At 38.6% G+C, this 115,343-nt stretch carries 111 protein-coding genes, 5 pseudogenes and 1 riboswitch (1 of these 117 running past the window's edge); of the genes and pseudogenes, 40 read left to right on the forward strand and 76 right to left on the reverse strand.

Translation table 11 applies throughout. The features are described 5' to 3' along the window. Positions 1-546: 546 nt before the first annotated feature. Complete coding sequence (locus tag DIS06_RS04505) at positions 547-1,743, forward strand: TolB family protein (RefSeq protein WP_110112419.1); 1,197 nt, start codon at positions 547-549, stop codon at positions 1,741-1,743. Between the two features lie 225 nt (positions 1,744-1,968). On the opposite strand, the pseudogene DIS06_RS04510 reads toward DIS06_RS04505, so the two are convergent. The 5 genes and pseudogenes from DIS06_RS04510 to DIS06_RS04530 form a co-directional block, all read right to left on the reverse strand. Continuing rightward, positions 1,969-2,595: pseudogene (locus tag DIS06_RS04510) on the reverse strand (superoxide dismutase); the annotation flags it as partial. Between the two features lie 508 nt (positions 2,596-3,103). Further along, positions 3,104-4,240, reverse strand: a complete 1,137-nt coding sequence (locus tag DIS06_RS04515) for a Ger(x)C family spore germination protein (RefSeq protein WP_110112051.1) — start codon at positions 4,238-4,240, stop codon at positions 3,104-3,106. After that, positions 4,230-5,327: a GerAB/ArcD/ProY family transporter gene (locus DIS06_RS04520; protein ID WP_110112052.1), complete on the reverse strand. Its 1,098-nt coding sequence runs from the start codon at positions 5,325-5,327 to the stop codon at positions 4,230-4,232. Before DIS06_RS04520 ends, DIS06_RS04515 begins: the two co-directional genes overlap by 11 nt. A gap of 25 nt (positions 5,328-5,352) precedes the next feature. Further along, positions 5,353-6,813 carry a spore germination protein gene (locus tag DIS06_RS04525; protein ID WP_162595878.1) on the reverse strand — a complete coding sequence of 487 codons (1,461 nt, stop codon included), beginning with the start codon at positions 6,811-6,813 and terminating at the stop codon, positions 5,353-5,355. Between the two features lie 91 nt (positions 6,814-6,904). Then, positions 6,905-7,039 (reverse strand): annotated as a pseudogene (locus DIS06_RS04530) (HD domain-containing protein); the annotation flags it as partial. 188 nt (positions 7,040-7,227) lie between these two features. Here DIS06_RS04530 and cyoE point away from each other — a divergent pair. The 5 genes from cyoE (at position 7,228) to DIS06_RS04555 (ending at position 13,080) form a co-directional block, all read left to right on the forward strand. Next, complete coding sequence (gene cyoE, locus DIS06_RS04535; RefSeq protein WP_110112055.1) at positions 7,228-8,145, forward strand: heme o synthase; 918 nt, start codon at positions 7,228-7,230, stop codon at positions 8,143-8,145. A 598-nt stretch (positions 8,146-8,743) separates the two neighbouring features. After that, a complete protein-coding gene (locus tag DIS06_RS04540; RefSeq protein ID WP_110112056.1) occupies positions 8,744-8,992 on the forward strand; it encodes an acyl carrier protein in 249 nt (82 codons plus the stop codon). Beyond that, complete coding sequence (locus DIS06_RS04545) at positions 8,985-10,379, forward strand: AMP-binding protein (RefSeq protein WP_110112057.1); 1,395 nt, start codon at positions 8,985-8,987, stop codon at positions 10,377-10,379. Before DIS06_RS04540 ends, DIS06_RS04545 begins: the two co-directional genes overlap by 8 nt. 236 nt (positions 10,380-10,615) lie before the next feature. Beyond that, a complete protein-coding gene (locus DIS06_RS04550; protein WP_204166750.1) occupies positions 10,616-12,067 on the forward strand; it encodes an MBOAT family O-acyltransferase in 1,452 nt (483 codons plus the stop codon). Positions 12,068-12,180: 113 nt separating this feature from the next. Next, on the forward strand, positions 12,181-13,080 hold the full coding sequence (locus DIS06_RS04555) for an SGNH/GDSL hydrolase family protein (RefSeq protein ID WP_239421877.1): 900 nt from the start codon (positions 12,181-12,183) through the stop codon (positions 13,078-13,080). A 505-nt stretch (positions 13,081-13,585) separates the two neighbouring features. On the opposite strand, the gene DIS06_RS04560 is transcribed toward DIS06_RS04555, so the two are convergent. After that, positions 13,586-14,248, reverse strand: coding sequence for a type 1 glutamine amidotransferase domain-containing protein (locus DIS06_RS04560; protein ID WP_110112059.1), 663 nt, complete (start codon positions 14,246-14,248; stop codon positions 13,586-13,588). A 200-nt stretch (positions 14,249-14,448) separates the two neighbouring features. On the opposite strand from DIS06_RS04560, the gene DIS06_RS04565 reads away from it, so the two are divergent. Then, on the forward strand, positions 14,449-15,456 hold the full coding sequence (locus DIS06_RS04565; protein WP_110112060.1) for a DUF3231 family protein: 1,008 nt from the start codon (positions 14,449-14,451) through the stop codon (positions 15,454-15,456). 142 nt (positions 15,457-15,598) lie between these two features. Further along, positions 15,599-15,982: a hypothetical protein gene (locus tag DIS06_RS04570; RefSeq protein WP_110112061.1), complete on the forward strand. Its 384-nt coding sequence runs from the start codon at positions 15,599-15,601 to the stop codon at positions 15,980-15,982. A 4-nt stretch (positions 15,983-15,986) separates the two neighbouring features. Here DIS06_RS04570 and DIS06_RS04575 read toward each other — a convergent pair whose 3' ends face one another. Together DIS06_RS04575 and DIS06_RS04580 are read right to left on the reverse strand one after the other, a co-directional pair. Beyond that, positions 15,987-16,799 (reverse strand): protein phosphatase 2C domain-containing protein, encoded by an 813-nt coding sequence (locus DIS06_RS04575; protein ID WP_110112062.1) that lies wholly within the window; start codon positions 16,797-16,799, stop codon positions 15,987-15,989. Between the two features lie 126 nt (positions 16,800-16,925). Then, entirely contained in the window at positions 16,926-18,380 is a 1,455-nt protein-coding gene (locus tag DIS06_RS04580) for a protein adenylyltransferase SelO (protein WP_110112063.1), read from the reverse strand. Positions 18,381-18,513: 133 nt separating this feature from the next. Here DIS06_RS04580 and DIS06_RS04585 point away from each other — a divergent pair, with 133 nt between their 5' ends. Beyond that, a complete protein-coding gene (locus tag DIS06_RS04585; RefSeq protein ID WP_110112064.1) occupies positions 18,514-18,699 on the forward strand; it encodes a hypothetical protein in 186 nt (61 codons plus the stop codon). Between the two features lie 43 nt (positions 18,700-18,742). Here the strand turns inward: DIS06_RS04585 and DIS06_RS04590 are convergent, their stop codons facing one another. Beyond that, positions 18,743-19,189 (reverse strand): hypothetical protein, encoded by a 447-nt coding sequence (locus tag DIS06_RS04590; RefSeq protein WP_162595880.1) that lies wholly within the window; start codon positions 19,187-19,189, stop codon positions 18,743-18,745. 348 nt (positions 19,190-19,537) lie between these two features. Here DIS06_RS04590 and DIS06_RS04595 point away from each other — a divergent pair, with 348 nt between their 5' ends. Continuing rightward, positions 19,538-20,740 (forward strand): iron-containing alcohol dehydrogenase, encoded by a 1,203-nt coding sequence (locus tag DIS06_RS04595; RefSeq protein ID WP_110112066.1) that lies wholly within the window; start codon positions 19,538-19,540, stop codon positions 20,738-20,740. Positions 20,741-20,789: 49 nt separating this feature from the next. Here the strand turns inward: DIS06_RS04595 and DIS06_RS04600 are convergent, their stop codons facing one another. The 3 genes from DIS06_RS04600 to DIS06_RS04610 form a co-directional block, all read right to left on the reverse strand. Continuing rightward, positions 20,790-21,869 carry a peptidyl-alpha-hydroxyglycine alpha-amidating lyase family protein gene (locus DIS06_RS04600; protein ID WP_239421879.1) on the reverse strand — a complete coding sequence of 360 codons (1,080 nt, stop codon included), beginning with the start codon at positions 21,867-21,869 and terminating at the stop codon, positions 20,790-20,792. A 186-nt stretch (positions 21,870-22,055) separates the two neighbouring features. Next, positions 22,056-22,838: an HAD-IIB family hydrolase gene (locus DIS06_RS04605; RefSeq protein ID WP_110112068.1), complete on the reverse strand. Its 783-nt coding sequence runs from the start codon at positions 22,836-22,838 to the stop codon at positions 22,056-22,058. Between the two features lie 308 nt (positions 22,839-23,146). Beyond that, a complete protein-coding gene (locus tag DIS06_RS04610; protein ID WP_110112069.1) occupies positions 23,147-23,632 on the reverse strand; it encodes a hypothetical protein in 486 nt (161 codons plus the stop codon). Between the two features lie 129 nt (positions 23,633-23,761). Between DIS06_RS04610 and DIS06_RS04615 the strand changes: the two genes are divergently transcribed. After that, on the forward strand, positions 23,762-23,941 hold the full coding sequence (locus DIS06_RS04615; protein ID WP_110112070.1) for a DUF4083 family protein: 180 nt from the start codon (positions 23,762-23,764) through the stop codon (positions 23,939-23,941). Positions 23,942-23,994: 53 nt separating this feature from the next. On the opposite strand, the gene DIS06_RS04620 is transcribed toward DIS06_RS04615, so the two are convergent. The 3 genes from DIS06_RS04620 to DIS06_RS04630 form a co-directional block, all read right to left on the reverse strand. After that, positions 23,995-24,132: a YvrJ family protein gene (locus DIS06_RS04620; RefSeq protein WP_110112421.1), complete on the reverse strand. Its 138-nt coding sequence runs from the start codon at positions 24,130-24,132 to the stop codon at positions 23,995-23,997. A gap of 62 nt (positions 24,133-24,194) precedes the next feature. Continuing rightward, a complete protein-coding gene (locus tag DIS06_RS04625; RefSeq protein WP_110112071.1) occupies positions 24,195-24,416 on the reverse strand; it encodes a DUF2922 domain-containing protein in 222 nt (73 codons plus the stop codon). Positions 24,417-24,436: 20 nt separating this feature from the next. Beyond that, positions 24,437-24,655, reverse strand: a complete 219-nt coding sequence (locus DIS06_RS04630; RefSeq protein WP_110112072.1) for a DUF1659 domain-containing protein — start codon at positions 24,653-24,655, stop codon at positions 24,437-24,439. Positions 24,656-24,775: 120 nt separating this feature from the next. Here DIS06_RS04630 and DIS06_RS04635 point away from each other — a divergent pair, with 120 nt between their 5' ends. Next, positions 24,776-25,240: a hypothetical protein gene (locus tag DIS06_RS04635; RefSeq protein WP_110112073.1), complete on the forward strand. Its 465-nt coding sequence runs from the start codon at positions 24,776-24,778 to the stop codon at positions 25,238-25,240. 38 nt (positions 25,241-25,278) lie between these two features. On the opposite strand, the gene DIS06_RS20055 is transcribed toward DIS06_RS04635, so the two are convergent. From DIS06_RS20055 to spoIIP, 4 genes are all read right to left on the reverse strand, one after another. Next, the gene (locus DIS06_RS20055) at positions 25,279-25,437 is read right to left on the reverse strand and encodes a hypothetical protein (protein ID WP_162595875.1); all 159 of its coding nucleotides are present in this window, start codon (positions 25,435-25,437) and stop codon (positions 25,279-25,281) included. Between the two features lie 92 nt (positions 25,438-25,529). Then, positions 25,530-26,861, reverse strand: a complete 1,332-nt coding sequence (locus DIS06_RS04640) for an AlbA family DNA-binding domain-containing protein (RefSeq protein WP_110112074.1) — start codon at positions 26,859-26,861, stop codon at positions 25,530-25,532. Between the two features lie 310 nt (positions 26,862-27,171). Beyond that, positions 27,172-27,891, reverse strand: a complete 720-nt coding sequence (locus DIS06_RS04645; protein ID WP_110112075.1) for a vanadium-dependent haloperoxidase — start codon at positions 27,889-27,891, stop codon at positions 27,172-27,174. Between the two features lie 54 nt (positions 27,892-27,945). Continuing rightward, positions 27,946-29,136 carry a stage II sporulation protein P gene (spoIIP, locus tag DIS06_RS04650; protein ID WP_110112076.1) on the reverse strand — a complete coding sequence of 397 codons (1,191 nt, stop codon included), beginning with the start codon at positions 29,134-29,136 and terminating at the stop codon, positions 27,946-27,948. Positions 29,137-29,311: 175 nt separating this feature from the next. On the opposite strand from spoIIP, the gene DIS06_RS04655 reads away from it, so the two are divergent. Then, entirely contained in the window at positions 29,312-29,911 is a 600-nt protein-coding gene (locus DIS06_RS04655) for a hypothetical protein (protein WP_110112077.1), read from the forward strand. A gap of 123 nt (positions 29,912-30,034) precedes the next feature. Here the strand turns inward: DIS06_RS04655 and DIS06_RS04660 are convergent, their stop codons facing one another. Next, entirely contained in the window at positions 30,035-31,699 is a 1,665-nt protein-coding gene (locus DIS06_RS04660) for a ribonuclease J (RefSeq protein ID WP_275425416.1), read from the reverse strand. A 340-nt stretch (positions 31,700-32,039) separates the two neighbouring features. Here DIS06_RS04660 and DIS06_RS20325 point away from each other — a divergent pair, with 340 nt between their 5' ends. After that, positions 32,040-32,180, forward strand: coding sequence for a hypothetical protein (locus DIS06_RS20325; RefSeq protein WP_204166751.1), 141 nt, complete (start codon positions 32,040-32,042; stop codon positions 32,178-32,180). 106 nt (positions 32,181-32,286) lie between these two features. Then, positions 32,287-32,529, forward strand: a complete 243-nt coding sequence (locus tag DIS06_RS04665) for a hypothetical protein (RefSeq protein WP_110112078.1) — start codon at positions 32,287-32,289, stop codon at positions 32,527-32,529. 52 nt (positions 32,530-32,581) lie between these two features. Here the strand turns inward: DIS06_RS04665 and DIS06_RS04670 are convergent, their stop codons facing one another. Beyond that, a complete protein-coding gene (locus tag DIS06_RS04670) occupies positions 32,582-32,998 on the reverse strand; it encodes a hypothetical protein (protein WP_110112079.1) in 417 nt (138 codons plus the stop codon). A gap of 176 nt (positions 32,999-33,174) precedes the next feature. On the opposite strand from DIS06_RS04670, the gene DIS06_RS04675 reads away from it, so the two are divergent. Further along, positions 33,175-33,609 (forward strand): RND transporter, encoded by a 435-nt coding sequence (locus tag DIS06_RS04675; RefSeq protein WP_110112080.1) that lies wholly within the window; start codon positions 33,175-33,177, stop codon positions 33,607-33,609. Positions 33,610-33,854: 245 nt separating this feature from the next. On the opposite strand, the gene abc-f is transcribed toward DIS06_RS04675, so the two are convergent. Next, positions 33,855-35,468, reverse strand: a complete 1,614-nt coding sequence (gene abc-f / locus DIS06_RS04680; protein WP_110112081.1) for a ribosomal protection-like ABC-F family protein — start codon at positions 35,466-35,468, stop codon at positions 33,855-33,857. A 351-nt stretch (positions 35,469-35,819) separates the two neighbouring features. On the opposite strand from abc-f, the gene DIS06_RS04685 reads away from it, so the two are divergent. Then, positions 35,820-36,227, forward strand: a complete 408-nt coding sequence (locus DIS06_RS04685) for a hypothetical protein (protein ID WP_110112082.1) — start codon at positions 35,820-35,822, stop codon at positions 36,225-36,227. A gap of 54 nt (positions 36,228-36,281) precedes the next feature. Here DIS06_RS04685 and cydC read toward each other — a convergent pair whose 3' ends face one another. Genes cydC through DIS06_RS04705 form a run of 5 tightly spaced genes read right to left on the reverse strand, consistent with a single transcriptional unit; the run spans position 36,282 to position 42,237 of the window. Further along, positions 36,282-37,985: a thiol reductant ABC exporter subunit CydC gene (cydC, locus tag DIS06_RS04690; protein WP_110112083.1), complete on the reverse strand. Its 1,704-nt coding sequence runs from the start codon at positions 37,983-37,985 to the stop codon at positions 36,282-36,284. Then, positions 37,982-39,709 (reverse strand): thiol reductant ABC exporter subunit CydD, encoded by a 1,728-nt coding sequence (gene cydD, locus DIS06_RS04695; protein ID WP_110112084.1) that lies wholly within the window; start codon positions 39,707-39,709, stop codon positions 37,982-37,984. Before cydD ends, cydC begins: the two co-directional genes overlap by 4 nt. A gap of 54 nt (positions 39,710-39,763) precedes the next feature. Continuing rightward, entirely contained in the window at positions 39,764-39,868 is a 105-nt protein-coding gene (gene cydS / locus DIS06_RS20895) for a cytochrome bd oxidase small subunit CydS family protein (RefSeq protein ID WP_378912981.1), read from the reverse strand. A gap of 11 nt (positions 39,869-39,879) precedes the next feature. Continuing rightward, positions 39,880-40,893 (reverse strand): cytochrome d ubiquinol oxidase subunit II, encoded by a 1,014-nt coding sequence (locus DIS06_RS04700; RefSeq protein WP_110112085.1) that lies wholly within the window; start codon positions 40,891-40,893, stop codon positions 39,880-39,882. Between the two features lie 12 nt (positions 40,894-40,905). Then, positions 40,906-42,237 (reverse strand): cytochrome ubiquinol oxidase subunit I, encoded by a 1,332-nt coding sequence (locus tag DIS06_RS04705; RefSeq protein ID WP_110112086.1) that lies wholly within the window; start codon positions 42,235-42,237, stop codon positions 40,906-40,908. Between the two features lie 509 nt (positions 42,238-42,746). On the opposite strand from DIS06_RS04705, the gene DIS06_RS04710 reads away from it, so the two are divergent. After that, positions 42,747-43,043 (forward strand): hypothetical protein, encoded by a 297-nt coding sequence (locus tag DIS06_RS04710; RefSeq protein ID WP_110112087.1) that lies wholly within the window; start codon positions 42,747-42,749, stop codon positions 43,041-43,043. Positions 43,044-43,145: 102 nt separating this feature from the next. On the opposite strand, the gene DIS06_RS04715 is transcribed toward DIS06_RS04710, so the two are convergent. Next, complete coding sequence (locus DIS06_RS04715; protein WP_110112088.1) at positions 43,146-43,508, reverse strand: hypothetical protein; 363 nt, start codon at positions 43,506-43,508, stop codon at positions 43,146-43,148. A 293-nt stretch (positions 43,509-43,801) separates the two neighbouring features. Here DIS06_RS04715 and DIS06_RS04720 point away from each other — a divergent pair, with 293 nt between their 5' ends. After that, positions 43,802-44,371 (forward strand): sigma-70 family RNA polymerase sigma factor, encoded by a 570-nt coding sequence (locus DIS06_RS04720; protein WP_110112089.1) that lies wholly within the window; start codon positions 43,802-43,804, stop codon positions 44,369-44,371. Further along, positions 44,368-45,474 (forward strand): DUF4179 domain-containing protein, encoded by a 1,107-nt coding sequence (locus DIS06_RS04725; RefSeq protein WP_110112090.1) that lies wholly within the window; start codon positions 44,368-44,370, stop codon positions 45,472-45,474. Before DIS06_RS04720 ends, DIS06_RS04725 begins: the two co-directional genes overlap by 4 nt. A gap of 54 nt (positions 45,475-45,528) precedes the next feature. Here the strand turns inward: DIS06_RS04725 and DIS06_RS20540 are convergent. After that, positions 45,529-45,615, reverse strand: a pseudogene (locus tag DIS06_RS20540) (KGG domain-containing protein); the annotation flags it as partial. 91 nt (positions 45,616-45,706) lie between these two features. Here DIS06_RS20540 and DIS06_RS04735 point away from each other — a divergent pair. Continuing rightward, entirely contained in the window at positions 45,707-46,885 is a 1,179-nt protein-coding gene (locus DIS06_RS04735) for an ABC transporter permease (RefSeq protein ID WP_110112091.1), read from the forward strand. Between the two features lie 143 nt (positions 46,886-47,028). Next, a complete protein-coding gene (locus tag DIS06_RS04740) occupies positions 47,029-47,526 on the forward strand; it encodes a hypothetical protein (protein ID WP_110112092.1) in 498 nt (165 codons plus the stop codon). A 74-nt stretch (positions 47,527-47,600) separates the two neighbouring features. Here DIS06_RS04740 and DIS06_RS04745 read toward each other — a convergent pair whose 3' ends face one another. Beyond that, on the reverse strand, positions 47,601-49,049 hold the full coding sequence (locus DIS06_RS04745; protein ID WP_110112093.1) for a hypothetical protein: 1,449 nt from the start codon (positions 49,047-49,049) through the stop codon (positions 47,601-47,603). A gap of 32 nt (positions 49,050-49,081) precedes the next feature. Beyond that, complete coding sequence (locus DIS06_RS04750) at positions 49,082-49,267, reverse strand: hypothetical protein (RefSeq protein WP_110112094.1); 186 nt, start codon at positions 49,265-49,267, stop codon at positions 49,082-49,084. A 163-nt stretch (positions 49,268-49,430) separates the two neighbouring features. On the opposite strand from DIS06_RS04750, the gene DIS06_RS04755 reads away from it, so the two are divergent. The 3 genes from DIS06_RS04755 to DIS06_RS04765 all read left to right on the forward strand — a co-directional run bounded on the left by DIS06_RS04755 (position 49,431) and on the right by DIS06_RS04765 (position 50,725). Beyond that, entirely contained in the window at positions 49,431-49,613 is a 183-nt protein-coding gene (locus tag DIS06_RS04755) for an aspartyl-phosphate phosphatase Spo0E family protein (protein WP_204166752.1), read from the forward strand. Between the two features lie 202 nt (positions 49,614-49,815). After that, positions 49,816-50,223: a hypothetical protein gene (locus tag DIS06_RS04760; RefSeq protein ID WP_110112095.1), complete on the forward strand. Its 408-nt coding sequence runs from the start codon at positions 49,816-49,818 to the stop codon at positions 50,221-50,223. A 268-nt stretch (positions 50,224-50,491) separates the two neighbouring features. Continuing rightward, positions 50,492-50,725 carry a hypothetical protein gene (locus DIS06_RS04765; RefSeq protein ID WP_110112096.1) on the forward strand — a complete coding sequence of 78 codons (234 nt, stop codon included), beginning with the start codon at positions 50,492-50,494 and terminating at the stop codon, positions 50,723-50,725. A gap of 70 nt (positions 50,726-50,795) precedes the next feature. On the opposite strand, the gene lhgO is transcribed toward DIS06_RS04765, so the two are convergent. The 19 genes from lhgO to DIS06_RS04860 form a co-directional block, all read right to left on the reverse strand. Continuing rightward, positions 50,796-51,998, reverse strand: a complete 1,203-nt coding sequence (lhgO, locus tag DIS06_RS04770) for an L-2-hydroxyglutarate oxidase (RefSeq protein WP_110112097.1) — start codon at positions 51,996-51,998, stop codon at positions 50,796-50,798. After that, positions 51,991-53,244 carry a (Fe-S)-binding protein gene (locus DIS06_RS04775; protein WP_110112098.1) on the reverse strand — a complete coding sequence of 418 codons (1,254 nt, stop codon included), beginning with the start codon at positions 53,242-53,244 and terminating at the stop codon, positions 51,991-51,993. Before DIS06_RS04775 ends, lhgO begins: the two co-directional genes overlap by 8 nt. Then, positions 53,225-54,649 (reverse strand): FAD-binding oxidoreductase, encoded by a 1,425-nt coding sequence (locus DIS06_RS04780; protein ID WP_110112099.1) that lies wholly within the window; start codon positions 54,647-54,649, stop codon positions 53,225-53,227. Before DIS06_RS04780 ends, DIS06_RS04775 begins: the two co-directional genes overlap by 20 nt. A gap of 13 nt (positions 54,650-54,662) precedes the next feature. After that, a complete protein-coding gene (locus DIS06_RS04785; protein WP_110112100.1) occupies positions 54,663-55,382 on the reverse strand; it encodes a FadR/GntR family transcriptional regulator in 720 nt (239 codons plus the stop codon). Between the two features lie 23 nt (positions 55,383-55,405). Further along, positions 55,406-57,349 (reverse strand): TRAP transporter permease, encoded by a 1,944-nt coding sequence (locus tag DIS06_RS04790; RefSeq protein ID WP_343287484.1) that lies wholly within the window; start codon positions 57,347-57,349, stop codon positions 55,406-55,408. A 16-nt stretch (positions 57,350-57,365) separates the two neighbouring features. After that, complete coding sequence (locus DIS06_RS04795; protein WP_110112102.1) at positions 57,366-58,382, reverse strand: TAXI family TRAP transporter solute-binding subunit; 1,017 nt, start codon at positions 58,380-58,382, stop codon at positions 57,366-57,368. Positions 58,383-58,565: 183 nt separating this feature from the next. Next, entirely contained in the window at positions 58,566-59,513 is a 948-nt protein-coding gene (locus DIS06_RS04800) for a Gfo/Idh/MocA family protein (protein ID WP_110112103.1), read from the reverse strand. A 14-nt stretch (positions 59,514-59,527) separates the two neighbouring features. Continuing rightward, a complete protein-coding gene (locus tag DIS06_RS04805) occupies positions 59,528-60,988 on the reverse strand; it encodes a capsular polysaccharide export protein, LipB/KpsS family (RefSeq protein ID WP_110112104.1) in 1,461 nt (486 codons plus the stop codon). 16 nt (positions 60,989-61,004) lie between these two features. Further along, the gene (locus tag DIS06_RS04810) at positions 61,005-61,970 is read right to left on the reverse strand and encodes a Gfo/Idh/MocA family oxidoreductase (protein WP_110112105.1); all 966 of its coding nucleotides are present in this window, start codon (positions 61,968-61,970) and stop codon (positions 61,005-61,007) included. Positions 61,971-62,043: 73 nt separating this feature from the next. Beyond that, a complete protein-coding gene (locus tag DIS06_RS04815) occupies positions 62,044-63,510 on the reverse strand; it encodes a CDP-glycerol glycerophosphotransferase family protein (protein WP_110112106.1) in 1,467 nt (488 codons plus the stop codon). Between the two features lie 14 nt (positions 63,511-63,524). Further along, positions 63,525-64,976, reverse strand: coding sequence for a capsular polysaccharide export protein, LipB/KpsS family (locus DIS06_RS04820; protein ID WP_110112107.1), 1,452 nt, complete (start codon positions 64,974-64,976; stop codon positions 63,525-63,527). A 36-nt stretch (positions 64,977-65,012) separates the two neighbouring features. Continuing rightward, the gene (locus tag DIS06_RS04825; RefSeq protein WP_110112108.1) at positions 65,013-65,723 is read right to left on the reverse strand and encodes an acylneuraminate cytidylyltransferase family protein; all 711 of its coding nucleotides are present in this window, start codon (positions 65,721-65,723) and stop codon (positions 65,013-65,015) included. A gap of 5 nt (positions 65,724-65,728) precedes the next feature. Beyond that, on the reverse strand, positions 65,729-66,883 hold the full coding sequence (gene neuC / locus DIS06_RS04830) for a UDP-N-acetylglucosamine 2-epimerase (protein WP_110112109.1): 1,155 nt from the start codon (positions 66,881-66,883) through the stop codon (positions 65,729-65,731). Continuing rightward, entirely contained in the window at positions 66,876-67,913 is a 1,038-nt protein-coding gene (gene neuB, locus DIS06_RS04835) for an N-acetylneuraminate synthase (RefSeq protein WP_110112110.1), read from the reverse strand. Before neuB ends, neuC begins: the two co-directional genes overlap by 8 nt. 5 nt (positions 67,914-67,918) lie before the next feature. Then, positions 67,919-69,028: a DegT/DnrJ/EryC1/StrS family aminotransferase gene (locus DIS06_RS04840; protein WP_110112111.1), complete on the reverse strand. Its 1,110-nt coding sequence runs from the start codon at positions 69,026-69,028 to the stop codon at positions 67,919-67,921. Between the two features lie 111 nt (positions 69,029-69,139). Further along, positions 69,140-69,772 carry an acetyltransferase gene (locus DIS06_RS04845; protein ID WP_110112112.1) on the reverse strand — a complete coding sequence of 211 codons (633 nt, stop codon included), beginning with the start codon at positions 69,770-69,772 and terminating at the stop codon, positions 69,140-69,142. Next, positions 69,769-70,785, reverse strand: coding sequence for an SDR family NAD(P)-dependent oxidoreductase (locus DIS06_RS04850; protein ID WP_110112113.1), 1,017 nt, complete (start codon positions 70,783-70,785; stop codon positions 69,769-69,771). Before DIS06_RS04850 ends, DIS06_RS04845 begins: the two co-directional genes overlap by 4 nt. Positions 70,786-71,188: 403 nt before the next feature. Further along, the gene (locus DIS06_RS04855) at positions 71,189-71,980 is read right to left on the reverse strand and encodes an SDR family NAD(P)-dependent oxidoreductase (RefSeq protein WP_110112114.1); all 792 of its coding nucleotides are present in this window, start codon (positions 71,978-71,980) and stop codon (positions 71,189-71,191) included. A 163-nt stretch (positions 71,981-72,143) separates the two neighbouring features. After that, on the reverse strand, positions 72,144-73,622 hold the full coding sequence (locus tag DIS06_RS04860) for a glycoside hydrolase family 32 protein (protein WP_110112115.1): 1,479 nt from the start codon (positions 73,620-73,622) through the stop codon (positions 72,144-72,146). A 172-nt stretch (positions 73,623-73,794) separates the two neighbouring features. On the opposite strand from DIS06_RS04860, the gene DIS06_RS04865 reads away from it, so the two are divergent. Next, the gene (locus tag DIS06_RS04865) at positions 73,795-74,253 is read left to right on the forward strand and encodes a hypothetical protein (protein ID WP_110112116.1); all 459 of its coding nucleotides are present in this window, start codon (positions 73,795-73,797) and stop codon (positions 74,251-74,253) included. A gap of 297 nt (positions 74,254-74,550) precedes the next feature. Next, positions 74,551-75,033 (forward strand): YtxH domain-containing protein, encoded by a 483-nt coding sequence (locus DIS06_RS04870; RefSeq protein ID WP_110112117.1) that lies wholly within the window; start codon positions 74,551-74,553, stop codon positions 75,031-75,033. 226 nt (positions 75,034-75,259) lie between these two features. On the opposite strand, the gene DIS06_RS04875 is transcribed toward DIS06_RS04870, so the two are convergent. Beyond that, on the reverse strand, positions 75,260-76,141 hold the full coding sequence (locus DIS06_RS04875) for a LysR family transcriptional regulator (protein WP_239421881.1): 882 nt from the start codon (positions 76,139-76,141) through the stop codon (positions 75,260-75,262). A gap of 120 nt (positions 76,142-76,261) precedes the next feature. On the opposite strand from DIS06_RS04875, the gene DIS06_RS04880 reads away from it, so the two are divergent. Both DIS06_RS04880 and DIS06_RS04885 read left to right on the forward strand, forming a co-directional pair. Then, positions 76,262-77,452, forward strand: a complete 1,191-nt coding sequence (locus DIS06_RS04880) for an MFS transporter (RefSeq protein ID WP_162595881.1) — start codon at positions 76,262-76,264, stop codon at positions 77,450-77,452. Between the two features lie 343 nt (positions 77,453-77,795). Then, complete coding sequence (locus tag DIS06_RS04885; RefSeq protein WP_110112120.1) at positions 77,796-79,151, forward strand: arsenic transporter; 1,356 nt, start codon at positions 77,796-77,798, stop codon at positions 79,149-79,151. Between the two features lie 194 nt (positions 79,152-79,345). On the opposite strand, the gene DIS06_RS04890 is transcribed toward DIS06_RS04885, so the two are convergent. After that, complete coding sequence (locus DIS06_RS04890) at positions 79,346-79,945, reverse strand: DedA family protein (protein ID WP_110112121.1); 600 nt, start codon at positions 79,943-79,945, stop codon at positions 79,346-79,348. A 212-nt stretch (positions 79,946-80,157) separates the two neighbouring features. After that, entirely contained in the window at positions 80,158-80,835 is a 678-nt protein-coding gene (locus DIS06_RS04895) for a C40 family peptidase (RefSeq protein WP_110112122.1), read from the reverse strand. Positions 80,836-81,109: 274 nt separating this feature from the next. On the opposite strand from DIS06_RS04895, the pseudogene DIS06_RS20900 reads away from it, so the two are divergent. The 3 genes and pseudogenes from DIS06_RS20900 to DIS06_RS04905 form a co-directional block, all read left to right on the forward strand. Beyond that, a pseudogene (locus DIS06_RS20900) lies at positions 81,110-81,643 on the forward strand (protoglobin domain-containing protein); the annotation flags it as partial. Between the two features lie 186 nt (positions 81,644-81,829). Then, positions 81,830-82,438 carry a methyl-accepting chemotaxis protein gene (locus DIS06_RS20905; protein ID WP_481746847.1) on the forward strand — a complete coding sequence of 203 codons (609 nt, stop codon included), beginning with the start codon at positions 81,830-81,832 and terminating at the stop codon, positions 82,436-82,438. Positions 82,439-82,530: 92 nt separating this feature from the next. Then, positions 82,531-82,617, forward strand: a complete 87-nt coding sequence (locus tag DIS06_RS04905) for a YjcZ family sporulation protein (protein WP_110112124.1) — start codon at positions 82,531-82,533, stop codon at positions 82,615-82,617. A gap of 828 nt (positions 82,618-83,445) precedes the next feature. Here the strand turns inward: DIS06_RS04905 and DIS06_RS04910 are convergent. After that, the gene (locus DIS06_RS04910) at positions 83,446-83,523 is read right to left on the reverse strand and encodes a YjcZ family sporulation protein (protein ID WP_110112424.1); all 78 of its coding nucleotides are present in this window, start codon (positions 83,521-83,523) and stop codon (positions 83,446-83,448) included. A gap of 513 nt (positions 83,524-84,036) precedes the next feature. On the opposite strand from DIS06_RS04910, the gene DIS06_RS04915 reads away from it, so the two are divergent. Beyond that, positions 84,037-84,222 (forward strand): M28 family peptidase, encoded by a 186-nt coding sequence (locus DIS06_RS04915; protein ID WP_110112125.1) that lies wholly within the window; start codon positions 84,037-84,039, stop codon positions 84,220-84,222. A 125-nt stretch (positions 84,223-84,347) separates the two neighbouring features. Here DIS06_RS04915 and DIS06_RS20060 read toward each other — a convergent pair whose 3' ends face one another. From DIS06_RS20060 to DIS06_RS04930, 4 genes are all read right to left on the reverse strand, one after another. After that, a complete protein-coding gene (locus tag DIS06_RS20060; RefSeq protein WP_162595882.1) occupies positions 84,348-84,497 on the reverse strand; it encodes a hypothetical protein in 150 nt (49 codons plus the stop codon). Between the two features lie 472 nt (positions 84,498-84,969). Continuing rightward, positions 84,970-86,295, reverse strand: a complete 1,326-nt coding sequence (locus DIS06_RS04920; RefSeq protein WP_110112126.1) for a TrkH family potassium uptake protein — start codon at positions 86,293-86,295, stop codon at positions 84,970-84,972. 4 nt (positions 86,296-86,299) lie between these two features. Beyond that, complete coding sequence (locus tag DIS06_RS04925; RefSeq protein WP_110112127.1) at positions 86,300-86,959, reverse strand: potassium channel family protein; 660 nt, start codon at positions 86,957-86,959, stop codon at positions 86,300-86,302. Positions 86,960-87,094: 135 nt separating this feature from the next. Continuing rightward, positions 87,095-87,239, reverse strand: a riboswitch (cyclic di-AMP (ydaO/yuaA leader). A 65-nt stretch (positions 87,240-87,304) separates the two neighbouring features. After that, complete coding sequence (locus DIS06_RS04930) at positions 87,305-87,745, reverse strand: carboxymuconolactone decarboxylase family protein (RefSeq protein WP_110112128.1); 441 nt, start codon at positions 87,743-87,745, stop codon at positions 87,305-87,307. A 119-nt stretch (positions 87,746-87,864) separates the two neighbouring features. Here DIS06_RS04930 and DIS06_RS04935 point away from each other — a divergent pair, with 119 nt between their 5' ends. Beyond that, complete coding sequence (locus tag DIS06_RS04935; protein WP_110112129.1) at positions 87,865-88,326, forward strand: Lrp/AsnC family transcriptional regulator; 462 nt, start codon at positions 87,865-87,867, stop codon at positions 88,324-88,326. Here the strand turns inward: DIS06_RS04935 and DIS06_RS04940 are convergent. Further along, positions 88,323-88,535, reverse strand: coding sequence for a hypothetical protein (locus DIS06_RS04940; RefSeq protein WP_110112130.1), 213 nt, complete (start codon positions 88,533-88,535; stop codon positions 88,323-88,325). The genes DIS06_RS04935 and DIS06_RS04940 overlap by 4 nt on opposite strands. 265 nt (positions 88,536-88,800) lie before the next feature. On the opposite strand from DIS06_RS04940, the gene DIS06_RS04945 reads away from it, so the two are divergent. From DIS06_RS04945 to DIS06_RS04960, 4 genes and pseudogenes are all read left to right on the forward strand, one after another. Further along, positions 88,801-89,463 (forward strand): aminoglycoside phosphotransferase family protein, encoded by a 663-nt coding sequence (locus DIS06_RS04945; protein ID WP_110112131.1) that lies wholly within the window; start codon positions 88,801-88,803, stop codon positions 89,461-89,463. A 48-nt stretch (positions 89,464-89,511) separates the two neighbouring features. Next, positions 89,512-89,727 carry a hypothetical protein gene (locus tag DIS06_RS04950; protein WP_110112132.1) on the forward strand — a complete coding sequence of 72 codons (216 nt, stop codon included), beginning with the start codon at positions 89,512-89,514 and terminating at the stop codon, positions 89,725-89,727. 96 nt (positions 89,728-89,823) lie between these two features. Further along, positions 89,824-91,305, forward strand: coding sequence for a UDP-N-acetylmuramoyl-L-alanyl-D-glutamate--2,6-diaminopimelate ligase (locus tag DIS06_RS04955; protein ID WP_162595883.1), 1,482 nt, complete (start codon positions 89,824-89,826; stop codon positions 91,303-91,305). A 21-nt stretch (positions 91,306-91,326) separates the two neighbouring features. Continuing rightward, positions 91,327-91,698 (forward strand): annotated as a pseudogene (locus DIS06_RS04960) (DinB family protein); the annotation flags it as partial. A gap of 24 nt (positions 91,699-91,722) precedes the next feature. Here the strand turns inward: DIS06_RS04960 and DIS06_RS04965 are convergent. The 14 genes from DIS06_RS04965 to lepB all read right to left on the reverse strand — a co-directional run bounded on the left by DIS06_RS04965 (position 91,723) and on the right by lepB (position 110,186). Continuing rightward, positions 91,723-93,351, reverse strand: a complete 1,629-nt coding sequence (locus DIS06_RS04965) for a C40 family peptidase (RefSeq protein WP_110112135.1) — start codon at positions 93,349-93,351, stop codon at positions 91,723-91,725. Between the two features lie 617 nt (positions 93,352-93,968). Next, the gene (essA, locus tag DIS06_RS04970; protein ID WP_162595884.1) at positions 93,969-94,406 is read right to left on the reverse strand and encodes a type VII secretion protein EssA; all 438 of its coding nucleotides are present in this window, start codon (positions 94,404-94,406) and stop codon (positions 93,969-93,971) included. 25 nt (positions 94,407-94,431) lie between these two features. After that, positions 94,432-97,242, reverse strand: a complete 2,811-nt coding sequence (gene esaA, locus DIS06_RS04975) for a type VII secretion protein EsaA (RefSeq protein ID WP_110112137.1) — start codon at positions 97,240-97,242, stop codon at positions 94,432-94,434. After that, the gene (gene essC, locus DIS06_RS04980; RefSeq protein WP_110112138.1) at positions 97,239-101,714 is read right to left on the reverse strand and encodes a type VII secretion protein EssC; all 4,476 of its coding nucleotides are present in this window, start codon (positions 101,712-101,714) and stop codon (positions 97,239-97,241) included. Before essC ends, esaA begins: the two co-directional genes overlap by 4 nt. A gap of 15 nt (positions 101,715-101,729) precedes the next feature. Further along, on the reverse strand, positions 101,730-103,067 hold the full coding sequence (gene essB, locus DIS06_RS04985) for a type VII secretion protein EssB (RefSeq protein WP_110112139.1): 1,338 nt from the start codon (positions 103,065-103,067) through the stop codon (positions 101,730-101,732). A gap of 14 nt (positions 103,068-103,081) precedes the next feature. Then, a complete protein-coding gene (gene yukD, locus DIS06_RS04990) occupies positions 103,082-103,321 on the reverse strand; it encodes an ESX secretion system protein YukD (protein ID WP_110112140.1) in 240 nt (79 codons plus the stop codon). A gap of 91 nt (positions 103,322-103,412) precedes the next feature. Further along, positions 103,413-103,706: a WXG100 family type VII secretion target gene (locus tag DIS06_RS04995; protein WP_110112141.1), complete on the reverse strand. Its 294-nt coding sequence runs from the start codon at positions 103,704-103,706 to the stop codon at positions 103,413-103,415. Positions 103,707-104,012: 306 nt separating this feature from the next. Continuing rightward, positions 104,013-105,695, reverse strand: coding sequence for a hypothetical protein (locus DIS06_RS05000; protein WP_110112142.1), 1,683 nt, complete (start codon positions 105,693-105,695; stop codon positions 104,013-104,015). Positions 105,696-106,343: 648 nt separating this feature from the next. Beyond that, positions 106,344-107,186, reverse strand: coding sequence for a C40 family peptidase (locus DIS06_RS05005; protein WP_110112143.1), 843 nt, complete (start codon positions 107,184-107,186; stop codon positions 106,344-106,346). Between the two features lie 237 nt (positions 107,187-107,423). Continuing rightward, positions 107,424-107,897, reverse strand: coding sequence for an S-layer homology domain-containing protein (locus tag DIS06_RS05010; RefSeq protein WP_239421908.1), 474 nt, complete (start codon positions 107,895-107,897; stop codon positions 107,424-107,426). Further along, positions 107,897-108,052: a hypothetical protein gene (locus DIS06_RS20545; RefSeq protein ID WP_239421885.1), complete on the reverse strand. Its 156-nt coding sequence runs from the start codon at positions 108,050-108,052 to the stop codon at positions 107,897-107,899. The genes DIS06_RS05010 and DIS06_RS20545 overlap by 1 nt, the downstream gene beginning before the upstream one ends. A 127-nt stretch (positions 108,053-108,179) precedes the next feature. Beyond that, entirely contained in the window at positions 108,180-109,109 is a 930-nt protein-coding gene (locus tag DIS06_RS05015) for a ring-cleaving dioxygenase (protein WP_110112145.1), read from the reverse strand. A 179-nt stretch (positions 109,110-109,288) separates the two neighbouring features. Then, on the reverse strand, positions 109,289-109,495 hold the full coding sequence (locus DIS06_RS05020; protein WP_110112146.1) for a hypothetical protein: 207 nt from the start codon (positions 109,493-109,495) through the stop codon (positions 109,289-109,291). A 133-nt stretch (positions 109,496-109,628) separates the two neighbouring features. Next, entirely contained in the window at positions 109,629-110,186 is a 558-nt protein-coding gene (gene lepB / locus DIS06_RS05025; protein ID WP_110112147.1) for a signal peptidase I, read from the reverse strand. Between the two features lie 183 nt (positions 110,187-110,369). Between lepB and DIS06_RS05030 the strand changes: the two genes are divergently transcribed. Together DIS06_RS05030 and DIS06_RS05035 are read left to right on the forward strand one after the other, a co-directional pair. Continuing rightward, entirely contained in the window at positions 110,370-111,026 is a 657-nt protein-coding gene (locus DIS06_RS05030) for a hypothetical protein (protein WP_110112148.1), read from the forward strand. A gap of 139 nt (positions 111,027-111,165) precedes the next feature. Continuing rightward, on the forward strand, positions 111,166-112,263 hold the full coding sequence (locus DIS06_RS05035) for an AI-2E family transporter (protein ID WP_110112149.1): 1,098 nt from the start codon (positions 111,166-111,168) through the stop codon (positions 112,261-112,263). 65 nt (positions 112,264-112,328) lie between these two features. Here DIS06_RS05035 and DIS06_RS05040 read toward each other — a convergent pair whose 3' ends face one another. The 3 genes from DIS06_RS05040 to DIS06_RS05050 all read right to left on the reverse strand — a co-directional run. Beyond that, entirely contained in the window at positions 112,329-113,003 is a 675-nt protein-coding gene (locus DIS06_RS05040; protein ID WP_110112150.1) for an ABC transporter ATP-binding protein, read from the reverse strand. After that, entirely contained in the window at positions 113,003-114,088 is a 1,086-nt protein-coding gene (locus tag DIS06_RS05045; RefSeq protein WP_110112151.1) for an ABC transporter permease, read from the reverse strand. The genes DIS06_RS05040 and DIS06_RS05045 overlap by 1 nt, the downstream gene beginning before the upstream one ends. A 75-nt stretch (positions 114,089-114,163) precedes the next feature. Beyond that, on the reverse strand, positions 114,164-115,343 hold the 3' portion of the coding sequence (locus DIS06_RS05050; RefSeq protein ID WP_110112152.1) for a sensor histidine kinase. It continues 200 nt past the right edge of the window; the window shows 1,180 of its 1,380 coding nt (coding positions 201-1,380); its start codon lies off the right edge, out of view — the gene reads right to left on this strand; it ends in the stop codon at positions 114,164-114,166.

Genomic DNA, 115,343 nt, shown 5'->3' on the forward strand with positions numbered 1-115,343 from the left:
TTAGGATAGATCCGAAACTTATAGGCTTTATTGACTAACATGACTTTCACCTCCTCGTGCGTTGAGATATACATATTATACCATATTGGATAGATATTCCATTTCATTTAGAGGTGAAGATATGGAAACACAATCCGTTGTCTTAAGATTTCCCAAGACTTTTTTAGATAGAGTCGACATATACAACGAGCGAAAGGGTTTTGGTACTCGTACACAAGCTATTTTTCATTTACTGCAACTCGCACTCGAACAGTCGGACAATCGAGATGGCAAGTAAGCCATCCCTTGTCCGAAGGCGATTCATCCCCCACCTACTCATTGGGCTTGGCCCTTCTCATTCCTTGAGGTGGGGGTCTTCTCGACTGAAATGATAAAATGTAATTACTTTTATCATATTCATCTACTTGTCTCCTATTTTTTATGTTGATAATTATTTCGACAAAAATGACTGTACTCCTTCTTTACAGCTACTCATCCTCTACTTACATTCTCTCCTTCAAATCAGGGTATCCTATTTAATAGGAGGGATGCTTTTTGAAACGTTTAATGCTTTTCTTTCTTTGCTTCTTTATGATCTTACCAATCACAGTCCGTGCTGAAACTCCACTTACCGCCGCATTTATTCGCGATCAACAACTTTGGATTAAAAAAGGAAATCAAGAAACACAGCTTACAAAAAATCGCTATATATATGCACCTCAATGGTCGCATGACGGGCGCTTCATCGCCTATATCGACGGTGATGCACAAGGAAACAAATCACAGTTATACATTTATGACACAAAAGAAAACGAACATTTTCAACCTTATGTCACCGTTGAAACAAGTGATGTCAAATGGTCCCCTGTGAACAACCAATTAGCCTACACAAGCCAAGGGATTCTGAACGTCACCAAGCTAAAAAATGGTCGTCCCCACGGTTTTGAGAACGTCTCACTTGGTGTGAGTGGCTTTCAATGGTTTCCAAATGGAAAGGAATTTATCGTCTCGTCACAAGCAAGCTTACATCCGACTGGCTGGGGACCCATATCCCTTTATCAAATTCCAGTTGACGCAAACCTAGCGAAAGAAAAGATGAAGCTCTTTTATACGATTCAAACAAATGATAACGATTTGTTTGCGATTGATGCAGATTTTTTTAAATTTAGTTTTGATGGAAAATGGATTAGCTTTTTAGCAACCCCTACCGCTTCTTGGTCGATGGACAGCAACTCACTATGCGTCATCTCAGCAACCGGAACAAAGTTTCAAGCAATCGACCACATGCTGGGCTATAAAAACTGGTTCAAGTGGGCACCATCTGCGAATCAACTTGCCTACATTTCTGGCGAAGGACGATTTTTCGTTGAAAATAAAAAATCAACGATTATCAACATGCCAATTTTCAACCAACAAAAACAATACACCCCGAACGGCTACGTGGATCTAGACATTGAGTGGTTTTCTCCCGACACCGTCATTGTCGCTCGGGCAAAAGAAAACAAAGAATGGAAAGAAGGGCCTGTGCCAACGATGTTCACCACTCTTTACGAAATTAATGTAACGACTGAAACACAAAAACCGCTAACGTTTCCGAAGCAACATGAAATTGATGAAACGCCTCAAGTTATTGACTCCTACCTCACATGGTTTCGCAAAAAAGAAAAAAGTGTTCATGGTGATGTATGGGTGAGGGAAGGATTGAGTGGGAAAAGTAAACGGTGGATCGAACGTATAGATGAAGCGCCGGTATTTTTGAAGTGAATAACGGAAACGAGGGAGAGGCAAAAAGGGCAAAGAATATCTCTGTCTGACGTGCGAGCGTTTGGTGATACCATTATGAAATGCTTGCTTAGTAAATCTAGGACTGTTCGCTTATAATACAAACAGTCCTACTCATTCCTAGAGTCTGCTCTTTCCTACTTCTCTCTTATACACCTCCAACAGCTCTTCAACAGAAACACCATAGTTCGGGTGATCACTGTGACTTCAGTACGTCTTCCACTTCACCATCGCTGCTTTTTGATACCGGTCCTCTACATCGCGCCAGTTGACAATGTTCCACCAGTTATCGATGTAGGTTTTGCGATCATTTTGATATTGGAGATAGTACGCATGCTCCCACACATCGAGTCCTAAAAGCGGAATCGTATCCCATTGGGTGAAGAGCTGTTGTTTTTCGGTTTGCAGAATTTCTAAACGATGCGCGCGCGGAGCCCATACTAATAAGGCCCAACCAACACCTTCTACTTTATCAGCAGCTTCTGAAAAATGCTTTTTAAAACGATCAAAGCTCCCGAAGTCTTGCACAATTTGTTGTGCAAGTCGTCCTCGTGGTTGCCCTCCTCCGTTTGGCGACATGTTTTCCCAAAACATCGTATGCAAGTAGTGGCCCGATCCATGAAAGGCCGCTTCTCGTTCCCAATGTTTAATCAAATCAAAATTTCCTGTATCACGCGCTTCTTGCATCTTCTTTTCTGCTTTATTTAAACCGTCTACATAGCTTTTATGATGCTTTTGATGATGCAGTTCCATAATCTTTGTCGCAATATATGGCTCAAGAGCATTATAACGATATGGCAACGGTGGTAATTTATGTTGACCGATGGGGACGCGTCCATTTTGTTTTTGGCGCTCATCTTCTAAACGAAAGCTATGTTCAAGTTGCTGCATGCATGTTTGAATCGTTAAAATGTCTTCCTCTAAAAGATCATCGTTCTCTTCGTATCCTTGTACTAATTCCAATACGTAGCGAACGTTTTCTAACCAATCCTCTGAATACCCTCTATTCTCTGTCAACACCGATAAGCACCATTCCTCCGTATCACTTACATACTTTCGAAACGCGTGTTCATATTGTATTGTCATGGTGACCCTCCTCTAACCTCGTCAGCATATCGTATGCAAGACAGGCGTCTAGAAGAAAGTTGTCCGCTTAAATTTCACCGAGACAACCGCCTGTTTTTCTTGTCACCATCCCTTCACATCAAATCCGTCCTCGACTTACTTACACTCGCTTTTTTCATTGCACCTATCGTCTACACTCTCTATCTTTTTGCCCCCCCTTCTTTCCCCTTTAAAAAGAGCGAAAAAAGTGAAAAGAATGGGATTTTCATCATTATTTTTATGACCTTCCATTCGTCAACGGCCTACGAATAAGCCCTTCTTCTTTAATATCCACTTTCACTTTCACCTTAACAGTTGCTTCTTTAAATGCTTTTCCCCAATCATCCTCTACTTTTTCCCACTTACGATATTGAAAAGCTCGTGCGTATTTACCAAGTCCAATAGGGTCCACTTCATTTTCTTGGAGTGAATCAATTAATTGGGCGAACTCGTTTGTTAGCGCTCTCTCAATATCTTTTGTAAATTTTTTGCGATCTTTATTAATGTCATCGTTCATCACTTCAGTAATGGAAATTGGCAATGTATAATTAAGATTAAACAAAAACGTATCTCCTTTAAAGCGAACCTTCATATCTCTTTCAACACTTTCAACATTGTAGCTTACTAGTCGGTTTTCAAAAGATTGCTTTTCTTCCTTGAGTATCGTTGTCATCGCAAGTTGTTTAATCGGAACATCTTGAATGAGTTGTAGAAGCTGTCCTTCATACTGATCAATCTCCATCACTAGCTCTCCATCTTGATTAAGGAGCGAATAACCTTGCAAATTTGCTTGGCCATTTCCCATCCGAACCATTGGAATGATTGCCGTTTTTCCTTTTGACAGGTAATCAAATTGGAATTGTTGAAGTGTCACTTCTTTTGTGACGTGACGAATTGCACCTGTTTCAAGCAGCTTTGTCATATATAGATAAAGACGCTTTTTCCCTTCTGGGTCACTATACATCAGACTCTGTACATCGCCTTCTACCCCTATAATCCTTGAGCTAATTGACGAAAACGAATCGCGATAAATGGTATCTAACAGCTGAATCCATTCTTTTTGCTCTAAAACTTTCTTTCCAACAAATAGTATTTGAAGCTTTCCTTTACTTGTAATCCCAGATAATAAGCTATCAAACTCTTCTCTTGCTTCTTTAATCGAGTGAGCAGGAACATCATACACTTCGTTTTTATCTTGAAGCTCTTCATCAAACGTCGGACTTGAGCTATAAAAAACAAGTTTACCCTCTTCATTCATATCGATGCCTAACATTAAGATCATCGTCGCATCTTCTAAATTGATTTTATCCGCACATCCAGACAACAAACTCATAGCAAGGAGAACGACAACCAACGTTGATACTCTATGTTTCATAGTTCCCACCACTTTTCACCTTTCGTATGATAAAAGACCAAAAAAAGAGAAAAACGGTAAATATATAAATAACGGTTCCGATTTTTGTTACCGTCCTCTTCAGCAAGTCTGCCATGTCCCAATCAATTTCAATTAAGGCCGCTGCACTAAAGAAAATGGTTAGCAATAAAATAATGTATTTTTTACTATCCGTTTGTTTAAATACGTCACCAACACTCGTAACTGTAAAAAGTACATACGGAATCCACGTAGTAGAAATGACAAACATATACATTGGTAAAATAATAATATCGAGCCTGTCAATATAACGAAATCGAATATTACTTGCAAGATTCAAAAGCGGCTCATAGTAAATTGTAATCGCATCTGGACTATAAAAAGCAAATGCAGCAATTGTTGTGCTCACATAAATGAGCATCGTTAATGTGTTTGCGGCAATGGCTGCTTTTATCGCATTTTTCTTATAAAGTAAAAACGGGTAAATGAAGTAAATAATTTCAAATCCTAAAAACGAAAAAATGGTTGTTTTTACACTTTCAAAAATGCTTCCCCAACCGTCTTTTAAAATCGGTAATAAGTGAATCCAATCACTCACTTGAACCGGTATGAATACCATCATGACGATGAAAAACGTAAAAAAGAACGTTAACTCAGCGTATCGCCCAATTACTTTTACGCCTCCTTTTGCGATAATAAATGTAGGAACTAACAAAAGAAGAAACAAAAGCGCTGGATTTGTACGCGGCAATACCCACGTCTTAATTAAAATAACGGTTTGAAGAATGAGAGTGAATGAAAAAAAACTAAGATAGCAAGCAAAAAACAAAATAATAACGGCACTTAACCACTTTCCAAAATAACGCTTCGTCACTTGGACAATCCCTTGATTAGGATATTTGTCCATTGATTTAATAATTAAGATGCTTAACACGCTCGCAAACAGCCATCCGAACAAAATCCCTATCCACCCATCTGTTCCCGCAATTATCGCCAAGTCTTTCGGAAGGGATAAAACACCGACTCCCATTTGTGAGCCATGTATTAAAAACATAAACTGCATCGTTGTAATCTGTTGTTTTTTAAACATGCGCTCACCGCCTTTTAGCTTTCATTTAATTCTTCCCTTTTTGCTTTTTTAATGGAAGCCTCACGATGCTATCCTTCCACTCTTTGTATGTCACAGGAGCAAATGGCAAACCGTATGGTGTGCGTAATGAATCAAGAGAAATAACGTGTCCAATTAACGTCATCAATCCAATCACCACCCCAACAATACCAAACATCGATGCGATAACCATCATCGGAAAGCGGAGCAAGCGAACACCAATCGACATATCGTAGTTCGGGATAATAAACGATGAAATTGCGGTTAATGATACAACAATAACCATTAAATTACTCACGATTCCTGCTTCAACTGCCGCTTGCCCAATCACAATTCCTCCAACAATACCAACTGTTTGCCCAATTGGAGACGGAAGCCGAATTCCTGCTTCTCGAAGCATTTCAAGCGTCACTTCCATAATTAACGCTTCAATGAGTGGATCAAATGGTACTTGAGCACGCGAATCTCCAATTGTGACAAGTAAGCGAATCGGAACAATTTCATAATTAAAAGAAATAATAGCGATATAAATTGCTGGCAAAAAAATTGAAATACCTAACGCTAAAAAGCGAAGCATTCGAATAAATGACGCTGACATCCACCTTGTTGTGTAGTCATCCACACTTTTCAAAAAGGACATAATCGAGCTAGGCGCAATTAACGTACTCGGCGAGCGATCTAACACGACACAAACTCGTCCTTCTAATAGTTCTAAGGAAACAAAGTCGGGTCTTTCTGTCAAAATAAATTGCGGAAATGGTGAATATTGATTGTCTTCAATGAGCTCCGCGATTTGTCCAATGTTCAACAATCCTTCCATTTTCACAGCCGATAAGCGCTCTTTCATTTCGCTTACATACTCGTCGTTAACAACGCTTTCTAAATAAAGAAGATAGACGGTATTTTTATATTGCGTTCCAATCGTCATCTCTACTATTTTTAAGTCAGTAGTAGGGAGAAAACGACGAATTAACGCAATGTTTCGCTCCGCTTCTTCCACAAATCCAAGATGTGATCCTTTAAGCGTTGTTTCAAACACAGAATCTTCAATGTTTCGATTCACACCTCCAATCGTACTCAACACCCATGCTTCTACGTGACCATCCACAAACAGAATGCTCTTTCCATTCAAAAGCTGTTCCACAATGTTCGTCCAATTCGCTTCCTTCGTTACTTGACCAACGGAAACAGACAGAGAAGAAGCAACTTGTTCTTGTTCTATAAGCGGAGAAATAATAAACTCACTAATAACCTTTTCATCCACTAATTCTGAAAAATAAACAACTACACTTTCCTTCTCTTCCACATGTAAAGACCGAAACGTCAAAGTTGGTGCTAAATTAAACAACTGATGAATATAATCAATATTTTCCTGCAGATGTTCACTAACTTGTTCGTTCACATTGGATGCAGAAGGTTTCGATTTATATTTTTGACGCTCATACTTAGATTTTCCCAAAAACTTCATCATCGTCTCCTCAAACTTGTAAGTATTTTTAAAGTAGCCTGCATCATTTCTTTCTATGCATGAGTAGGAAAACCCTAACAGAATGCTCTTAACACGTCACATTCCACTTCTTGTTCACAATGTAAGTGGCTCCTCCTTTTAAACACTGTACAGATGCGCTTAGTATACGTTCTTCAAGGACACCTTCTATTTCATAGTTACCTTTAGGGCAATCGTTTACGTTCATTTCTTCTTGCCCCTCTCTATTTTTGAACATTTTATGACTTTCTTCATTCTTCCTCAATCTTCTCCCTCGTTTCCTTGACAATCCTCTCATACAAATTTAAGATACGTTAGTAGCCTCTTTATTTAAAAGAGCATGGAACTTATAAATATGTTAAATCTAGTAATCTTTTATAGAAAGAAGAGGGGAATATGTCAAAAGCTAACAACCTCGTTGCACCAACGAAAACACTACCCCAAATTATTGCGCAAACAGTAAAAACTGGCATTATTAAATCGAATTTAATTCCAATGTTCGCAGGGTTAACATTGGCTATTTATACGTATGACCGCAGTTTAATGGAAAGCATTCCAGTCATTTTGTTTGCCTTTATTGGGTCAGCTCTTGTCATTGGAGCAGCTGGTGCATTTAATAACTTGTATGACCGCGATATTGATTCAATTATGGAGCGAACAAAAGACAGACCTACTGTAACAGGGGAAATTAGCTTTAAAACGGTACTCTGGATGGCTATTATCATGTCGATCGCAGGAATTGCGATTCTTGGCTTAGCAACACCGTTAGCGGCTCTTTTAGGTTTCTTAGGATTATTTTTCTACGTTGTACCGTACACCATGTGGAGTAAACGAACAACGATTTACAACACAGAGATTGGTAGTATTTCAGGTGCGATGCCTCCATTAATTGGGTGGGCTGCGATTTATCCTGACATTACACACCCAGCAATTCTTGGTCTTTTTCTCATTATGGTCATTTGGCAAATGCCTCACTTTTACGCGATTGCCATTCGTAAGCACGATGAATACAAAGCGGCGAATGTTCCAATGCTTCCAGTCGTAAAAGGCTTTGACCGCACGTACATTCAAACCAATATTTACTTAGCCATTCTCATTGCGAGCAGTTTCTTATTTATTACATTAAGTCTTGGTCTTGTATTAGTTGCACTTATTTTAAGCATCGCATGGCTTGTGCTAAGTATAAGCGGTTATAAAAAACGTGACTCTGAAAAATGGGCAAAATCCATGTTTATCTTTTCGCTTATTCATATGACAATTTTGTTTTCAACCGTAATTATTTATTCACTCGTTGGAACGATATTCAATTTATAAAACGAAAAGCCAAATTTCTCAATCGGGAATTTGGCTTTTATTTATATTAGCAATAATTCCATCTCTTCTCCTTTTCCCCACACGTTTTAATTATTTCAATATATAGTGTAAACATTCCACTTAACAACCTTATTAAGAGGTGTTTCCGCATTTGAATTAGTGCTTTTTATTGCATTAAAAGAAAATACCCCCTATGTCTTACCTTCCATATTCTTCCATCTCAGATACTGCTAGTAAATAGTATAGACTTCTACTTTACTGAGTACGTAATCTAAACTAGAATTACTCCTTTTTTATGAGTTTATTCTATTCAAGCTACCATATCCACAACTAGAATTGGGGTACAACTAGAAAACGAAAAATACCATCGAACATATTATTGCGGGAGTTATTGACCTTTTGAAAAGCATTATGCTAGAATCATATACGCAAATGATTATCGTTATCAACAAAAGAGCATAATCATGTGATAATAAGTGGAATTTCAATGGAAAATATTAGAATAATTGATTTGAGTAGTCCATAATGGTTACGCATTTTGTCCATTGTATTTTTAACACTAATACAACTAAATGTAATGATTGAAAGGGTGTAGATGATGAAAAATATTGAAAAATACCGACATGCATTTATCAATGCGCTAGACTTAGAGGAAGATGAAGTAGGCGAAGATTTAGTACTTGGAGGAACAAGAGAGTGGGATTCAATTGGACATATGACACTCATTTCTGAAATTGAAGATGTTTTTGATGTCTCATTGGATTCTGAATGGATTACAGAGTTTAATTCTTACCGATCAGGCATGGAGGTATTGAAACGCCTAGGAGTGGACTTTGATAATGAATAGTTTCAAACAACTTGAGAAGTTTGGAGACCGAACGGCTGTGTATGCTGAAAAAGCGTATTCTTACTTTGAAATGTTAGAAATTTCTGATGCGATTTGTGAAAAAGTAGGTGAAAGAACGCTCGTTTTTTGTTTGTGTTCCAATAATAAAGAGTCTTTATTTGGCTACGTGGGTTTTATTCGAGGTGATGTTGTACCTGTACTTTTGGATGCATCTATCCATATTGATCAGTTGCGGAGACTAATGAATCGTTATAAGCCCACATATATTTGGGCGAGTAGTGAAAATCAATACCTCGTAAAAGAAATGGATCGTTCATTTGTGTATGGAGATTACACGTTATTTAGATGTCCAACACCTCTTCACCATCATCTTCATGAACACCTTGCGCTCCTTCTAACGACCTCTGGAAGTACTGGGAGCCCCAAGTTTGTTCGCTTAAGTTATGAAAATATTTTTAAGAACGCTGAATCAATAGCAACGTACCTTGACATCAATGCAGATGATAAACCGATTACAACGCTTCCAATGAATTATTCCTATGGTCTCTCTATCATTAACAGTCACCTCATATGTGGGGCAACGATCGTTGTAACAAATGCATCGATCATGCAGAAGGAGTTTTGGGACTTATGTAAAGAGCAACAAGTCACAACTTTTGGAGGAGTTCCTTTCGTGTATGAGATGCTTAATCGACTGAAGTTTGAAGAATTTAACCTTCCAAGCTTACAAAAACTAACTCAAGCAGGTGGAAAATTAAGCTCCATTTTATCGGACAAATTTGCTAGAGTTTGTGATCAAAAAGGAATTAAATTTTTTACCATGTATGGCCAAACTGAAGCAACAGCTCGCATGGCCTATTTACCATATGAAAAAAACCTTGAGAAAGTCGGTAGTATTGGCATTGCCATTCCAGGTGGAGAACTGTCTTTACAAGATGAAAATGGCAACAAAATCACAACTCCTCATGTTAACGGCGAATTGATCTATAAAGGAGCAAATGTTTCGTTAGGGTATGCTGAATCGTTATTCGATCTTTCAAAGAATGATGAGAACAACGGCATTTTGTATACAGGTGATATGGCTTACTTTGATCAAGATGGGTATTTTTTTATATCTGGCCGAATTAAAAGAATGATCAAGGTCTATGGAAACCGTATCAGCCTTGATGAAGTGGAAGAACTTTTAAATAAGCATGGTCATGATTGTATCTGTTCTGGGACAGATGACCAACTGTATATTTACACGTTAAGAGACGATTACGTTCAAATAAAAAAAATAATCAAGGAAAAATTAAACTTAAAAGGCTTTAAGATTATGAGAATTGAGGAAATTCCACGTAATCATTTTGGAAAAATCCTCTATTCTGATTTACCTAAGTATGGTTAATTAATTTTCACCTGAATTCGTAAATGTGAGATACATAATAAAATCTTACATATTAAGATCTAATGTCACCTTCTAGGTGCAGCGTGGACATAACATGAATCCTATAGTAGTTGTTTATTAGTTCTTAAGCGTTTTATTAACACATTTCAGGATTTCACTGATTAGAACAGCTTTGGGGTTATTTTTTTGCCTTTTTTTATGAGAAATCTTAAGTTTATTTTTTATCAGGTGATGGAATGACGTTTATATCAATTGAGTTTCTCCTATTTATCGCAATCATTGTTTTTATCAATTATTTACTACCACATCAATTAAGATGGATTCTTTTATTACTAGCAAGTTACGTTTTTTACGCTAGCTTGAGCATTCAATTTATTCCCTTGCTGCTTGTAAGCACCGCTTTTACTTATTTCACTGGAATTATCATTGAAAAACAGGAAACAAAAAAACAAAAGAAAAAAGTCATGCTAGTTGGTATATCTGTACTATTGTTTTTTCTCGGTTGGTTTAAATATTTTAATTTTGTAAATGAGTCCCTTCGAGCAATTGCAACGTACATGAATTTGAATTACACCTTACCATACCAAGAGATTGTTCTGCCACTAGCCATTTCTTTTTATACATTTCAGGCAGTAAGTTATCTTGTCGATATCTACCGTGGAAAGCAAAAAGCAGAAAAACATTACGGCTATTTTTCGGTATATTTCGCGTTTTTTCCACAATTGGTTGCTGGACCGATTGAACGTGCTAAAAAATTGTTACCGCAACTTAAAGTTGAACATCATTTAGATTATGAAAATATAAGTTATGGAATGAAGCGAATCGCATGGGGATTTTTTAAGAAGACCTTAATCGCAGACCGGCTAGCTCCAATTGTATCGAGTGTTTTTGATAGTGCTGATCCTACTGGTTCACAAGTTGTACTAGGTACTATTCTATTTTCAATTCAATTGTTCGCTGATTTTTCAGCATGCAGTGATATTGCCATCGGTTGTGCAAGAATGTTAGGGATAAAATTAACAGAAAACTTTAAGCAACCGCATTTCGCAGTTTCGATCTCGGATTTTTGGAGTAGATGGCACATAACGCTCTCTACATGGTTAAGAGATTATATCTTTATTCCATTATGTAAAGGGAAAAAGAAGAGAAGTGAAATTTATTTCGCAATTGTGATAACTTTTTTAATAAGCGGCATTTGGCACGGAGCCGCTTGGACTTTTGTTTTATGGGGTCTCATTCATGGATTTTATCGCGTGTTTGGAGATCATACAAAACATGCTCGTGGAAAAATGGCTTCATTTATTCTATTAGATAGAAGTCCGATGCTGCACCGATGGGTAAAAATTGTCATTACCTTTCTACTAGTCTGCTTTTCAAGAGTCTTTTTTCGTTCAGATTCTGTCAACGATGCATTTGAAAATGCAAAACTCTTCTTAACAATTAACTCTTGGAAACCATCGGGACTTATTAAAGCGTTTGAACTATTTTCGCTACTAGATTTAGTGATTATTAGTTTTTTCTTTATCATTGTACAACTCTTTCAGTATATTGAAAGAAAAAATGGTTCCACATGGGAATGGCTATCGCGACGCTCGATATTTGCTAGGTTTGCATTTTATATTTTTATTGTTCTTTCAGTCCTTATATTCGGTGTTTCGGGTAATGGGTTTGTTTATGGCGGATTTTAATGTAAATACAAACGATATAAGAAATTAGGTTGCATCTTATTGATGAGCCCTATTTAGTCATGTTAATAAAAAGCAGCACGGTATTGAAAGGATTTATTATGGGACGTTTATTTATGAAGTTAGCCATTATCATCACTGTTGTTTTACTACTGTTTATGCCAGTAAATCACTTTGTAAAGTATTCTCATGATTACAACATAAATCATGCAATATTGGACTTTAAGAAGCACCCATATCCAGTTGATATCATGAATCTAGGTGCATCTCATTCCATGTATGGTTATCATTTTAAGCCTACTGGTTTGTCCCATTTGGACTTAGCACTTCCTGCTCAGACGATTGAGTACGACTTTAAACTGTTGAGAGAATTTGGCAAGCACCTTAAACCTGATGGTGTAGTCATTGTTTCCATTTCTCAAATTACTTTCGCAAATTCTGATGTCAATTACATAGGAAATTATTATAACATTTTGGATCGTAACGAGATTGAACCGTTTCATTTCATTGATTATTACAGTTACTTGTTCTTACCTGGGACCAATAGTGGGCGTTTTCATTCTGCGCTCGCTGGTAAACTCAAAAGCTTCAGGTGGGATTCTCATCAACCTTGGGCAAATAACGGTAAAAACTATTCGGAAAGAAAGTATAAAAAAGTCGAATCACAATATAGTGAAGCGGTTAAAAACAATGATATTGAACGAAATATGGAACAATTAAGAGAAATGATTGATTATTGTAAAGAGAAAGGCTACCAAGTAGTATTAACGATTGAACCGGTACATCAATCTTATCAAGAATTTTTTTATGAAGAAGTAATGAATAAACTTGTTTTTCAGTACTTAGAAGCTCTTGAATTAGATGTCCCTCTTTTGAATTATATGGGGGATCAAAGGTTCGTGGACAACAAAAGTTATTTTATCGATCCAGATCATTTAAACAAAGAGGGAAGAAAAGTATTTTCCTGGATCGTATACAAAGATCTCAAGAAATTAGGCTATTTGCGAGAACTTTAACTCTAAGTTAAACGTGGAAAAATTAAATGCATAAAGCCCTATGATGTATTGATGATGTTTTTCAATAAAGAATGTACACTTCTATAATTACTAACACGATAAGTCACGGATTAATTCGGAAGATAAATGACATCAAATGAGAGTGGGACATAACGAAATGATTCATTCTCAAAAACGAACAATAACATTTCTGTCATCATTAGGTTACAACAACAAGTTCGTTTCATTTCGCTCCAGCCACTCGCTTTCCGCAGGGAGGAACCTGAGTTGATTGGAGTGGAAGGCGCGAAGACTCCTGCGGGCGCAGCTGGTCAGGTGAGACCCCGCAAGAGCGAAGGGATGAGGAGGCTCAGCGCCAGCCCCGCGGAAAGCGAAGCGCCTGGAACGGAAATCAATGGACTAATTTTAGAAGCTAACCTAAAAAGAGGGTGCCCAAAAGTTTATACCTTTTGGGACACCCTCTACTTATTTACTGAAACACTTATGTCCCAGCCCCTTCTATTTATTAAGAAAGTTGTTTGACGACTTCTTTTGCGACACTTTCTGTTGATTGTGGGTTTTGACCTGTAATTAAGTTACCTGCTACTTGAATGTGGTTTGTCCAGTTAGCAGCACCGCTAAACTCAGCACCAAGTTCACGTAAACGAGTTTCTAAAAGAAACGGCATGTATTGATCTAATGTTGTTTCACGCTCTTCTTCATCTGTGAATGCTGTCACTACTTTACCTGCTACAAGTGGTGTACCGTCTGAAAGTTTTACACCGACTAATCCAGCTGGTCCGTGACAAACTGCTGCTACTACTTTATTTGCTTCATATAAGTCACGAATGATTGCTTGAAGCTTTTCATTATCTGGAAGGTCAAACATCGTTCCGTGACCACCAGGTAAGAACACCGCATCAAATTGAGACACATCTTTAATGTCATCTAATTTGATTGTGTTTTCTAAATGCTTTGCTGTCTCTAAAATTTCTTGAGGTACATCTCCTTGTAAACTACGGTCATCAACTTGTGATTTTCCGCCTAGGGGGCTTGCCACTGTTACCTCATATCCCGCTTTCATAAACTCAACGTATGCTTCTCCAAATTCTGAAAGCCAAAGTCCTGTTGAATGACCTTCTTTCATTTCTTTTGCTGTTGTGACGACCATTAATACATGTTTAGACATTTTAAAATTCCTCCCTGCAATTCAATCATCTATTAGTATTTACCTTGTTTTGCTTTGTTACAAACCTTATTTTAGTTGGAAATCATCTATAATACAAATTAGAAAATATACAATTAACCATAAATAAATTTATAGGTAAACTGATAATGAATACGAATCGAAACAGATGAAAATAGTAAAGGTAACTGGAGGTAAGAGAAATGAACGAAAAAAAACCAATTAGTTCATCTGAACTTGGTACGCTTTGGCTTACATATCAGGAAAAAACGTTAATTTTACGAATCCTTGAATATTTCATTGCAAAATCAGACAATGAAGAAGCAAGAAACATTTTAGGTGGTTTGTGGCAAGAATTGAATTACTATGTAAAACGAATTCAAACTATTTTCGAAAATGACGGAGCTGTTGTTCCTATTGGTTTTACGAAGCAAGATGTAAATGTTGAAGCACCGAAATTATATAACAATCACTTTGATATTATGTTTTTACGCATCTTAAAAGAAGTAAGCATGGGCATGTATACCATTAACATGAACATGGCTTATCGAGACGATATTATTGAGTTATATGAAGATCTAACCAGTGTCACACAAAAGATTTACCGATTGTCTACACTCTTTTTAATTGAAAAAGGCGTTTTAACCACACCACCGAACGTCACGATGCCAACGTCTAACGAATTTATCAATAGCAAACGGTATTTGAATGGGTTTCATTTATTTAGTGACAAACGCCCGTTAAATGATATTGAACTAGGTTATCTGCACCATGGAATTGAAACGAATAACATCGGCATGCAGCTGATCACAGGGTTTGCACAGTGTGCACAATCAAAAGAAGTACGTGACTACTTTGTCAAAGGAAAAGAGCTTGCAAAGAAACAAATTAAACTATTTGAAGAAATTTTGTTAGATAGCGATGTTCAATTTTCCGCTACCTCTGGAAGTACCGTCACAACTTCAAAAACCTCGCCATTTTCAGAAAAGCTCATGATGTTTTGTGTTTATTTATTAAATGGCTTTGGCATTGTCGGAACAAGTTTTGGCACGATTTTCAGCTTACGTAGTGACATTTCGGTAAAAACAGCCCTTATTTCAAAAGATATTTATTTTTACGCACAAGACGGCATTAAAATTATGATCAACAAAGGCTGGTTTGAAGAACCCCCTCAAATGGAAGACCGTCCGAACCTGATGAATGGATCATAAAACAAAAAGGAGGAATCAAAAGAGTTCCTACCTCCCGTTTGATTCCTCCTCTTTTGTGTGCAAGCTTGTGTTTCAATCGACAAGGATTGAAACTTTCTTTTCATTTTAACGTCTGAGTTAAAAAGGAAAAGGAGGAACTAGTATGCGTGCAGTTTTACGTCTACTTATCGTATGTACCATTTTACTAACGGGATGCTCTGTACAAGACCGTACATCCACAAGTAAAACAATCGACAAAATTGATGCAATCGAGGTATTAGCTCTTGACCATGAAGCGAATATTTTTCAACACGAAGGCGTCATCTACAAAACGAACATTGATTGGGTGAACAAATTACCTTTCACAAAAGGCTCCTACATCGGTAAAATTACAAAAGTTCATCAAAAAAACACAACGTTTACTAACGGGATGGCAAATGAGTTACCTGTTGGAACTTTGCTTTTTTCAGCAACAGAACGAAGCGACATCCTACTTGCAGAAGTGGACGGCATCCTCATTCCTTATCTCGGCATTGTCGAAGGCTAGATTACTACTCGTCAAATTGAATAAAAATGCCCGTTTTGTCATCTTGATAAAGGTTATGTTTTTCTTCATACGCGACTAAAGCTCGTGCATAGTGTTCGAGCCCATCTGTCGCAATGTTACGAAGCATACCTTCCCAATTTTTATCTTTCGGAAAAAGTCCATCTGAAATAAGCAATAGCTCACGGCAATTCTCTCTCTTAATAGAACCTGTTTGAAGATACATTTCAACGGCAGGATCTCCATTTAACACACCATATCCGTTTTTCGCATTCGCTAATGACCGATTATAAATGAGTGCATTTTTCTTCACATTAAAATATGATTCACCTGGTAAATCAACACCTTTTAACCGTTCGTTTTGACGATGCTCTTTCGCTCGCTCTGAGATTCCTTCCACGGTATCGTTTGAGAGCACCGCAAGATCGCCATTTCGTAACAGCGCAAAAATCATACAATCACCAATTTGACTGTAGTGAATGTCACGACCGGTAATGTGCACAACCGCTGCACACGTACTCCACCGCTCATGTTTTTGATGAAGAGGAGTGTGTGCTCGTTTCATTTCTTCTAACAATCGCTCATTCGCATGTAGAAGGCACTTTTTAACATCACCTACTGTCGGCTCTGTTTGACGAATGAACTCACTTACAATACGTGAAGCTAACACCGCTCCGTTTTTTCCTTTTTCATCTGTAAAATCAGAAACCGGTGTGGCCCCGTCTAACACCGCAAAAACGCCCTTTTGCTGGTTCGTAACAAAATCGTCTTCACAAATGGTTTTTCGGTTACTTTTGATCGAACATGTTTCAACGTTCATCTTTATCACTCCCCATGCGTTTGTGTATGACACATCTATAGTCAAATCCTCAGCGTTTATGATTTCTGTTACTCACTTTTACAAACAAAGGTAGCCCCAACCTTTCTCGATTGGGACTGCTTTTAATCATGTACCACAAAACGTTTGGTAGTTGGCACACGAAGACGGATCGGGTGGTGTTGTGTATGCTTCTTGTTCAGACGTATAAGCATACGGATTCGAAAGAACCGTTACTAACTGTTTCATCACGCTCAAATCTCCCTCTTCTGCTGCTTCTAATGCTTCTTCTACTCGATGATTTCGTGGGATAATCGCAGGATTCGAACGTTTCATCAGTTCGTGTGCATCTTCTCTTGATTGTTCTTGTTGATTGAGCCTTGCTTGCCACGCTTCATACCAAGCGTTAAATTCTTCTTTTTCATGTAGTACCGTGTCTTCTAGCTTATTTAATGTAAGTGCACGGAATGTGTTTGTATAGTCTGCTTTGTGCTTTTGCATCATGCTTAACAGTTCTTCTACAAACTCTTTATCGTTTGCTTGTGCACGGAAAAGACCCAATTTTTCACGCATACCTGCTAACCATTTTTCACGATATAAATCTGGGAATTTCAATACCGCTTCTTGTGCTATTTTCACCGCTTTTTCTTGATCGTCATCTAAAAGTGGCAATAACGCCTCAGCCAATCGTGCAAGATTCCAACCTGCCATACGCGGTTGATTTCCGTATGCATAGCGCCCTTGCACATCTATGGAACTAAAAACCGTATCAAGATCATACGTATTGATAAACGCACATGGACCATAGTCAATCGTTTCACCACTTAACGCCATATTGTCTGTGTTCATGACACCATGAATAAACCCAACAAGCTGCCATTTTGAAATGAGGTTCGCTTGTCGTTTAATGACTTCTTCAAGCAGGAAAAGATAACGATTCTCTGTTTGTTCCGCACCTGGAAAATGTCTGTCTAATGTGTAATCAGCAAGTGTTTGTAACTGCTCGACGCCTCCCCAATTCACGGCGTATTGAAACGTTCCGACGCGAAGGTGACTCGACGCAACACGTGTTAAAATCGCTCCTTGTTGAACCGTTTGCCGAAAAACCAATTGACCTGTTGTGACAACCGCAAGGCTACGCGTCGTTGGAATACCAAGACCGTACATCGCTTCACTAATGATATATTCGCGAAGCATCGGCCCAAGACCCGCACGACCGTCTCCACCACGGGAATACGGCGTACGTCCAGATCCTTTTAACTGAATGTCAACACGCTTCCCACTCGGCGTAATCTGTTCACCAAGCAACATCGCCCGGCCATCTCCTAACATATTAAAATGACCGAATTGATGCCCAGCATATGCCTGAGCCAGTAATAATCCTCCTTCAGGTACTTCATTACCTGCAAGCTCTTCGACACGTATGTTTTCCACCTCTAACCCAAGAGTGCGAGCGAGCTCTTCGTTTTTGACGACCCACTCTGGTGCTTCTACTGGATTTGGCTTCATTTCTGTAAAAAACACGTTTGGTAAACGAGCGTAACCATTGTCAAAGTTCCATCCTGCTTCTGTTGGTTTTACCATATGATCTCCTTTTCATCTTTTGACTTTGCACATCATTGTTTTCTTCATTATACCGTTTTCACAAACATATTAAAAAAGATAGACTTCACATTTATTCTAAACGATAATAAGTATAGAAAGGGGATACGCACACATGTTTTTTATTTTTATTAATGTTTATCTCATCCCAATTTTAGGAATTATTTTTTGTTTAAACTTAGTGGAGATTATAAAAAAGATTAAAAACGATCAACCTACTGCCGCGAATACGTTTTGGTTAACGTCTTCATTTATTTTGATTATTTGGAGCATTGCTTTTGCCGCTTCTATGGGAGCATAATAAAAAAGCACTGACTTCAAAAGAAGTTCAGTGCTCTCTGCTCTTATCCATGACTTTCCGCATTACGTTCCTTCAATCTCGCAAACAACATTTCTAACAGTACGTACAGTCCCGTTAAGCCAATCGCAAATTTTAAATTGTTACTTGTACCAACTGATAGGAAAAAACCTAACATATATAAATAACCGAAGCGGAACACAGCCGCGAATACATATTTTAAACGATCGTGATCGGATAAATAACGACCAATCATCATCACTAAATCATCTACAAACAACACATAAAACGCAAACGCTGCACTCATAATGAGTAAATGATGCAAGCTCATCGTTAATTGAAACATCGGAATCATAAACAAAGTAGGTAATAGTGCCAACATCGCTGCCCTGCCTACTGCTCCAGCTGTTTGCTTCTCTTTTTTCATAAAGATATAAAATAATGCAAGAGATATTACGTAAATGACCGCTACACTAATCCAAAACCCCATCATTGTTGTCCTCCCTTGTTTGTCTTGCTACGCCTCTCCCCAATGAAAGCGTAAAGATATGAACCTCTCTACTAGTAGTATAACAAACAGAAGGAGCCAGCTACGGCGAATGTATGACGGTTTTGTGAAGAGTCTGAGACAAAAGACGAAAAACCCCTTGTTCGGTTCAGACTTCAACACCCTTCCCTTAAACATCCGGTCATTCACTAATAAAAAGGAAAAGGATTTTCTCCATAGTTGTCTTCTTTCACACACCACATTTGAATATAAATAACTAAATGAATCAAAACAGGATTTTGTTGATGAATCTCGTATTCGTATTGAAAGGTTTTACAATGGAGGGGATGTTTATTGTATAAGCTTTATTGTCGCGTCTATCAGAAAACATTTAAATGGGCTTTTCAGCTTTTAGGTTGTCCAACACCGCAATTACTTGAAGGGGAAAACAGTGTATATAAACTTCCTGCCATGATTAAAGTGAAAGGCATTGACCGCATTTTAATCGTGACAGATCGAGGGATTATGAACATCGGCTTAATCGATGAGTTTCTAAAAGGATTGGAAGCTAAAGACATTGCTTATACCATTTACGATGAAACGGTTCCGAACCCTACTATCGACAACATCGAAGAAGCCGTAAAAGCGTATCATCAACATACGTGTCAAGCGATTCTTGCATTTGGAGGAGGTTCTTCCATTGATTGTGCCAAAGTAGTTGGTGCACGTATTGCCAATCCTGATAAATCCGTACCTGATATGAAAGGTCAGTTAAAAGTAAAGAAATCTATTCCACCTCTCTTTGCAGTTCCAACAACGTCAGGAACTGGCAGTGAAGCAACGATTGCTGCTGTGATTTCCAATCGAGAGACTCATGAAAAATATGCGATTAACGACATTGTACTTGTGCCACAAGCCGCGGTCCTTGATCCGTTATTAACAGTCAATCTTCCTCCTATGTTAACAGCGACAACAGGTATGGATGCTTTAACCCATGCGGTTGAAGTCTACATCGGTAAAGCCAATACAACTGAAACAAAGACTTGGAGCAAAGAAGCGATTATCCTTATTTTTAATCACCTCTATAAAGCCTACTCAAATGGCACAAACATACAAGCGCGTGCTGGCATGCAAAAAGCGTCTTATCTAGCAGGTATGGCATTTACCCGCGTTGGCGTTGGAAATATCCATGCCATTGCCCATACGTTAGGCGGTTTCTACTCCACACCGCACGGATTAGCCAATGCGGTCATTATGCCTTACGTACTCGAATACTACGGCGAATCGGTTCACAAGTCACTTGCTGAACTAGCAGACTTACTCACGCTCACGAAAAAAGACGAGAGTGATACACAAAAGGCCACTGCATTTATTGAAGCCATCAAACAATTAAACACATCAATGAACATCCCAACCACTATACAAGGCATTGTTGATCATGATATACCGACGATGATTAAACGTGCACTAAAAGAAGCCAATCCTCTTTATCCGGTACCTAAAATTTTCAATCAACGAGACATGAATGAGTTGTATAAAAGGATTCGTGAAGCCTAAATAGCGATAGACGCACATGTCTATCGCTTTTTCATGACCATATGACTCATCATTTTCGTTTAAACTTCTGCAACCTCTCGTTTTCTAATTCCGCTACATACACATTCCCTTGTTGATCAACCGCAATATCATGAGGAACTTTAACAGCACCAACATCCGTTCCCCATTGTCCAAATCGCTCAATGATTGTTCCGTTACGATTCAGTACAACGATTTGGCTTGTTTTCTTTTCTTTTGCATCTGGATAAAGCGAATCACCACCATCTACGACGTACACATTTTGCTCTTCGCCTACTTCAACCCCAAACGGACGTCCTAATTCTGGCTGTTCCCAACTCGCTTGAAATTGTCCATCTTTATTAAACACTTGAATGCGAGCATTGCTTCGATCTGCAATGTAAAGATTGTCTTCATGATCACGACTAATCCCATGAGGCAAGTGAAACTCACCCTCTTTTGACCCTAATTCATTCACTTCCCATAAAAACTGTCCATCTTTTGTAAACTTCGCAATGCGTCGGTTGCGATAACCATCGCTGACCACAAACGACCCATCTGTTAGCACGGTCACATCGGTCGGCCGAGCGAATGTCGATTCACTCATAAACGTCGGAAAGTCCGGCATGACATTTCGAATGCGAAGAAGCGCTTCTGTCGCAAATGAATAATTATCTCCGAATGTCGCAAGCAGCTGACCATCCGAATCAAACTTAAACACTTTATTTAACGAAACGTCCGTGATCCATACGTTATTTTCATCATCAATCTCTAAGCCATGTGGAGATTGAAAAACATTTTGTCCCCATTTTGCTTTCACCTTTTCAGTTTGCCCATCTATGACTACGACCGTTGGCTCTTGAATGAGCTCATCTCCCCCATACTGCCCTGTTGATCGGTGCAAATAGTATACATCGCCTTTACTATTAACAGCGACACCACTCGCTTCTCCCGCTTCTTTTTTATCCAATGGCGTTTTCGGCCACATTATGCTTGCCTCATAATTCGGTGACGTTTCAATGGGTTGCGTTTTTTCTTTATAAATGACATCTGAACCTCCACTCATTCCCCATAAAACAACACCGGTTATGACCACAATCACCACTACGATTCCTTTTTTAAAAACATTCACAACTATTTTCGTCCTCTCTTTGATGTTCCACTTATCTTCTACAAACCTTATCTTAACAATACAACTCACTCCTAACAATGGACCTAAGCGTGAATCCAAATAAGACTTGAGATGTAGAAAGAACATAAAAAAGCAGCACACCAAATGAGATGTGCTACTTATATATGTTTCACCTCGTCATTTACTTTAGTGAGATGAAACTTTTTGACGATTTTCACTTGTCGTTAATTGCTTTAATGTTAAGATAATGTTTTCTTCTACGTTTTCATCACACGCAATCGCTTCTGATGCATATGGTGCTAATTGTTCGTGGTGACCAATCATGACTGAATGAGCAGCATGTTGAAACATCGTGATATCATTCGCATCATTGCCAAATGCGACATAGCCTCCTTCGATCAGTCCCAGCTTTTGGAGAGCGGTCCACTTATCAACGTTTGATGGACTCATATCTAGTACATTCTCAGCGTGATGTCGATGCATCACAATATCGAGCTTGGACGCTTCTTTCGCGAATGCTTCCATATCTGTCGCACTTAAAAGCAGTACTTTTACAATCGACCCTAGTGCATGTACATCCACCATGTTTGCAAGTAAGGCTGGGTCAACATTTTGTAAGATAGGGTGAGAAGCATCGCCTGTATACGAATAGTTCCACTCCCCATCAATTAAATACGTAGCTTCATAAACATGAATCAAACGCAACAGCTCTTCTACTTGTTCAGGTGAAAACGAAACTGATTCTAGCAACTTTCCTTGTTTTGAAAGAAGGGAGCCATTTCCACCAATCATGGTAACGTGCTGAAGACTGTCATCGATCACAGGAAGCATATCCCGAATGGGTCTTGCAGATGCAAAAATGACTTCGTGTCCTTGTGTTTCAAGCTCTTTCAATGCTTCAACGATTTTTTTCGTTAATGGCTTTCCTTTAAAACAAATCGTTCCATCTAAATCAAATACAACCTTCACACTGTCCACCTCTCACCTTTTCCGAGGAACTGTTTTCTCTATCCCCTTAATTCTAATTCCCATTGTCTACCACTCATTATACAACAAGCTCTCTTTTCATTCACCAAAAGAAAAAACATTTCCTACAATCTTTAAACTTACTGAATCATGCAAAAAAAGTATCCAAAAAGGGCACCATTCTCCCTTCTAAGATACCTCTTCCCCTTATGCTTCTTCTTTTAACAACTGATTTACGCTCACCCAATAAGAAGAACAGCCGATGCTTGATAAATACAGACAATCGACAAATGATGACGAAGTTCGGGTGGTCACTGTGACATTCTACGCCCAAACATCAAAAATTCACGATACACAGTAAAACGAAACTCGGGATAGCGTTCATACAGGTCGACAAATCCGCTTGAAACGACAAGTGTAAACCGTCCTTTTTCAATGCCCATCATGTATTTCCCTTCAATCGCTTCATACGGCTGTACAGTCCACTGTGCACCTTCGTTATGTGCGATAACAGCTTCTCCTAGGTACACCCCTAAACAGAGTTCAAATTCTTGTTTTGTTGTATTAAAAACAGAGAATCGGTCTATTTCGACTAAGTCGTAATATAATAATTCCAATACTTGTATACTTTCAGCTGAATAGTCCATGTTGAACTCTTCAACTTGTTCACTGACTTTAGTTAATGTCGCAAGTGCCTCTTGACGAATGTCATAATAACGAACGTTTGCTTCAAATTGATTGTCACATGTTAACATCGTATCAGCTATTTGTTGATCGTACTTATTGAATGATTCCATCTTGATCACCTCTCCATGTGAATGGTCATTCTTGTCTGTCAAAAGTATAACACTCACTTATTGAGACGACCACCCATTTACAGTCATTATACAAATAAGTTAAATTTTTACAATAAATGAGGAATGGTTATGGATATCGAAGGGATTAGATATTTTGTGGCAGTGATTATATTTGTAATGAGTACTTTTGCGATACTCTTTTTACTCGTTTATTTATCTACTTCAAAGAAAAAGCAACAACCTACTTCTATTGAACAAAAGCTTGATCGAATCATTGAACTACTTGAAAAACAGGAAAAAGAACGGTAAAAAGGTCGTGTCCTTGAAGCTTTTCATTGCTTCTTCTGACACGACCTTCTTGTTTATCTACTCATTTCGTCAGGCAGCTTTTGAATCGAGGTAACAACTAAATCGAGCTTCGACTCAATGCGATGCAATAGATAAAGTGTCACCACAACCGGAAAGCCAACATCTTGAATGAACGAAAACCATTCCACCATCTCACCCTCTCCTTTCATCAAAAAACCCCTCGTACCAGCTGGCTAGAGGGGTTCTAGATTCCTTACACTAATTCAATATCTGTCACTTGACGCTCGGTAATACGAGCTCCTCGTTTTTCAACGAGTGGACCACCGGTTGTGACGAACACGTTATTTGCGATAATTGCATCCATCGCGGCTTGAACATCAGTTGCCTCAAGTGGATTTTTTACATTGTTGATGGAAACACTGGCCGCTTTTTGTTCTTGGTTCACAAACTGAAGCGTTAATGTTTTGGTTAACATTCGTTCTCCTCCTTATTTGATTACTTGTAAATACGATACGTGATAACTTCTTCAATCGCATCAAGCGGCTTCGTTTGAAGACTTGCGATTGCTTCTGCTGTTGCAGTTAACTCTTCTGCTGTTGCATCTTGACGTACGTTGTTGAATGTTTTCGTTTTGAAGATTGGACTGCCATCTACTTTCATTCCATCTTCAAACACTAGTCTAAATTGACTGTTATCTTGTACTTTCGTTGCCATGTGATCACCCTCCTTTCACTCTATATATAGAAATGAAAATAGGAAAAGAGGGTGGTAGATGAAACTTTTTTTCTGTTTTATAATAAAAAAGGATGTTACATAGAGAAAGAGGATTTTACGATGAAAAAGTGGATCATTTGTTTACTGATACTGTTTGTCCTTCCGCACGCGGTGTTTTCAGAAGATAACAGAAGCACAATTGATACACAAAAAAGCGGAGACTATTTTTACACCGTGTATAAACATCATGACGAACGGATGTATCATTATGCGTGGGATGTGGGGATCTCACCTTCTAACACCAAAAGTGAAATTAGTGAAACAAAATTAAACAACGAAGCACTTCAACTTTTTCGTCATACAGTGAATGACATTTCATCCATTAAGCAGCGACTTATGATGGTTGGGGTGTATTTCGTTCTTTTGACAATGATATGGATTTATGTAAAAAAAACGCGAAAAAACCGCTACATACGTGGCATTGTCACGATCTTCTCAACCGCTACCATTGCATACCTCGCTCATAATTCAATCATTTTGTACACAAAAACGAAACACGCGAATTCGCTGTTTCATTTACTTTAAAACAAAGCCGAGTACTCAAAAAGAGCACTCGGCTTTGTTTACTTTATTACTGACGATTCTTCTACCCCTTGAACGTCGTCATCAATCATTTGTTCATTCATTTGCCGCTTCTGTTCTAGATGATAATAAGCAGCTCCTGTTCCTCCTAGACCAATTAATGCTACGACGATTAGAAGGATGGAGGTGACTTTTTTCATGAATCTTCTCCCCTTGTTTTCCCCATGATTGCCACACTACGTTAAACATTGTCCTCATTTTATCATATCTTCCTCAAATGTCATCCACATTTTTACTTATTTTCACCTAAAAGTTGGTGAATAAAAAAACGAATCCCATCCGTTTGAGATAATCCAAACGCATGAATAACAGAGTCGAAGTAGGCTAACAATGCGCCTGGTCGCTTCGTTTCAACTTGTGTTGAGACAAACGACTTATTAAATCGGTATTTATTTTTGTCTGAAAAAACGAGTCCGTCACTTTGTAAAAACGAGACAAAAGGCTCATGATGAAAATAAAGCACGTCATTTCGCACATTTTCCAAATCAATCACCACAATCATCTCGTCACATTCTGCTTTTAGACCGGTAATACAATCAAAATACTCACCAAAACAACTTAATAGAGCAGTTAAAAACAACTGACCGTCAATGTATTGAAATTGTTCAAAAATCTTCTCATCTACATAATTAGGAACAGACTGTTTTAACACACGCTTCACTTTATCTACTTCATCTACATATGGAATCGGAATATGAAATTTTGCAGATCCGTTAAAAAACTGCTCCCACGCAATCGTCTTATCGTATGAATCAATCATTTCATTATTCCTGAAAATAATCGAATCCGCAGAATGAGAAGCTTTTAAAAACGGCAAATTGGCCCGCACTTGTACCCCGTCCTCTAACTCATATGCTTTCATTTCCAGTGACTTTGTTAAAATATGCTGCTTTAACATATCAGTGTTCATTTGCTGCAGCAAATCTAAATCATAAAGCGGAATGATGTAAATGTTGCACATGCCATAATGCACATAATTTTTTCCATGCATCGGCCATTTTCGGTTATAAATCGATAACTCTTTCGTACAAAACTCTTCTAATTTATACATGCGGTCTTCTGATTTTTGATACAAGCGATCTAGATGATAGCGATCTTCAATTTCGGTGACAGGTGACGAACCGCTGCCAACACGCCGATAAATTTTCCCATATGAAATATACGGAGGATTATTTCCTTCTGGAATCCAAATGACTAGTACACCTTGATTCGGGTCATCATCTGTCGCTAAAAAGCGAGTAACGATGCGTGGAACAGGGTTGGTCACATCTTTTAACATATTGTTGATAAATAGTTCATAGTCCTTCCGCTCAATGAGATGAACTTTCTTTTCATCTTCATCAATGCCAAAGATGAGCCACCCACCCATTTCATTCGCAAACGATGCGATGATATTAGGAATTTTACGACGTACAGTTGAGCTAATTTCTCGTTTGAATTCAAGCTGATAGCCTTCTTCTGTGTCATTTTCAATCATAGCTTCTACATCTTTAAATTTAATTTCAAAAATCGTCTTCTTTCGCCCACTTCTCGTCACAAATGGTGAATAAAACGATTCAATCATTCCATTCCTCCCCCTGTTCCCTTTCTCTACCCGTTCATATTGATCGGCTATGTAAATTGCCGGTCCAGTCCGGCTCATCGTCTCACTTCCCATTATCATCACCACAGCTTTTTTTCATCTGTAGTTATATATATGACCAAGCTTTTAAAACATGCGAAAAGAGGTTAGACAGAAGTGACCAAAGCGAAAAAAGAACGTGTACATGCAACAACCCTTGCCTCTTTATCCATTGATACGACTGGATTTTATCGGCAAGGGTGTCATGAGCTAAGTCAACTAGTTGCTTTATCTTCGAACGTAGCTCTTCTCTCTATCTCCCGTACGTTTTCACGCCATTCTCTTTCATCACATTGACAACCATTTTCCCAATTTGTCTCCCTAATCGTAAACCTTCATCGTTATCGACTTTAAAATGAACACCCGCATACAACCTCGAAATAGCAGCTTGTTCCATGTTCATTCGCATTTGTTGTTTTTGTTGCGGAAACAAATATCCTATGATTTCTTCTGAACAACCTGCAATGGTCGCGTGAGCTGAAGGATAACCAGGAAATCTCGGTGTAAACAGGACCGTTTGTAAAGGAACACCGTATTGATTCGGACGAGCTACATCCCATAAATATTTTAAATACCACGTCATGACACACGTATCATGAACAGCGGAATGATAATAAGCAAGCATTCGTGCAATGTCTGGAGAGCCAAGTCGATAAGCCCCTCCTAACCGATAAATCGTCGTTGTCACTTTTTCAGTCAGCTCTCCTGTTCCCCAATACGTGGCGATTTGCGCTTGTTGTGGATTAGACGTTAAAAGCGTTCGCTGTACCATTGTCATCTCTTCGTTCCAATTGATTTCATTCGGATCTTTAATTGCCCATTGAATTGGTCTTCCAAAAGGATCGGTAAATTCATTCATTCCTTTCCTTTTTAGAAAAAACAACTCCCAACTTCCTGCTTCTGCTAATCCGACTGGCGGCACTTGTTCCCCTTGATACGGATACGCTGACCATTTTCGATACGGTGTTCGCATCATTTCTCCCCCTTTTATCTCTGTACAATTTGTTCACCTCTAACAAACACACGCTTACTGTACATTCACTTTTTCAGCTTCCCAATACATTTCACTAAACACATCAGCCAGTGCTTTTGCAGAATTCGTTAACTCTTCCATGTTGTTATCAACCCCACCCATTTCGACTAAGATGGCGTTCGGTGATAAGTCTTGGTTATACACGCCATTTCGACCACTTGTCTTTGGTTGAGAAAAAACACCGCGGCTTAAACCAGGATATTTTGCTTCAAGTCGCTCATGTAGGTCTTTTACGAGTTGCAAGTTTTGTTCATAATTTTTATTTCCTTCTCCTAATACGAATACGGTTTTCGCATAGGACTTTCCATTGACTGTTGCGGTTGTTTTGTCTTTACGTAGTGAATCACGATGAATGTCAATAAAGTACGTTAAGTGTTGATTTTGCTGCATCGCAGAAGCGACAATTTCCCTAGACATCATATACGACTTTGGTGCTTTCCACTTTCTCTCTCCAAGCTTTTGCGTCATATTTGTCTTGTCCACTGTTGATCCAATTCCACGCGCTTCTAATTCTTTTCCAAGAATATCACCGACGAGCGTAATGTTGGTTTTATTATCCACCGCTTTATTGGCGTTCGCTTCCCCTTCCATTCCTAAAAGAGGCAAATATGATTCCCAACTATGGGTGTGATAAAGGTAGACGACTTTTCTTTCTCCTGTTGTCATCGTTGGTGGAGGCGCATTTTCTCGACTTTTTTCATTTTCTTCATAGGTTTCAACTTCTTTTTTAGCAAGTTCACGTTCTTCTAAAATGGTTTCAAGTGGCGGAGACGATTCTTGAGGAATGTTGGTGTAATCGGTCCCTTCACCCGCGATGATGATATTGGTATCAAACTTTCGAAACCCTGGTAACTCTGAACCTAACAAACTTCGAACATCACGAGCTCGTATATTTGTCGCAAGCTCTAGTGCGACAGACGAAAACGGAACAGGTTGAAAGTCGGATTCGAGCGCTTGTGCAAAATGATGGTTTTCTTGGGTAATTAAATAAAACAAACTTTGTGCTTTATAGTTGGATAGTGTTTGATAAATAATAGAAGATCGAAACTGATCTTTAAAAGCAGAATAACTGACAACAGCAATGGCTGAAGACATCATAAAGACGACCACAACCGAAATGATTAACGCGCGCGATGTAACAACGAAAAACCCACCTTTATGAGGGTGTTGCTTATTTCTTTTCATAACAGGACCTCCTGCAAGATCTCATTCTATCAACAAAACGTTCTACTAGTTTTCATGTTCATGTCTCTATTAGTCTATGTGTCAAACTCCTCATTATGATAGAAAGCGTAAAAACTTGATAGAAAGTTTTTAACAAGATTTGTATAATAAAGAAAAGACAATTTGCGGAGGTTTTATGTTTAAACAACTATTTAAAAAGACAACACCTGAAGAGAAGTTTTGGAAATGGTTTGAAAAGAATGCTCATAAGTACTATGAGTTAGATGAACGAAAATACGAGCCGTTGCTTTTTAATTTAGGTCTACACCTTTCAAAAGTACACATGGACTTAACCTTTGAATTGAGTGTCGATTTGATAGATGGAAAACGCGAATTTATTATTAGCGCAGATGGGATGCTTGATGCGTTTCCTCATGTGATTCAACTTGTAGAAGAAGCTCCACCTCTCCCTCATTTTGACATCATCGCGTTTCGTCAGCGTCATCCAGACGATTATGAAGTCAAACATGGAGACATTGCACTGACAGTGGATGACATGTATTTTCACTCCACAAATGGAGCGGAAGAGGAAACCATTGATCTTACCGTGTACATAAAAGGCTATACTGAAGAAGAGGAAGGCTACATTGGTACCGCTTTTCTTATGCTCGACTCACTCCTTGGTGAATACGATGTGGCCACACGATTAGGAGAAATTGACTTTCAACCTTACAAAAGTCAACTAAACGCTCGACCGATTAAAGAATTACGCGACCTTGTTGATTCGTTAAAATAATTATAAAAAAAAGACGATCTCACCTGTAAAATGAACCCTTTATAAAGGACATTTCACGTGAGACTGTCTCTTTTTAAATACTAACCATCTTCAAATACTGTTAAACTAGATCGATTTCTTATCTTACACTTCTATAATAATCGGTAAAATCATCGGTCTTCGCTTCGTGTGCGTGTACACGTATTGATTGACTGAACGCTTGACGTTTTGTTTGATTTCGTTCCATTCCCGTCTGTGTCCGACTAACTCCATGTCATTCACAGTGCTTGTGATGAGTTTCGTCATATTCTTAAGCAATACTTCCGACTCTTTTACGTATACAAAGCCACGCGTCACAAGGTCTGGTGTCGAGATTAACTTCTTTTCCGCTTTACTCATCGTTAAAATAATGACAAGCATGCCATCTTCTGCTAATTGCTTTCGATCTTTTAAAATAATCTCGCCTACATCTCCTACTCCAACACCATCTACATACGTATTCCCTGCTTGTATATTTCGTGTTTGACGAGCTTCTCCATCTTCAAGATCAACGACATCGCCATTTTTTAAAATAAACATGTTCTTTTCTTCAACACCTACAGATTCCGCTAACAAACAATGATGATGAAGCATGCGATATTCACCGTGAATGGGAATAAAGTAAGTCGGCTTTATGAGCGACAACATCAACTTTAAATCTTCTTGATACCCATGTCCTGATACGTGCATACTCGTTGAACTACCCGTGCCATAAATGACATTTGCTCCTAATGCAAACATGTTATCAACGATACGAGATACGCTTCGTTCGTTTCCTGGAATCGGTCCAGCTGCTAAAATGACAGTGTCACCTCGGTACACCTCCACTCCTCGGTACGTGCCATTTGATAGACGTGCAAGTGCTGCTAGTGGCTCACCTTGACTTCCTGTACATAAAATCGCAACTTTTTTAGAATCTAATTCATTGATTTGCTCTGCGCTAATGAGCATCGCTTTTGGAACATGTAAGTAGCCTCTTTCAATCGCGACGTCCACGACGTTCACCATGCTTCTTCCAAGCAATGCAAGCTTTCTTCTTGTCGCTTTACATGCATCAATGACTTGTTGCACCCGGTTTACATTTGAAGCAAATGTGGACACAATGACTTTTCCTTTTGCTTTTTTAAACGCTTCTACCATATGCTCACCGACAATTCGTTCAGATGGCGTAAAGCCAGGTCGCTCGGCATTTGTACTTTCTGATAAAAGCAACTGCACTCCTTCTTCTCCGAGGTGAGCAATTTTATGTAAATCTGCATATTCATTATTCATTGGCGTTAAATCAAATTTAAAGTCGCCCGTATGTACAATCGTTCCTTGCGATGTTTTAAATGCGATGCCTAAACAATCTGGAATACTGTGATTTACTTTAAAAAAGTCTACTTCCATATCGGTAAACGTAAGGTGAGAATCAGAGTGAATATCAAACAGTTCCGTCTCACCCAATAGCTTATGTTCCTCTAACTTTAATTCAATTAAGCCAAGCGTAAATCGAGTCGCATACACGGGAACATTGACCTTTTTTAAAAAATAGGCAATTCCTCCAATGTGATCTTCATGACCATGTGTCACAATGAGCGCTTTTACTTTTTCTTTGTGTTTCTCTAAATACGTCACATCAGGAATAATTAAATCAATTCCTAACAAACTTTCATCAGGAAACTTATTTCCACAGTCAATGACGAGAATATCATGCTCACTTTCAATGACATACATGTTTTTTCCCACTTCATTTAACCCGCCGAGCGCAAAAACGGATAATTGACTCAAACCAACTCCTCCTTCTATTACTAAATGGTTCTCTTAGTATTGTCAGTTCGCTACGTTCTTATAAAAACCCTTCTAACAGTCGCTTATGCATCCAAATCGCCGCTTGTAACCCAGCGATACCTCCTCCAATAATGATACATTCTACTGATTTCATCACGTTCCCTCACTTTCCTCTTTATGTAGCCTTTGCACGATGTTTCGTTTCTATGAAAAAATCCAGCGTTGAGTAAGGACCTCTTTTAGAAATCAGTGTGACCGATTTAGTGAAACGCAGCTATATTTTTTCGACAATAAGTCACACTAAAGAAAGAAAAAATAATAATGGAAAGGAGGACTCGCCATGTCAAAGAAGAAGAATACACCTTCAACAGAAGTGGATCAAAAGAAACTCGTGGATGATAAAGCAGCCGAAATGCGCAGCAACAATTATGAAGATGATCATGTACGTAACGTGACAATTAACGGTGCCAATGGGCAATAATAACGAAGAGGTGCTACAACAGCACCTCTTTCCTCTTGACTCCATATGGTAAAATAGGAAGATGAAACTAACATAATCTGACTTTCTTAATATGGAGTGACCCTTATTGCAAAAGTTTTTACGTATTTTACTTTATTCGATAATTATTGGGCCTTGGCTCTTTTTTACAATTGTGATGATGCCAGAAATCCCACTTTTTAAACCTTATGACACCGAAGCATTCAAATGGATTTTTACATTACCGATTCTCATTTATATCCTCGTTGTTGATGAAGAAGGATCTGTGATCTTGATGTCATTCCTTGGTGGTCTCCTTTTCTTTTTAGGATTCGTTGTGGCATTTGTATAAAAGAGCTTGGACATAAATCGCGACAGTTAGGATCCATCATTGACTGAAAGACTTATGTCCTATCCTCACTTTTTATATCGACTAACTGACTCTCTGCGTATTCATATACTTCTACTTGTACTTCTTCAATGGATTCGTCTAAAAGCTCACCTGTCACTTTGCTTCCAGGAAGATTTTTTGAGACGGTAAGACCTAGAAACGAACGTTCACACACCCAAATCGGAACCGTATGCAAATCAATGAGCTCACCGCCTTCCTCACTAATTCCGATACTAATAAAAGACGAATAACCAGGTTGAAACGGATCAAAACCCTCTCGTTCGAATGAGGTTTCAAACGTCAAATGAACTTGATTGAATCGAGCTTCGTATTCATTGTTTAGTCGTTCTAATAAAGCTTCGATTTGCTTTTCTTTCTCCTGAATGGCTTGTTGTAGGTGACTTGTAAACTCTTTTTGCCCAAATTTCACAAAGCCTCACTCCTCAGTTTGTACACTTTGAGAATACCTTCAAAAAGATGTTCTTTCTGTACATCATTTTTTCTCTAGACGAGTATCTTTGATTAGCTCTATTGTCATTCAAAACTCATTCCCTATGAACCCACAAATTTCCTTTTGTGCTATACTAACCTTTGAGGTGACTAAATATGGAAATGGAAACAAGCACAACCGCACGTTCGTTTAATTGGCTCATCTTTACTGCACTTTTATTGCTTAGTATTGTAACTGCATGTGTCACGATGGTTGATTTACTCACAATGACTGAAGCGGACTACGGATCAGATGGTCCTCAATCGCGTGCCGAGTTTCGTTGGGGATCGTTACACACTACCCTTCTCATCATCCTCGTACCTCTTACACTTTGGCTCGTTAAATGTTGGAAGAAACTACACGTATTTAGTATTCCTCTTGCCATCATCCTTCTCGGTTTTTACTATTGTCTGTTTTTCTTGACCTTTACAGTAGGCTGGGTCGGCATGCAAGGGATGCTTGGATTAGCGATTGCCTTTGTAATCGGAGGGTTATTACTTTTGATTTATTTCATTCGTTTTGTTTCAGAACGGTTTAGTGTAAAAAAGTAAGAACTCACTGAACAAGTTCGTTCCATTGCGCTCGAGCCACTCGCTTTCCGCGGAGAGGAACCTGAGCCTCCTCGTGCCTGAGGGGTCTCAGCCTTTCCTCTATTTCCCGCAGCAGTCGAGTGTCCTACGCTCCATTCTACTATTCTTTTAAAGTTATTTTCCGAACCATCAAAAGTATATAACTCACGATAATTCAGATATATTACTAACTGAAAAACTTATATCTGAGCCTCTTCGTTTAATTTTTATAGTAATTCACGTTTTCTCTTCAACAACTCCGCATACTTGGCTTCTAGTTGCTCTTTCTCTCGCCCGCTCACAACAAGTGATAGCTTACTAATCGTCTCGGTTAACTCCATCTCCACTGCGAGTAACTGTGCTTCTTGTTGCTGCTTAGATTGGGATGCTTCTTTCGATTGATCAACCGCTCGTAACGTGGCTTTTTTGTTATCCATTTCAATAATATGAGTGGCTAATTCTTTCACAAAATAACGGTCATGCGTCACAAATACAATCGTACCGGGATATGCCTTTAGCACTTCTTGCAGGGCTTCTTTTGTATGCAAATCCAAATAGTTAGTAGGCTCATCAAGAAGTAACACGTTATAATCTCCTAAAAACACTTTCGCTAACGCCGTTTTCACACGCTCTCCTCCGCTTAACATGCACACCTTTTTATGCACATCTTCTCGCTTAAACAAAAGCCGTGATAAAACCGTTCGAATAAATGTTTCGGTATAACGACTACTTTTCTGTACATTTTCTAAAATCGACTTTTCTTCATCGAGGTTTTTAAGCTGTTGATGAAAATAGCCCATTTTCGCTGGCTTCGCAACGGTGATGTTTTCATGACTTTGATGGATCATGTTCAACAATGTTGACTTTCCGACACCATTTGGACCGATAATCGCCACTTTCGAACCTGGCTTAACGGACCCATTTAACTGTTCAAATAAAACGCGCTCACCGATTGTCGCTTCAACATGTTCAAATGTCATGACTCGTTTACTGTAAATGTGGCGAAACGATTGTAAATCAAACACAATGTTTTCTTGTTCTTTCGGCTTTTCTTTTTTCTCAAGCTTTTCAATTCGCGTTTCAATCGCTTTAACACCACGATCTAGCTTCGCTTTTTTTGTACCAACACTTCGTTTATGAAGTCTTGCCTCTGAATTTCCCATTCGACTCGGTGCTTTTTTCAACGATTTTGACTTTTCGCTCCGTTCAGAAGCAGCTTGTTCTAATCGCTGCTTTTCTTTTACATATTGCTCATACTCAAACAACTGTCGCTCTTTTACATGTTCTTTCTGCTCAACATAATCTCGGTAATTGCCTTCATACACGCGAAGTTCACCATCTTCTAGTTCCCAAATGGACGTGCATAGTTGCGTTAAAAACTGTTGATCATGCGAAATGATGAGAACCGCTCCTTTAAAAGCGGTTAACTCTCGCTCTAATTGCTCGATCCCTTGTACATCAAGATGACTCGTTGGCTCATCGGCTACAATCACATTTGCACCTGACGATAGCGCGGCTGCAATTTTTTGACGCGTCATTTCTCCGCCACTCCATGCATCATGCCCTTCTTTTGGCACATCCCACTTCGATTTCATTTTCCCCGTTACATGCTCTTTCTCTCCCACTTCTAGTTGCGGGATATAAGCTAATTGTCCAGCGACTTGAATCGTTCCGGTATCAGGTTGTACGTCACCCACTAACATGCGCAACAGCGTTGATTTTCCTTCACCATTTTTCCCAACAATCCCAATTCGCTCTCCGTTATATACGTTTAGTTGATTCACTTTCACAATAAGACGATCGCCATAACTTTTTTCAATTTTATTTACTTCTATCAACATAAAAAAGCCTCCCTAGCTTTCTAGAGAGGATGACTGATGCTTTTTTAGGTGCTAAAAAGATGCCTAGGTCCATGAAAAGAGACCGAGGACATACGTATTCCGTTTAAAGAGAAAGCACTTAAAAATGAACAGACGAATCCTATCTAGAAATCATTATTTTTAAACATTCAATTTAAAATAATGGTTATAAAAATAGGATTAAAACTTCATTGGCTTAAGTACCTTTCCCTTCCTGTAAGATAATGTTAGTATATGTGAAACACATTCAGTTTGTCAACCACACATTTACACACCTTCTCTATTTTCTTACATACTTATAAGTAAACAATGACTCTGTTGAGGTGAAAACAAGTGCCAGAAATGAAGACAAACAATTCTCATAAACAAAAAGGAGAAGACATTGAGACGGTACGACGCAGTTTAGAGAAGCGTGTAGAGCTAGCCGTTTGGATTCCAGCAGTAGGGCAAGCACTTGAAGCAACTTCTTTATCTCAATTGCTTACATTAGAAGATGAACGAGGACAAAACGAACAAGATGTAGTAACAGGAGTATGGGTTCAAACCATTGGACAATTTATCGAAGCTATCGGAGTTTCGCAAGAATTATCCACTGATATACAAGCACTTATTTTTCAAGGTCAGCAACTAGCGATTACAGGTAACGCCCTCTCATCAGCAGGTGCGGCACTTGAAGCGATTGCTAGTAAACGCATTCTCATTGATGAAATTCAAAGCGGAACAACAAAATTTATCCCATAACAAAGAGGCTCATTAATCGGTAGTAACCTCCAATTTATGAGCCTCTCTTTTTATTTAAAAGAGTACATTCTTCTCCACTTCTTTTAATCCGTAAAAATACCCTTTTCGTGCCATAAGCTCGTCAAATGAACCGACTTCGATGACTTTTCCTTCGTTCATCACAACGATTTGATCCATTTGTTCAAGACCCGTTAAGCGATGACTCACTAAAATGAGTGTATCGTCTTTTGCTCGAGTGAACATTTCCTCATACACGTTACGTTCTGCTAACACATCGACTGAAGACGTTGGTTCATCGAGTAACCATAATGAACGTTGACGCAACAACGTACGCGCAATGGCAAGCTTTTGCTTTTCTCCACCTGATAAATTTTCTCCTTTTTCATACACAGCGTCATGTAATGCTTTGTTTAACCCAACGACTTTCAATGCGTTGTTCATCTCGTCATCTGTCGCATTTTCTTTCGCTAGTAACAGATTATCGCGAATCGTGCCATAAAAGAAATGGTTTTCTTGCAGGACAACGTTGCTTCTTGCCCACAAACTTTCAGCGTTCACTTTCTTCATCGACAAACCGTTTATCGTGATGTCTCCATCATTAACTGGATACATGTTCATCACAAGTTGTAATAGCGTTGACTTTCCTGAACCAGATGGACCGACAATGGCCGTTTTCGACCCAGCCGGAAATGAAACCGATACATCTTGAAGTGTAGGTCGTACCCCATCAAATGAAAATGACACACCTTTCACATCAATCGTCACAGACTCTCCTTCGATGTCAAGTAGCTTCTCCTCTTTTACAGGTGGATCGTTCACAACTGAAAACAAGCGTGCCGACGCCCTGCGACTGTCTTCAACGTATACAGGAAAAGCCGCCATTGGAATGGAAAATTCAAATACGTTTAACGAAATCATAACAAGCATCGCTAGATACAAACCATCTAAACGCCCAACGACTACCTCATACGCACCAACCGCAAGTACAGCGCAACTAACAAGCATTGCAACTGCCATATTGAACGACTGTGTTTGATTCGCACGATTTTCTTTTTGGACTTGTTCCTCCACATACACATCGGATAATTGACGCAGCTTTTCTGCTTTTTCATCCAGTCGTCCATAAATCTTCAAATCGCGAAATCCATATAACAACTCCGTCACATCGGATGACAGTATATTTCGGTTACTCTGCACGGAATCTTCCACTCGCTTTTGCTTCAAAGCGAAAAACAACGGCAAGATAAATCCCGTCACAAGCATCCCAATCAACAACGTAAGGGCAATCGATACAGAGTAGAACGTTGTAACGAAAATGGTGCTTAAAAACACGAGCAAAAACACAACAGGTGGATAAAATACACGTAAAAAGAAGTTCTGCAAGCTTTCAACGTCACCCACAATTCTTGATAGCAAGTCACCACTTCGGTACTTGTGTAAAATACGTGGTGTTAACGGCTCTAGCTTTTCAAAAAAGGAAACGCGAATGTTTCCTAAAATCGTAAACGTTCCACGATGCGAAACTAGTCGTTCTCCGTAACGGCTAAGCGCTCGCGAAATTCCAATCAGCTTTAAAAGAGCCAGCATGACAGTCAACGTATAAAGTGGCGGTAAAAGAGCCGCTTTGGAAATCAGGTAGCCACTTGAAGCAAACAGCGCAACGCCAAGCACTCCTGCTAAAAAGCCAAATAAAGTGGTTAGCCAAATATCCTTTTTCTCACTCCACATTAAACGAACAATTTGTGCTAAATCCCTCATTTTACCGCCTCCCCTCGATGTACTGTGACCATGTCTTTGTATGATTGGACTTGTTTCATTAATTCATCATGCGTGCCATTGGCAACCACTTCTCCGTCTTGAAGAAAATAAATCGTATCGGCATTACGAATCGTATGCAAGCGATGAGCAACTGTAACAACCGTTGCGCGCTTTCCTAGTTCGTTAATCGACGTTTGAAGCACTTGTTCCGTATATAAATCAAGCCCTGTTGTTGGTTCGTCAAATAAAATAAACGTCGGCTTTTTCAAGAATGCGCGTGCTAATGCAAGACGTTGCTTCTCACCACCTGATAACCCGCGGCCTCCTTCACCAATGACCGTTTCATAGCCAAACTGTAACGATTCAATCATTGACGAGAGCCCCGCTTGTTCCGCTGCTGCTTGAATCTCTTTAAGCGTTGCGTTCTCACGACTACCAATGGCAATGTTTTCTGCGATCGTCCCTGCAAAAATGTACGGATGTTGAGAGATATAACTAATTTGATCAAACCAGCTTTTCTCTTCGTAATGAGCACGTGATTTCCCATTTATGATTACGTCGCCTAATGATGGTTGCAATAAGCCAGCAAGCACATGAAGTAACGTCGTTTTCCCAGCTCCGTTCGGTCCGACAATCGCTACTTTTTCATACGGCTCAATCGTTGCATTCACCTTGTGTAATGAAAATGAAGCTTCGCCATACGTAAATGTCACATCACGTAATTTCACTGTTAGCGGTACTGACTGTACATTGTTTTCGCCCCATTGAACGTTTGCTTCTTCTTTTTCAAGCTCTTCTATGACACTTTTCGCCGCACCCATACTACCACGTCCAGCATGAAACGCACTTCCAAACTCTTTTAACGATAAATAAAAATCAGGTACTAAAATTAAAATGAAGAATGCTGAAAAAAACGTGACGTTTTCAAAAATGACAATTTGCAATCCTAACTCAAATGCCACAAGACCGATACTAAGCATTGAAATAAATTCAAGCGACAATGCCGATAAAAAAGCGACCTTTAACACTTGCATCGTCGCATCTCGAAACCCAAAACTGCTTCGTGCAATTTCATTCTTTTGCTGACGCACACGGCCGAATAACTTTAACGTCACAAGCCCTTGTAACACATCTAAAAAGTGACCAGAAAATGTCGCCATTTTCTCAAGCTGTTCTTCTGACTTTTGTTTCGTTTTCATTCCGACAAGTGCCATAAACAATGGAATGAATGGAGCTGTAATTAATAAAATCAACCCTGAATACACGTGCTGTGTAAACACAGCGATTACAATAAAGAGAGGAATAAACGTCGTCTGAATCATTTGTGGAATGTAGACACTAAAGTACGGATCCATCTCATCGACTGCATCCATCACCGTATTCACTTTTCGGCCTGTTTGTCCACTTAATGACGCTTGAATCGGATTGTGAGTCATCTTTTTAACAAGTGCCATGCGCATGTTCCGCTTAACTGTTGCCGCTAATGAAATACCTGCTTTTCGTCCTCCATACATCGCCAACACGCGTATAAAGGATACGACAAGCAAATAAACAATCGACGGCGTCACTTCTTCAAACGATGCATTTTTTAAAAAGACACCATCTACCACTTTGACAAAGAAATACGCTTGGGCCACCATTGTTGAACCCGTTAACGCCGCGTATAACATGAGAAGTCGTATGCTCTTTTTCTGTTCAAACGCCATTTGCTTCAGTTGTTTCATCTTAATCCCCTCTTTTTAGTGAAAAAGCGCTCGCGTTACCGAGCACTTTTACGTTCATTTTTCATACGGGTTCTTTCCTTTAGCTCCCCACACAAACAGTCCAACTACTGTTAATACCAGAATAAGAACAGGAGCGACCATAATTAAAAATGTATCCACTTCGTTCCCTCCTATCTCTTTCCTTCGACGTATTCATTATCAAATAAAAACAAGCGTAGTAACAAATAAAGAGATGGTACTAATAACAGTAACCCTGCTATAAACGCAATGACGAGTGCTATTGCCATCGTTTCATTGGTAAAGCTATTGTAAATTGTTACATACGGATAAAGAACATACGGCAAATGAGCTGCTCCGTATCCAAAGAATGCTGTGGCGAACTGAAGCATCACGAGAATAAACGACATCCCTAAATGTTTCTTTTTCCAAATGAGATACACCGCTCCAAGGAAAAAGAGGAATGATAAAACAAACAGCCACGATAAATCAATCATTTTACTAAAATGATCATCGTTGTGACGACTCATCGCCACAAATACAAGAAAACTTGCGAGTATCGTTGGTCCACTCCAAAACAACGCATACGTTCGCAACAAATCGAATGCTCCTTTGTCTTTCGCTTTATGTGCATAAAACGTTAAGAAACATGCTGAAATGTAAAGCACACTTACAATCGCAAGGAGAACAACGGCCCAGGCATAAAAACTTGTAAACAAGTCACCGTAATTCAAGCTGACATTGTCGCCATTTACCGTAATGTAGCCTCCTTCAGAGATGGTTAACACAACCGATAGCGACGCAGGAATAAGCAACCCTGTTGCACCGTATAAAAATTGATACCAACTGCTTTCTTTATGTCCATAATGATGAAACGCATAATACGAACCACGAAGTGCAATTAAAATAATGGCAATGCTACCTGGCACTAAAAGCGCCGTTCCGTAGTAGTACGCAAGTGATGGGAAGAATCCAACTAACCCAACGTAAAAGAAAATTAAAAATACGTTCGTGACTTCCCAAACAGGTGACAAGTAACGGTTAATCACTTTTTTCACAATCGGACCTCGACCAGTTAACGTCGTGTAATAGTTGAAAAAGCCAGCTCCAAAATCGATGGACGCTACGATGAGATAGCCGTATAAAAACGTCCATAATACGGTAATACCAAGCAATTCATAATTCATGTAACGCCCCTCCTATTCAATCCCTCGTTTTTCTAATTCACGCTCAACTGGATTTTCCTTAAACGTACGACGCAGCACCACAACTGCTGATACCGCTAAAATGATGTAAAGAACAATAAACAAGTAAAGCATAAGATCAACGTGACTAGATGTTGTCGCACCTTCTGCCGTTGTCATGTAGCCACGTAAAATCCACGGTTGTCTTCCTTCTTCGGTAAAGAACCACCCTGCTTCAATCGCTAACATCGCAAGTGGACCACTGCTTACAATGAGCCATAAAAGCGGCTTGTTTAGCTCGTTCCATTTTTTACGCCATTTCATGACCACATAAATGAATGAAATAAGCGCAAGGAACATCCCAATCGCAACCATTAAATCAAACAAATAATGCACAATGAGCGGTGGCCATTCTTCTTTCGGAAACTCTTCAAGACCAATCACTTCCGCATCTGGTGTACCGTGCGCAAGAATACTTAATGCATACGGAATTTCAAGCGCGTATTTCACTTCATTGTTTTCATCTAAAATACCACCTAGAATCAGTGACGCTTCTTCGACTGTTTCAAAGTGCCATTCAGCTGCTGCTAGCTTTTCAGGTTGATATTTTGCAAGATACTTACCTGATAAATCTCCAATAAGTGCTGTACTGATTGCACAAACAAAGGCAACGACCATTGACAAGTGAAGCGCCTTTTTATGATACACATGAGTACGACCACGTAAAATCATAAAGGCCGCAATAGCAGCGAGCACACAAGCGGATGTTAAATAAGCTGATGACAAGACGTGTGCCATTTTTGTTGGTGTCGCTGGGTTAAACATCGCCATAATAGGATTAATACCTGTCAACACACCATTTTCAAGGTTAAATCCAAGCGGTGCATTCATAAACCCATTCACCGTTGTAATGAAAAATCCTGACATCGTCGCTCCTAATGCAACTGGAATTAACAATAATAAATGAATCATTTTGTTTTTAAAACGATCCCACGTGTACAAGTAAATCCCAAGGAAAATCGCTTCAAAGAAAAACGCAAACGTTTCTAAAAATAGTGGCAAACTAATCGTTTGACCCGCTACTTGCATAAAGTTTGGCCACAGTAAGCTCAATTGCAATGCAATCGCTGTTCCTGTTACGACTCCGACTGCTACGGTAATAATGTACCCACGCGCCCAACGTCTCGCTAGCAAGTGGTAATGTTCATCATTTCGTCGAATCCCAATCCACTCTGCTAATGCGATAAGGAGCGGAACCCCTACTCCTAGCGTTGAGAAAATGGTATGAAATGCTAATGTTAACCCTGTTAAAATTCGACTATATAAGACCGGATCATACTCAAACAAGGCGATTCCTCCTTTACATTTATGTAGCTCTCCTAGATACACTTCTTCCTTTGATTTCCACTCTTTCTTTTTGTTCAAACGTTTGTTAGTTTGTGAAATAATTCACATGCTTATGTGTAATGACTGGAGATTAATTACTTACGCACAGTATAAAAAAGAAAAAGCTCCTTTTCCATAGTCTTGACTCATTTGTAAAAGATTGTTCACATTTTCACAATCTTTTCTTTTTATGAAGCTTTCTCGCTTGACTTTCGCTTCTTCTACTTCTAAAATATTCCGCTTACATACACTTGCTTATCTAATGAAGTGAACGATCTGTGAACATACTTCCTTTCTTGATAGGACAACCATCTGAGTTACCTTATTGTTAACATAATATAATTATTGTCTCTATATTCGTTACGCTTTTCAAAAAGGAACGTAAAATAGGTAACTACGTGATACAATAAGGAAAAGAATACCATTCACACAATCATCGATTCTATTACTTGTGAGAGGAGTGTGTTCAGTTGGCATTTATCATTGCAATGGGTGTACCGCTCTTATTTGCGATTGCGAGCTATGTACTTACAAAAGAAAAAACACCTAAAATAAAATGGATAACATGGGGTCTTGTAACGATGTTTGTTTTTACACCCTTCATCTCTTGGCTCATTGCCATCCCATTTGGTATCCTCCAAAAAGACGGATTCGCAGCGGTAGGGCTCATGATGTTGTTGCTTCCCCTTTTCTTCTTCATCGGACTTGTTATTTTGCTAATTGGGATATTCAAAAAGAACGAGATGAACATTAAAAACGCTAGTTAACGAGTCATTTCTTGTTAACTAGCGTTTTATTTTACGCTTCAGGTAATTGTCCTTCTGCTTGGCAATGTCTAACCAAATAGATTTTCTTCATTGTTCCCTCCGTTAAATCGTGTTAAGGAGAAATACGACATTCACCAAACAAAGTCCTACTAAACTAACAAAAAAGAGGACTCGCCCTGTCTTCCCCATCCAATACAAATTTACGAGTAAAAAATAAATAGCGGCTGCTCCTCCTATAAATCCGAGAAACTCCTTCACTTTCTTAGCCGTCATCTTTTCTCCACCGAATTGAAGACTTTCAACTGCTTTCACTTGAAATCCTTCTACATAATAAGGAACAGTCAAAATAGAAAGCGCGAGCCCACCAAAAACAACTAAACCAATCATGTGCAACAACTTTCCCATACTTAGCTCTTTCGTTGTTTTAACCGTTACTTGCTGTTGTGTTTGGATATTGGTCTCCATTTTATTTCCTCACCTCGTCAACATTGTTCTATGTAGGTATACGTGAGATGAGGAGAAAAGTTCCCAGTGATTACCGTCTTTTTCTATGAGTTGCGCCAACCAATCGTGTTTTTCTCCCTGTTCACTCAGATCATTAGGAAAACAATTCCTTCATTGAAACCAAAAAATCTGTAAGAATAGAAGAAGAAAACCTATCAATTAACACCATTTTTCAAAAAAATCCGAAAGTTTTTCCTCTTTCATTCGTTATATAAGTTGTAAAAGCTTTTACAAAACCAAAAGGAGCTCAAAACATGAAAGCAACTAAACGGAATTTTATAAAGCGGCTTCAAAAAGAAAAAGAAGACGCACTCGATTATATTGTCGACCGTTATCTTCCTCTCGTAAAAGGGATGACGTATCACGTGCTCGGTCCATTAAATAATGACGGAATTATCGAAGAGTGTATAAATGATGTATTTTTATCGATTTGGACGAATGCTCGTCAGTTTAAAGGGAAAGATGCAGACGATTTTAAAAAGTGGGTATGTACGATTACCAAATTTAAAGCCATTGATTATTACCGAAAAATAAGTAAGCGTACGGAACACCCAACGGACTATATTGAAATGGAAGATAGCCATTCAACCGAAGATGTTCTTATTTCGTCAGAAAATCGCAAAGAAGTCATGTCTCTTCTTGAACAACTCGATCCACTTGATCAAGACATTTTTATCATGAAATATTTCTTAGGATATAAAATTGAGGAAATCTGTGACAAGCTCGATTTAACCAAATCAACTGTCAATAACCGACTGTATCGAGGAAAGAAAAAACTTTACCAAGAAGCAACAAACCTTGCATTAGGAGGGAACCTTGCATGAAGAATTTGTACGAACGATTTAATGACATAAAGCTAGAGGAACAAGAGTATAAAGAACTTCCTGTCACTGATTTAGAAAAAGCACAGTTGAAAAAGTCTTTAAAGCAGCACCTTCCTAAAACACGAAAAAGCAAGTGGAAAAAACAACTCATTGCTGCCGCTGTACTCGGTGGGTTATCCGCCACTACAATTGGACTGTCTTTCCCTACTTACGCAAGTAACTTACCGCTTGTTGGCAATATCTTCACATTACTTGATGAAACGTTGTACGGAAATTACAAAGAGTACTCACAAGAGCTGAATTTAATAGAAAACGATAAAGGAATTGCCATTACGATCAATGATGCGCTTTTTGATGGAGAAACCGTATCAGTGACTTACTCCGTTCAGACAGAACAACCGTTAGGTAAAGATATCATGCTAATGGGCCCTCCAATGAGTTTAAAAGGTTTTTCAGCTGGCAGTGGAAGTGATCAGCTCACACAAATTGCTGAAAACAAGTATGTTGGTATAGCGCGTGTTAGTGGCATGGATGGTGAAAAGCAAGATGTCGCAAACGTGAAGTGGAACATTGAAGGTATCAAAGATATGAACGAAGAACGCGAAATAAATGGTAACTGGAACTTCGCATTTTCGATACCTGCAACAAATAGCACGATGCATGAAGTACAAAAAAGCAGCGAAAAAGATGGAGTAAAAGTGAACATTCAATCAATCTCTCAAACACCAGTCTCAACCATTCTTCATTATAATCAAGAAGTTTCGTATGACGTCACCAAAGAATGGTCGATGGTGGACGTTCAGCTACAAGTAGAAGATGACCTTGGTCACGAATATGTAGGACAAGGAAATGGTGGAATTGGAGACGACCACTACAACATTAACTGGAGTCACACCTTTGAAAAGCTTCATCCTGAAGCAAAAAGGCTCATCATCACACCGATTGTGGAGTTACGAAATTTCGATGCTATCTCTCACGGAAGTGCGACAATGGATGAAAACAAAGTGACATCCATTGAAACGCCTACTTCCACAAACGCAGGACAGGAGCCGCAAGTTTTAATTCTTGATGAAATCGTTTTTGAACTCGATACCTTAAAATAAATACCAAAAGCCCTTCTACCGCTTGAATACGTAGAAGGGCTTTATCTTACTGTTTTATCTGTTACTTGTGCTTTCATTTGAACCGCTACTTGCTTTGCCACCTTTTTCACCGATCTCCTCGTAAAATTCTTTGTTGTGATTTCGTGATGTTGCGTTTCCGCCTTTTTTATCCTCTTTTCCCTCTCATTCACGCTATAATGAAACATATCTCAACAAATAAACGAGGTGACTTATGGACTTACAATCACTATGGGAAAAACGGATTGCTTCCTTTTTTGGACAGATAGGCAAATATGTTGCGATTATTGCTTCAAGTGTGTTTTACGTTCTCATTATTGGTGGCAGCCTTTTTATTTATTACTACTTTACTCTTTTAAAACAACTGCCTGCTTCGTTTCCACGTGAAGCGGTTGCGGCCTTATTTATTAGCTTCATAACATTACGAATGCGCATCCGTACATTTTTCAACAAAGCAGATGTCGTCTTTTTACTTGCGGCCGAATCGCACTTATCTTTTTATATAAAAAAGACGCTTCTATACAGCGCTGTTGTCAATAGCTTTACCCTCATTGTGTCAGTGGTCATTGTCATTCCACTCGTGAATACATTTCAGCTTGCCACATGGGTCGTGATAAGCATTGCTGCTCTTTTCTTAACCATATGGTTCGTTTGGGTAAAACAATGGTTAGCTAGCCGATTGTCTCATTTCATCCATGGTTGCATTCATTTTGTTTCAATATGGGCGATGTTTTTCTTTCTTTTTCAGGAAAGGTGGTTAATCGCTTTCCTTCTATTCATCGTCAATGTAGCATTTCTTTTCGTTTTATTTGGTCAGAGAAAGCGCGGATTTAACTGGCTATACTTAATTAATCAAGAAGAGAAAAACAATGAACGACTCTATCGCTTTATTCATTTGTTTGTGGATGTTCCTCATTTAAAAAACACATTTCATAAACGTTCACTTTTTATAAACCTTATTGAAAAAGTCGTTTCATTTAAACAGTCATCTACCTATACCTTTTTATTTTTACGACTTGCGATTCGCTATGATCAATACTTTGGCATGCATGTGAGACTGACACTCATTGGGTTTCTTGTTTTATACATGATCCCAGCCAATCCATGGCTTGTTGCGATATGTATTCTCTATATGACTGGTTATCAATTATTACCGCTTCACCGAGCACGAAATGAACTCGTCCGCTTATATCCATTACATGACTCTTTACTGAAAGAGTCTTTTCTAACAGTCATTTTATCGTTACTACTTGTACAAGCGGGTGCTTTCACTTTCGTTTCTCTATTTACTCATTCGCTGCTAGATACATCATTAACAGTCTTTGCACAAGGGCTCTTCATTGCCTGGTTTGTTTATTGGTTTGCGAAAAAACGAATTAAAATAAATACCTAACAAAATAACAGTGATACGTGCACCCCTTATCACGATCTGGCACGTAAGAGAAAATTAGGATTTTACTCTTTTCGATAGGGCATTTTTATAATTTCTCTCCTATCGGGCATGTTATAACTAACAGGTCTTACAGGAGGGTTTTGATGAAACGTCTGAAGTACAAAAAGATCTTATTACTTATTATGCTACTTCTCCCTTGGTTTAGCTTTCCTCTACTTGGAAAGCCAGCACTCAAGCGCTTTCTTCCGGCAGGGCTTTTCATTTCAATTTTAGTATTTTTTGAAAACATGGTCGCGAAAAAGCGAAAGTGGTGGGTGTATCATGAAACGATTCATCCAAGAGTAACGGGTGATTTCCCGTTAATTTGGGGACCATTTTTAATTGGCTCAATGTGGATTTTAAAAGCAACGTACGGAAAATTTTATCTTTATATGCTTTTAAATATAGCCGTTGATAGCTTTTTCACCTATCCTCTTGTAAGTACTTTTCAAAAGTTAGGCATTTCATCACTCGTTAAATTAAAACGTTATCAACTTTCGCTTTTGTTTTTCTTCAAATCTGCTCTTTTATATGGCTTTCAGCTCATGATTGAAAGAATGAAAAGAATGCGTGAAAGCTCATCGACAAATCAACCAGAATAGAATCGTGTTAAAAACAAAGAAAGGAAACCTGCTGACTGTTGGGTTTCCCTTCCTTTTCCTTTTTATTGTTTAACCTACACATACTGTTTCACTCGCACATACTCCAACCCTTCATATGAAGCTTCTAGTGTTTTTACCGTGATTTCTGCATTTTCTAACCGTTCACGCCACGCTTTTTTCTGACGTTTGACCGCTTCTTCATCTTGTGACTGGTTATGAATGTCATCGCGTAGACGGTGTAACATTTGTTGATACTCACCAATTTCTCGCTGTAAATCCATACAAATCGGTGATCGATTGGCAACAATAAAATCAGTCATTTGCATCAATACTTTTTTACGCTCTACTTCTTTCACTTTCCATTTAATGCTTCGTTCTGCATTTTTAAATGTTGTTTTCATTTTCGCAAACCTCTGATCACGAACAACAATTTTACGTTGTAATTCTTCTACTTCACTTTTTAAAGATTCGTGCTCCTCAATCATTCTTTTTAAGACAAGCCCACCTTGTAACTGTGTTAAATCCATTGTACTTAATCGATTGCGTAACTGTTCTTTGTGCCGATCAATTTCTTTTACACATGTCCGTTCTTGTTCACGCAAATCTTTCATGGTCATGGTCGTTTCATCTTGAATATGTTCGATTCGCTCATATTCTTTAAAGGTTTCATTGACTTTTTTTACAGCTTCATCATACGTTAAGCAAATTTTCGACCATTTGATAAGTAAAAAGCTGTCATTGATGAGCTCATCACGTTCAGCGATTTCGTAAGATAGAACTAGTTGGGTGACAATGATGGCAACGAGCATCATTTGAACATTCATTCTTCCCACGACGTCTTCATGTTCTAAACTCGCCATAATAAAAAGAGGCGCATTCATCGTGACAAGATAAGGTTGGCGATACGTATTCGTTGTAAATAAGCTTGTTCCAATCGCTAAAAGTGAAAACAATGATTCATGAAGCGACACGATTTTAAATAACGAAGACGTATGTACCTCGGTTAAATTCGCACTTTCAATTTCAAGCTTTAACTCATGTGGTAGCTGGTTATACCACTTCAACAATTGTTCTTCAAACCGTTCTTGATTTTCTTCACTTGCAATCGTGTATTGTTCATCGACTAGCTGAAAAAACAACCAAAGCTGATGGGTTACGAACTCTTTGACTGTCTTTACATGCATCGCATCATATTGTTGAATGATTTGGTTTGTTAATCCGTTGCTGTATCGGTTTAGGTCTTCACTTGTTTGTAAAAATGGAACTGGATCGTCCATTAATACTCCGAGCTTTAATAGTAACTGAAGATGCAATTCTGTATCAGAAACAGACTGCACTTTCTCCATTTCCTCTTGAAGGTGCAGCTGATATAAATGAAGAGTTGCTTGCTCCCAGTCTTGTTCGAATTCAGCTTCCTTTATCACCGATTGAATGAATTGCTCTGTTTTACTCAATGCATACACATAACGAAGTGTGTCACCCTTGGCTGAAAGTAGTGCAGAAATAAGCGGCGTATCGTACATGATCTCCCATCCTTCCCATTTCTTCGTCTATCTTAATCTTTCACAACTTTTTGCTTACGTGAAACAACAAGTGCCCCCCAAATTGTCATTAAAGCTGGCGGTAGACTCCACAACACATACATCCACTCCCTCGTCCATATCCCTATAATTAGGAAAAGAACTGGAAATCCCACTGCAACAATGAACCCACTTATATGCCGTACTTTCACCTTCCCCATTTGGCAACAGCCCCCATCAAACAATCTTTCCTACGTTTTCTATAAATCTACCTCTTATTCCTGTTTATTTTATGACATTCGAATTATTTCTATTAAAATTTGGATTTTTCTGTAACGATTTGGATGAAAAAGTGGTAAAATAATTAAAAGAGAGGTGATAGTGATGACTGCAAATTCAACGCAATATACGATGTCGCTTATTGAAGAAAAAAGACAGGAAATGATTAAATTAGCACTATCAAATGGTTTAACACATCAAGAAACTGTTCAAATAAGTCAGCAATTAGACAGTTTATTAAATCTGATGCATCTTGATGAACAACCTCTCAAGACCCAATACGCTTAAAACATTCATGGAGCTAACAACTGTTAGCTCCATTTTATGTAAAAACTACTTTTCCATATACCATTTTTTCATTTATTCTCTTTACTTTTTTTACTAGTCATCTTATAATTAATTACGAACAAATGTTCTTATTCATGATAAATATCCTCTTAGAACTTCTTCAGATGTGCTATACTAAAACAAATGAAGTGGAGGCTGTTTTATGGAAATCGTATTAAAACAAATTCTCTCTGAACTCCAAAACGTGAACACACGACTGGGTTCGCTAGAAGAAGGACAAGCTGAAATGCGCAATGATATTTCAGGTTTAAAGTCTGATGTTTCTTTGCTTAAGTCCGAACAACAAGAGATGCGTAAAGACATTTCCGGACTTAAATCTGATGTTTCTTCGCTTAAGTCTGAACAACAAGACATGCGTAAAGACATCTCAAATTTACAAGCTGATATAGCAGAGATGAAAGAGCAACAAAAACAAAATCAAAAAGAGATTATTACTACGCTAGGCTCTTATATGGATAAAGTTGTTGCATACGTAGATGATAAAACTGAAGCGTTGAACAAGCGCGTTTATAAAGTCGAAACAGATATTGAGCGACTTCTAAAACAATAAGTGAGAAACTACTGATCTTCAACAAAAGTTGAAGATCTTTTTTGTAAAAAAAGCAATAAATGTCAAAAAAAGAACCGTTCGTTTTGATACGATGTATTCAAGGAGGTGTGATACATGATTACGCAAACCATTCGTCCTCTAACTCTTTTATATTCTTCCCGTATACATCGTTCACCTTCTCTATCACTTTCGATTGATTATAAATTTAGTGAAAAAAAGTTTCGAAAAAGGAATAAAAAGGATGATATACTAGAGAAGAGGTGATTTCATGAAAAAGCTGTTGATTTTTTTAGCTAGTTTAGGTGTCTTGTTTTTCTTGCTTGAATTAGTCGTAGGGTTTATTCTCACGGCTACCTACAAACCACCCCTTTCAGAAGCTCAACATGTTACGCATTTAGCGAGCGAAGTTGCATTTGGTACAACGAATATGAGTTCGGTTGTTGTAGCAATGATCGCAGCCTGCTTTGCTTACTTTCTCTCTAAGCGAGTTAAAACCAAATGAACTGCAAAATAAAAAGACCGTGTCAAAAGGAAAAAAGTCTCCTCTTTGACCACGGTCTGTTCTCTCTTACTTATACTTGTATCTCCACGTGCGTTTCTACTAACTTAGCCACATATTTTCCAATCTCAAGTGAAGCTGTCGCAGCAGGAGATGGTGCGTTGCACACATGAACAGATCGCTCACCTTTTACGATAAAAAAGTCATCCACAAGGCCACCATCTTCCCGAAGAGCTTGAGCGCGAACACCTGCTGGAGCTGGAACAAGATCGTCTTCCTCAATCATCGGCATGAGCTTTTGCACTTCTTTTAAGAAAAGACGCTTGTTGTAAGAGCGAGCCATTTCTCCCATCCCTTCTTTCAGATAGCGACTTGCTAGTTTCCAAAAGCCTTTGTACGTTAGCACTTCAGCTAGATCTCCTGCATGAAAGTCCGTCTTCTTATATCCTTCTCTTTTAAAACTGAGCACCGCATTCGGGCCAACATCTACTGCCCCGTCTATCATTCTCGTAAAATGAACACCTAAAAACGGAAAGTTTGGATTAGGAACTGGGTAAATTAAATGATTGACTAAATGACGTTTTTCTTCTTTTAACTGATAATATTCCCCGCGGAATGGAACAATCTTCATATCAAGTTCGTATCCCGCTTTTTTCGCTACTCGGTCGCTTTGTAATCCCGCACAATTAATGAGCATGCGTGCTTTTATCGTATGACGAGATGTTTGAATCGTCACACCATCTTCGTGTTCTTCGATTTGTTCAACAGGTGATTGCAGCAAAATATCTCCACCTTGCTTTGTAATCAGTTCACCCATCTTTTCACACACTTGACAATAGTTCACAATCCCAGCTGCCGGAACACGGATTGCTTGTACTCCACTCACATTCGGTTCAATTTCATGAAGTTCCTCTTTTGATAGCAATTGAATGGTAAGACCATTTTGAAGTCCTCGTTCATACAGTTTGTGAAGCTCTACTCGCTCCGCTTCCGTTGCGGCAACAATCACTTTTCCACAAATATCATGGTCAATGCCGTGCTTTTGGCAAAACGCAATCATCGACTGACTACCTTCTCTAGCAAACTTCGCTTTAAAACTACCAGGTTTGTAGTAAATACCTGAATGAATGACTCCACTATTGTGCCCGGTTTGATGAGCCGCAAGCTTTGCTTCTTTTTCAATAATTGCGATTTTCACGTTAGGAAATTGTTCAGTAAGGGCTAGCCCAACTGATAATCCTACAATTCCTCCACCGATAATGACGTAATCATACATCGTTTTCTCCTCCTACTCCACATGCTTGTGCGACTAACTCCACAAGATGAACGACATTCGTTTTCTCACTCATACACTCTCGCTTCACACCAAGCTTCATTTGGAGATGACAGCCTGGATTTGATGTCACAATCAGGTCAGGTTTAATTTGTTTCACATGTTCCATTTTTCGGTCTAAAATCGCCATCGCTTCTTCATAATGTTCGACATTATAAATCCCTGCTGATCCACAACACACGTCCTTTTCCGCTAACTCCACATACGTTAACCCTTTGATTTTGTGAAGCAACGTCATTGGTTCTTTTTCGATTCGCTGCACGTTGCGTAAGTGACAAGACGGCTGATAAGTAACCGTTTTGTTTACGTGATGGTCAAATGGCAAATCCAGCTTCGCAAGTAACACCGATATATCGACACATTTTCTAGCGAACGCTTTTGCTCGCTCATACATGTCGTCTTCTCTAAACAACTTATCGTATTCAACGAGCATCGCACCACAGCCGCCAATGCTGTTCACAATGTAGTCACATTGAATTTGTTCGAATGCTTCAATGTTTGCTTTAGCTAACTGCTTGGATGTATCATGCTCTCCACTATGATGCTGCAGTGCCCCGCAACACGTTTGTTCTCGTATGACAGTGACTTCACAACCGCCAAGTTGGAGCAACTTCATGCTTTGTTCATTGATTTTTGCAAACATTACATCCATTACACAACCAACAAAAAAAGCGACTTTATAGAGAGTTGCTCCTTCTGGATGCAACACATTTGGATGCTTTTTACGTTTAACAAGTGGTGTCACACCTTCTAATTCTCTCACTGCTTTTGGTATCACATTCAATATGCCTGCTTGTCTGACAAGTTTATCGATCTTTAATGTTTGGTACATTTGCAAACTATACGAAGCCGTTTTTAAGATGGTTTGGTTCGTTAACCCCTTTTTTAATAATAAGCTTTTTAAAAATGATGCTTTCTCATGTACAGCACCTATCGCTGAATCATAAATATCTCCATACTGCACATTTGTCGGGCAAACTGTCTCACACGCACGACAACCGAGACAAAGTTCCATCGATTTGTTCATTGTCTCAAGTGAAATGCGTCCTTCTGCTGCCATTTTGACAAGGTGAATCCGACCGCGTGGTGATTGTGCTTCTTTTCCTGTTGTAACGTAGGTGGGACAAACAGGAAGGCAATAGCCACATTGCACACAGTCAAACGTTGCTTCATAAGCAAGATTCGTCATGCGTTAGCACAAACCTTTGACCAGGCTTTGGAAAAATCTTACCTGGATTGCAAATGTTATTCGGGTCCCACGCCGTTTTCATTCGCTTCATCATCTCAAGTCCAATGGTACCAAGCTCTAACTCCATAAAAGGTGCTTTCATCGTGCCAATTCCATGTTCACCAGATAATGTTCCTCCTAGTTCCACCGCTGCTTTAAAGATGGCTTCCACTGCCTGTTCGACTCGCTTCATTTCCTCGCGATCACGCGCATCGGCAATAATGTTTGGATGAAGATTTCCATCACCTGCGTGACCAAACACAACAAGGTCGACGTTATACACGTCTCTAATTTCTTTTAATTTTTTAAACATATCTGGAATTTTACTACGTGGAACTGTTGCATCTTCTGAGATTTTGGTTGGCTTATGTTGCACAATGGCTGGTGATACGAGTTTACGAGCTTGCCATAACTCTGCTTCTTCTTCTTTCGTTTGAGCGATTCGTACTTCTCTTGCACCTACTTGTTCACACGCTTTTTTTACCGTGTTCATTTCATGTTCAAGAGCAGCTGGATGTCCATCAATTTCAATGAGCAAAATCGCTTCAATATCAGTCGGTAGTCCACAAGGTTGATAGTTTTCAACAGCGACAACCGATGCTTGATCCATGATCTCCATTTTAGAAGGTAAAATGCCTGATGTAAGCACATTTGAAATGGCTCTCCCTGCATCGACTAAATCGTCAAACATCACCATCGCTGTTTTCGTTGCGATTGGCTTCGGTATAAGACGAAGCGTCGCCTCTGTAATAATTCCAAGCGTGCCTTCTGATCCGACAATTAGTTTCGTTAAATCATAACCCGTTACGTTTTTTACTGTTTTTCCACCTGTTCGAATGACGTCTCCTTCAGGTGTAACGACTTCTAATCCGAGGACATAATCTTTTGTGACACCGTATTTCAATCCGCGCGGTCCTCCTGCATTTTCAGCTAAATTTCCTCCAATCGTAGAAACGTGCGCACTGCTTGGATCAGGTGGATACATCAGTCCATATTGATTGGCTTTTTGGTTAATCCTAGCTGTAATGACCCCAGGTGATACAATGGCCACTAAATCTTCCTCGTCAATTCGCAACACTTGGTCCCACCGTGACAAATCAAGAACAATTCCCCCTTCAACAGGAAGAGGACCACCGCTTAACGATGTTCCTCGTCCTCTTGGATATATAGGGATATGATACTCGTTTGCAAGCTTCATAAGCTGCGCGACTTCGCTTGTTGAAGTCGGCTGCACCACTAAATCAGGCACATATATACCAAACGATGCATCATACGCATAACAATAGCGATCGCCTTCATCTGCTAACACACGGTCTTCCTCTTGAATAATTGCTTGTACACGTGTGATTAGTTCATTTGAAAGCATAGCCTCGTCTCCTTTATCCGTTTTCACTTACCATCACTCGCTCATCTCCGAGTTTAATGCGTGCATTCGTTAAATGAATGCGCATGGTCTTTGATGCTCGCTCTGGATCTTGATCTAAAATCGCTTCGTAAATGCGAACGTGCTCTTTGTACACTTTCTCTCGCTTTTCTTTTTGCACGTTTTTCTTTAATGAGAACAACAATGCTTTTCGGTTTAATTCGGCTAAGTTTTCAAAAGCTTGCATTAAGAATGGATTACTTGCCGCTTTCACAACCGCATAGTGAAACTGAAAATCTGCTTCATGACCAACCGTTGAATAGTTATCAATAGTTGGTTTAAATGAATTGATCGCATCACGTATCAAATCTAAGTCCTCTTCGTTGCGTCGTTCTGCTGCAAGCTTTGCAGCCTCTGATTCGACAATGGAGCGCATTTCAAGCAAGTCGAAAATTTGATCCATCTCAACCATTTCAAACGTAACCGGATCTAGCATCCCAGCAAGTTCCACTCGTTTCACATAGCTTCCTCCGCCTTGTCTTGATTCAATCAAGCCACTTGCTGCTAATACACTCAGCGCTTCACGAATCGGTGCACGACTAACCCCAAACATTTTGGATAACTCGTGTTCAGAAGGTAGCTTTGATTCTGGTGGAAATGTTTTATCTTTAATCATTCCCTTTAATTGCTCTAACACTTGACTCGATACCTTTTTTCTCTCAATTGGTGTAAACATTCATTTTCTCCCCTTCCCCACTGTTAAAACGCTTCGTTTGCTGATGAAACTTGTTTCTTTGACTTCACAATGTGACTCGCTAAGAAAATGCCGAGTAATGATACCCCAATGATATCGGTTACACCACCAGGGTGGATCAATAAAAGTGATGTGACAAAAAAGACAACTCGTTCAACGATTGACAATTTTGTTGAAAAGAAATTGTTAATTGCCACTGCCATCGCAAACACTCCTAATAGCGCTGTAGCAAACGCTAGTATGACGGCTAGCACCTCGACTGTTTCCCCAGCAGCCGGCTGCATAATCATCACTGGATTGTAAGCAATCATAAATGGAATAATGAAAGCTGGTAGTGTTAACTTAAGTGCTGTCCATGACGTTTTCATTGCATCCGCTCCCGCTATCCCCGCTGCAGTATAGGATGCAAGTGCAACTGGTGGTGTAATGTTTGACATCGCTCCAAACCAGAATACGAAAAAGTGTGCAGCTACTGGATTCACACCTGCTTCTACAAGTGCTGGTGCTGCTGTAACAGCAACGACAATATAAAGTGCGGTTGACGGTAAGCCCATACTAAGCACAATACACGTAATCATAATGAGAACAAGAAGAACGGCTAAATTTCCACCTGATAGCGCTAACACGTTATAGGCAATCGCATTTCCAAGACCCGTCATCGTTACCACCGCAATTAAAATACCAATGGATGCGCAAGCGATTCCGACTTGAATACCGCCTCTTGCTCCTTCTTCAAGTGCAACAATCATTTTTCTCCATGTAATACGATTCGTTTTATCTAACGTCAGCCAGCTTGCAATCATGACAGCGAAAATCCCTGCAAATCCTGCAAATAAAGGTGTTTTACCGGCAAGTAACGTTCCAAAGACGATGATAATTGGTAATAAAAGAATTCCCCGTTCCTTTAATACCGCCATCACCTTAGGTATATTTTCTTTACTAATCCCCTTTAATCCTTGTTTTTTTGCTTCTAAATCAATGGCAATGATTAGGGAAGCATAATATAAAATACTTGGAATAATCGCCGCTAAAATAACGACCGAGAACGGAACACCTAAAAACCCAGCCATAATAAACGCGGCTGCTCCCATAATGGGCGGCATCACCATTCCACCTGTTGATGCTGCTGCTTCAACCGCTGCAGCAAACCGTGGCTTTAACCCAATGCTTTTCATTAAAGGAATCGTAAATGCACCTGTTGTCGCAACGTTTGCCACTGCACTTCCGTTTAATGAACCTGTCATCGCACTAGAGATAACCGCTACTTGCGCAGGACCTCCACGTGTTCGACCGGCAATGGCCATCGCTAAATCATTAAATAATTTTGATGCACCACTTGCATTTAAAAATGCACCAAACAAAATAAAAATAATGATATAGGTCGATGCAATGGAAAGAGTGATACCAAAGATCCCTTCTGTTGTCATGTACATGCGATATAAAAATCGTTCAATGGAAAAGCCAGCATGTCCAAACAATCCCGGAAAATATGGCCCAAACAATGCATAAACCATTGCAGACGCAGCTAGAAGCGGAATAAACAACCCAATGGTACGACGTCCTGCTTCTAACAGCATTAAAATCAAAATCACTGCGAATACATAGTCTGTACTAACTGCAACCGATCCACGTTCAACGTGAATCGTCGTATATTGAAAATAAATATACACAGAACCCGCAATGGATAATAGAGCAAACAAATAATCAGTGACTCCAACACCTTTTGAAACGGACTTTTTACGTGCTGGATAGAGTAAATACGTGAGGACGAGTAAAAAGCCTAAGAAGATAATGTTTCGGTAGATTTCTTGAATGTTCATCAGTCCGTTTACTGAGACGGTAAAAAGGGATAACACAACAGCAATGCTAATCGCAAGTATTTTTGACATGCCCGTGAGTGTTCGAGTCGGACTAATTGGCTCTATTTCTACTTGTTTCGGTTCGTTCATCAGTTTCATCTCCTTCCTATTTAACTTCTGGTGGCACTAACTCTTCAGGAATATCAAGTCCAGCTTCTTTAAAGTATTTATACGCGCCCTCATGAAGTGGAACCGATAGTCCGTCTAATGCCGTTTCAAGCTTAATGTTATGAGCTGATTTATGTACTTCATATACTTTGTCTAAGTTTTCATACATCGCTTTTGTTAACTTATAAATAATCTCAGCATCAATTTCTTTTGATGTTGCAAGTAAGTTAGGTTGTGCGATTGTTTGAATATCGTGATCTACTTTTGGATACGTACCAGCTGGAATCGTAAAACGGTACCAACTATTTGATACGCTGTTAATAGCTTCTAGTTGTTCATCTGTCACGTCTAAAACCGATGCTTTCACATTACTTGCATACATATCGGTAATCGCGCCAACTGGAACACCCGCTGGAAGTGATCCACCGTCTAAACGACCGTCACGCATCGCCGAAATCGTATCATCGTACCCTAAATATTCAGGTGTAATGTTTTTCTTCGTTAACCTTAACCCTTCCATCATCACAAGTGTTGACGCTTCTGTTCCACTTGCTTGTGGGCCCACTGAAAACGAATGTCCTTCAATGTCTGAAATGGTCCCTGTGTCTTTTTTGTTATTCATTAAGACAAAATGTTCCACATTTGGCCAAAGCATTGAAATGGTACGCAAATCTTTGTACGGTTTTCCTTCGAATGCTCCTTGTCCCTCATACGCTTGGGAGGTAATTAGTCCTTGTAAAATGGCCACTTGTGCTTCATCGTTGTTTAATAGATGAATATTTTCAATGGAACCTGCTGAAGATTGACCGTTTGCTTTAATGCCTTCATCGTATAAAAGCTCTGTCCAGACGTTACCTAATCCAACTCCAATAGGATAATACGTTCCCCCTGTCGAAGCAGTTGCTACACTGATAAAGGTACGCTTTGAGCCATTTGCGACTCCCATGCTACATGCAGTGGTCAACAATAATGTCGATACTAGTACGAGCAATCCTACTAATCGTTTTGTCTTCATTTTATTCCCCCTCTCCGTTTATGTAAGCGCTTTAAATATATAATTGTATTACAAGTATACATGAGACCTGTTTATTTTTAAACAAATATTCTAAATTTTTTACAAATTAATAGATTTTTCCTGTTTTCTCGCTACAATTTTAAAAAAAGTAGTAGAAAAATAAAACAGCTCATCTGATATCATTCATGAGCTGCTTTGGTGACCTTTTTTTATTTTTTCATAAATGGTTTGTGCGTGTAGGAGTTGCTCCTCTACTGTTATTAATCCATTCTTTGTTGTTAAAAATGCTTGAACTTGTTTAAAAAGACCTGGTTTGAATGTCACGTCGTCGGTTCCTTGAAGTGGGACTTCTTGTAATTGAAACGAACCGTGCTCCATTTTATACAGTTTTTCAAGTGGTTGAAGAATAAACGTGTAATCATCTGTCATTACTTCAACTCCCCACCGTCCTGGGGCTTTCCAATTCGCGTGATAACTAAACAATACGGCTTTTTCCGTTACCCCTGCTCCTGAGAAAATTGCACCATCGGGATGCCATGGTAATGCATCTGATGTAAACGCATGAAAAGACGTTGGCTGTCCTGCTAAATAAAATGCTAAATCAATCACATGAGATGAGTTTGCAAATAGCCAATTGCTCTTCAATTCATCCGAGTTGTGAAGTTGCTCAATTCGCTTGCTTAATTCAGTGAATGTAAAGTGAATTGACTTAATTGGATTATCTTCCGTTATGAACGTTTGCAACGTCTGAACAGAATCATAGAATCGACGGTTATAGCCAATCCAAACACCCGCTTTTACTGAGTTCGCTGCTTGTTGGAGATCTTGTAACTCCGCTTCATTCATCGCGCCTGGCTTTTCTATTAATACTTCCTTCATTCCGTGCGCTAACAATATCTTTGTGACGTCTTTTAAATACGCTACATCAATGGCAACAATAGCTTTTTTATAATGGTTATTCTGTAAGAGTGATGGTAACTCGCCAAAATATGCTTTTTTTTCTGTATTCTTTTCAAACTGTAAAGCCGTATTTTCGCTGCGTGTGAACACATCAAATGATACGTTCAAGCTTTTTAATACGCTTGCATACGCTATTCCCATACTTCCTGCTCCGACTAGAAGAATCCCCACCTTTTCATCTCCCTTTACTTCGATAAAATATCTTCAATATGCTTTTTCACTAATAAAGGAGCGTCATCCACCGTTAAAATGGTCTGTTCAATAAATTTTCTTCCTCGTTCCTTTAGCTCCTCGACGTACTCATTACTGGCCACTATTTTCTTTACGACCTCTTTCATTTGTGTGTCATTCTTAATTCGTTCTCCAGCTCGCGTTTTAACAAAAAACGCCATACTATCGTTGCTGTTTAATACGTGATGGTACGGTATAGATGGCTGTAAAATCAGAAGTGGCTTCCCTAACAATACGGCTTCAAACCCTGTTGTCGAAGCAACTGTCATGACGCAATCACTGTAATGTAAAGCGGTATATAAAGGGTAATCACTTTTCAATATCCGTACATTTTTTTCATCTTTAATTAGCGAATAGTCATGTCGGTCACTACGATGTTTTTTTATAATGAATGTGACAGGTAAAAGAGTGGAAACATTTTTCACCCACTGCTCAATCTTTCGGTTTGCTTGTGGCAATGGCTGGGTGGTAAACGTAATGATCCGATGATTAGTTGGGATGTTTAATGTGCGGTAGAACATCGCCTTTGTACATGTTGGTTTTGCTTGTTGATAATAAAAGTAAAGGTTTCCAGTTTCCACAATCATGTTTTCTTTTATGTTTCGTTCTAGTAACCATTGTTTTTGAAACGGACCCCACGCAAAATAATAATTCGCTCGAGCTGGAATAAGTGTCCGATCACCAATCGCGACGAGCGGAATATTCACCAATGTAATCTGATATTTCTTCGACAGAAGGCTCAACACCGTCCCGTATATACTCGCTTCTGATGACACAACAATCAAAGATGGTTTCGCTCTTAATATTAACTTTTCTAGCACATAAATCCATAAAATACTTTTTTTGTACGTTGCAAACAACCATGTTTGAAAGGCTTTCTTTTTAAAATAGTAATGCGTTGAACATTTCGCAAGTTGCTTCTTTAAATCTTCTGCAAGTTGCGCTTCTTGTTTTCTCATCTTTTGATTTCCTCGTATGGCGTTTATCTCACTTTGAAGCATGTAATACGACAGGCGAGGTGTAGATTGAATCAGTTTTTTTTCATACTTGGTTGTATATAAAGTTACGTCATACTCTTTTAAGTGCTCGGACGCAAAACGCTCATAGCCATCAGATAATAATAGCGATGTTTTACTTTTCTTTAAAGTCACAGGCTTAATACGCTCAATGGATACTAGTTTTTCTGTGATATCACCCATTGTAAAGAACGAATGCTTTATACGTAGTTTGTTAATCGTTGCTGTGTCTGAACGATTATAATCAACGAATGATTGAATATGAACAAGAAAGTGTGGAGCTAGACATTGTGCAATCGGTAGTCCGTAGAGCGTAACATCTGAAAAACATTGAAAAAAATCATAGAGCAACGAATAACGAAGCACATGATTATCATCAGCTTCAATTTCTCCAAACATTAAATTATTCTCCTTTTTAAGTAATTGGACATTCTGTTATTTGTTGATGTAACTGACTTGAGAAAAAGTGGTTTAGTTGACGAATGAAGAGTAAATGTAGCTTCTTGGAGAACTCATAGTTTGGAAGGTCACACGTTTGATTTAAGAGAATCGTAGTAGCTAACATAGTTGTCAACTCACTTTGTTTTGGATAATGAATCGAGTTGGTCTTGATTTCTCCTGTCCTTAAACATTCAACTTCCACTGTTTCTAATAACGGATAAATTGTCCACACTTCATCTTTAAGATAGATCTTTAGTACGTACGTTTCACTTGACGTTTTATGCGAAGAAATAACAAGTTCATTCCCTTTGTCGTTTACAACATTTAATGTACCAAGCACTTCTAAATAGCCATGACGTTTACTTTCAATCACTTCTTCTAGTTGATTAATAGTAACGATCATCTCACTACTATTGGTCAGATACGAAAACAAATCTAGTTGATGAATGGAATTACAACCGATGCCAAATTGTCGATAATCAACTTTATACGTAATAATTTGTTCACCTATTTTTTCTTTCAGCGTTTGAAAGAACGGAAACGTCCGTAACGGACAATTCACCCAACATCCTTTGACGTGATGTTCTTCTAAAAGAGTGGACATCTCTTCATAATCACTTTCTTTTTGAAATAAGACCTTCTCGAGAACAATAAATGAAACCACTCGATTCTTCATTAATTCTTTTGTGACGTGTAACCGAACTTTAGAATTAGTCGCTATAATAGCTAAATCGAGATTAGAAGGAAGAGATTCAATATGCTCCACTAAATAACACGTTTTATCTTTTGTCTCACTCTCCTCAAAATAATTTTTCAGCTTATTTAATGCTTCTTGATTCGGATCTACGACATAAATACGAAGTGGTACATTCGCTTTTAACAGTCCTTCAAAATGACGGTATCCAATATTCCCTCCACCTATAATACAAACGTTAAACATATGTCACCTCAATTGTTTTTATCGTCTCTGTTTCGTCCATACATTTTAAAGTACGTCACACTAGAATAAGTGTTTACTGAGAATGACGCATAATAATTTGTTTAATATGAGTTCTTAATAAAGCAGGAGCATTTGTTTGCGTTACAAATGTATTTTCTAAAAATGTGTCACGTAGCTCCATTAACTCATTTAAGTACGATGGTTGTGTAATCAGTCGATTGACTTGTTCATACAGTTCCTTTTCATTTTTAACAACTCCCCCCGCCTTTGCTTTCGCTAAGTGGGCATTTAGCTCATTATGGCTAAGTTTGTAGTGATACGGAATGATTGGCTGGAGAATAAGAAGTGGCTTTCCTATTATTGCCGCTTCAAACGCGGTCGTTGAACCGATTGTCATTAGCACATCAACGTGATGTAAAACATCATATAATGGATAACTACTTGGTAAGATTTTCACTCTTTTATTTGACTTTAATCCTGCATACTCATATTGATCATTTCGATGCTTTTTAAGGACGATGGTGACTGATAGATTAGAAGGTAACGCTTGTATCCATCGTTCAATTTGATTATTCGTCTCAAAAAATGGTTGGGAAGTAAAACCTATAATAAGATGCTCTTGTGGAATATTCAGTGTATGACGAAACACTTCTTTAGATTGTGTCGCTTCCTTTTTCTCATAAAAGAAACCACTATTCCCTACTTCCATAATCTTCGTAGGATGAATTTTTCGGTCCATTAACCATTGTTTTTGATTGCCGCCCCAAACTAAGTAGTAGTTAGCACGAGATGGGATGAGAACTTGATCTCCTATTGTGACAACAGGCGCGTTTACATACGGAATTTGATACTTTTTAGCTAACAAACCAAAGATTGCGCCAAAAAGACTAGCTTCTGAAGGAATCACAATAATAGAGGGCTTTGTTTGATGAATGAGCTTTTCTAAAATATACACCCATTTGATCACACTTAAAGCCGCTTTAGGAAACCAACTTTGAAACTCTTCTGTGCCAAAATAAGGGTGATTTTTTAAACTTTGTAATTTTTGTGTTATTTGCTTTATTAGTTCTTGACGTTCAAGTTGCACGTCTCCAGGAAGTACTTTTAAAATCTCATCTCGAAAGATATAACTAGAAAATTCTTGAGGTAAATGTTGATAACAATCTTTATCTCTGACGCCAAATAATGTGACATGATAACCTATGAATTGATCTCTAGCAAGGTTGCTATACTCGTCAGCTAGTAAAATCGACTTTCGATTTTTAACCATTGAAACGGAAGGAATATCCTCAAATGAGAGAAGTTGTTCATTAATATCCCCCATCGTTTGAAACCGGTTTTGCCTCCGCAACTTTCGAATAAGCGCAACGTTTGACAAGTTTTCATCTACATATGGCTGGATATGCCCTAAAAATCGTAACAATATACATTGCGCAATAGGTAATCCGTAAAGTTTAATTGAAGAGAAACGTAAAAAAAAATCATACACTAACGAATATTTAAGGAGATGATAATCATTTACTTCGTTCTCACCATACATCTATAAGTTCCCCCCTATTGTTTGTTTTCAGATATAATTTTTTGGATACACCTTTTTACGACACTTGGCGTTTTCTTTGTATTCAATAGATTTTTCTTTAAAAATTGAGCCGTTCTCTGTTTAATAGATAATTCATATGTCGACCCTGACGATAGCTTTCGCATACTCTCCACAAATTCATCTTTATTCGAAATTATTCCGCCTGCTTGATTTGTTGCAAAAAATGTATGGTTTGAATTGTGGCATAACTTATAGTGATAAGGAATAGAAGGCTGTAAGATAAATAACGGCTTCTTCAATAAAGCAGCTTCAAATGCTGTCGTTGACGAAATGGTCATTAGACCGTCTATGTGATGCAAAAAGGAAAAAAGAGGATAGTCATCGGGCAGTACAACAATGTTTTTTTGTCTTCTCGCTTGAAAATAGTCATATGGGTCGTTTGGATGCTTTTTAATGATGACCTTAATTGATAAATCGGCAGGTAACGATAAAATCCAATGTTCAATTTGATCATTTGTATCAATAAAAGATTGTGATGTAAAACCAACCAAGTAGTCCGTCTCAGATAAATTAAATTCTTTTAAAAACAGTTCTTTTGACTGAGTTGCTACAGTTGAATCATAACTAAACTTAACATTACCCGTTAAAAAAATGTGATTTTCCTTCACTCCCCTCTGTAACAACCAACTCTTTTGATGATCTCCCCAAACAAAATAGTGCGTCGCTCTAGATGGAATAAGAATATGATCCGCAATGGTTAAAAGTGGCATATTGACAAAGGGAATTTGATACTTACTGGCGATTAAACCTAGAATGGCCCCATACTGACTAGCTTCTGATGGCACAATAATGATCGAAGGCTTTGTGTTTACTACTAATTCTTTGATTATATACACCCACTTAACTACACTGATATCTACTTTTAACAACCATTGTTGAAAGGAGTCTTCTTTAAAATAGTAATGATTGGATAGCCTCTTAAGTTGTTGAACGATTTGCTTTTTTAAAGACTCTTGCTCCTTCAATATATGCTGATTCTTACTTTTCACAATCTCTTCTTTAAAGATATATTGTTTTAATTTTGTGGAATCATTTCGCTTCGATCCGTACAATGTGACATTGTACTCTTTAAGTTGATCTTCAGCGAATGGTAGATACTCGCTTGCCATCAAGATAGACGACGGATCTTTTTTAAGCACAACTGGTGTAATATGATCAAATTCTACTAACTTTCTATTAATATCTCCCATCGTTTTAAAGTCTTTTTTCTTCCTTAACCTTCGAATCAGCAATAAATCATTTAAGTTTTCATCAACGAATGGCTGAATATGATTTAGAAATTGAACTGTTAAACTAGGAGCAAACGGTATGCCAAACGCTTCAATACCGGAAAAACACGAAAAGAAATCCTGTAATAACGAATATTTCAACACATGATAATTGTTCACTTCATTTTCACCGAACATATTTAACCTCCTAAACCTGAAATTATGCTAATTCGTTTATCTAATATGTTTCATTTGTGACATCATCAGCTCCGCTAGTAATAAATCAATCTCTTCATCAATATCCAACGATCGATCACTCGGCATCATAATACCGCCTGGATTGCTTCCGACAAAGGTTTCTTGCTTTTCATGAATCGTATTTGTGTAAAATACGTAGACGGCTCCATTTAATTGATAGGCTTCTGGAAGTTGCTGACGAGGCAAAAATGGATTGGCGTCATCTACGAATTGAACCATCTTTCCACCCTTCCTCTTCCACGCTCTCATAGGATTCAAGTCTGCTTCTGAAAAGGTGGCAACTGATGTATACTCTCCACTGGAAACAAGTAATTCTAAACATTGCACAATGTCTTCTTTTGAACGAAAAGGAGAAGTTGGTTGTAAGTAAACAAGAATGTCGTACACATCTCCTTCGGAAGCTAATGTGTCAATCGTATGCTTCACTGCATCAATTGCCATCGCGTGATCTCCCGCTATGTCTTGTGGACGCTCTACTACATCAGCTCCGTAATATTGCGACACAATGGAAATGTTCAAGTCATCGGTTGACACGACCACTTTATCAATCTCAGGCATTGATTTGGCAAGCTCGATTGTCCAGGCAATGAGTGGCTTTGCTCCAAGTAGTTGAATATTTTTATATGGAATGCCTTTGCTTCCACCTCTTGCTGGGATGAGGGCGATTACTTTTTTTCCTTTGTACATGCTGTCTACTCACCTACTTTTTTATTAATTAATGTCCAATGATTGAAGGATTGCTGCAATACCGCTAACACTTGTTTTTCTGGACAATTTAGCACATCGTAAGGATTGATATTCTCTTGTTTTTTCCGTTCGCTTCGTTTTTGAATAGCCGCTACGATTTGCTGCTTGTTGTAACTAGTTTCTATCACATTACTCCCTCTCTCTCTTCCTTTCTGACGGTTACCAATTAACACATAAGGAAGATGAAAAAACGGAGCTTCAATTAAGCCACTACTCGAATTACCAATGAGCGCATCTGCTTCTTGTAAAAGAAACAAATACTCTTCTTGAGGAACGGACGGATAAAAGAAAGCACGAGAAGGATACTTCACACAAAACTGCTCCATTTTCTCATTAAAATACATCCCACCTGCATCGCTATTCGCTCCAATAAATAAAATTGGTTCCGTCATTTCCTCTAACGCTTCCAACAAAGTATGCACCTGTTTTTGAAGAGGTACGTCATCACGTGAATCTGGATGAAAAGCAACTAATAGAAACACCTCATTTGACGGCAGGCTGTATTTTTCACGTAATGCTTGCTTTTGAAGAGTTGACATCTGCTTTACTTGCTCAATCTCTGTTTTACGAAGACTACCAATCTTGTGAATGCGCCACTCTTCTTCTCCTAGCTTTAAAAGGGTTTGTTTGGACTTTACAGATGAAACGAAGTGAAGGTGAGCAAGCTTTGTGATTGCGTGGCGAATTGCATCATCAGCTGAGCCACTCACTTCACCACCATGAAAATGAACGATTGGAATGTTTAAATAATGAGCAGCAGATGCCGCTGCAAGCATCTCACCTCGGTCACCTAACACTAGTAAAAAATCTGGCTGTTCCGCCGCTAACACTGTGGAAAAGTATAAAACACCAAGCCCTAACGACTGTGCCATGGACAGGTGATCGTCTCCCTTTGTTAAAATAGGAGGTGTAGCAACGATGTGTAACGAGTCACTCTTAATATATTCAATCGTTTCACCATACTCTTTTACTACATGCATGCCTGTGACGATTAAGGAAAGGTTAAAGTCGCTACTTTTCTCCATCTCTAGTAAAAGTGGTCGATAAATGCCGTAATCTGCTCTTGTACCGGTTACACATAAAACCTTTTTACTACTCATGAAAGTCGCTCCATTGAAGAGGTTCATGTTTCTTTTTATCAACTTTTACAACCTTTCCAATGACCTCTTCTAGTCGATTCGCTTCAATGTCAGCCAGTGGACGAAGCGCAATAAGATGGTGTTCGGCTAAAATCGTCCCACTCGGTACGTCGTCTTTCACATAAAGCCCTCGGCGCACTAACGGTTTAATGGCTTTTTCGTTCTCAGTTAATTCTTTTTGTCCTGTACCGAGAGATTGTTCTGTTAAACGAATGCACTGAATCATTCTTTTACACTCTTCAACGGTAATCGACGCAGCATGATCAGGACCAGGTAATGATTGATCTAATGTAATGTGCTTTTCAATCATTTGCGCACCTAATGCAGTAGCAGCAATCGGAATATGAATGCCCACCGAATGATCAGAATAACCGATTGGATAAGGATAGCGTTTCATATATTCAGGAATGACGCGTAAATTGAGCTGTGATTCTGGTGCAGGATAGCTGGATGTACAATGTAGAATACTCACGGAAACGGTCGGATTGAGAGATGTAACATAGGAGAGTGTTTGATCAATTTCTGCGAGCGTAGACATGCCTGTTGAAAGGATAATAGGTTTACCCGTTTGCACAATTTGCTTTAAGAGTGGAAAATTCGTTAAATCTCCACTTCCCACTTTAAACAAGCTCATCCCAAGCTGATCAAGATAATCGACACTTCGGCTATCAAAAGGTGTAGCTAAAAACAAAATGTTTTGTTGATCACAATACGCTTTTAATTCAGCAAATTCAGTAGCGGAAAGCTCTAGCTTTTTGAGCATCTCATATTGGGTACCTTCATTCGTTTTTTTCTGATAGTCCGCTAAATCGGCTTGTGCAGTTGTTAGTTCATCTGCGTGAAACATTTGAAACTTCACCGCATCTGCCCCCGCATACACCGCTCCATCAATCAATTGTTTAGCTAACTTCATCGAGCCATTATGATTCACACCGATTTCTGCAATCACAAACGTTGAACCGTTTTGTTGAATAAAAGATGGTGTTGTCATCGTCTTTACCCCTTTAAGATGGACAGAAGCGTTTCCATTACATACGTTTGTTCTTCCATCGTGATGTCATTAAAGAATGGCAAGGCAAGTGATTGTCGCCCCAGCATTTCACTCACCTTGAAGTCGCCTGGTTTGGTGTGTAATAAATCTTGATAAAACGATTGAAGGTGAATGGATGGAAAATACGGCTTTGTTTGAATGCCTTTTTCAGCAAGCTTTGCCATCACATCATCACGACTCATCTGTGCCGGAACTAAAACCGGATACACAAACCAGCTAATTGTCGCCAAAGGATGACAGTGTAAATAGGTTACGGGAATGTTTTTTTCTTGAATCATCGCATGATAGCGCATCGCCGCGCGCTCGCGTTTTGAAAGGATGTCTTGTAATCGTTCCATTTGGGCAACACCGATAGCGGCGTGCACATCAGATAGTCGGTAATTATAGCCTAGTCGTTCATGAACAAGCCATTCATTTTTCACACTACGCCCTTGGTTACGAAGGCTTGCTGCCATTTCGTATATATGTTGATCGTTTGTCACCAGCATACCGCCTTCACCTGTAGTAATTTGCTTATTCGGATAAAAAGCAAATACACTCACATCCCCAAATGTCCCTGTATATTGACCATTCCAAGTCGCTCCAAGGGCTTCGCATGCATCTTCAATCACTTTTAAGTTATATTTACGCGCGATGTCCATTACCTTATCCATGTTGCACGGATGTCCGAAAATATGAACAACAAGAATCGCTTTTGTTTTATCGGTAATCGCTGCTTCAATTAAATCTTCATTCATGACCGTTGTATCAGGGTGAACGTCAACAAACACAGGTGTTACCCCTTCAAATAATAATGAGTTACTAGAGGCGACAAAGCTGTACGGTGACGTTATGACTTCATCTCCTGCTTGTAAGCCTAACGCTTTCACTGCTACGTGAAGTGCACTCGTACCGCTGTTCATTCCTACTGCATACGACACACCTAAAAAGTCTTCAAATTTTTTCTCAAATGCTCTGACATTCTTTCCAAGACTTAAATTGCCAGATTGTAAGACGTCCATCACATATTTTATTTCCAAATCCGTTATATCAGGCTTAGACAATGGTATATTCATCTTAGTTGATTCTCCCTTACATAGTTGTCTGAACGTGATTAGGCCAAAGCCTACGCATGGTTCATCATATGCATTTTTTTGATAGGCGTGCTTTTTCACATCGCAGGTCGTTTACACGCGTTTTCGAATAACTCTAGCTGGCACACCGTATACAACGCTATCATCTGGAATGTCACTCACCACAACAGAGCCAGCTCCAATGATGCACCTTCGACCAATATGTACATTGGGTCTAACGTTTACACCCGTTCCTAGCTCTGTTTTCTCTCCTACTGATACCCCACCGGCAAGATGAGATCCTGGTCCGATGTTTACATAATTGCCGATGATACAATCATGATCAATGGTCGCAGCCGTATTAATAATGGTTCCTTGTCCGATTGTTGCACATGCGTTAATTATGACTCCGACATGAATGAACGAACCTTCTCCTATGGTCGCAGTAGGACTGACAATCGCTTGTTGATGAATAATGGGAGGCGTCACTTTCTCATCGTCTTGTAATTCGATGAGCTTTGCTTCTCGGACATCAATGTGACCGATTGCAACGTGCCACAAATCAATCCCTGATTCGTACTGCTTCATCACCTCGATTGTGTCATGTAATGTAAGATACGATGAAAAAAATGGGTGTGTAGGTCGTGATGAGGAAAAGAAAACAAAAGAAGCACCAAGGGTATTCGTTTGAATCGTTTCCACCACGACTTTACTATGCCCACCGGTTCCAATCACTCCCCACTTCATCGCTGATTTAATTCCTCAATAATTGTTAGTAATTCACTTTGACTAATCGTATCCACATAATCGGAACGGTAATTAGTTAAGCTTGTTTTCAGAAACGTCGAAGAAGACAGATCATGTTTAGAAATGACATACAATTCATCTGTTTCATATAGATTTTCAAGTTCAAAATCAAATGCTAATTCTTCGTATAACTTTTCGCCTGGACGAGCACCGATGACTTGGATTTCTGGTTTTTTCAAGTCATGTTTTTTCGCATATTCAATAAGCGCATCCACTAATTCGGTTAATTTCAACGCCTTCATTTTTAAAATGTATGTTTCTTCTCCTTCTGTGTAATAGGCCGCTTTAATCGTTAACTGCACCGCTTCTTCAGTCGACATAAAAAAGCGCGTCATGTTTAAATCTGTAATTGTGAGCGGCTTCCCTTTTAACATTTGTTCAAAAAAAAGAGGGATAACCGATCCACGTGATCCAAGTACATTCCCGAATCGAACCGAACAAAATTTTGTTTTGTTATTGTTTAACTTGACGTTCGCTTGTTTAAATAACTTCTCGGTTAAAAGCTTTGTCGCCCCCATTGTATTAACAGGATTAACTGCTTTATCGGTGCTAATATTGATGACTTTTTTCACATTGTTTTTAATCGCAGCTTCAATGACATTTAGACTGCCTAATACATTTGTTTTAATTGCTTCATCTGGATTCTCTTCACACGTTGGTACTTGTTTTAACGCCGCCGTATGAAAAATATAATCAACTTCTCTCGTTACATACTCCACTCGTCGATAATCACGAATGTCACCTATTAAGTAATAAATATTATGAAACTTTTTAAAAGCTTGCTTCATTAAATACTGCTTACTATCATCTTTGCTGAAAACAATGATTTTCTTCGGAGAATAGTTCACTAGCTCTTGAACAATTTTACTGCCAATTGAGCCAGTGCCACCTGTTACCAAGATCACTTTATCTTGATAAAACTTGACAAGCTCCGCGTCCATTTTCGCGTTCATAAAAAGCCCCCTAATTCATAAATTCAAAGCAATCTCTTGTACCATCATATGTTTGAGCTTTTAAATGGCTTTAGTTCATTTCCCCATTTCTAGATGAATTTAATGATTAAAGTCTAGCTTAGGAAGAACGACCATAACGTTTATTACTAATAGCAACGGCCCGGCTGTGAATTAATTGCGTGATTATACTTCTATTTACAACCAATCCAATAAAAAAAACCTTATGATGAACACCTATTTCATGTAGGTATTCATCATAAGGCTTACTTCATCGTTTATTCATTAGTACTATCGATGTTTCGTTTAGGAATGATGAAAGTGAAGCTGTAGCCCTTTCGCCAGTAAGTGAAATATCGTAATGGCAACGAGTAAAAAGCAAAGTGAAATGAATGATAAATTACTTTTATAACGAACGAATAATGCCACCTTCCACGCGTTGTGATGCACCATTAATCGCAGACGCTTTGTCCGACGATAAGAAAACAATTGTGCTCGCAACTTCTTCTACTGTCGCAAATCGTTGAATGAGTGACGTTGGTTCGTTTACTTTAAAATAGTCGCTTGTAAACGTATCAAGGTCTTTTCCTTCTGCTTCTGCAGCACCCTTCATGTAGTTTTCTACACCTTCTGTCCACGTTGGGCCTGGTAAAACAGAATTAACCGTTACCTTTGTTCCTTTTGTTAATTCGGCTAATCCACGTGATAAACTAATGAGTGCTGTCTTTGTTACTGAATATGGAATCATTTGCGGAAGTGGTTTCACACCCGCTTCACTCGCTAAATTCAGTAACCGCCCACTATTACGTGCAATCATTTTTGGTAAGAAGTGGCGAGATAAACGCACAGCCGTCATGACGTTTACTTGGAAATACTCCATCCATTCATCGTCAGTTACCTCTTCAAATGCTTTCACTTCAAAGAATGCTAAATTGTTAATGAGCACATCGAGCTCACCAATCGCATCTACTTTCTCCACAAATGCACGACTTTCATCTGCATTTGCTAAATTAGCCACGATGCCGTGAACCGTTCCAAAAACTGAAAGTTCGTCTACGACCTTTTCAACACGCTCTTTTGTACGACCATTTACAATGACAATCGCTCCTTCTTGTAAAAAGGTTTTCGCTACTTCTTTTCCAATCCCGCCTGTTGATCCTGTTACTAAAACTAATTTATTTTGTAAGTTCATTTCCATGTTGTTTCATTCCTTTTTAAACAAATTATGAACAAAGTATAGCGTACTTTCTTTAGAATAATCGAGTTTTAAGCTTACTATACGAACGACGGAAACCGTTAACCTAAAACCAAGCGGCTACCGTTCAAAAAAGCAACCAGAAATTCTGATTGCTTTCATAAACTTATTCAATTCCACGATTCATCCCGTAGTACTCTAAATCATATGACACAGATCCATGTGCAAATAACTTAATGGCTGCTTTTGAATCTTTTTGTGGAAACACGCGCGATGTAAAGACAGTGCGCCCTCCATTTACATACACTTCGACAATGCTTTTATCTACAAATACACGTACATCGACTGATTCTGTCGATGTCCATGCCTCTGAACGAACCGTTCCGTACTCTGTGGCATATTGAATCTTCATTCCTTCACGGTCAAGACGAACTTCTTGTTTTAACGTATCAAACGTTAATGTGACGGATTCTTCTTTGCTTGAAAACAATTCAAGTCCAAACTCATTTGCGTTCACATCTTTAAATGTTAGATCCAGTTCATACGCATTATTCGTTGCTTCATCAATATACGTCGTTTCACTTTCAAGGTTTCCTCGGAAGTTTGCCGCTGCATCACGAAGCTTTTTCAGCTCATCCACTGGCTTTTGAATGAGTTCATTTCCTTCTAATGAAAGCTCACGAGGCAACGTTAACGCGTGTGCCCATTGATGCTCGTCTGACGGATACGTGACATCTGGATTCCCAATCCATGAAAACATTAAACGGCGACCGTGCTCATCTTCAAATGTTTGCGGTGCGTAAAAATCAAATCCTTTATCAATTTCACGGTAATACTCCATGTTAAACGTTAACGTATCTAAATCGAATGTGCCTACCGCATAAATGACATTGTAAATGTTATGATAGTTATGCTCTTCTGCTTGAATGCCTTGAGGTGAGAACACAAACACATCTTTTCCATTTAATTTAAAATAATCAGGACATTCCCACATATAACCGAAGTTTTGTAGTTCAGTTTTCACTTCACCTTTAAATGTCCAATTTAACGCATCAGGTGATTCATATACAATTAATGTTCCTGTTTCGTTTTCACGCTGTGCACCAAGTAACATATAGTACGTATCATTTTCTTTCCATACTTTCGGGTCGCGAACGTGACCTGTATACCCTTCTGGAACACCCCGAACAGCTGGATTTCCTTCATACTTCTCGACAATGCCACTTTTATCTAAAAATGCCACACATTGATTCGCTGTACGTGAACCATCTTCATACTTTACATTTCCTGTATAAAATAATAGAGCTTGATCTTCTTTTGCAATTGCGCCTCCGGAATACGCTCCATGTGACTCATATTCTTCAGTCGGTGTGATCGCAACCGGTAGTCGCTCCCAATTCACTAAATCCTTCGATTTCACATGAGCCCAATGCTTCATTCCATGAATCGGACCATACGGATACCATTGATAAAACACATGGTATTCCCCATTAAAATGAACGAGTCCATTCGGGTCATTCATTAAACCGTATTGTGGATAAATGTGATAAGTCGGCTGCCAATCATCTTTTTTGGCGATTTCTTTTAATTTCTCTAATTCGCCTGACTTCGCTTCTAAAATCGTTCGATATTTTGATTCAGACATAATATGTATCCCTCCAACATGTTTCCAACAAAAAAAGGGAACCATTAACCCTTTACGATTAATCTTTCCCCTTTATCTATCATATAAAACTTTCGTACAAATTGCCATGAACATGGATAACAAATTTCTTTTATCACAAAATAATACAATCATCGCATTTTAGGAGAATCACATGAAACAACTTATTTTATGGTCACTCCTTCTCATTCCGTGGCTTTTCGTTCTTCCGTTAAACATACACAGAGTGAAGCGTTTCGTTCCTGTCGGTTTGTTTTCAACGGTACTTATTACAATTGTATATCAACTCGGTGAAAAGTACGAATGGTGGGTACTCAAAGAAAATGTATTCTTTTTAACGAACATGACGCCTTCTACATATGGACTATTTATCGTTATGACCATTCTTGTTTTTTATTTTACGTACTCAAGCTTTTGGCTTTATGTAGTCGCTAATCTCATTCTTGATTTTTTACAAGTTGTAGTGCTCGGCAAATTTTTAGCATCGGTTAACTTATATGCTCTAAAATCTATGCCAGCATATGGCGTATTTTGCATCGCTATGTCAATCGCTCTCATTAATTACGCATTTCAAAAGTGGCTTGACCCTGCATTTGATCATACCCGATCCTAATTTTTAACAAGTGCCTTCATTCGGCACTTTTTTCTTTTTGTGCTGAAAACCCGTAAAGTCGTCGAAACTCTGTTTTCTTTCGCATAACATTTACACTTCTTTTTCTACATGTTTCGTACACTTCTGCTCTTTTCCAACAAAAATAGATACAAAAACCTCTCTCTAACGTCAAAAGAAGACGAAAAATATTCAGAATATTCAATTACAAAAAGAAGGTTTTTCAATGATGAAGTCGAATATTACTTCTTAAGAAAGTATCACCTATTTCTTTACATATTTAAAAGGGAGGAATCAATCATGTCAGAACAAAATCAATCAATGAAAAAAGAAGAAAACAAAGAGGTTGTAAGTGGAAAAAGTTTATTAGTTGGAACACTTGTAGGGAGTGTCCTTGGTGCTACAACAGCTTTACTTGTTGCTCCAAAATCAGGAAAAGAACTTCGTGCTGATATTCAAAAGCAATCAAGTCAAGCGATTGAGAAAACAAGTCAAGTGAAAGAAACAGTTGTCGAGAAAAGCCAAGAGCTTGCTTCAACGGCAAAGCAGCGAACAGCTCGTATCCAAGAATACGTATCCGTTCAATCGAACCAAGTAATAGATAAAGTAAAAGGCCTTCGCAAACCAACACTAGAAGAAGCAGAAGCACAGCTTGACGACCAAGAAGTACAAGAAACAGAAGAAGTGGTAGAAGAAGCACAACAGGATGAGTCACTGCTAGAAAGTGCAGCTTCGCTTGAAGAAGAACCACTGGTAGAAGAAGAGAAAAAAGAAGAAAACTAAAAAAGCAAGAAGCTGGGACATAAGTGTTTCAGTTGATAAGATACCCGAATTATTTCAAGCTATACACTCTTGATAGTTCGGGTATTTTTGTTGATTAAAAAACAAGTTTAAAAGAATAGTGGAATGAAGCGTAGGACACTCGACTCCTGCGGGAAATAGAGGAAAGCGAATGGCTGGAGCGTAATGGAACGAACTTGTTGTTATAACCTAACGATTATAGAAACGTCTACGATTGTTTTACCGTCGCTTGCTCAATCACAAAATCACGAAATTGTTTCACAACAGGAGGCATATAACGGTTTTCTGTCCACGTCATCCCGATCACACGACTAAAATGTTCTCCCCTCACTTTCAACTTACACACTTGTTCATGGATGCGATCTTGATCAGGAATAATAGCAACACCAAGCCCTGCAGATACTAAGCCAACAACTGTCCCTACCTCTTGCGCTTCAAACAGCACATTTGGTGTAAAGCCTGCTTGCTCACAAAGTGCTCGGGTAATGCCATTTAAGCCGAGTCCTTGTTGAAAACCAATGAAGGGCTCGGTTGTAATATCGTGCAAATCAATGATTTTTTCGGTTGCTAAGTGATGATGAGGCGGAACAATCACACATAGTTCTTCTCGTTTTAGCGGTGTAAACATGAAGGACTTATCCTCTGGCGGAGACGCGATACATAAGTCAATCTCCCCCAATTGTAACTGCTCCCATAAAACACTGGCTGCGTTCTGCACGAGCTGAAACTGCACATTGGGATGCTGCTGTCGATAAGCCCCCACTAAATCAGGAATAAGCTTTACTCCAAACGTATGTAAAAAAGCCAGTGAAATCGTCCCTTCTTCCGAGCTTGTTACTTGTTTTAACTCCTGTTTTCCCTCTTCAATCAGTTGAAGTGCCCTGTCTACCTTTTGTAAAAACAAAGCACCGTATTGATTTAACTTTAATGACCGACCTTGCCGATCAAACAATGGCACTCCTAACTCTTTTTCGAGGCGTGCGAGTGATCGACTTAATGTTGGTTGTGAAATGTAAAGAGCTTCTGCTGCACGTGTCATATGTTGAATGCGTGCAATCGTCTGAAAATAGTGCAGTTGCTGCCATTCCATTCTTATTCCCCCATTCATTACCTATATGCATGAATTTTATGATTATTATGAATTGGATGTCATCAATTATTCACTATACACTAAATGGTAAATCATTGTAAACGAAAGAAGGTTCGTTCTTTGCATACTCAATCGTTCAAAAAAGCAGCGTTTGCTCTGTTTATAGGTAGTTTTGTCAGTTTTATGATTCTATACATTCCACAAACCCTTATTCCTGTCTTTTCCTCAGCATTTGAGATTAATCCAGGGACAGCAAGTTTGTCTTTATCACTCACTTCCGCTACATTGGCAATTAGCTTACTTTTTGCCCCTCTTGTTGCAACTAAACTAGGTAAAAAACGACTCATGATTGCTTCATTAATGACGTCATCATTGCTTTGTATTCTTTCATCTTTGAGTCCAAATTTTATCTTCTTCCTTATCACAAGAACGCTACTAGGAATCTCACTCGCTGGATTTCCGAGTATCGCAATGACTTACATTAGTGAAGAATTTCCTACGAAACAAGTTGGCACAGCAATGGGACTCTATGTAAGTGGTACAACCGTTGGAGGGCTAACAGGTCGTGTACTTACTGGTGTATTAACAGATATCGTCTCTTGGCATGTTACAACCTTCATTATTGGCCTGCTTAGTATTTTTCTTAGCATGTTGTTTTGGCGTTACTTACCGAAAGAAACAACTAACTCGACTAAAACGTACTCATTGCCATCTTTTTTTAATACCTTATTTACTCCTTTCAAACGAAAAGAGCTACGCGCATTGTATGTTTTATCGTTTCTATTAATGGGAAGTTTCGTGACCACCTATAACTATATTGGCTATCTTTTAGGAGCATCTCCTTATTTTCTTAGTCAAACCGCCCTTGGATTTTTATTTCTTATTTATTTTGTGGGCACATTTAGTTCAACATATGCTGGAACGATTGCTAATTCAATCGGCCCACGCAAAGTTCTATTAATTTGTATGTTACTAATGATAGGAGGACTTTTCTTAACGACCAGCTCCTCTCTCATTCTCATCATCATCGCACTCGGAACTTTAACGTTCGGTTTCTTCGGAAGCCATTCGATTGCGAGCCGGTTAGTTGGTGATTATGCTATAAGTGAGAAAGCTCAAGCCTCTTCTCTCTACCTCTTATTCTATTATCTTGGTGCAAGTATCATTGGAACGAGTGGAGGATTTGTTTTAACTCACCATGGATGGATGAGTCTTGTTTTTACTCTCTCGATTTTTATTGCCATTGCATTTAGTGCGATCTTCCTTTTTACAAAAGAAGTATCACTTGTGCCTCATAAAAACCAAGCATAATCACAATCTGAAATGTCCGTCAACAAAGTTAAATAGAAAAGTTAAATAGAATGGGTGCATAATTTCTTGCCCCTTTATCTATTGATAGTATTAAAGTTCTGAAGCAAGTGCTGATTCAAGCTGAGACAAACAGGAGTGCTCTTTCCCTTGTTTGTCTCAGCTTTTTTATGTCTATCATAAGCTGTTGTCCATAGATGACAACACTACTAGAGAGACAAACATACATATTAGCAAAATTAAGGCTATCATCTAGTTACAAATTAGCATGGATGAATATAAATATAAGTAATCGGACATGTAGTGATACTTGACTAAATGACCGAAAAAAAAAAGGAGTGTTAGAATGGGTTTTGAGATGAGCATCACGTTTCTTATATTCTTTCTCACCATGATTGCTATCTTTTGGCGACCCGGAGGGCTGAATGAAGCTTGGCCTGCATCCATTGGAGCAGCTGTTATTCTTCTATTAGGGATTGTATCGTTAGAAGATGTGTTAGATATAGTAAACAAAGTAAGCGGTGCATCCATTACAATTATGGCGACCATTGTCATGGCAGTTATATTAGAAAGCTTCGGATTCTTTCATTGGGCAGCTGCTCGCCTTACTCGTTTATCAAAAGGATCAGGCTATCGACTATATTGGTACGTTCAATTGCTTTGTTTCTTAATGACCTTACTATTTAACAACGATGGGAGTATTTTAATTACAACTCCAATCTTAATTTTACTTCTACGCAATCTTCGCTTAAAGCCGCACCAACAAATCGCGTACTTATTGAGTGGCGCACTCATCGCTACAGCCTCAAGTGCTCCAATCGGTGTTAGTAATGTTGTAAATTTAATTGCTTTAAACATTGTTGATATGTCTCTTTATATGCATACAGCCATGATGTTTGTACCATCTACGTTAGGATTGCTCTTTATGTCTTGGCTCATGTTTCAAGTGTTAAAAAAGAAACTACCGAAAAAACTACCTACTTCTTATCGTGATATTGAAGAACATTTTTTCACCAAACACTTCCACCCTCTAAAAGGATCTCAATCGACCGAAACAAAAAAGAAGCGTACTAAGTTTATGATGAAAATCTTGTTATTTGTCTTCATTATGCGGTGCTTACTATTCGTTGCTTCTTACTTCGCATTTCCGATTGAAATTGTAGCCGTCGTGGGTTCTTTATCGCTACTTATATGGAGATGGTATCATTTACGTACAAACCCGATTGATATTTTAAAGAAAACACCATGGCATATTCTTGTTTTCGCTTTCTCTATGTACGTAATTATTTATGGGCTTCACAATGCTGGTTTAACGAATATACTTGTACAAGTTGCTCAACCGATTGTCGATCAAGGATTACTTTATGCAACCTTTATGATGGGCGGATTAGTATCTGTTCTATCAAATCTCTTTAATAATCATCCTGCACTGATGGTTGGAACCATCACATTAACCGAGATGAACTTAGACCCGATTACGTTAAAAACGATTTACTTAGCTAACATTATTGGAAGTGATATGGGGTCACTGTTATTACCGATTGGAACACTTGCTTCTCTTATTTGGATGCATATCTTACGAAAAAATGGGATCAAAGTAAAATGGAAAGATTATTTAAAAGTGTCCTTCCTCGTCATTCCACTAACAACGATTGTAACCTTATTCTTACTTTACTACTGGGTTCAGCTTATTTTTGGATAAGACGTAAAAAAGAACTGCGCAATAAAATAAGGCTGTTCCAAAAAGGCCATAGAACGCGCCTATTAGAATCAACCCTCAACATCCCTTGCCTGTCTATCCATTTGTTTCTGGATTTTTAGGATAGGGGATGTGTTGCATGTTCATCTTCTTTTTTTGTCCTACTAACGTATATGAAAGCTCGATTATGAGTTGAGTTAAACGGATGTCTTTTTTCTCGTTAATTTGAACGCTACAAACAAAATGATACAAACGATCAGAACAAGGCCAACAGGTCTCATATATTGAGAAACAATCGGTCCTACTTGTTCCCATTGTGGCCCTAGCTTGTACCCTAAATATACATAAATCGCCGTAACCGGTAGCATCGCAACAAACGTATAAACTGAAAATTGGACAACATTCATTTTCGCCATTCCACACGGAAGTGAGATAGCTGTTCGAACCCCTGGAATGAATCGCCCTAGAAAGGCAACACTTGGCCCATACTTTTCAAAGAAGCGATCAGACGCATCAATTTCTTTTTCACGCACTAAAAAATATTTTCCGTACTTCAAGACAAGCGGCCTTCCTCCATAACGTCCGAGTGCGTACAACGTTAAAGGACCACATACGCCCCCAACCGTACCCGCTAAAATGGCTAAATATAAATTCATATCTCCTTGATAAACCCAATAGCCAACTAACGGAAGTACAAGCTCTGCTGGCACAAATTCAAACGTTAGGGCTAACACCACACCAAAGTATGACAATTGCTTTAACGCTTCAACAAGCGAGAGCACTAATTCTTCAAGCAATTCTATTTCCTCCTTATCCGTTCTCGTCTAAAAAAGCGACAATACTAGTATTTTAGCTTTTTTCCTATCACAATTCTAGCTAATTCTTTTTCTTAATAACAAAAGCAAAGTCAAAGCTATGGAGATTGACAAAAAAGCAAAAAGAAAACCCACTGTCTACTTGACAGGGGGCAGTTCAGTGTAAACCAATGAGTTTTTGTCATACTTTATCATTAATCTATTACTACTTTTTTCGCACCTAAATAACGTTCGCTCCAATAACTTGAGTTTTTATCACTAATCGTGACACCTTTTGATGTGGACGTGTGAATAAATTTCCCTTCACCTAAATAAATACCTGCATGCGAAGCACCCGGTTTGTATGTCTCAAAATAAACAAGATCACCAACACTTGGTTCAGACACACTTTTTCCCGCATTGTACATTTGTTCGACCGTGCGCGGTAAATCCACACCTACACTATTTTTAAATACGTATTGTAAGAACCCGCTGCAATCAAATCCACTTGGTGATGTGCCACCCCATTTATATGGTGTGTCAATATGATTTTTTGCATCTGCAATTAGTTGATTTACATTGTAGCCAATCTCACTTTTAACATCTTTACTTGGAACGTTTAAGGCTTTATATGTATAGTGACCAACAATACCATCTGCTTTTAAGTTATTTGTTTTTTGAAAGTCTTTTACAGCTAAAACCGTATCATAATTAAAATAGTTAGAAACAGGCTGATCTAAATGACCTTTTTTCTTTAATAACTCTTTTAACTCTGTTACATCACTACTTTGCATACCTTGCTTTAATACATCGTCTCCCAATGCTGCTTGTCCGACATTCGGTGCTGCAAACATAGCCCCTGTCATCGCAAGCGTTGTAACAACCTTCTTCATCCAATTCCCTCCGATCTTTACATACGCTTAACACCATAACATTTACAAATAACAAAACGATAACAACAAAATAATAAAACCATCACAATTTCTTTACAGTGAGATTGCTAACTTTGAAGAAGGCCTGCTTTTTTATCTCTTTATCTCTCATATTCTGTATCAATACGTATTGCAAGTGAATACGAAAGTGAGTACAATTACCTAAGGGAGTATACTACGTTCGAATTTCAGTTCGATTTACTCATACACATGACATACTAAAAGGTGATAGAAAATGGGTTGGTTCAGTAAAAAGAGAGAAAGCAACATTGAAGTAGAAACAAACGAACAAATTGATGTGTATTTGAATGTAACGGATTCTGTTATTAAACAGCAAGTTCACATGATTTCTTTAACAACCGATGATTTACGTCGCGTTGCTATCTTAAAACCGATTGTAGTTGAACATAGTGATGAAATTGTTGAACACTTTTACAAAGTGATTGGAGACCAGAAAGAACTTATTAACATCATCAATAAACATAGTTCCGTTGATCGATTAAAACAAACGTTACGTCAACATATTATTGAACTATTCAATGGTCAAATCGACGAAACATTTCTAGTAAAACGTCAAAACATCGCAAAAATGCACGTTAAGATTGGACTTGAGCCTACTTGGTACTTATGTGCTTTTCAAAATTTATTAACAGCCTTTATTGAGCTGTTTTCAACTACTATTTCTTCAAAGGAAACATGTACAAAGGCTATTACAAGCGTGACGAAGTTATTGAGTCTTGAACAACAACTTGTTTTAGCAGCATATCATAATGAACACGAAATTATTCGTGAGTCTCTAAAGAAAGAAAATGAAGCGATTCAAGATAAAATCAGCTATACATCATCTATCCTTGCTTCTCTTTCAGATGAAACACATGCATTTGTAGGGAATATTCATGAACAAACCCAACAAGTTGTAAACTATGCAAATCAAAGTTCAGAACTTGCTGAAACGGTGGAGAAAGAATCGACAGAAAGCAAACAAAAGCTCGATGATGAAAAGCAAATGATGAGTGATATTCAAACCAGTACGCTTCAAATTCAAGAAAAAATGAAAGGTCTTGAACACACGTCTCAACAAATTAACCAAATCGTGACGATTGTGACATCCATTGCAGAGCAAACGAATTTATTAGCACTAAACGCATCAATTGAGTCAGCTCGTGCAGGTGAGCACGGAAAAGGCTTCGCAGTGGTGGCACAAGAAGTTCGTAAATTAGCAGAAGAAACAAAAAGTTCAATCGCAAACATTTCAACCTTTATTTATGACATTCGTCAGCAAATTGATAGCATTTCAAAACTAACGAGTAAAGTGGCTTCATTAACAAATGACACGACTTCTCACATGTCTAACATGAATCGATTCTTTGATAATGTTTTAAAAATGACGACTCAAAATAAAGAACAAACAATGAAAACACAAGAAGAGCTTGAAGAAATATCGGTCGTTATTAACCAATTAACGGAGCGGATTGAACAAATTGCCGCATCATCAGATGATTTAAACACGTTGTCCAATGAAATGGAAGGTCACCGATTTCATTCATTCACAACTAAATCTTAAAAACACTTGTTTAAATTAGGCATTTTCCTCAATCACGCAACCTCCCGTCTACATATGATGTATGGACATTCAACAAAAGGAGGCTACAACACATGAGTACACCTGGTTACGGCGGATTTTCATTTATCGTTGTGTTGTTTATCTTATTAATCATCGTAGGTTGTTCTTGCTTCTATTAATACCCAAAACGGTCCTCAATCAGGACCGTTTTTTATATTTCCTACCTCACTCTCTTCAGCTCTTACTCTATCTCCAGTGGTAGGAACATTCCGTCTGTTTGGAGAATAGGAAACGTTCCACCTCCTTTTTACTACATGAACATTTTTCTCTTTCTTTTAACGGAATTTCCTACCTCACTCTCTTCAGCTCTTACTCTATCTCCAGTGGTAGGAACATTCCGTCTGTTTGGAGAAAAGGAAACGTTCCACCTCCTTTTTACTACATGAACATTTTTTCTCTCTTTTAACGGAATTTCCTACCTCACTCTATCCGAGCTTTACTCTATCTCCGGTGGTAGGAACATTCCGTCTGTTTGGAGAAAAGGAAACGTTCCACCTCCTTTTCTCCAAACAGATAAAGAAACCTCCCCTTGCTGCCAATGCAACAATCCGATAAGGAGGTTTCATCTAAAAGGAATAGTGATTGACGAGATAAGGGGGAAATCATCAATCGGCGGTTTGGACGCTCTAGGCATACTGTAAGACATGAGCACGGATACTGCGTGTAAGAGACTCTATCGAATCTCTTACTATACTATATGTAAATTGCTAGAGTTCGTCATGGACAAGCGTTGACACTAGTGCGGATTTTTTGTTCTTTTAGAAAATTGGGCAGAACCAAAAATCGTCACTTCCTCTACATGACCTCTGTTCTAAAACTCTTTGTAAGACTCATTCTCCGTAGATAAATGACCTTTTTGTTTAGTAGCCCCAACATGCATGAAAACAAATAAAAAAAGAAGATCATGCACGAGGCATCATCTTCTATTTCATGTCAATCAGTTTACATTAGTTGAAGCAAGCACAACCCACGATTACTAATAAAACGAATAACACGACAATCAAAGCATAATAATTGTGACCCATTTATTTTTCCCCCTTTCTCACTTCCTACTACTAACATATGAAGAATTGGACAAACGGTACAGGACAAGCGCCGAGGGCAAATGCGGATTTTTTAGCTCATTTTACTTTTTTCAAAAAAATTCGTTTTTTTTGAAACAAAAGACAGATGTCTTACGTCTTATCTAGTAGAAAAATATTGAAAGGGGGATACAATCTATGCGAAACAATAGGCTACCTGGAATTTTAGCATTTGCATTTTTCCTATTGATCGTATCGATGCTTGTTTTTTCGACGAATTATTAAAAGGTATCCTATAACCTACTCTATACCTTTTACATAGATACGGCTTTTTTCTTATTTTCCAGCGCTGTACACATTGATTACGACTCAACTGTCCAGCGCTTTCCCTTTATTTTCTTCGGCTTCTCTTCATTTCTCTTACCTCATTTTCATAAAAATGGCTAAAAAGGATTATTTTCCTATTTTTTATAATTTAATAGGATTTTGCAGAAATAAAAAGAATGCTATCCTTCGATGAAAAAAACGAAGGAGGATTTTATACATATGAAAAAAAGAACTGCACTTGTTTTAGGTACAGCAAACTTAGAACCTTGCTATCATACGCCGCAAGATACCATGGAACACATTAGCAAAGAACGAATCCAAGAAGCTGACGAATTAATTGGCATGACAATTTACCAGTTAGCTTCTAACAAATAAACTCAAGCAAGTAGATTTACATGCAACAACTCTTACCTCTCTATCTACTAGCATAACAGGATGCCAGGGTAAGGGCTGTTGCATGCCGAGGCAAAAGGGGTGCTTTTTACCTTTTGCCTCGGCACCTATTTACAATCACCTGCATGGACTTCCTTAAATGTTTCCGTCACATCAATATGCTCATGATTGCTAGAAACATTATTAGCAGTCAGAAAAGAAACAAATAAAACAAACCCGAAAATGGTTAGCGTACGCATCATTTTCTCATTTTTCATCTTCATTCCCCCCTACTTTTTTGTTCGCTTTTCATTCACCAAAACCCTTCTTCCATTATATGTATATCAAGTTTCGGTTATTTGAGGAATGATGTAAAAAGGACAAACCACTTTTTCTAGTCACCTTTCCTATTCAAAGCGGTCATAAAAAAGAGGCTGGGACATAAGTGTCTCAGCTGGCAATAAATCCGAACTATTTATAGTTGTACCCCTTTTATAGTTCGGGTATTTTTCGATCAAAAAACAAGTTTAAAAGAATAGTGGAATGGAGCGTAGGACACTCGACTCCTGCGGGAAATAGAGGAAAGGCTGAGACCCCACAGGAACAAGGAGGCTCAGGTTGATCCCCGCGGAAAGCGAGTGGCTGGAGCGAAATGGAACGAACTTGTTGCTGTAACATAACGATGACAGAAACGTTCTTGTTCGTTTTTCAGAAGGAATCATTTCGTTATGTCCCACTCTCTTTTCACACTTATCCTGTAAGTATATCTTCGCTTGGATAACGAATCGCTGAGCGCTGTGGCTTTGCAAGTGAGAACGCTAATGTAAGAGGCCCTATCTTTCCTAAAAACATAATAAAAATAATAATAAACCGTCCAAAATCAGATAAGTCAGCGGTTACTCCCATTGAAAGTCCAACCGTACCAAACGCCGAAATCACCTCAAAAACCAATGGAAGAAACGGCATTCGTTCAGACTCCGATATGTTTAAAACAAAGATTGCGGAAAAAACAAACAACACACCCATTGTTGAAATAGCTAAGGCACGGAAGACAAACGATACATCAATTCGACGTCTTAAAATAGTTAAATCTTCCCTTCCTCGTAAAAAGGCAACGACCGCTAACAGAATAATGATGAAAGTTGTTAATTTAATTCCTCCACCTGTTGAAGCACTTCCTGCTCCAACAAACATTAATAACAACATAAGGAAGATTGTCGATTCATCCATACTGCCAATATCAATCGTATTAAATCCTGCTGTCCTTGTTGTAACCGCTTGAAAATAAGCAGCCCACAATTTGTCACTCCAATTTAATGCACCTAACGTTTTAGGATTGGCATACTCCAAAAAGAAAATAAATATCATGGATACTGCATTCATGACAACTGTTCCAATAAGCATCATCTTTGAGTGCAAGCTAAGTTTTTTATAAGAACGCTTTTGCCACACATCAACTAAAACAGTAAATCCAATTCCGCCAATGATAAACAAGAATGAAATGGTTAAATTCACAAGCGGATCACCAACATATTGTGTCAAACTGTCTGACCAAAGTGCCAACCCTGCATTGTTAAACGCCGAGACGGAATGGAACAGACTGTAATAAAGTCCTTTCCCCCATCCATACTCGGGTACCCAGCGAAATGCTAGAAGCACCATGGCCATCCCTTCAATTACAAACGAAAAGATAAACAGATGCTTCACTAATCGTATCACTCCGCCAATGTTCGTTTGATTTAACGATTGCTGAATCACAAGGCGTTGTTTAAATCCAATTTTCTTTCCGAGTAAAATAAAAATCAGGACCGCAAAGGACATAATCCCTAACCCACCTAGCTGAATTAAACACATTAAAACGAGTTGCCCAAACACCGTAAACTCCGTTCCAGGATCCATAACCGCTAATCCTGTCACCGTCATTGCAGACGTTGCCATAAACATGGCATCAATCCATTTAATCGAATGCGTTGTTGAAAAGGGAAGCTTCAATAAAACAGCACCGGCAACGATACACACACCAAATATTGCGACAAGAAGTTGTGGTGGACTTAAGTGGACGGACTTCATTTTCATGGAATTATACTCCTTCGTCTTCGAATCGGTTCAAGTCTTTATTATGACCTACGACAATTAACATATCTCCTTCTTCAATGACTTCATGAGCAGTTGGTGAAATGACCATCTCACCGTTTTTACGTTGAAATCCAATGATGTTACATCCATATTTCGCACGAATATCAAGGTCAAACAACGTTTTGTTATGCAGTTTTCGTGATGCAACAATCTCTACAATGCTATAGTCTTTTGATAACTCAATATAATCGATAATTTTCTCTGATACAACATGATGAGCGAGCCTTCTTGCCATATCACGCTCTGGATGAATAACACGGTCTGCACCGACTTTTTCAAGTACTTTTTGGTGATAGGCATTGACTGCTTTCACCCATACTTGCTTCACTCCCATGTCTTTTAACAACATCGTAGCAAGAATACTAGCTTCAATGTCATCTCCAAATGAAATAATGGCGTGATCGACATTTCGGATTCCTAAGCCTTTTAAGTTTGCTTCATCAATTGCATTAGCTGCTACTACATATGTCGCTAGGTTCGCAAACTTATTGATCACTTCTTGATCGCGGTCAATCGCAAGTACATCCACATTTAAATTCGCAAACTCCTCAACAAGACTGCCTCCGAAACGCCCTAATCCTAATACAGCAAATTGCTTTTTCATCTTTTGTCTTCCTTTCTCGTTCCATCCAACTCTTAACCGTAGTTTGGTTCTTTTATACAAAAATTACTTAAAATAAACGCAAAAAAACACAGGGATTGCCCTCCTGTGTTGGATGAATGCTTCTACACAAGTGTCACCTTCCCTCTCATCACGCTTACGGGGTTAGCTGTCGGATTCGGATTATGAGAGTAACCCTACCTAAAAAGGATTCACCCCTAGCACCAATTGGCACAAAAAAGTGGTTCCCCCGCTCTTGTTATCGATTCAGCGATCTGACGTATTCACTCATTATGGAAGCTATCATACTCCTGTAAAATTTTTCTGTCAAGCCTTCTTTTATAACTTTTACAAAGAACAAAAATCATACAAATCGAGACTGACAATCATCTTATGAAATCCATCAAATAAGTGAATAAGTGCTAACACCTCTAACAGTTGTTCATCACGATAAACTACCGTCAATTGTTCAACGTTTGCTTCTCTCGGCGTAACACGATAGCGATCAATGAATGCGTAGAGCATTTCATCTTCTTTTGACCACTTTGTTTCATCTATTACTTCTTTATTTAGAGAAAAACCACTCACATAAGACAGACTCATACATGTTTGACAACCGTTTATGCTTGCTAAGTAAAGTCGAATTTTTTCTTTTAACTCTTTTGACGTGACTGGACTGTTCCATAGTGTTTCATATAACTGATCATATAATGACTTTACATTCGGAATAAGCGATAACGCTCGTTCAAAATTAGATCCTTTTCCTTGTGGCAATGCGATATGTGCCATGTTCATCACTCCTTTTTCTTTATTGTAAGAAAAAGAACAGATCATTTCACTTGCGTATGAAATCAATTCACCTTTAATCTAGTAGCAAATAAAACAATTCTAGAAAGGAAAACTTACAAATGAAAATTGACAATGTGGATCTACATATTTTAGAGGAATTACAAAAGGATAGTCGGCTTTCCATGCGAGAGTTAGCTAAAAAAGTAAACCTATCTCCTCCATCTGTGACAGAGCGTGTTCGTCGACTTGAAGATGCACACATTTTAAAGCAATATACAATTGCGATTAACTATGAACAGCTAGGGTTAACGGTGGATTGCTATGTAGAAGTAACGATGAAAAACGGAGAATATGAACGATTTAAATCCTTTATCTCAACCTATCCATACACGCAATTTTGTGAACGAATTGCGGGGCAAGCTTGTTTTATTACAAAGCTGAAACTCCCAAATTTGCAAGAGTTAGAATCCTTTATTAACGAAGTGACACCGTTTGCTAAAACCATTTCTCATGTGGTGTTATCAACTGTCGAGATGCAACATACGACAATGAATCACCTAAGAAACAAGCCGACGGTTTAAAAAGGACGTCGGCTTTTCACTGTCTTCTCATTCATGTGCTTTAATAAACTCCCTACTCCAACAACATAACAAAGCACAAACAAAATCGTATAAAAAATCCAATTTTCGCTTCCAGCATAAGCAAGCCCACCCCATATAAGAGAACCTGCTATCAGCAATATCCCAAACATACGATAATCCACTACTTCTTTTGGTTCTTCTCTATGCATCTGCTTCACTCCTTCGTCTACGTTACTTCAATCTTAGCTTCTATAACGAAAAAAGAAAAGTGGATTCATAAGTACAGCTTCTTCATCTAATGTAGTGAAACCTTTCACCTCTTCATCTTTACCTTTTATTGCGCTATTAATCGGTTGGTTTATTTTCTTATCCCACTTTACCTTTCGGCGTCTCTACACAAAGAGCTAACAAAATGTTGGCTCTTCTTCTACGTTTTAGTACACTAACTGTATCTTTGAAAAGGAGTATAAAGACATGACAGACGTGATGATTGATTGGTTTAGAAGTATTCGAGATGAGCGTATTTTAACGATCGAACATGCGACAAAAGGCTATAGCCACCAGTGTATCAAAATCACCACATCAAATGGTGTCTATGCGGTTAAACAAAACACCCGAAAGCAAAACAAAGATGCGTTTTTACATGAAATAAAAGCACTTGAATTAGCCACTCAACACAACTTAAAAACACCCATGTTGCTTGCATACGATGATCAAACCTACATGCAACTTCTTACGTGGCTAGATGGAAAGGATGCATCAGAAACCATTCACCTGTTAGAGGACGCGGAGCAAAAAAAACTTGCGTACTCATTGGGACAAACGATGGCAAGCATGCATAAAATAAAGAACAATGCATTTTGTGAACAATTGTCTACAAACGACACTTATTCTTCTTGGAATGAGTTGATTCAAACACGATTTCAACACTTATTAACCCAAAATGAACAATGTCAAACAATCGACTTGGCTACACTGCAAAAAGTAGACCATCACTTTCAACAATTAATGAACGAATTACCGCAAAGGATCACTCCTTCTTTTACACACCGTGACTTATATTTACCTAACGTCATTGTTCATGATCATGAATTAGTGGGAATCATTGACCTTGAAGCTGCTAAATTTTATGATTGAACGTGGGATTTTGTTAAACCTGAATTATGGATTTTCACGAAGTTCCCCATGATACGCGAAGCTTTTTATAAAGGATACGATCACGTTAATCCTCTCAATGAAGAAGTAGCACTTCGTTATCATGTTTGTGCAGGATTAGAATATTTAGCTGGTTTACCTTATTTCTCAGGTTCGCAACCAAACCCCACGATGTTTCAACAATTCTATCGTGAGTTAGAAAAATGGCTAGAAGGAACATATCCACTTTCCTTTTTCCAAAAATAACGTTCGTCGTCATGAAAGGTGAATAGGTCGAATGCGTTGTTCACAAAATACACATACGAGACCATTTCAAAAAATAAGGAGATGGACGAACACAACATGAAATTACATCATATTCTCCAAGGAATTCAAAGTGAACAACGCTTAGACGACATTGAAAACATTGATATTCATACCATTTCATTTAATTCAAAACAACTTACAACCGGTGATTTATTTGTCGCCATTTCCGGCGGCACTCACGATGGACACACCTATATTCATCAAGCAATTGAAGCGGGTGCGGCTGCGATTGTAGGAGAAAAAGCTCTCACAACCCCATTATCTGTTCCCTATATTCAAGTGACAGATAGTCGCCAAGCATTGGCCACATTAGCGGTCAATTACTACAATCATCCTGCTAAAAAGCATATTATGATTGGCATCACAGGAACAAACGGGAAAACAACGACGGCTTTTATGTTGAAACATCTATTAGAATGTGAAGGCTATACGTGCTCCCTTTTAGGCTCGGTGATGAACATCATTAACGGCGAAGAAATTCAAGCAACAGCCACAACCCCTGATAGCTTAGAATTAAACCGCTTGCTTCACCTTAGTAATGACCAAGTTGTCATTATGGAAGTATCTTCTCATGCGTTAACACAAGCACGAGTGGCTGAGATTGAGTTTGATTATTGCTTGTTCACGAATTTGGGACATGACCATTTAGATTATCATCAAACATTTGACGATTATTTCGCGGCAAAAGCAAGTCTATTTCATCAACTCGCTTCTCACGGTCATGCCATTGTAAATATTGACAATGAATGGGGAGAAAAATTACATCATCTTCTGTTATCAAAACACAAAAATGTTCTATCACTAAGTACTCATAAAGACGCAAAATGGAAACTAACGATACAATCAATGAATCGCTCTTCACATGTCACATTACTGAATGAACGTGAAGAAGCACTTCATTTTGAATTACGCTTTCCTGGTGAACACAACGTCTATAATTGTTCAATGGCGCTAATGACTGGAACTGCAATGGGGATTGCTCATAAAAACTTATCAGCAAGTACACCTCTTTTTAAAGGAGTTCCTGGTCGTTTTACGATGATTGAACACGAAGGAAAGACCATTGTCATTGATTATGCGCATACAACAGATGCGTTTGAACATTGTTTGCAAACCGCCAAACAATGTGGCGCAAAACAGATTTATCATGTATTCGGCTTTCGCGATGGTCGTGATGAATCAAAACGCGGCAAAATGATTGAAACGTCTGCGGCACTTGCTACAAAGTATGTACTCACACTTGATGACGTAAAAGAACCGGCAAAAGAAGACATGATGTTAACACTCATGACGTTACACTATGAGCACGGAAGCCATAATGGTGAAGTCGTACCAGATCGCACAAAAGCGATTGAACAAGCTATAAATCAAGCTTCTGACGGCGATTGGATTGTTATCACAGGAAAAGGTCATGAATCATACAAACAAACCTTTGAACTCGGTACACATTCTGATTTAGACACGGTACTTACGCTCACAACAAGAGATGAGGAAAAAGAAGACGATATTGTGATTTAACAAGAAGATGAGGAAACGTTTTTTGCTCCAATTGAAGAAGGAAAATGTTCGCTAGCGGGCCTTATTGAACATTTACGATTTTGGGATCGTTATTTGTTAAATGAACGCATTCTATACATTAAAGAAGGTTCACAACTTACTCACTCTGGCATTGATATTGATGGTGTGAATCAGCAAGCTGAAACAAACGCGCAGTCAGGTATTTCGCGCGAAGAACTCATTGAACAGTTTATTTCAACACGCAAACAACTCGTTCAGCGATTAGAAACCATACCACTTGACACAACGTTCTCTCTTGGACATCATACAATGACACTTAATCAATTTATCGGCGGACTAATTGAGCATGACTTACATCATATTCAGCAAATCGTAAAAATCTATATAAAATAAACCAAGAGGCCACAGCCTCTTGGTTTATTTTACTCGCCTTGCTCCCACATATTTTGGTCCCCAATAGCTACTTGTTGGATAGTGTGTCATTTGCACACCGTTTGATGGTGACACGTGAACAACGTTTCCGTTTCCAACATAAATAGCTGGATTAAGATGAGTAGCTTGAAAAAAAACAAGATCTCCTGGTTGTAAATCTCGCTCTTCCACAAACTCCCCTGCTTTCCATTGGTCTTTTGCGTAACGTGGCAAGCTTACATTTGCTGATTGTTTGAATACATACTGAGCAAATCCAGCTGTATCAAATCCTTGTGGCGTTGTCCCACCGTTAAGGTACGGAACTTCTCCGATAAACTTTGTCGCTTCTGAGACGATTGGATGTTCTTTTGGTAATCGTAAATTATTCACTCTTCGCGCCCCTGTGTATTTTTCACCCCAATAACTGTTCGTTAAATAGGTGGTCGATACATTATTGTTACGATTGGCGTGGATAAATTGGTTATGCCCCATGTAGATTCCTACATGTGAAATCCCTTCACGGTATGTATCACTAAAGAAGAGTAAGTCTCCAACTTGAAGATTCTCTCGCTCGATTGGTTCACCTACTTGCCATTGTTGATCCGTAGAACGAGGCAAGTGAATGTCCATTGATTTTTCAAAGACAAGCTGTACGAAACTGGAACAATCCAAACCAACTTTAGGGTCTTCACTACCAAATATGTATGGAATCCCCATATACTTCATTGACTCTCTTATAATAGGATTATTCGCATCAACAGGTGTGCTTCTTGTAATTCGATTTGCTTTTAAAAAGCGTGCTGACCAAAATGAACTGCTCTCCACACTCGTTGTCACAACTTTGTTTTGAGATGGAGATGGGTAGACCATTTTATCATTCCCAATGTAGATACCGGCACTTGATGGTGATCCGTCCATTGTTGAACTAAAAAACAATACACCTCCTGGTTGAAGGTTCCCTCTGTCAACTTCTGTACCGACACTTAGTTGTTCACTTAAAAATCGTGGCATCGGAATGTTCAGTGCTTGAGCAAACACATATTTAATGAACCCAGAACTATTGAATCCTTCTTCCTCACTCTGACCCCCTTCTTGATAGGGAGCATTGACTAATTGTAATGCTTGCTTAGCGATGTCTTCTCCTGTTTGCATCGATGTTACACCTGTAATTCGTTTTCCACCTTCAAAATGAGATTGTTCGCTAAACCGACTTATCTTTACACCACTTAGTGGCTTAGACGATACCATCTTATCCTGACCGAGATAAATACCGACGTGATTCACTGTTCCTTCTCTTGAAGTAAAGAATACAAGATCACCCGGTTGAAGGTATTGTTTTGGTACTATCTGTCCTTGCTGCCATTGAGACGCAACAGATTGTGGTAAATAAACACTCACTGCTTCTTTCATTACAGCTTGTACAAACTCCCCACTATCAAGGTAGTCATCATTGCCAGCGGCTTTCATATACATAGGTATTTGTGCATATTCTAGGGCTTTTTTAACCACTGATGATAAATCTTCACTTTGTTGTACAGATACTACTTCCGCCTCAGCATAAAGAGGTGATGCACTCGTTAAAAGCAAACTAACACTAAGTACACCGGATGCCAATTTAATTGGGTTTTTAAACATTGCCGACCCTTCCTTACTTTATAATCTATTTTATCTATTGTTTGTATCAGCTTACTTTTTACCATTATAAAAGAAATAAGTAGTTCAATAGATTGATATCATTATACTCAGATTATAGAGCGTATCCTTTTAATTTCCTAGGTATATTAACATGTTTATTGAGATAAATACCCAAAATGAGTCATTTGTATCATAAATTGGATTCATTTTACCATCTAACCACTCCCACTTACTCGTTGTTTACATTCATTGAAGATGGAGGGTTCTCGCCTACCTCACATACAAAAAAGAGGGGGGACATAACAAAATGATTCCTTCTGAAAAACGAACAATGACGTTTCTCGTTAGGTTACAACAAGTTCGTTCCATCGCGCTACAGCCACTATTCTTTTAAACTTATTTTTTAATCAAAAAAAATATCCGACCTATAAAGAGTATATAACTCAAAATAGTTCGGATATCTTATCAATTGAAACACTTATGTCTCAAAAAAAGTTGTATATGTTGCCAATTAAACCAAACAGAGGTGTTTTGAACTCTTCTTTCGGCTCAATCTGCTCTTGTTATGGCCGCTTCTTGTTCTTTTCTCTTGTCTGTTAGTGCTAAATGATTTTGACCTAGGTTGATCGATGATTCATTAACCTTGGCAAAAGAATCGCAAATAGTAGCGCGATACACATTGCTACCACGGCTATAAGCACCCATTTTAATGATGTTGATCTTTTCACATCTACCGGTAAAACTGCTTCAGTCCCTGACTTGGGAGGGGATGAAAATAGATTCAGTTCATCGACTTGTGAAGATAGCGTACTTTTCTTTTGCCCCTCTCCGGTAAATAAATAGGGCTGTAATTGATCTTCTTCCTTTTTCTCTTTTCGTTCAAACGTTAAATCTCTGAACTCTTCCGGTATCGATTGTTGCTTATTATCTTCTTGCTGTGACGAACGTGGGTCTAGGTTAATCGTATTTTCCTTATATTCATTTGGCTGTAGCTTTTCAATATGATTATCCGCTGCAACATGCTTAACGATAGGTATAAATAGAAGGACCATCATAAAGAAAGCCCCTCCTATTATCATTTTACGCTTCATACGTATCTTCACTCTCCACTTGTTTCCCTTTTTTCACATAAGCAGAAACCGCTGGAATGGTAATCAACACCAAAATGATTCCAAGTAATGTCACAATGGCTTCGGTAAATAAAGTGGACGTGTCATATTGAATGGACATATACACCTTTGAAACCGGATCTTCATAAGAAAAGTTTGGCATCGCAAGTGATAGTAATGGATTAATATAAAACATAATGAGCGCGATGGATACAATCCACCCAACAAACGGTCCAATTAAAAAGGCTCCGTTTACTAGTAAGGACGATGCAACAAGGAGTAGAACGGTATAGATGGACCACTCAATTGCCCGCTCATCTGAAAGTGTATAAATGTTTAAACTAAAGATACTTATCATTAACCCAACAATTAAGTTCAATAGACCAAACAGTGAACCACGCACGAAGATTGGTGCATGATGATAATAATGAATGAAATACCCAATTAGTAAACTACTAATTAAAATAATCACTAAAATAACTACAGGCGGTACTTCTTTTATTTTCTCAGCTGGTACCTCTCCTTGTACTTCGACTGGGTTAGCTAAATAGCGATACACAGAGTCATTTGGTTGACCGTTGACAAATGCGTTATTTAATAGATTATACACATCGCCACGAACTAGCTTTGTTGAATCAACGTTTTCTGCCCATTTGCTATTTAACGTGTCTGCTTGATCTTGAACATTGTTTACTTGCTTTTGAAGGTCATCTGTATATTGAACAACATTTGTTTGTCGTTCACTTAACGACGTAATCAAATCATCTAACCCTTGAAGCTCTTGCCCCATGCTTTGCTGCAATGTGACAAGTTGACTAACATTTTGATCGGCTGCACCTGGATTGACATCATTTCCTGGTTGTTGCAAAATCGCGGTAATGTTCGATGCACGATCTTGAATCACAGATAAATCGTTCATCATTAAATCATATTCTTGATTAATGTTTTGACTATATTGACTAATCAAGGTGGTTGCTTCTTTACTAATTGCAGATGATTGCGATTGAGCAACCGTTAACCTCTCTTGAAGCTCACTACTAATTTCTTGTGATTGTCGATTTTCAAATAAAACCGATTCAATGCGCCTTGTTGTTTCATCACTGTTTAATACTTTATCTTTTGTATCTGTACGGCTTAGTTGTTGTAGCGATTGTTCGTATTTTGATACATATTCATAATACGCAAAAAGATCGTTTACATTCGAACTGTTTATTTCTTTGCTAAATGCACTATTTAGCTTACTTCTGCGCTCTGGTGATAAAAACGATGATGAAACAATGGTTGCTTCTTTTGCTTCAATGTCTTTTACGATGTCTGTTACATCCACACCACTGTTTTGAACGGCTTGCTCATATTGACCAAGCAGAGTTGTATATTGTTCAGTGAGCTGTCGAAGCTGTTGCCGAAGCTCTTTGTTTGCCTCATTCGTTTCTTTATTCGCTAAATTTTGCTCCACCACTTGAATGCGTGAACGTAGCTCTGTTAATGATGCGATAACCCCGGTTACTTCTTCTGTCTTTTCACCAGGCATCGCTTCTAATGTTTCTTTTGCTTGCGTTACATCAGTTGCAATCGTTGTTAACTCATCTCGCTCTTGTTGTAATGAACCTCCTTCATCAGATGGAGGAATTTCATCATCAGGAACAGTTGGATTTTCAGGACTAGGGTTATTTGAACCCGAACGCTCTAACTGTTCACGTAGCGGAAGCAATGCCCTTTCAAGTTCATTGAACATGGCAATCGCTTCTTGTTGACGATATTGTTGAAGTAACTCCTCATTAAAAGCTTTCATTTTATTTTCTTGAACTGATGCTTGGCTTTGTTGAGCCGATTGCAACTCATCAGCCATTTCGACTTGCTGATTCAGTCTTTCTTCAAGAGAAGAGAGACCATCAATCATTTGAGTTCCTTGGTTACTTAACAAAGCTTTCGACTGTGATTCACGAGCACCTACACCCTCTAGTGTGTCTTCCACACTCTGCAAACTTAATGATTGAGCCTCTTGTAACAAACTCTCTTGTGTTTGCTGATACTGCCGATATTGTTCGACGTATTCAATGAAATCCACGAGGTTTTGTTCAATTTGTTGCACATCTTGTTTACGGTTATCAGAACCCGTTTCAGCATTTTGGATATTTCCTTGAATTTGCTCAAGTAATTTCTTTTGATTATCTAACTCACCTGCTAAATCTTTTGAACTCGGCTTATAAAAAGAGAGCATTGTTTGTTGAAATTGAATCTCTTTTTCTAAAATACTATCAAACTTACCACGTAAGTCATTAATCTCTTGTGACACATAATTCCAGTAACGCGACGTAATATCGTCACTTACTTTTGCAGATGCCGCTTCTAGCTCACGCACAACTCGTTGCTTATTTGCTGCATTAAGTTGATTATTCACACGGTACTGCAAGGATACTTTTTGCGGCTTTTCTTCTGTATACGTAAGCGTATTTTTCGAAAAATCTGAAGGAACATAAATGATTGCATCATATTCTCCTTCTCTTAATTTTTGATTGGCTGTTCCACGAGTTAAAACGGTCCATTCAAAATTTGAATCCTCGGCTAGCATCGGTGCAACACTTGCACCTAAATCAAAACCTTTCTTTCCATCTTCTCCTCCAACACCGAGATCTTCATTGACCACTGCAATTTTTCGTGTGGCATTTTCTGATACTCGCAACGGATCGTCTCCGATATATTGAAAAAAGAAAACAGGAAGCGCCATTATCATCATAACGGCTAACACGACTTTTAAGCCGTACTTCCATTGTTCACTCATGCCAAAATCTTCCTTTCATTCGTGCATAATGGGATTTGAATTCGTGTTGCTTTTCCATTCTCAACATAATAACCAAACCCAGGATAAATATCTGTTTCTTTACGATCATATTGAAGCGTAAACAAGCTTTGTTCTGACTTCTTCATCAGTAAGATTGCTTTATTTACTTGCTTTAACTCTGTAGTTAGCGAATCAAATCCTTTTGAGAAGTCTGTTGGGCTACCTGCTGCAATAATTGTAAAGCCTAGATGCGTATAGTTTTTCATCAACTTTGTCATTCGCTCTTGAATAAGCGCATCCACTGTTTTTTGGAAACGAGCAAATCCATCAATCACAAGCAATAGCGGTTCAAATGTTAGCGATTGAACCGTCCCTTGTTGTACAGCTTCTAAATACGAGTGTTCTCGCTCTGAAAGAATCGCCTCGGCTTGATCTAACCACGAAACAATTTGCTCTTTCGTCTCGATATAATGGATTGATTCTTCAGCTGCAAATGAGGAAAGTCCACGATCAATTGCATCAAATAAACCAAGCATTTTAATGTCTTGCGATAAAGACGTGTGTAAAATAAGTTGCAACACATTCGTTTTTCCTTTTTGACCTTGTCCCATCACGAGACAGTGCTTGCTTTTATTTAAGTTCATATGCACAGGTCTTACTGATTCCTCATCAAGACCAATTGGAATGACACCACGTTCACGGATAAGACGACGATTTGTCATAAATTCATGCAGCAACAATTTGTCTGAAAGCATTGGAATTGGCTCTGGTAACTCTTCGCCTTCGTACTTCAGTTTCAATCGTTGAATATCTTTTTTCATTTCCTCTAATACTGTAAACTCATCTTCACCATTTGCAGGTAAAAACAACTGTGTAAAGAAAGACTGATCCGTTTTAACGATCGCTCTACCAGGAATCGCTTCTACTTTATATGGAACTCGTCCTAGAATGGAATACGCTTCTGAACTATCCATAAGGTAGTGTACAACTTTCGTTTTGATATTGTTTAATACAGCTTGACGAACTGAGTTAATACGTGTAGCGGTAAACATGATATAAATACCAAGCGACTGTCCGTCACGTACAAATTGCGTAAACTGCATTTCTAAATCTTGCATTTCATCTTTTAATAAATCAAAGTTATCAATGGTAATGAACCATAACGGTAACTTTGTATTACTTAACGCGTTGTACATTTTAATATTGCTTACTTCGTATTGTTGGAACAGTTGCTTACGACGAATCATTTCCTCTTTCATCATGAGCATAAACTTCTCAATCTTGCGTGTTTGGTCCATTAAAAAGTAATCAGCTGTATGAGGCAACTGACGAAGTGGCAACAACGTGCCATTTCCAAAGTCGAATAAATAGTAATGAAGCTCTTCAGGGCTATATGCTTCTGCAAAACTCATTAATAAAGTCATCGCAGTAAACGATTTACCATAACCTGATGAACCAAAAATACCAATGTTACCATCGTCCATCATAGTATAACAATAAGGCACTTGTCGCTGTTGATCTGGTTCATCAACTAATCCAATCATGAATTCCCCTTCTCGCTCTCCTTCATACTCAAAACGAGAAATTCGTTCAGCAAGTGGGGGCAACCATGGGCTACGTAACTTTTGAATACCCAGCTCTTGTTGAGTCTGTTCGATGCGTTCAGCAATCACATCAATTTCAGCTAATACGTTTCGCTTTTTCTCTTGCTGCGTCGATACATCCGATAATGGAATAAGCCCTAAATCAGTAACAATGGCTACTTCATCTTCTGAATCCGACGTATCTTCTAAATAAGGTGCCCCGCTCCATGCTGATTGGAATAATTCATACACTTCGTTGTTTCCAACTTGTAAGTAACCGCGACCTGTGATGGTAATTGATGCTGCGTCGGCATTTTTTAAAATCTCTTTACTATCTGTCGCATCTTGTACTTTTAACGCGACTTTAAAGCGGGCGTTACTCCAGATTTGATCATCAATGACACCACCAGGTTTTTGTGTCGCTAAAATTAAATGAACCCCTAAACTACGTCCAATACGTGCTGCACTAACCAGTTCACGAATAAATTCAGGCTCTTCACTTTTTAATTCCGCAAATTCGTCAGAAATTAAAAACAAATGCGGAAGCGGCTCTGATACTACTCCTTGCTTGTAAAGGTCTGCATAGTCATGAATGTGATTCACTTCATATTGATCAAATAAACGTTGTCGTCGTTTTAGCTCACTTTTAATGGAAGCTAAGGCACGCGTACTAAAGTTTTTACTTCCTTCGATATTTGTAATCGTTCCAAGTAAGTGAGGAATGTTTTTAAACGGCTGTGCCATTCCTCCACCTTTGTAGTCAATTAAAAGGAAACCAACTTCATGAGGGTGAAAATGAACGGCTAACGACAAAATGTACGTTTGTAAAAATTCACTTTTACCTGAACCTGTTGTACCCGCTAACAACCCGTGTGGCCCGTGCGCTTTTTCATGAAGGTTCAATTCGACTAAATCTTCTTTTCCTTTTAAACCGACCGGAACGGCTAACGACTTCGCGGACTCTCTCGTTTGCCAATTATGCGCAATCGGTAGTTCATCGACTTCTTTCGCTTGAAACATCTCTAAAAACGATACACTCATTGGAATTGAATTTGTCATTCCTACTTGATGTTCAAGTGTTCGTAGCATGCGTACAAACGATTCATTATTCTCACGTTCGTGTTGATCTAGCACAAATGGAATCGTCACCGCTTTTTTCTTTTGAATAAGAATGTCGCCTTCTTTTTCATTCACATAACGAATCAGCGTGTGAATGTTATCTGTTAAACTTTCTTTCTTCTCTGCTGCAAAAATCGTTGAAAGGCCTAAATGTGAATAGTCACCTTCTAAATATTCCAAAATAACATGCTCAGCAATTAACGATTGATTCACGATAATAAAGACAAGGTGAGGTAAGAAGATACGCCCCTTCTTCTCTTCTTGTAAATCTCGCTCTCGAATCATTTCATAAAGTGAAGATAAAAGCTGATCACGAGATTGCTCATTATATATAAAACCTTTTGCATATGAGTTTGGAAGTTGGAAATGCGGAAGCCACTTCATCCATTCCCATTGCTCATATTCCGTCTCATCAAAGATTAACACAAAGCGAACATCATGGTAGCTGTGCGAAAAAGCAAGTTGACCAACGAGCTGATGAAGTTCGTTTTTAACCGTTGATGACTTCCCAATCAATCCAATCGATCCGTGAGCTAAATGAGCGGTTACTGGAGCGTTCGTAACTTCACGATACACTTTTTCCATGTGTTGAGACTGCTCCAATAAATCATCCATTTCACGATTTGACATATCGCTATTGTTCATCGCAATCGTATAAGAAGCAGGAACGTTTCCTGTTCCAAGTCGCACTTCTAAAAAGTCTTGATGTTCAATTGTACGTTCCCAAATGCGATCTGAAATGATTTCTGTTAAATACTTCATTCGCTCAAATGTTGGGAAATGATAATGCAAAATCGTACGCTGTGACTCACATACTTCATGCAACTCTTCACGCTTTGTTTCTAAATATTTTGTGTAAATACGATTACGACGCTCACTTCGAATTTTTCGTTGCTTTTTATCTTTAAAATATTGAACCGTTGATACAAACATTGTCGTTGTAAACATCATCACCGAGATGATCATAAACAACCCACGAGGTTGAATGATTGCAATGGTTCCCATCACAAGCAACATCACAAGTGGAGGTAAAATTGTGAGCCATAAACTTCTGTTGTTATCATCTGAATCTTGAGATGGAAACGAAAGCTGAACTTTTTCCGTTGGCAAGTCGTAAATCATACGGGGTGTTCGCCTGTAAAATGGATACTTCTTTTTCATTTCAGAAACCGGCTGTTCCGCAATTGACAATGTCGTTTGAAACTCCTTCCATGCAACGACCTCAAGTAAGTCATCCTCGACTAATCGCAGAGTCATCGCTGACCAAAGTAAGATGTCTCCTACTTGTAACGGATACACCTCACGTCGTTTCTTCCCGTTCACATAAACGGTGGTTGCCTCTGGAGTAACATACCATTTTCCATTTATACGAGCCAATCGCAAGTCTGTTCCCTCATGCAACAAACTCTCAGTTTGCCAAATCGTTCCATGCTCACTCGTTGATATTGTTAACTCTGAGCGTCCTCCGATATAATAAGTGCCTTTATTTACAGGTGTCGGCGTTACTAACATCGTTAATTGTTCATTCTGTTGTGAGAGAGTGTGAGGTTCATAATCACGTAGCTCCCCAATCACTTTCTCTTGCTGAACAAGTGTAAAACCTTGCTGTTGTGCATTTCTTGTTAATGTTAGCGATCCATTTACAAATGGAAAGCTCGGAATTGTGACTGTATCACGTTGAGTCGAACCAATTGTCACTCGTTTAAAATGAACAGGATCAATGGATAATTGTTGATACGTTTCATGATAAAACAGCCATAGAGTCGTCATTGTTTCACCTCCCGCTTACGATGGATTTTTCTCTACTGCTGGTTCTTTCGGTTCCGGTTGTTGTACAGGCTGCTCTGCCGCTGGTTGTTTAGTTGATTGATCAATTGCTGGCTGTTCAATCGGTTGGTTTACCGGTTTAGCCGGCTCCGATGGCGTAGCTGAAGTAGATTGCTCTTCTTTTTCCGCTTCTTCTTGTTCACGTTTAATTTCTTCTTTAAACTCATCAAGCTCTCTACGGGCTTCATCTAACTTCTTTTGACGATCTGCCGAAGACAATTTCTGATTTGACTTTAATTCATTGACGTATGTATTTAACGCCGTAATAATTAAATCTCGTTCATCTAGCGCTCTCGCAATCTCAAGTGCTGCTTCTCCTTCACCACGACCTATGTGAATCCAATAGGCAAAGTAACTTGGATCAGATTGAAGGGTAAGGGCATTTAAAATATTGTCTGTCGCTGTATCAGGTAAATTTTTATTCATGACATATGAATACGCTAATTCATACTGAACAACTGGTGGCATCTCATCTACTTGATAATTTTCTAGTTCATCTGCTACACCACTGTATTTTTGTTGAATAAACGCTTCATTCGCTCCCATGAAAGCTTCTTGTTTTGGTTGTTGAAAGAAAAGATTATACGCCATATAACCGAGTGCAGGAACAAGTAAAACCCCTACTCCTACTGTTGTATAACGAAGCCACTTCCATTGTTTCTCCGGTAATTTTACAAATAGACGCTCTTTCTTCTCTAACTCATCTATCTTTCTTTCAATGACTGCTTCAAGCTCGTCTATGTTTTTGCTTGCCATCACTCTCTGTGCATTTTCTGATAGCTGAAGAGTTTGATATTGAGTTAGATATTCATAGAACGAATGCGTACGATCAACGGCTGCTGCAATCGTTGCTTTTAATTCATCAAACAAACGACCTTCTTCTTTTTCATAAGGTGGAATACTTTCTTTTACTCCGTAATGAAGAAAGTGAGGCATGCCACCTTGATCAAACACAATGTTTTCCGGACAAACAAGAAGGTGCAAGCGCGAATGGTGATGTTGCTCCACCTTTTTGACTAGTTGGTAACTAAACAGCCATTTTTGAAGCTCTTGTTTTGCTTTTAATTGACTAAAAGACTTAAATGTACGAGGTGTTTGAAGTTGAATCTTTAACTCGTTCTCGTTCATTAAGATGTCACATATAAAAAACGGGTGAACGTCTTTTAGCATCTCGACTTCCAAAACGTGACCTAATCGAATTTTTTCTTTTTGGAACGTGAACGTGTACATTTCTTTTTCTTTTGTCATAACAGCTTCTGTTCGCTGCTCTAAATAGGTTACTTTCTTCTCAGACATGCGAATAAACTCCCTCAAAGAATTTCAATACAATCGCCGGTTTTGATGCCACAATCGACCATTTTCTCATTTCCTGAAAGGACGATCTTTTTATTTGGGACTCTCACCCAATAGCCTTCTCTCGGCGCTTGAGAGATGGTCTTCGTTTGCCAGACAATATCAATTACTTTTTTAATTGAATGATAGTTCGATAAACGCAGATCAAACCGCTCTCCTGTATAGTGCTTTAAATCAATTGTCACTTCAATATACATGTGTACACACCTCAAAACATAGAAAGAGCGCCTTCATCACTAAGAATGTGGCGCTCCTCTGACATTTCATTAGATTTTTTCAGATGAAGTATTAACCGCGAATTTGGCTCGCAATTTGGTTGTCAGTGTCTTCAAGAATATTAGCAGAGTCACCTAATTGTTTAGAGATATCTGCAAGTAGATTAGCCATTTGTACGAAAGAAGGTTTTAACTCTTCGTATTGTGCTGCGAATGCATCACTTGACGCACCTTCCCACATATCTTGTAATTGACTTTTCATTGAATCAAGGCGAGCTACTAACTCTTGTACTTGACCACTTTCATTATTATAACGTGATGCCATGTCGCGAAGTTCAGCTGGTGTAACGCGAATAATCCCTGACATTCCCCATCTCTCCTTTAGTTATGTATTTACTATAATTGTAAAAAAACTCACGCGATTGGTCAAAGGTTCTTAGCAAACTCGCAAAAAATGAGTACATATATCTACATATACCTCTTACCTCACCAAACGAAACCAGAAAAAACCAATCTTTTGTTCACATTTACTTTTTCTTTTTCAGGAATATTGTCACAATAAGTCATAATTTTTAATAAATTACGCTAGCAGTGTTGACAAAATAGTCCTTCAACTTTGTCAACACTGCTAGCCCTAAACAAATCTAACTTTTACCGAATCGAAAGTCAAACGTTACGGGGTTGGAACGGTAAAACCGCTAATTGAACATAATGTGTAGGCGTAAATAGTTGTAGGTGTGACTAAATCATCAACAAAGAAAGCCAAACAGCCACAGATTCGATAAACATACACATCATCTATCGTTGTAGGTAACCCCTTAATGTAGAGATTCAATCTTGATCCAAACGTTATTGAACTTTGCAAATCAGTTGCTAACGTATTCGCTTCACAGCAGCGTGGTTGACCAGAACATGAACCACACTTACATGTCGTTTGCGAATCAGTTAAATTAGGGCAAGTATTGGCGTAATTCACTAAAAAGCTAAATGCATCTGTTGTCGTTGTTACATTATCTTCTGCACGAACTCCTGCCACTTTTGATAGTTGAAACGTTGTATTGGGCGTTGGTAATGGGTTATCTGCATCCCTAAACGTAACGGTCGCACAATCATTCACATTGGTAATCACTTGATTTGTAATTGGATTTGGGGTCACGGTTGTATTTAAATAAATATCCACTTGTTTTTCTTCTGGTGGAATGATATTCGCTTGAAACGCTTGTAAACGTGTTAATAAATCGGCTAATGCTTTGTCACAGCAGTCGCAGTCACAGTTTTTCGAATACGGCTTGCATCCCTTTGCACAAGAGTCATTACATTTATCTTTACGCCATTTTCGATTTTTCTTTTTATAAATTTTGTTCACCTTCTCTTTGTTACATTTGCATTCTACATTTACTGTTACACCACTGACCGTTGTAGGAGTTGAAATTGTTTGGCTATTGTTTAATGGCGAAGTATTCGTGTGTCCGGCGATGGTTTGAGATCCTTGTGTTTGATCTCCGTGTGATTGCTGTTGATTTTGAGCTCCTTGATTTTGTGTCCCATCTTGCGTTTGTGTACCCGTTTGCGTTTGATCAGCACTTTGATTCGCCGTAGGAGTTGTTGTTGTATTCGGTGTGACGGTTGTGGTTGGAGTTGTCGTTGTTGTTGTATTCAAGTTTGTATTTGGGGTGACCGTTGTACTTGGTGTGGTCGTCGTTGTTGTATTTAACGTTGTAATCGTATCCGTTTGTTGATCAACATTCTGATCTGGTTCTGGTCCGAAAATAACAGGGTTTTGTGTTGTATTTTGAGTTTGATCCACTTCCGGTCCATCTTGTACTGGAATTTGCGCAGTATTTTGCTCTTGACCTTGATTTAATTCTGGTCCATCTTGTACTGGAATTTGCGCAGTATTTTGCTCTTGACCTTGATTTAATTCTGGTCCATCTTGTACTGGAATTTGCGCAGTATTTTGCTCTTGACCTTGATTTAATTCTGGTCCGTCTTGTACTGGAATTTGCGCAGTATTTTGCTCTTGATCTTGGTTTTGCTCTGGTCCGTCTTGAATGGGGATTTGAGCGGTATTTTGGTCTTGTTCTTGGTTTTGCTCTGGTCCGTCTTGAATAGGGATTTGAACGGTATTTTGGTCTTGTTCTTGATTTTGTTCAGGACCTTCTTGCTTTGGCTTTTGAATCGTTTGTTGATCTTGTTCTTGCTTTTGTTCTGGTCCTATTTGCTTTGGCTTTTGAATCGTTTGTTGATCTTGTTCTTGCTTTTGTTCCGGTCCATCTTGGATTGGCTTTTGAATAACAACTTGCTTTGCAACTTTTTGTAGTTTACAAGGATGCGAACATGCCCCTTTTATTTTCAAGCACTCATCACACGTACATGGATAATACGGCTTACTTGATGAGCTATGACATTTTTTGCATCTACACGGGTAATAGCACGACTTTCTTAATTCTACACACTTCTCACAATTACAAATGGATGGACATGGATCTTTTTTTTCATCACACGAACACGGCTTATTATCACACGAGCATGGTTTTTTGCCACATGAACACGGCTTTTTATCAGTTAAATCATTGTGATTATGCTCCTGGTTCTCTTCTCGTCCTCGGTTGTTGTCTCTTGTTCGACTATTCTCCCTTTCTCTATCATTATCCCGTCTACGATTGTTATCGCGGTTATTTCTAAAAATAAAATCGTCTCTCATCTTTGTCCCTCGTTTCTCACTGTCAATTCGTCAACTTATCATATGCGATGCTAAAAAAAGTGATAGTTGTGAGAAAAAGAGAAATTGCAGATCAAAAAGAAGATGTCCTAAAAAGAGCAAGCAAAAGCTCTGTTCAAACATCTCCTTATCCACAAATGGATTCATAGCCGTTATATCAACAAAGTGAGAGGGCCACCTTATTTTAAACAAGTTATCGTGACTTTTTTCGTACTAGGATAAACAAACTACATTATTTATTGTTGGAAAAGCGTGGTCAACTTCAAAAAAATTTTCGGTTACCTAAAATCGCTTCGCACCCTCATACTTATCCGCCCAATAACTGTCAACTTTGAGATTGGTAATACGCACACCTTCTGAAAGCGTTACATGAATGACATAGTCGTTCCCAATGTAGATGGCTGGATTTAAGACAGATGTTTTGAAGAAGACGATATCCCCTACTTGTAATTGATCTTTTTTGACATAACTGCCTGCTTCCCATTGATCGTTTGCGTATCTTGGAATGGTCATCCCTTTTGCTTCTTTATACACATATTGTACAAACCCTGCTGTGTCAAAACCACTCGGTGTCACTCCACCCTTGGTATACTCCGTTCCAATGTGTGTCATGCTTTCTTTTACGATGTTGCTGTCACTCGTAATCTCTAACGCATTATATCGCTTTGCACCCGTATATTTTTCTGCCCAGTAAGTGCTTGTTAAGTTGGCAACCTCAATACCACGTTGACGATGTGCATGGATAAATTGATTATTACCTAAGTAAATACCAGTATGTGAAATCCCTTCACGATATGTATTGCTAAAGAAGACAACATCACCTACTTGCAAATTGGCTTTTGCAACCGTTTCTCCTACTTGCCACTGTTGATCGGTTGAGCGAGGTACGTACACGCCAACTTTCTCAAACACATATTGTACAAACCCTGAACAATCGAATCCACTTACAGTTTCTCCTCCGTAAAGATAAGGAGTTCCAAGCAACACCTTCGCCTCACGACTTACTTCACTTGTATCGATTGCTGCTTCTACTTTTGTAGGCTGCATAATGGAACCTCCTTCATAAATAGGCAACATAAGCCCAAAGCCAACGACACTTGCGATTAACGTCTTATGTACATTCATGTAACATCTTCCTTTCTTTCCACTTGTTGATTCGCTCCTATTCTAGCAAACTTTTTTCCGAAAACTTGTTTTCTTCTTTGTTTTTAACGTAATTGTAACGTTACATCCAACGAAAACCATTTATACACCGTCATCAATTTAGTCAACAAAAAAATACGGTGAGAAATGTCACATCTCCCCACCGCATTTTTTAAAAGGCATTCTCCAAATAAGCCTTTCTATTTAACGAAATATAGACTATTTTACACCTGACACTAACGATCTTCTTACAAACGAGATAAATTGCGCATTTGTTGTATGTTGAGATGGCTTGTAGTGCGTGCTTGGTGTAGTTACTTTATTAGCTAGTAACGTCGAAATATATTCTCTTGACCATTGATCTTGCTTAATATCAGTAAACGGTAGATTTTCATTTCCTGTTAGCTCAAACGCATTTACTAAAATTTTAGCCATTTGCTCTCTTGTTAAATAGCTATTAGGGTTAAAATGACCGTTTGAACCGCTAAAGATCCCTTCGTTTACAACCGTCGCAACAATATCATATCCTGGTTGACCAGGCTTTACATCCCGTAAATTCGGGTTCGGGCGGTTTGCTGTTGAAAGGTTTAATGCTTTTACAAGAACAGTTGCCGCTTCTAATCTTGTCGTCTTGTATTCTGGTCGAAATACACCACTACTTCCATTCACTACCCCACTATAATACATCTGCATCACATCGGCATGTTCCCAATGTGACGTTGATAAATCTTTAAATGTGACGCTACTACTCCTACCTTCGTCGCTGGCGCTGCATGTCCTTCGTATTGTTCGTATGGTGCAAATATACATGCAATTACAAATACACACACGATCATTACTTTCTTCAAAAAATCCTCTCCCTTTGACTAGAAAATATTCCCATGCTATTATCTATTAAAACCGATTCATTGTTAAGACTTTTTTCCTGTCTAAATTCAAAAAACTTTGCCCATCGTTTCTGACAGGCAAAGTTTTTTATGAACGTGGCACTTTTACCGGAATTAAAATGGCTTCAATTTGCTCACGATGTGGTTCGTATTGTGGTGGAAGTTTTAATTCTTCTCCTAGCTGCTCGAACGGTTCATCAACTAAAAATCCCGGTGGATCTGTTGCGATTTCAAATAAAATTTCACCATGTTCTCTAAAGTAAATTGCATTAAAGTAGTTTCGGTCTTGAACAGGAGTCACACCATATCCACTTTCCTCCACATGAGACTTCCATGCTAACTGATTGTCATCATCTTCGGCACGCCACGCAATATGGTGAACCGTTCCAGCTCCCATTAAGCCACGTGCCCCCATCGTCTTGTCAATGTCAATGATGTTTCCAAGGTCACTTGGCGTTCGAAAACGAATAATTCCGCTTTCTTCTCCTACTCGTTCCATCCCTAACACATGCTCAAGCATATGAGCCGTTTTTTCTGGTTGAGCTGAATAAAGCGTTGCCCCGCCAAACCCTTTAATGGCCTCGTTTGACGTAATGTCTTCGTATACCCACTCACTTTGTTTCCCACGCTCTCGTGCGACAATCTCTACGTTTAAGCCATGTGGATCTTGAAACTGAAGTGAATCTTCACCAAATCGTTCCACTTGCTTAAACGAAACGTGATGCTCTTCGAGTCGCTTCATCCAAAATGGCAATGCCCCTACAGGTACGACAAATGTTGTAATCCCAACTTGTCCTGTTCCGATACGTCCTTGGCGAGCGTTATCCCACGGAAAAAATGTCATAATGGTTCCCGGTGTACCTATTTCATCACCAAAATATAAATGATACGTTCCTGGATCATCGAAGTTTACCGTTTTTTTAATCATGCGTAACCCTAATACTCCGGCGTAAAAGTCGATGTTTTCTTGCGGATGCCCTACTACTGCTGAAATGTGATGAATGCCTGATGTTTTCATCATTCATTCCCCTTTCCTTCTATTTGTTTTTTCATTATTCCCCACTATCGGTGTTTTGCGTTATATTTTTATTTAAAGTAGTATCAATTCGAGATATAACCATAAAGAATATCTTTAATTCGAGATAATTATATAAGAAAAAAAACATATGTGTCAATACAACGCATATGTTTTTTCATTTACATCGTTTTTTCCTTCATCAAAGCGGTCATTTTCTTCGAAGCAATTAATGCTCCAGCAACCCCTGTCAAAAACAGAACAATCATTAAACCAATCTCATAGAACGTTTCCAATGGAACGAAGAAAGCTATATATTTAAAAAGCTCATCCCAACAAAAAATCATCATAACCGCGGTCATTGTAAAAACAATATGGCCTCTTTTCATTTCTCGTTCCCTCCTAAAAAACAAAAAACCCACAGAAAATCTGGGGTTATTCCACAGTAGTACACCGAATAATGATAAAAGACTATGAGTTTAATATACCAGAATTTTCTCACTTTGTCTACAAAAAAGAGTATTAATTTGTACTTCTAACATCACTCATTGGAAAAAAGACAAATTCACTTTTCCCTACAATTGCTTTTTGGGAAATCAGACCCAATCCATTGCGACTATCCATACTGCGCAAGCGATTGTCACCCATAACGAAAAATTGTTCCTTTGGCACTTCAATTGGACCAAAATCACCCGTCAAGCGCATGCCTTGACTATTAGCTGTTTCTTTATATATAGATAGATATGGTTCTTTAACAAGTTCGTCATTCACAAACAACTCATCATTTTTCATCTCCACCACATCACCCGGCAATCCGATGACTCGTTTGACATAGTGAGTTTGTTGCTGTGAATCTTTGATGATGACAATTTCTTGTCGGTCAATATCTCCGATCATAAACGCAATTTTGTTCACAAATAGTCGTTCATTATTATAAAGTGTCGGTTCCATTGATGCACCGTCCACTATATAAGGTGCAAATAAATAGTTCTTAATTAATAGAAACAAACCGATTGAAAGCAATACTGTTTTTACCCATGAAAAGAAAGAATCCTTCTCTTGCTTCTTGGTGTTTATCATGTTCTCTCTCCTTTATCACGCTAATCATCAATTGTATTTATGCCTTGAGCTTTCTTTTCATGTTTATTCGTCACTGTACTCATAAAGTCCTTTTTTTGGACAAATCATTTTATCCAAAAGTATAAATCAACCAAATTAACGAAAGCTAATCTCAACTATTCATTTTGTAAGGAGTCGGTGTCTATGTTCAAAAAACAACTCATTTTCTCTCTCCTTTTCTTATTTTTAAGTAGTGGAATGAGCTATGCAGAACAACCTTTTCACTATCAATACAAACCAGACAAACTGTATCACATCCTCCAAATTAATGAAGCAGACTTTACGCAACAATGGAAAAGTGGAAAAACGATCAAAGAAATTGCTGAAGCTAGCGGTATAGAAGAACAAGCCCTTCTGCTTGCCCTTTCAAAAGATCAGTTTAAACAGCTAAATGCTGCCTTAAAATCGAATCAAATTACATATGACTATTACTGTGATTACGCCATGTCGATGATGAAAGACGATATTTTGTCGTTCATTCACTCGAGTGCAAAAAAAGAGGAAAACACAACGAATAAACCGCTTAAAACATTAACAGGTGAAACAAAAAGCTGGAAAGGTACTGTTGAATTTGTTGAAGAAAATGGAGAAGTAAAAAGTTACACAACTGTTCAACCAATTGGGCAAACGAGCAGTGACAACATTATCTCTGTTGATACTTTACTTGGTAATAACTTGAAAACGTATGATGTAAAAGACGTGAATGCAGTGGAAAAAGACATTACATTTGGGACAATTGAAGTGAAGTGGAAAGAAAACAATGAAAACAAAAAAGAAACGATTGTTGTAAAAGGAAGTTAACAGCGTACAAGAAGCTAAGTCAAAAGGAGCAACAAGCATCCATTTGACTTAGCTTTTCTTTTTTTAATGGGGAGCGTTTTGGGCTCTTCTTTTTAGGGTAATAATTCTCTTATACATCTTGCCATCCTGGAGGGGTTTTATGACCAAATCAAAAGTTCAATTTTGGACGATTCAACTTGTGTTAATCGCCCTCTTTATTTACTTATGTACAAAGATTTCATTCGTCTTTGAACCAATCGTCATTTTTTTCACAACGCTCTTTTTCCCTATTCTTGTCTCTGGATTTTTATATTTCTTATTTAGCCCGATTGTGTTTTTCTTAGAGCGAAAAAAGGTGCCAAAAACCGTTGCTATTATCGTTTTATATGCTGTATTTGTTGGACTCATTACACTTGCTGTTGTGACACTTGGTCCTGCTCTTTCCAAAGAAACAAATGATTTTATTGATGAAATGCCTACATACGTAGCGGAAAGTCGTGAAGTATTAGATAATGTTTCTGAAACAAGAGGATTTAAGTGGATTATCGAACAAGAATACGTTTCTCTTGATAAAATTGAAGAATCATTGCTCAATTTCTCTTCTAATTTCACTGAACGATTTACAAGCAGTGTTACCGCTATTTTTAGCGTCTTAACAAATATTACGCTTACCATTGTAACCGTGCCATTTATTTTATTTTACATGTTAAAAGACGGACATCGTTTACCCGAGCTTGCCGTTAAATTTGTTCCTGCAGCGTATCGAGAAGAAGGACTACGCATTATTGATGAAACAACTGAAACGCTCGCAACGTACATTCAAGGTCAAATGCTCGTTGCGCTATTTGTCGGAGTGTGTGCGTCTATTGGGTATTTAATTATCGGCCTTCCGTTTGCACTTGCACTCGGATTAATTGGCGCTGTGACTAATATCATTCCATACTTAGGACCATTTATTGGCGCGGCACCAGCTGTTGTTATTGGCTTACTAGACTCCCCAACAAAAGCTATGCTCGTTGTCGGTGTCATCGTTATCGTTCAACAGTTAGAAGGAAATGTCATTTCTCCACTCATCATGGGTCGAAAGCTAAACATTCATCCATTGACGATTATCTTACTTTTACTCGTCGCTGGAAACTTAGCTGGTATTCTAGGCATGATTTTAGCTGTACCTGTGTATGCAATGACAAAAACAATCGTCTTAAACATCGTACGTCTCGTCAAATTACGATCGCGTCATAAATATGATGCAGTATAAAGTAAAAGAAAAGCCGGCACCTCTTGCAGCAAGTGGAGGTGCCGGCTTTATCTTGAAATGATTTTTTACTGAGCTTTTAACTGTCCATCCATCATATAATAAACACGGTCACATAGTGGCAATACCGTTTCATCATGAGTAACCATAATCGCTGCTTTTTTTCGCTCTTTTACTTCGTTTGCAAGCAACTCAACAATGTCCCAGCTTCGCTCCGAATCAAGACTTGGAGTCGGTTCATCGGCTAAAATGATGGAAGGATTGTTCACAAACGCACGGGCAATGGCCACTCGCTGCTTCTCTCCACCCGAAAGTTGATGAACATAATGATTTTTGCGATGACTTAACCCCACCGCATGCAGTAATCCATCGACTTGATTCCGACTCACTTTTTTCTTCGCCATTTGAAACATCAGTGCAAGCTGCTCATGTACGTTTAAATAAGGAACTAAATGAGATGCTTGAAACACATAGCCAAGTTCATGAAGGCGAAGCTTAGCTGCTTCTTTTTCGGTTAGCGCAGCGACGCTTTGACCATTTATGAACATCTCACCTTCATCGAATCCTTGTAGTAAACCTGCAATCGATAAAAATGTGCTCTTTCCTGAACCAGATGGACCTAAAATGGCTACGAGCTCTCCCTTCATTGCTTGAAACGATACACTGTTTAACACCGCTATGTCTTTATCACCATCTTTAAATGTTTTCGTGACATTGTGTAACTGTAAAGGTACATTATTCATTATTCTGCCCTCCCCATCGCTGTTAGTGGATCTGCTTGTACAATGTTATAGCTAGAAAGCAACGAGCCAAATAATGAAACAAGCAACAACGTGCCTGATAGCTTAAGCATCATGCGCGTATTCAATGCAAACGGAATATCTGCTGGCAAAATGCCTTGCGTCAGCTGTGTACAAATCATTGCCAAACCAATACTCACAATTGATAACACGATGACTTGCATAAGTGTCAGAGCAATTAAAAAGCTACTTCTTGCACCCAGTGCTTTTAAAATGCCGAACTGATTTATTTTTTGAATGGTCATAATGTAGAAAAATGCACCGAGTACAAACACCGCAATGACGATTAAAAACGCCAACATCATATAAAGAGAAGTTTGTTCTGCTGAATAACCTGGAATGTTTTGAACAACCTGATCTTTTTCAACCCACTCTCCGTCACCAATTAATACACCTAAAGCCTCTTTTACAATAGGTTCATTATCGTGAATGACAAATGCATTGTAAAATACGTTTCCTTTTGCTGCTATCATCTCTTCCCACCCATCAAGGTTCATAAAGACAACAGGTGTGTGACTATATGTTTGTCCTTCTGTAAAGCCAACGACCGTTAACGTAACATCAGCATGCTCTTCATAAAGTGTGTCACCAATTTGAACGCCGTCTTTCTTTAATGACTGATCAACTATTACAGCGTGGGGTTCGTTTTGAGATAACGAAATACCTTCGATGACTTCAGGATGAATAAAACTATCAAACTCTATCCCCATTAGGGTGACATCTACTTTGGCGTCTTCATGTTGCAGTGATGCCATTTGAACGCCGAGCGGCTCCACAGCTGATTGCTTTGTTACCTGTTCTTTCTGCTCCTTTGTAAACGTCGAGCGGTCGAGTCGATGACTAGCATCTTCATGCATATAGTAAGTATTAGCAGCCATTTGCTGAATGGAAGACGCATTATCACTAGACAAACCATTTGCTAGCCCATTAATGATAAAAACGAGGAACGCAATAAAAAAGAGAATAAAGCTCACCAATACATATTTGAGTTTAAAAAAGCGCATTTCCTTAAATGCAAGAGACAACATCAAACATTCACCTTCCTTTTGTTCACTTCGTTTGTAACTGTACGAAACGAATATGAACGGAAGATGAATAAATCGTTACAATTTAGGAAGGGAAACCGTAAATGTCGAACCTTCTCCTTCTACACTGCTCACATAAACCTCTCCCCCGTGTAGTTTCACAATCGTATGAACAATTGATAAACCAAGTCCTGTTCCTGCGACTTCTCGCGTTCTTGCGACATCTGCACGATAAAAACGATCGAAGATACGAGTTTGTTCATAGGCTGACAAGCCAATACCCGTGTCTTCTATCATCACTTTTACATTCTTTCCTTCATCTATCACTGAAACCACAATACTTCCATCTTCTTTATTATACTTAACTGCATTCGTCAATAAGTTATCCCATACTGCGTAAAGAAGCTGTGCATCTCCTTTTATGTCTACATCCTTCAGTGAATAACTCATCATAATATTCTTTTCACTTATCGCCCATTGATGCTGACGAATAACATCCTTCAGTTGCTGTGTCAAACAAAAGTCTGCCTTATCGACTAAATCCGTTCGCTGATCTAATGACGCAAGGAGCAGCAATTGCTTTGTCAGCAACGACAAACGATGAATTTCACGATTGACAATATCAATGTACTCTTGCTTTTCTTCGCTTGTTAATGAATTCCCTTGTAATAAGTTAATGTAGCCACGAATGGTTGACAGGGGTGATTGAATATCATGTGAAATATTCGAGATAAATTCTTTTCGCATATCATCTAATTGCTCGAGCTTACTGGCCATTTCCGTAAAGCGATTCGCCAATGTACCAATTTCATCTTTACGTTTAATATCAAGTGAAATTAAAAAATCACCTTTCTCGAGCTGCTTCGTTGCTGATGTCAGCTTTGAAATGGGTCTTACAAGAAAATGAGTATTAACGATCACAAAGGCGATACTAAATAAAATCGTTAACATTAACAACCAGCCGAATAAAAGGTGAATTTCATTGAAAAGTAATTTAATATTCGGTCGCATAAAAAGCGCATACGATTTGTTGTCGTATTGAAACGGAACACCAACTGTATTTTTTAACTCATTGGCGAAAAAACCGGTCACAAAAAATTCTCTCGGAAATAAAGCCATCCCATGATAAGCTTCACCATTTAGTACTTTTTGTTGAACAGAAGTCGATAATGCTTTATCTCGAAAAGAGGAACCGTAAAATGTACCTTCTCCGGTTTCATCTACAACATATAGCTGATACCCAATGGACGCGATATGT

This window comes from Bacillus sp. CGMCC 1.16541, from assembly GCF_003184905.1.
Taxonomy (GTDB): domain Bacteria; phylum Bacillota; class Bacilli; order Bacillales; family Bacillaceae_H; genus Priestia.

What these genes read in the sequence shown, in the direction of transcription:
- DIS06_RS04505 (WP_110112419.1), top strand. Translation starts at nt 547, where the DNA reads ATGCTTTTCTTTCTTTGCTTCTTTATGATCTTACCAATCACAGTCCGT.
- DIS06_RS04515 (WP_110112051.1), bottom strand. Translation starts at nt 4,240, where the DNA reads ATGAAACATAGAGTATCAACGTTGGTTGTCGTTCTCCTTGCTATGAGT.
- DIS06_RS04520 (WP_110112052.1), bottom strand. Translation starts at nt 5,327, where the DNA reads ATGTTTAAAAAACAACAGATTACAACGATGCAGTTTATGTTTTTAATA.
- DIS06_RS04525 (WP_162595878.1), bottom strand. Translation starts at nt 6,813, where the DNA reads ATGAAGTTTTTGGGAAAATCTAAGTATGAGCGTCAAAAATATAAATCG.
- cyoE (WP_110112055.1), top strand. Translation starts at nt 7,228, where the DNA reads ATGTCAAAAGCTAACAACCTCGTTGCACCAACGAAAACACTACCCCAA.
- DIS06_RS04540 (WP_110112056.1), top strand. Translation starts at nt 8,744, where the DNA reads ATGAAAAATATTGAAAAATACCGACATGCATTTATCAATGCGCTAGAC.
- DIS06_RS04545 (WP_110112057.1), top strand. Translation starts at nt 8,985, where the DNA reads ATGAATAGTTTCAAACAACTTGAGAAGTTTGGAGACCGAACGGCTGTG.
- DIS06_RS04550 (WP_204166750.1), top strand. Translation starts at nt 10,616, where the DNA reads ATGACGTTTATATCAATTGAGTTTCTCCTATTTATCGCAATCATTGTT.
- DIS06_RS04555 (WP_239421877.1), top strand. Translation starts at nt 12,181, where the DNA reads ATGAAGTTAGCCATTATCATCACTGTTGTTTTACTACTGTTTATGCCA.
- DIS06_RS04560 (WP_110112059.1), bottom strand. Translation starts at nt 14,248, where the DNA reads ATGTCTAAACATGTATTAATGGTCGTCACAACAGCAAAAGAAATGAAA.
- DIS06_RS04565 (WP_110112060.1), top strand. Translation starts at nt 14,449, where the DNA reads ATGAACGAAAAAAAACCAATTAGTTCATCTGAACTTGGTACGCTTTGG.
- DIS06_RS04570 (WP_110112061.1), top strand. Translation starts at nt 15,599, where the DNA reads ATGCGTGCAGTTTTACGTCTACTTATCGTATGTACCATTTTACTAACG.
- DIS06_RS04575 (WP_110112062.1), bottom strand. Translation starts at nt 16,799, where the DNA reads ATGAACGTTGAAACATGTTCGATCAAAAGTAACCGAAAAACCATTTGT.
- DIS06_RS04580 (WP_110112063.1), bottom strand. Translation starts at nt 18,380, where the DNA reads ATGGTAAAACCAACAGAAGCAGGATGGAACTTTGACAATGGTTACGCT.
- DIS06_RS04585 (WP_110112064.1), top strand. Translation starts at nt 18,514, where the DNA reads ATGTTTTTTATTTTTATTAATGTTTATCTCATCCCAATTTTAGGAATT.
- DIS06_RS04590 (WP_162595880.1), bottom strand. Translation starts at nt 19,189, where the DNA reads ATGATGGGGTTTTGGATTAGTGTAGCGGTCATTTACGTAATATCTCTT.
- DIS06_RS04610 (WP_110112069.1), bottom strand. Translation starts at nt 23,632, where the DNA reads ATGGAATCATTCAATAAGTACGATCAACAAATAGCTGATACGATGTTA.
- DIS06_RS04615 (WP_110112070.1), top strand. Translation starts at nt 23,762, where the DNA reads ATGGATATCGAAGGGATTAGATATTTTGTGGCAGTGATTATATTTGTA.
- DIS06_RS04620 (WP_110112421.1), bottom strand. Translation starts at nt 24,132, where the DNA reads ATGGTGGAATGGTTTTCGTTCATTCAAGATGTTGGCTTTCCGGTTGTG.
- DIS06_RS04625 (WP_110112071.1), bottom strand. Translation starts at nt 24,416, where the DNA reads ATGTTAACCAAAACATTAACGCTTCAGTTTGTGAACCAAGAACAAAAA.
- DIS06_RS04630 (WP_110112072.1), bottom strand. Translation starts at nt 24,655, where the DNA reads ATGGCAACGAAAGTACAAGATAACAGTCAATTTAGACTAGTGTTTGAA.
- DIS06_RS04635 (WP_110112073.1), top strand. Translation starts at nt 24,776, where the DNA reads ATGAAAAAGTGGATCATTTGTTTACTGATACTGTTTGTCCTTCCGCAC.
- DIS06_RS20055 (WP_162595875.1), bottom strand. Translation starts at nt 25,437, where the DNA reads ATGAAAAAAGTCACCTCCATCCTTCTAATCGTCGTAGCATTAATTGGT.
- DIS06_RS04640 (WP_110112074.1), bottom strand. Translation starts at nt 26,861, where the DNA reads ATGATTGAATCGTTTTATTCACCATTTGTGACGAGAAGTGGGCGAAAG.
- DIS06_RS04645 (WP_110112075.1), bottom strand. Translation starts at nt 27,891, where the DNA reads ATGCGAACACCGTATCGAAAATGGTCAGCGTATCCGTATCAAGGGGAA.
- spoIIP (WP_110112076.1), bottom strand. Translation starts at nt 29,136, where the DNA reads ATGAAAAGAAATAAGCAACACCCTCATAAAGGTGGGTTTTTCGTTGTT.
- DIS06_RS04655 (WP_110112077.1), top strand. Translation starts at nt 29,312, where the DNA reads ATGTTTAAACAACTATTTAAAAAGACAACACCTGAAGAGAAGTTTTGG.
- DIS06_RS20325 (WP_204166751.1), top strand. Translation starts at nt 32,040, where the DNA reads ATGTCAAAGAAGAAGAATACACCTTCAACAGAAGTGGATCAAAAGAAA.
- DIS06_RS04675 (WP_110112080.1), top strand. Translation starts at nt 33,175, where the DNA reads ATGGAAATGGAAACAAGCACAACCGCACGTTCGTTTAATTGGCTCATC.
- abc-f (WP_110112081.1), bottom strand. Translation starts at nt 35,468, where the DNA reads ATGTTGATAGAAGTAAATAAAATTGAAAAAAGTTATGGCGATCGTCTT.
- cydC (WP_110112083.1), bottom strand. Translation starts at nt 37,985, where the DNA reads ATGAGGGATTTAGCACAAATTGTTCGTTTAATGTGGAGTGAGAAAAAG.
- cydD (WP_110112084.1), bottom strand. Translation starts at nt 39,709, where the DNA reads ATGAAACAACTGAAGCAAATGGCGTTTGAACAGAAAAAGAGCATACGA.
- DIS06_RS04700 (WP_110112085.1), bottom strand. Translation starts at nt 40,893, where the DNA reads ATGAATTATGAATTGCTTGGTATTACCGTATTATGGACGTTTTTATAC.
- DIS06_RS04715 (WP_110112088.1), bottom strand. Translation starts at nt 43,508, where the DNA reads ATGGAGACCAATATCCAAACACAACAGCAAGTAACGGTTAAAACAACG.
- DIS06_RS04720 (WP_110112089.1), top strand. Translation starts at nt 43,802, where the DNA reads ATGAAAGCAACTAAACGGAATTTTATAAAGCGGCTTCAAAAAGAAAAA.
- DIS06_RS04725 (WP_110112090.1), top strand. Translation starts at nt 44,368, where the DNA reads ATGAAGAATTTGTACGAACGATTTAATGACATAAAGCTAGAGGAACAA.
- DIS06_RS04735 (WP_110112091.1), top strand. Translation starts at nt 45,707, where the DNA reads ATGGACTTACAATCACTATGGGAAAAACGGATTGCTTCCTTTTTTGGA.
- DIS06_RS04740 (WP_110112092.1), top strand. Translation starts at nt 47,029, where the DNA reads ATGAAACGTCTGAAGTACAAAAAGATCTTATTACTTATTATGCTACTT.
- DIS06_RS04745 (WP_110112093.1), bottom strand. Translation starts at nt 49,049, where the DNA reads ATGTACGATACGCCGCTTATTTCTGCACTACTTTCAGCCAAGGGTGAC.
- DIS06_RS04750 (WP_110112094.1), bottom strand. Translation starts at nt 49,267, where the DNA reads ATGGGGAAGGTGAAAGTACGGCATATAAGTGGGTTCATTGTTGCAGTG.
- DIS06_RS04755 (WP_204166752.1), top strand. Translation starts at nt 49,431, where the DNA reads ATGACTGCAAATTCAACGCAATATACGATGTCGCTTATTGAAGAAAAA.
- DIS06_RS04760 (WP_110112095.1), top strand. Translation starts at nt 49,816, where the DNA reads ATGGAAATCGTATTAAAACAAATTCTCTCTGAACTCCAAAACGTGAAC.
- DIS06_RS04765 (WP_110112096.1), top strand. Translation starts at nt 50,492, where the DNA reads ATGAAAAAGCTGTTGATTTTTTTAGCTAGTTTAGGTGTCTTGTTTTTC.
- lhgO (WP_110112097.1), bottom strand. Translation starts at nt 51,998, where the DNA reads ATGTATGATTACGTCATTATCGGTGGAGGAATTGTAGGATTATCAGTT.
- DIS06_RS04775 (WP_110112098.1), bottom strand. Translation starts at nt 53,244, where the DNA reads ATGACGAATCTTGCTTATGAAGCAACGTTTGACTGTGTGCAATGTGGC.
- DIS06_RS04780 (WP_110112099.1), bottom strand. Translation starts at nt 54,649, where the DNA reads ATGCTTTCAAATGAACTAATCACACGTGTACAAGCAATTATTCAAGAG.
- DIS06_RS04785 (WP_110112100.1), bottom strand. Translation starts at nt 55,382, where the DNA reads ATGTTTACACCAATTGAGAGAAAAAAGGTATCGAGTCAAGTGTTAGAG.
- DIS06_RS04790 (WP_343287484.1), bottom strand. Translation starts at nt 57,349, where the DNA reads ATGAACGAACCGAAACAAGTAGAAATAGAGCCAATTAGTCCGACTCGA.
- DIS06_RS04795 (WP_110112102.1), bottom strand. Translation starts at nt 58,382, where the DNA reads ATGAAGACAAAACGATTAGTAGGATTGCTCGTACTAGTATCGACATTA.
- DIS06_RS04805 (WP_110112104.1), bottom strand. Translation starts at nt 60,988, where the DNA reads ATGTTTGGAGAAATTGAAGCTGATGATAATCATGTGCTTCGTTATTCG.
- DIS06_RS04810 (WP_110112105.1), bottom strand. Translation starts at nt 61,970, where the DNA reads ATGTTTAACGTTTGTATTATAGGTGGAGGGAATATTGGATACCGTCAT.
- DIS06_RS04815 (WP_110112106.1), bottom strand. Translation starts at nt 63,510, where the DNA reads ATGTATGGTGAGAACGAAGTAAATGATTATCATCTCCTTAAATATTCG.
- DIS06_RS04820 (WP_110112107.1), bottom strand. Translation starts at nt 64,976, where the DNA reads ATGTTCGGTGAAAATGAAGTGAACAATTATCATGTGTTGAAATATTCG.
- DIS06_RS04825 (WP_110112108.1), bottom strand. Translation starts at nt 65,723, where the DNA reads ATGTACAAAGGAAAAAAAGTAATCGCCCTCATCCCAGCAAGAGGTGGA.
- neuC (WP_110112109.1), bottom strand. Translation starts at nt 66,883, where the DNA reads ATGAGTAGTAAAAAGGTTTTATGTGTAACCGGTACAAGAGCAGATTAC.
- neuB (WP_110112110.1), bottom strand. Translation starts at nt 67,913, where the DNA reads ATGACAACACCATCTTTTATTCAACAAAACGGTTCAACGTTTGTGATT.
- DIS06_RS04840 (WP_110112111.1), bottom strand. Translation starts at nt 69,028, where the DNA reads ATGAATATACCATTGTCTAAGCCTGATATAACGGATTTGGAAATAAAA.
- DIS06_RS04845 (WP_110112112.1), bottom strand. Translation starts at nt 69,772, where the DNA reads ATGAAGTGGGGAGTGATTGGAACCGGTGGGCATAGTAAAGTCGTGGTG.
- DIS06_RS04850 (WP_110112113.1), bottom strand. Translation starts at nt 70,785, where the DNA reads ATGAACGCGAAAATGGACGCGGAGCTTGTCAAGTTTTATCAAGATAAA.
- DIS06_RS04855 (WP_110112114.1), bottom strand. Translation starts at nt 71,980, where the DNA reads ATGGAAATGAACTTACAAAATAAATTAGTTTTAGTAACAGGATCAACA.
- DIS06_RS04860 (WP_110112115.1), bottom strand. Translation starts at nt 73,622, where the DNA reads ATGTCTGAATCAAAATATCGAACGATTTTAGAAGCGAAGTCAGGCGAA.
- DIS06_RS04865 (WP_110112116.1), top strand. Translation starts at nt 73,795, where the DNA reads ATGAAACAACTTATTTTATGGTCACTCCTTCTCATTCCGTGGCTTTTC.
- DIS06_RS04870 (WP_110112117.1), top strand. Translation starts at nt 74,551, where the DNA reads ATGTCAGAACAAAATCAATCAATGAAAAAAGAAGAAAACAAAGAGGTT.
- DIS06_RS04875 (WP_239421881.1), bottom strand. Translation starts at nt 76,141, where the DNA reads ATGGAATGGCAGCAACTGCACTATTTTCAGACGATTGCACGCATTCAA.
- DIS06_RS04885 (WP_110112120.1), top strand. Translation starts at nt 77,796, where the DNA reads ATGGGTTTTGAGATGAGCATCACGTTTCTTATATTCTTTCTCACCATG.
- DIS06_RS04895 (WP_110112122.1), bottom strand. Translation starts at nt 80,835, where the DNA reads ATGAAGAAGGTTGTTACAACGCTTGCGATGACAGGGGCTATGTTTGCA.
- DIS06_RS04905 (WP_110112124.1), top strand. Translation starts at nt 82,531, where the DNA reads ATGAGTACACCTGGTTACGGCGGATTTTCATTTATCGTTGTGTTGTTT.
- DIS06_RS04910 (WP_110112424.1), bottom strand. Translation starts at nt 83,523, where the DNA reads ATGGGTCACAATTATTATGCTTTGATTGTCGTGTTATTCGTTTTATTA.
- DIS06_RS04915 (WP_110112125.1), top strand. Translation starts at nt 84,037, where the DNA reads ATGAAAAAAACGAAGGAGGATTTTATACATATGAAAAAAAGAACTGCA.
- DIS06_RS20060 (WP_162595882.1), bottom strand. Translation starts at nt 84,497, where the DNA reads ATGAAAAATGAGAAAATGATGCGTACGCTAACCATTTTCGGGTTTGTT.
- DIS06_RS04920 (WP_110112126.1), bottom strand. Translation starts at nt 86,295, where the DNA reads ATGAAAATGAAGTCCGTCCACTTAAGTCCACCACAACTTCTTGTCGCA.
- DIS06_RS04925 (WP_110112127.1), bottom strand. Translation starts at nt 86,959, where the DNA reads ATGAAAAAGCAATTTGCTGTATTAGGATTAGGGCGTTTCGGAGGCAGT.
- DIS06_RS04930 (WP_110112128.1), bottom strand. Translation starts at nt 87,745, where the DNA reads ATGGCACATATCGCATTGCCACAAGGAAAAGGATCTAATTTTGAACGA.
- DIS06_RS04935 (WP_110112129.1), top strand. Translation starts at nt 87,865, where the DNA reads ATGAAAATTGACAATGTGGATCTACATATTTTAGAGGAATTACAAAAG.
- DIS06_RS04940 (WP_110112130.1), bottom strand. Translation starts at nt 88,535, where the DNA reads ATGCATAGAGAAGAACCAAAAGAAGTAGTGGATTATCGTATGTTTGGG.
- DIS06_RS04945 (WP_110112131.1), top strand. Translation starts at nt 88,801, where the DNA reads ATGACAGACGTGATGATTGATTGGTTTAGAAGTATTCGAGATGAGCGT.
- DIS06_RS04950 (WP_110112132.1), top strand. Translation starts at nt 89,512, where the DNA reads ATGATACGCGAAGCTTTTTATAAAGGATACGATCACGTTAATCCTCTC.
- DIS06_RS04955 (WP_162595883.1), top strand. Translation starts at nt 89,824, where the DNA reads ATGAAATTACATCATATTCTCCAAGGAATTCAAAGTGAACAACGCTTA.
- DIS06_RS04965 (WP_110112135.1), bottom strand. Translation starts at nt 93,351, where the DNA reads ATGTTTAAAAACCCAATTAAATTGGCATCCGGTGTACTTAGTGTTAGT.
- essA (WP_162595884.1), bottom strand. Translation starts at nt 94,406, where the DNA reads ATGATGGTCCTTCTATTTATACCTATCGTTAAGCATGTTGCAGCGGAT.
- esaA (WP_110112137.1), bottom strand. Translation starts at nt 97,242, where the DNA reads ATGAGTGAACAATGGAAGTACGGCTTAAAAGTCGTGTTAGCCGTTATG.
- essC (WP_110112138.1), bottom strand. Translation starts at nt 101,714, where the DNA reads ATGACGACTCTATGGCTGTTTTATCATGAAACGTATCAACAATTATCC.
- essB (WP_110112139.1), bottom strand. Translation starts at nt 103,067, where the DNA reads ATGTCTGAGAAGAAAGTAACCTATTTAGAGCAGCGAACAGAAGCTGTT.
- yukD (WP_110112140.1), bottom strand. Translation starts at nt 103,321, where the DNA reads ATGTATATTGAAGTGACAATTGATTTAAAGCACTATACAGGAGAGCGG.
- DIS06_RS04995 (WP_110112141.1), bottom strand. Translation starts at nt 103,706, where the DNA reads ATGTCAGGGATTATTCGCGTTACACCAGCTGAACTTCGCGACATGGCA.
- DIS06_RS05005 (WP_110112143.1), bottom strand. Translation starts at nt 107,186, where the DNA reads ATGAATGTACATAAGACGTTAATCGCAAGTGTCGTTGGCTTTGGGCTT.
- DIS06_RS05010 (WP_239421908.1), bottom strand. Translation starts at nt 107,897, where the DNA reads ATGCAGATGTATTATAGTGGGGTAGTGAATGGAAGTAGTGGTGTATTT.
- DIS06_RS05015 (WP_110112145.1), bottom strand. Translation starts at nt 109,109, where the DNA reads ATGAAAACATCAGGCATTCATCACATTTCAGCAGTAGTAGGGCATCCG.
- DIS06_RS05020 (WP_110112146.1), bottom strand. Translation starts at nt 109,495, where the DNA reads ATGAAAAGAGGCCATATTGTTTTTACAATGACCGCGGTTATGATGATT.
- lepB (WP_110112147.1), bottom strand. Translation starts at nt 110,186, where the DNA reads ATGATAAACACCAAGAAGCAAGAGAAGGATTCTTTCTTTTCATGGGTA.
- DIS06_RS05030 (WP_110112148.1), top strand. Translation starts at nt 110,370, where the DNA reads ATGTTCAAAAAACAACTCATTTTCTCTCTCCTTTTCTTATTTTTAAGT.
- DIS06_RS05035 (WP_110112149.1), top strand. Translation starts at nt 111,166, where the DNA reads ATGACCAAATCAAAAGTTCAATTTTGGACGATTCAACTTGTGTTAATC.
- DIS06_RS05040 (WP_110112150.1), bottom strand. Translation starts at nt 113,003, where the DNA reads ATGAATAATGTACCTTTACAGTTACACAATGTCACGAAAACATTTAAA.
- DIS06_RS05045 (WP_110112151.1), bottom strand. Translation starts at nt 114,088, where the DNA reads ATGTTGTCTCTTGCATTTAAGGAAATGCGCTTTTTTAAACTCAAATAT.